At 65.4% G+C, this 112,106-nt stretch carries 109 protein-coding genes, 3 rRNA genes, 2 pseudogenes, 1 riboswitch and 1 other annotated feature (1 of these 116 cut by a window edge); of the genes and pseudogenes, 56 read left to right on the top strand and 58 right to left on the bottom strand.

Annotation, left to right across the window (positions count from 1 at the left end):
- Positions 1 to 211: the 5' portion of a recombinase family protein gene (locus tag ACP159_RS15290; protein ID WP_425100710.1), read on the bottom strand. It extends 53 nt beyond the left edge of the window; only the first 211 of its 264 coding nucleotides appear in the window; it begins with the start codon at positions 209 to 211; its stop codon lies off the left edge, out of view.
- Between the two features lie 54 nt (positions 212 to 265).
- Between ACP159_RS15290 and ACP159_RS15285 the strand changes: the two are divergent.
- A pseudogene (locus ACP159_RS15285) lies at positions 266 to 1,080 on the top strand (IS256 family transposase); the annotation flags it as partial.
- Between the two features lie 406 nt (positions 1,081 to 1,486).
- Positions 1,487 to 1,582: pseudogene (locus tag ACP159_RS15280) on the top strand (transposase); the annotation flags it as partial.
- Positions 1,583 to 1,743: 161 nt separating this feature from the next.
- Here ACP159_RS15280 and ACP159_RS15275 read toward each other — a convergent pair.
- The 4 genes from ACP159_RS15275 to ACP159_RS15260 form a co-directional block, all read right to left on the bottom strand.
- Complete coding sequence (locus ACP159_RS15275) at positions 1,744 to 2,622, bottom strand: SDR family oxidoreductase (RefSeq protein ID WP_425100577.1); 879 nt, start codon at positions 2,620 to 2,622, stop codon at positions 1,744 to 1,746.
- Between the two features lie 11 nt (positions 2,623 to 2,633).
- Positions 2,634 to 3,008: a hypothetical protein gene (locus tag ACP159_RS15270; RefSeq protein ID WP_425100576.1), complete on the bottom strand. Its 375-nt coding sequence runs from the start codon at positions 3,006 to 3,008 to the stop codon at positions 2,634 to 2,636.
- 261 nt (positions 3,009 to 3,269) lie between these two features.
- The gene (locus ACP159_RS15265; protein WP_425100575.1) at positions 3,270 to 3,632 is read right to left on the bottom strand and encodes a glycine zipper family protein; all 363 of its coding nucleotides are present in this window, start codon (positions 3,630 to 3,632) and stop codon (positions 3,270 to 3,272) included.
- Positions 3,633 to 3,725: 93 nt separating this feature from the next.
- The gene (locus ACP159_RS15260; protein WP_425100574.1) at positions 3,726 to 4,769 is read right to left on the bottom strand and encodes a GlxA family transcriptional regulator; all 1,044 of its coding nucleotides are present in this window, start codon (positions 4,767 to 4,769) and stop codon (positions 3,726 to 3,728) included.
- Positions 4,770 to 4,982: 213 nt separating this feature from the next.
- On the opposite strand from ACP159_RS15260, the gene ACP159_RS15255 reads away from it, so the two are divergent.
- The 5 genes from ACP159_RS15255 (at position 4,983) to ACP159_RS15235 (ending at position 8,513) form a co-directional block, all read left to right on the top strand.
- Positions 4,983 to 5,987 (top strand): AraC family transcriptional regulator, encoded by a 1,005-nt coding sequence (locus ACP159_RS15255; RefSeq protein ID WP_425100573.1) that lies wholly within the window; start codon positions 4,983 to 4,985, stop codon positions 5,985 to 5,987.
- Between the two features lie 172 nt (positions 5,988 to 6,159).
- Positions 6,160 to 6,987, top strand: coding sequence for an NAD(P)H-binding protein (locus ACP159_RS15250; protein WP_425100572.1), 828 nt, complete (start codon positions 6,160 to 6,162; stop codon positions 6,985 to 6,987).
- A 34-nt stretch (positions 6,988 to 7,021) separates the two neighbouring features.
- Entirely contained in the window at positions 7,022 to 7,432 is a 411-nt protein-coding gene (locus ACP159_RS15245; RefSeq protein ID WP_425100571.1) for a DUF4345 domain-containing protein, read from the top strand.
- 67 nt (positions 7,433 to 7,499) lie between these two features.
- On the top strand, positions 7,500 to 8,009 hold the full coding sequence (locus ACP159_RS15240) for a DUF1772 domain-containing protein (protein ID WP_425100570.1): 510 nt from the start codon (positions 7,500 to 7,502) through the stop codon (positions 8,007 to 8,009).
- Between the two features lie 99 nt (positions 8,010 to 8,108).
- A complete protein-coding gene (locus ACP159_RS15235) occupies positions 8,109 to 8,513 on the top strand; it encodes a hypothetical protein (protein WP_425100569.1) in 405 nt (134 codons plus the stop codon).
- Positions 8,514 to 8,625: 112 nt separating this feature from the next.
- On the opposite strand, the gene ACP159_RS15230 is transcribed toward ACP159_RS15235, so the two are convergent.
- Both ACP159_RS15230 and ACP159_RS15225 read right to left on the bottom strand, forming a co-directional pair.
- Positions 8,626 to 10,185, bottom strand: coding sequence for an alanine/glycine:cation symporter family protein (locus tag ACP159_RS15230; RefSeq protein ID WP_425100568.1), 1,560 nt, complete (start codon positions 10,183 to 10,185; stop codon positions 8,626 to 8,628).
- A 30-nt stretch (positions 10,186 to 10,215) separates the two neighbouring features.
- Positions 10,216 to 10,650 carry a universal stress protein gene (locus ACP159_RS15225; RefSeq protein ID WP_425100567.1) on the bottom strand — a complete coding sequence of 145 codons (435 nt, stop codon included), beginning with the start codon at positions 10,648 to 10,650 and terminating at the stop codon, positions 10,216 to 10,218.
- Between the two features lie 307 nt (positions 10,651 to 10,957).
- Between ACP159_RS15225 and ACP159_RS15220 the strand changes: the two genes are divergently transcribed.
- A complete protein-coding gene (locus ACP159_RS15220) occupies positions 10,958 to 12,631 on the top strand; it encodes a TIGR01244 family sulfur transferase (RefSeq protein WP_425100566.1) in 1,674 nt (557 codons plus the stop codon).
- A gap of 215 nt (positions 12,632 to 12,846) precedes the next feature.
- Positions 12,847 to 14,601: a SulP family inorganic anion transporter gene (locus ACP159_RS15215; protein WP_425100565.1), complete on the top strand. Its 1,755-nt coding sequence runs from the start codon at positions 12,847 to 12,849 to the stop codon at positions 14,599 to 14,601.
- Between the two features lie 162 nt (positions 14,602 to 14,763).
- Here ACP159_RS15215 and ACP159_RS15210 read toward each other — a convergent pair whose 3' ends face one another.
- The 4 genes from ACP159_RS15210 to ACP159_RS15195 form a co-directional block, all read right to left on the bottom strand.
- Positions 14,764 to 15,393 (bottom strand): VPLPA-CTERM sorting domain-containing protein, encoded by a 630-nt coding sequence (locus tag ACP159_RS15210; RefSeq protein WP_425100564.1) that lies wholly within the window; start codon positions 15,391 to 15,393, stop codon positions 14,764 to 14,766.
- A 189-nt stretch (positions 15,394 to 15,582) separates the two neighbouring features.
- On the bottom strand, positions 15,583 to 17,937 hold the full coding sequence (locus tag ACP159_RS15205; RefSeq protein ID WP_425100563.1) for a TRAP transporter large permease: 2,355 nt from the start codon (positions 17,935 to 17,937) through the stop codon (positions 15,583 to 15,585).
- Positions 17,938 to 17,953: 16 nt separating this feature from the next.
- Entirely contained in the window at positions 17,954 to 18,883 is a 930-nt protein-coding gene (locus tag ACP159_RS15200) for a TRAP transporter small permease subunit (protein WP_425100562.1), read from the bottom strand.
- Positions 18,884 to 19,011: 128 nt separating this feature from the next.
- Positions 19,012 to 20,100, bottom strand: a complete 1,089-nt coding sequence (locus ACP159_RS15195; protein WP_425100561.1) for a TRAP transporter substrate-binding protein — start codon at positions 20,098 to 20,100, stop codon at positions 19,012 to 19,014.
- A gap of 324 nt (positions 20,101 to 20,424) precedes the next feature.
- Between ACP159_RS15195 and ACP159_RS15190 the strand changes: the two genes are divergently transcribed.
- Positions 20,425 to 21,846: a cache domain-containing protein gene (locus ACP159_RS15190; RefSeq protein WP_425100560.1), complete on the top strand. Its 1,422-nt coding sequence runs from the start codon at positions 20,425 to 20,427 to the stop codon at positions 21,844 to 21,846.
- Positions 21,843 to 22,496: a response regulator transcription factor gene (locus ACP159_RS15185; RefSeq protein WP_425100559.1), complete on the top strand. Its 654-nt coding sequence runs from the start codon at positions 21,843 to 21,845 to the stop codon at positions 22,494 to 22,496. The genes ACP159_RS15190 and ACP159_RS15185 overlap by 4 nt, the downstream gene beginning before the upstream one ends.
- A gap of 3 nt (positions 22,497 to 22,499) precedes the next feature.
- On the opposite strand, the gene ACP159_RS15180 is transcribed toward ACP159_RS15185, so the two are convergent.
- Positions 22,500 to 22,709: a hypothetical protein gene (locus ACP159_RS15180; RefSeq protein WP_425100558.1), complete on the bottom strand. Its 210-nt coding sequence runs from the start codon at positions 22,707 to 22,709 to the stop codon at positions 22,500 to 22,502.
- A 110-nt stretch (positions 22,710 to 22,819) separates the two neighbouring features.
- Positions 22,820 to 24,226 carry an AmmeMemoRadiSam system protein A gene (amrA, locus tag ACP159_RS15175; RefSeq protein ID WP_425100557.1) on the bottom strand — a complete coding sequence of 469 codons (1,407 nt, stop codon included), beginning with the start codon at positions 24,224 to 24,226 and terminating at the stop codon, positions 22,820 to 22,822.
- A gap of 389 nt (positions 24,227 to 24,615) precedes the next feature.
- Between amrA and ACP159_RS15170 the strand changes: the two genes are divergently transcribed.
- The 3 genes from ACP159_RS15170 (at position 24,616) to ilvN (ending at position 28,834) form a co-directional block, all read left to right on the top strand.
- Complete coding sequence (locus tag ACP159_RS15170; protein ID WP_425100556.1) at positions 24,616 to 26,370, top strand: acetolactate synthase 3 large subunit; 1,755 nt, start codon at positions 24,616 to 24,618, stop codon at positions 26,368 to 26,370.
- A 72-nt stretch (positions 26,371 to 26,442) separates the two neighbouring features.
- Positions 26,443 to 28,224, top strand: a complete 1,782-nt coding sequence (locus ACP159_RS15165; protein WP_425100555.1) for a sulfotransferase — start codon at positions 26,443 to 26,445, stop codon at positions 28,222 to 28,224.
- Between the two features lie 49 nt (positions 28,225 to 28,273).
- Entirely contained in the window at positions 28,274 to 28,834 is a 561-nt protein-coding gene (ilvN, locus tag ACP159_RS15160; protein WP_425100554.1) for an acetolactate synthase small subunit, read from the top strand.
- Positions 28,835 to 28,925: 91 nt separating this feature from the next.
- Here the strand turns inward: ilvN and ACP159_RS15155 are convergent, their stop codons facing one another.
- Positions 28,926 to 29,729 (bottom strand): DUF2189 domain-containing protein, encoded by an 804-nt coding sequence (locus ACP159_RS15155; RefSeq protein ID WP_425100553.1) that lies wholly within the window; start codon positions 29,727 to 29,729, stop codon positions 28,926 to 28,928.
- A 212-nt stretch (positions 29,730 to 29,941) separates the two neighbouring features.
- On the opposite strand from ACP159_RS15155, the gene ACP159_RS15150 reads away from it, so the two are divergent.
- The 11 genes from ACP159_RS15150 (at position 29,942) to ACP159_RS15100 (ending at position 41,001) form a co-directional block, all read left to right on the top strand.
- Entirely contained in the window at positions 29,942 to 31,798 is a 1,857-nt protein-coding gene (locus ACP159_RS15150; RefSeq protein WP_425100709.1) for a phosphatidylglycerol lysyltransferase domain-containing protein, read from the top strand.
- Positions 31,799 to 31,895: 97 nt separating this feature from the next.
- Complete coding sequence (locus ACP159_RS15145) at positions 31,896 to 32,771, top strand: DMT family transporter (protein WP_425100552.1); 876 nt, start codon at positions 31,896 to 31,898, stop codon at positions 32,769 to 32,771.
- Between the two features lie 140 nt (positions 32,772 to 32,911).
- A complete protein-coding gene (locus ACP159_RS15140) occupies positions 32,912 to 34,168 on the top strand; it encodes a hypothetical protein (RefSeq protein WP_425100551.1) in 1,257 nt (418 codons plus the stop codon).
- Between the two features lie 109 nt (positions 34,169 to 34,277).
- Positions 34,278 to 35,192, top strand: coding sequence for a DMT family transporter (locus tag ACP159_RS15135; RefSeq protein ID WP_425100550.1), 915 nt, complete (start codon positions 34,278 to 34,280; stop codon positions 35,190 to 35,192).
- Positions 35,193 to 35,244: 52 nt separating this feature from the next.
- Complete coding sequence (locus ACP159_RS15130; RefSeq protein ID WP_425100549.1) at positions 35,245 to 36,105, top strand: ATPase; 861 nt, start codon at positions 35,245 to 35,247, stop codon at positions 36,103 to 36,105.
- Positions 36,106 to 36,247: 142 nt separating this feature from the next.
- Complete coding sequence (locus ACP159_RS15125) at positions 36,248 to 36,676, top strand: peptide deformylase (RefSeq protein WP_425100548.1); 429 nt, start codon at positions 36,248 to 36,250, stop codon at positions 36,674 to 36,676.
- Positions 36,677 to 36,749: 73 nt separating this feature from the next.
- Positions 36,750 to 37,673, top strand: a complete 924-nt coding sequence (gene metA / locus ACP159_RS15120; protein WP_425100547.1) for a homoserine O-acetyltransferase MetA — start codon at positions 36,750 to 36,752, stop codon at positions 37,671 to 37,673.
- Between the two features lie 3 nt (positions 37,674 to 37,676).
- Positions 37,677 to 38,621, top strand: coding sequence for an alpha/beta fold hydrolase (locus tag ACP159_RS15115; RefSeq protein WP_425100546.1), 945 nt, complete (start codon positions 37,677 to 37,679; stop codon positions 38,619 to 38,621).
- Between the two features lie 45 nt (positions 38,622 to 38,666).
- Entirely contained in the window at positions 38,667 to 39,539 is an 873-nt protein-coding gene (gene ppk2 / locus ACP159_RS15110; RefSeq protein ID WP_425100545.1) for a polyphosphate kinase 2, read from the top strand.
- Positions 39,539 to 40,159, top strand: coding sequence for a TetR/AcrR family transcriptional regulator (locus ACP159_RS15105; protein WP_425100544.1), 621 nt, complete (start codon positions 39,539 to 39,541; stop codon positions 40,157 to 40,159). The genes ppk2 and ACP159_RS15105 overlap by 1 nt, the downstream gene beginning before the upstream one ends.
- A 2-nt stretch (positions 40,160 to 40,161) precedes the next feature.
- On the top strand, positions 40,162 to 41,001 hold the full coding sequence (locus ACP159_RS15100; protein WP_425100543.1) for a sulfotransferase family protein: 840 nt from the start codon (positions 40,162 to 40,164) through the stop codon (positions 40,999 to 41,001).
- On the opposite strand, the gene ACP159_RS15095 is transcribed toward ACP159_RS15100, so the two are convergent.
- The 5 genes from ACP159_RS15095 to ACP159_RS15075 all read right to left on the bottom strand — a co-directional run bounded on the left by ACP159_RS15095 (position 40,988) and on the right by ACP159_RS15075 (position 45,807).
- Positions 40,988 to 42,028: a glycosyltransferase family 2 protein gene (locus tag ACP159_RS15095; protein ID WP_425100542.1), complete on the bottom strand. Its 1,041-nt coding sequence runs from the start codon at positions 42,026 to 42,028 to the stop codon at positions 40,988 to 40,990. The genes ACP159_RS15100 and ACP159_RS15095 overlap by 14 nt on opposite strands.
- 117 nt (positions 42,029 to 42,145) lie before the next feature.
- On the bottom strand, positions 42,146 to 42,631 hold the full coding sequence (gene rpsI / locus ACP159_RS15090) for a 30S ribosomal protein S9 (RefSeq protein WP_425100541.1): 486 nt from the start codon (positions 42,629 to 42,631) through the stop codon (positions 42,146 to 42,148).
- A 2-nt stretch (positions 42,632 to 42,633) separates the two neighbouring features.
- Positions 42,634 to 43,092 carry a 50S ribosomal protein L13 gene (rplM, locus tag ACP159_RS15085; RefSeq protein ID WP_425100540.1) on the bottom strand — a complete coding sequence of 153 codons (459 nt, stop codon included), beginning with the start codon at positions 43,090 to 43,092 and terminating at the stop codon, positions 42,634 to 42,636.
- 242 nt (positions 43,093 to 43,334) lie between these two features.
- Positions 43,335 to 44,225 (bottom strand): collagen-binding domain-containing protein, encoded by an 891-nt coding sequence (locus ACP159_RS15080; RefSeq protein ID WP_425100539.1) that lies wholly within the window; start codon positions 44,223 to 44,225, stop codon positions 43,335 to 43,337.
- Between the two features lie 187 nt (positions 44,226 to 44,412).
- Positions 44,413 to 45,807, bottom strand: coding sequence for a PLP-dependent aminotransferase family protein (locus tag ACP159_RS15075; RefSeq protein ID WP_425100538.1), 1,395 nt, complete (start codon positions 45,805 to 45,807; stop codon positions 44,413 to 44,415).
- Between the two features lie 95 nt (positions 45,808 to 45,902).
- Here ACP159_RS15075 and ACP159_RS15070 point away from each other — a divergent pair, with 95 nt between their 5' ends.
- The 4 genes from ACP159_RS15070 (at position 45,903) to ACP159_RS15055 (ending at position 50,535) form a co-directional block, all read left to right on the top strand.
- The gene (locus ACP159_RS15070) at positions 45,903 to 46,130 is read left to right on the top strand and encodes a DUF1127 domain-containing protein (RefSeq protein WP_425100537.1); all 228 of its coding nucleotides are present in this window, start codon (positions 45,903 to 45,905) and stop codon (positions 46,128 to 46,130) included.
- A 106-nt stretch (positions 46,131 to 46,236) separates the two neighbouring features.
- A complete protein-coding gene (speD, locus tag ACP159_RS15065; protein WP_425100536.1) occupies positions 46,237 to 46,647 on the top strand; it encodes an adenosylmethionine decarboxylase in 411 nt (136 codons plus the stop codon).
- A gap of 172 nt (positions 46,648 to 46,819) precedes the next feature.
- On the top strand, positions 46,820 to 47,953 hold the full coding sequence (locus tag ACP159_RS15060; RefSeq protein WP_425100535.1) for a metallophosphoesterase family protein: 1,134 nt from the start codon (positions 46,820 to 46,822) through the stop codon (positions 47,951 to 47,953).
- Entirely contained in the window at positions 47,950 to 50,535 is a 2,586-nt protein-coding gene (locus ACP159_RS15055) for an AAA family ATPase (protein ID WP_425100534.1), read from the top strand. Before ACP159_RS15060 ends, ACP159_RS15055 begins: the two co-directional genes overlap by 4 nt.
- A gap of 16 nt (positions 50,536 to 50,551) precedes the next feature.
- Here the strand turns inward: ACP159_RS15055 and ACP159_RS15050 are convergent, their stop codons facing one another.
- The 6 genes from ACP159_RS15050 to ACP159_RS15025 all read right to left on the bottom strand — a co-directional run bounded on the left by ACP159_RS15050 (position 50,552) and on the right by ACP159_RS15025 (position 55,782).
- Positions 50,552 to 51,013, bottom strand: a complete 462-nt coding sequence (locus ACP159_RS15050; RefSeq protein ID WP_425100533.1) for a hypothetical protein — start codon at positions 51,011 to 51,013, stop codon at positions 50,552 to 50,554.
- A gap of 3 nt (positions 51,014 to 51,016) precedes the next feature.
- Entirely contained in the window at positions 51,017 to 52,291 is a 1,275-nt protein-coding gene (locus ACP159_RS15045) for an agmatinase family protein (RefSeq protein WP_425100532.1), read from the bottom strand.
- Between the two features lie 94 nt (positions 52,292 to 52,385).
- Complete coding sequence (locus tag ACP159_RS15040) at positions 52,386 to 53,174, bottom strand: ATP-binding cassette domain-containing protein (RefSeq protein ID WP_425100531.1); 789 nt, start codon at positions 53,172 to 53,174, stop codon at positions 52,386 to 52,388.
- Entirely contained in the window at positions 53,171 to 53,983 is an 813-nt protein-coding gene (locus ACP159_RS15035; RefSeq protein WP_425100530.1) for an ABC transporter permease, read from the bottom strand. Before ACP159_RS15035 ends, ACP159_RS15040 begins: the two co-directional genes overlap by 4 nt.
- Positions 53,984 to 54,037: 54 nt before the next feature.
- Entirely contained in the window at positions 54,038 to 55,105 is a 1,068-nt protein-coding gene (locus tag ACP159_RS15030) for a putative urea ABC transporter substrate-binding protein (protein WP_425100529.1), read from the bottom strand.
- A gap of 96 nt (positions 55,106 to 55,201) precedes the next feature.
- Positions 55,202 to 55,310: riboswitch (guanidine-I (ykkC/yxkD leader) on the bottom strand.
- Positions 55,311 to 55,587: 277 nt separating this feature from the next.
- Complete coding sequence (locus ACP159_RS15025) at positions 55,588 to 55,782, bottom strand: hypothetical protein (RefSeq protein WP_425100528.1); 195 nt, start codon at positions 55,780 to 55,782, stop codon at positions 55,588 to 55,590.
- A 191-nt stretch (positions 55,783 to 55,973) separates the two neighbouring features.
- On the opposite strand from ACP159_RS15025, the gene aroQ reads away from it, so the two are divergent.
- Positions 55,974 to 56,408, top strand: a complete 435-nt coding sequence (gene aroQ / locus ACP159_RS15020; protein WP_425100527.1) for a type II 3-dehydroquinate dehydratase — start codon at positions 55,974 to 55,976, stop codon at positions 56,406 to 56,408.
- A 306-nt stretch (positions 56,409 to 56,714) separates the two neighbouring features.
- Here aroQ and phoB read toward each other — a convergent pair whose 3' ends face one another.
- The 10 genes from phoB to ACP159_RS14970 all read right to left on the bottom strand — a co-directional run bounded on the left by phoB (position 56,715) and on the right by ACP159_RS14970 (position 66,552).
- The gene (phoB, locus tag ACP159_RS15015; RefSeq protein ID WP_425100526.1) at positions 56,715 to 57,401 is read right to left on the bottom strand and encodes a phosphate regulon transcriptional regulator PhoB; all 687 of its coding nucleotides are present in this window, start codon (positions 57,399 to 57,401) and stop codon (positions 56,715 to 56,717) included.
- 16 nt (positions 57,402 to 57,417) lie between these two features.
- Positions 57,418 to 58,149, bottom strand: a complete 732-nt coding sequence (gene phoU / locus ACP159_RS15010; RefSeq protein ID WP_425100525.1) for a phosphate signaling complex protein PhoU — start codon at positions 58,147 to 58,149, stop codon at positions 57,418 to 57,420.
- Positions 58,150 to 58,152: 3 nt separating this feature from the next.
- A complete protein-coding gene (gene pstB, locus ACP159_RS15005) occupies positions 58,153 to 58,953 on the bottom strand; it encodes a phosphate ABC transporter ATP-binding protein PstB (RefSeq protein ID WP_425100708.1) in 801 nt (266 codons plus the stop codon).
- Between the two features lie 58 nt (positions 58,954 to 59,011).
- A complete protein-coding gene (gene pstA / locus ACP159_RS15000; RefSeq protein ID WP_425100523.1) occupies positions 59,012 to 60,361 on the bottom strand; it encodes a phosphate ABC transporter permease PstA in 1,350 nt (449 codons plus the stop codon).
- Positions 60,361 to 61,827, bottom strand: coding sequence for a phosphate ABC transporter permease subunit PstC (gene pstC / locus ACP159_RS14995; RefSeq protein WP_425100521.1), 1,467 nt, complete (start codon positions 61,825 to 61,827; stop codon positions 60,361 to 60,363). The genes pstA and pstC overlap by 1 nt, the downstream gene beginning before the upstream one ends.
- Positions 61,828 to 61,938: 111 nt before the next feature.
- Complete coding sequence (locus ACP159_RS14990; RefSeq protein ID WP_425100520.1) at positions 61,939 to 62,973, bottom strand: substrate-binding domain-containing protein; 1,035 nt, start codon at positions 62,971 to 62,973, stop codon at positions 61,939 to 61,941.
- A 286-nt stretch (positions 62,974 to 63,259) separates the two neighbouring features.
- Entirely contained in the window at positions 63,260 to 64,294 is a 1,035-nt protein-coding gene (locus ACP159_RS14985) for an ATP-binding protein (RefSeq protein ID WP_425100519.1), read from the bottom strand.
- 188 nt (positions 64,295 to 64,482) lie between these two features.
- Complete coding sequence (locus tag ACP159_RS14980) at positions 64,483 to 65,004, bottom strand: gamma carbonic anhydrase family protein (protein WP_425100518.1); 522 nt, start codon at positions 65,002 to 65,004, stop codon at positions 64,483 to 64,485.
- The gene (gene gmk / locus ACP159_RS14975; RefSeq protein WP_425100517.1) at positions 65,001 to 65,642 is read right to left on the bottom strand and encodes a guanylate kinase; all 642 of its coding nucleotides are present in this window, start codon (positions 65,640 to 65,642) and stop codon (positions 65,001 to 65,003) included. Before gmk ends, ACP159_RS14980 begins: the two co-directional genes overlap by 4 nt.
- 19 nt (positions 65,643 to 65,661) lie before the next feature.
- Positions 65,662 to 66,552: a YicC/YloC family endoribonuclease gene (locus tag ACP159_RS14970; protein WP_425100516.1), complete on the bottom strand. Its 891-nt coding sequence runs from the start codon at positions 66,550 to 66,552 to the stop codon at positions 65,662 to 65,664.
- Between the two features lie 277 nt (positions 66,553 to 66,829).
- On the opposite strand from ACP159_RS14970, the gene ACP159_RS14965 reads away from it, so the two are divergent.
- Positions 66,830 to 67,579 (top strand): PAS domain-containing protein, encoded by a 750-nt coding sequence (locus tag ACP159_RS14965; protein WP_425100515.1) that lies wholly within the window; start codon positions 66,830 to 66,832, stop codon positions 67,577 to 67,579.
- 112 nt (positions 67,580 to 67,691) lie between these two features.
- On the opposite strand, the gene ACP159_RS14960 is transcribed toward ACP159_RS14965, so the two are convergent.
- The gene (locus tag ACP159_RS14960) at positions 67,692 to 68,282 is read right to left on the bottom strand and encodes a lysozyme inhibitor LprI family protein (RefSeq protein ID WP_425100514.1); all 591 of its coding nucleotides are present in this window, start codon (positions 68,280 to 68,282) and stop codon (positions 67,692 to 67,694) included.
- 117 nt (positions 68,283 to 68,399) lie between these two features.
- Positions 68,400 to 69,770: a class II 3-deoxy-7-phosphoheptulonate synthase gene (locus tag ACP159_RS14955; RefSeq protein ID WP_425100513.1), complete on the bottom strand. Its 1,371-nt coding sequence runs from the start codon at positions 69,768 to 69,770 to the stop codon at positions 68,400 to 68,402.
- Between the two features lie 200 nt (positions 69,771 to 69,970).
- On the opposite strand from ACP159_RS14955, the gene ACP159_RS14950 reads away from it, so the two are divergent.
- A complete protein-coding gene (locus ACP159_RS14950; protein WP_425100512.1) occupies positions 69,971 to 70,981 on the top strand; it encodes a GlxA family transcriptional regulator in 1,011 nt (336 codons plus the stop codon).
- A gap of 24 nt (positions 70,982 to 71,005) precedes the next feature.
- Positions 71,006 to 71,506, top strand: a complete 501-nt coding sequence (locus ACP159_RS14945; RefSeq protein ID WP_425100511.1) for a GNAT family N-acetyltransferase — start codon at positions 71,006 to 71,008, stop codon at positions 71,504 to 71,506.
- Positions 71,507 to 71,659: 153 nt separating this feature from the next.
- Here the strand turns inward: ACP159_RS14945 and ACP159_RS14940 are convergent, their stop codons facing one another.
- Positions 71,660 to 72,079, bottom strand: a complete 420-nt coding sequence (locus ACP159_RS14940) for a hypothetical protein (RefSeq protein ID WP_425100510.1) — start codon at positions 72,077 to 72,079, stop codon at positions 71,660 to 71,662.
- An 88-nt stretch (positions 72,080 to 72,167) separates the two neighbouring features.
- On the bottom strand, positions 72,168 to 73,250 hold the full coding sequence (locus ACP159_RS14935) for a PQQ-dependent sugar dehydrogenase (protein ID WP_425100509.1): 1,083 nt from the start codon (positions 73,248 to 73,250) through the stop codon (positions 72,168 to 72,170).
- Positions 73,251 to 73,412: 162 nt separating this feature from the next.
- Between ACP159_RS14935 and ACP159_RS14930 the strand changes: the two genes are divergently transcribed.
- The 9 genes from ACP159_RS14930 to ACP159_RS14890 all read left to right on the top strand — a co-directional run bounded on the left by ACP159_RS14930 (position 73,413) and on the right by ACP159_RS14890 (position 80,947).
- Complete coding sequence (locus tag ACP159_RS14930) at positions 73,413 to 74,609, top strand: ABC transporter substrate-binding protein (protein ID WP_425100508.1); 1,197 nt, start codon at positions 73,413 to 73,415, stop codon at positions 74,607 to 74,609.
- Positions 74,610 to 74,830: 221 nt separating this feature from the next.
- Positions 74,831 to 75,610 carry an ABC transporter ATP-binding protein gene (locus ACP159_RS14925; RefSeq protein ID WP_425100507.1) on the top strand — a complete coding sequence of 260 codons (780 nt, stop codon included), beginning with the start codon at positions 74,831 to 74,833 and terminating at the stop codon, positions 75,608 to 75,610.
- Between the two features lie 281 nt (positions 75,611 to 75,891).
- Positions 75,892 to 76,491, top strand: a complete 600-nt coding sequence (locus ACP159_RS14920) for a hypothetical protein (RefSeq protein ID WP_425100506.1) — start codon at positions 75,892 to 75,894, stop codon at positions 76,489 to 76,491.
- 37 nt (positions 76,492 to 76,528) lie between these two features.
- A complete protein-coding gene (locus tag ACP159_RS14915) occupies positions 76,529 to 77,356 on the top strand; it encodes an ABC transporter ATP-binding protein (protein ID WP_425100505.1) in 828 nt (275 codons plus the stop codon).
- Between the two features lie 20 nt (positions 77,357 to 77,376).
- Entirely contained in the window at positions 77,377 to 77,913 is a 537-nt protein-coding gene (locus tag ACP159_RS14910; RefSeq protein ID WP_425100504.1) for a hypothetical protein, read from the top strand.
- Positions 77,910 to 78,296, top strand: a complete 387-nt coding sequence (locus ACP159_RS14905; protein WP_425100503.1) for a hypothetical protein — start codon at positions 77,910 to 77,912, stop codon at positions 78,294 to 78,296. Before ACP159_RS14910 ends, ACP159_RS14905 begins: the two co-directional genes overlap by 4 nt.
- Before the next feature lie 14 nt (positions 78,297 to 78,310).
- On the top strand, positions 78,311 to 79,321 hold the full coding sequence (locus ACP159_RS14900; protein ID WP_425100501.1) for a branched-chain amino acid ABC transporter permease: 1,011 nt from the start codon (positions 78,311 to 78,313) through the stop codon (positions 79,319 to 79,321).
- Positions 79,322 to 79,324: 3 nt separating this feature from the next.
- Complete coding sequence (locus ACP159_RS14895) at positions 79,325 to 80,605, top strand: branched-chain amino acid ABC transporter permease (RefSeq protein ID WP_425100500.1); 1,281 nt, start codon at positions 79,325 to 79,327, stop codon at positions 80,603 to 80,605.
- 108 nt (positions 80,606 to 80,713) lie between these two features.
- Positions 80,714 to 80,947 (top strand): hypothetical protein, encoded by a 234-nt coding sequence (locus ACP159_RS14890; protein ID WP_425100499.1) that lies wholly within the window; start codon positions 80,714 to 80,716, stop codon positions 80,945 to 80,947.
- A gap of 10 nt (positions 80,948 to 80,957) precedes the next feature.
- Here ACP159_RS14890 and ACP159_RS14885 read toward each other — a convergent pair whose 3' ends face one another.
- Positions 80,958 to 81,578 carry a helix-turn-helix domain-containing protein gene (locus ACP159_RS14885; protein WP_425100498.1) on the bottom strand — a complete coding sequence of 207 codons (621 nt, stop codon included), beginning with the start codon at positions 81,576 to 81,578 and terminating at the stop codon, positions 80,958 to 80,960.
- A gap of 68 nt (positions 81,579 to 81,646) precedes the next feature.
- Between ACP159_RS14885 and ACP159_RS14880 the strand changes: the two genes are divergently transcribed.
- The 4 genes from ACP159_RS14880 (at position 81,647) to ACP159_RS14865 (ending at position 85,561) form a co-directional block, all read left to right on the top strand.
- Positions 81,647 to 83,152: a class I adenylate-forming enzyme family protein gene (locus ACP159_RS14880; RefSeq protein ID WP_425100497.1), complete on the top strand. Its 1,506-nt coding sequence runs from the start codon at positions 81,647 to 81,649 to the stop codon at positions 83,150 to 83,152.
- Between the two features lie 64 nt (positions 83,153 to 83,216).
- Entirely contained in the window at positions 83,217 to 83,858 is a 642-nt protein-coding gene (locus tag ACP159_RS14875; protein WP_425100496.1) for a DsbA family oxidoreductase, read from the top strand.
- A gap of 2 nt (positions 83,859 to 83,860) precedes the next feature.
- A complete protein-coding gene (locus ACP159_RS14870; RefSeq protein WP_425100707.1) occupies positions 83,861 to 84,208 on the top strand; it encodes a potassium channel family protein in 348 nt (115 codons plus the stop codon).
- A gap of 141 nt (positions 84,209 to 84,349) precedes the next feature.
- Entirely contained in the window at positions 84,350 to 85,561 is a 1,212-nt protein-coding gene (locus ACP159_RS14865) for a multidrug effflux MFS transporter (RefSeq protein WP_425100495.1), read from the top strand.
- A 14-nt stretch (positions 85,562 to 85,575) separates the two neighbouring features.
- On the opposite strand, the gene ACP159_RS14860 is transcribed toward ACP159_RS14865, so the two are convergent.
- Entirely contained in the window at positions 85,576 to 87,120 is a 1,545-nt protein-coding gene (locus ACP159_RS14860; RefSeq protein WP_425100494.1) for a methyl-accepting chemotaxis protein, read from the bottom strand.
- Complete coding sequence (locus tag ACP159_RS14855) at positions 87,117 to 87,446, bottom strand: hypothetical protein (RefSeq protein ID WP_425100493.1); 330 nt, start codon at positions 87,444 to 87,446, stop codon at positions 87,117 to 87,119. Before ACP159_RS14855 ends, ACP159_RS14860 begins: the two co-directional genes overlap by 4 nt.
- Positions 87,447 to 87,614: 168 nt before the next feature.
- Between ACP159_RS14855 and ACP159_RS14850 the strand changes: the two genes are divergently transcribed.
- Positions 87,615 to 88,829 (top strand): NADP-dependent isocitrate dehydrogenase, encoded by a 1,215-nt coding sequence (locus tag ACP159_RS14850; protein ID WP_425100492.1) that lies wholly within the window; start codon positions 87,615 to 87,617, stop codon positions 88,827 to 88,829.
- Between the two features lie 73 nt (positions 88,830 to 88,902).
- Here ACP159_RS14850 and ACP159_RS14845 read toward each other — a convergent pair whose 3' ends face one another.
- The 6 genes from ACP159_RS14845 to rrf (ACP159_RS14820) form a co-directional block, all read right to left on the bottom strand.
- Entirely contained in the window at positions 88,903 to 89,832 is a 930-nt protein-coding gene (locus tag ACP159_RS14845) for an AEC family transporter (RefSeq protein WP_425100491.1), read from the bottom strand.
- Between the two features lie 15 nt (positions 89,833 to 89,847).
- Positions 89,848 to 90,717, bottom strand: a complete 870-nt coding sequence (locus ACP159_RS14840; RefSeq protein WP_425100490.1) for a glycosyltransferase family 2 protein — start codon at positions 90,715 to 90,717, stop codon at positions 89,848 to 89,850.
- A gap of 50 nt (positions 90,718 to 90,767) precedes the next feature.
- Complete coding sequence (locus ACP159_RS14835; protein WP_425100489.1) at positions 90,768 to 91,289, bottom strand: hypothetical protein; 522 nt, start codon at positions 91,287 to 91,289, stop codon at positions 90,768 to 90,770.
- 17 nt (positions 91,290 to 91,306) lie between these two features.
- Positions 91,307 to 92,263 carry a hypothetical protein gene (locus tag ACP159_RS14830; protein WP_425100488.1) on the bottom strand — a complete coding sequence of 319 codons (957 nt, stop codon included), beginning with the start codon at positions 92,261 to 92,263 and terminating at the stop codon, positions 91,307 to 91,309.
- Between the two features lie 197 nt (positions 92,264 to 92,460).
- Positions 92,461 to 92,982, bottom strand: a complete 522-nt coding sequence (locus ACP159_RS14825) for an acyloxyacyl hydrolase (protein ID WP_425100487.1) — start codon at positions 92,980 to 92,982, stop codon at positions 92,461 to 92,463.
- Positions 92,983 to 93,195: 213 nt separating this feature from the next.
- Positions 93,196 to 93,310: ribosomal RNA gene (gene rrf / locus ACP159_RS14820) — 5S ribosomal RNA — on the bottom strand.
- A 253-nt stretch (positions 93,311 to 93,563) separates the two neighbouring features.
- Positions 93,564 to 93,647 (bottom strand) — a sequence feature (23S ribosomal RNA rRNA prediction is too short).
- 81 nt (positions 93,648 to 93,728) lie between these two features.
- On the opposite strand from rrf (ACP159_RS14820), the gene ACP159_RS14815 reads away from it, so the two are divergent.
- From ACP159_RS14815 to ACP159_RS14800, 4 genes are all read left to right on the top strand, one after another.
- Entirely contained in the window at positions 93,729 to 93,890 is a 162-nt protein-coding gene (locus tag ACP159_RS14815) for a hypothetical protein (RefSeq protein WP_425100502.1), read from the top strand.
- A 14-nt stretch (positions 93,891 to 93,904) separates the two neighbouring features.
- A complete protein-coding gene (locus ACP159_RS14810) occupies positions 93,905 to 94,915 on the top strand; it encodes a branched-chain amino acid ABC transporter permease (RefSeq protein ID WP_425100501.1) in 1,011 nt (336 codons plus the stop codon).
- Between the two features lie 3 nt (positions 94,916 to 94,918).
- On the top strand, positions 94,919 to 96,199 hold the full coding sequence (locus ACP159_RS14805) for a branched-chain amino acid ABC transporter permease (protein ID WP_425100500.1): 1,281 nt from the start codon (positions 94,919 to 94,921) through the stop codon (positions 96,197 to 96,199).
- 108 nt (positions 96,200 to 96,307) lie between these two features.
- On the top strand, positions 96,308 to 96,541 hold the full coding sequence (locus tag ACP159_RS14800; RefSeq protein WP_425100499.1) for a hypothetical protein: 234 nt from the start codon (positions 96,308 to 96,310) through the stop codon (positions 96,539 to 96,541).
- A gap of 10 nt (positions 96,542 to 96,551) precedes the next feature.
- On the opposite strand, the gene ACP159_RS14795 is transcribed toward ACP159_RS14800, so the two are convergent.
- Positions 96,552 to 97,172: a helix-turn-helix domain-containing protein gene (locus ACP159_RS14795; protein WP_425100498.1), complete on the bottom strand. Its 621-nt coding sequence runs from the start codon at positions 97,170 to 97,172 to the stop codon at positions 96,552 to 96,554.
- 68 nt (positions 97,173 to 97,240) lie between these two features.
- On the opposite strand from ACP159_RS14795, the gene ACP159_RS14790 reads away from it, so the two are divergent.
- The 4 genes from ACP159_RS14790 (at position 97,241) to ACP159_RS14775 (ending at position 101,155) form a co-directional block, all read left to right on the top strand.
- Positions 97,241 to 98,746: a class I adenylate-forming enzyme family protein gene (locus tag ACP159_RS14790; RefSeq protein ID WP_425100497.1), complete on the top strand. Its 1,506-nt coding sequence runs from the start codon at positions 97,241 to 97,243 to the stop codon at positions 98,744 to 98,746.
- A 64-nt stretch (positions 98,747 to 98,810) separates the two neighbouring features.
- Complete coding sequence (locus ACP159_RS14785; RefSeq protein WP_425100496.1) at positions 98,811 to 99,452, top strand: DsbA family oxidoreductase; 642 nt, start codon at positions 98,811 to 98,813, stop codon at positions 99,450 to 99,452.
- A gap of 2 nt (positions 99,453 to 99,454) precedes the next feature.
- On the top strand, positions 99,455 to 99,802 hold the full coding sequence (locus ACP159_RS14780; protein WP_425100707.1) for a potassium channel family protein: 348 nt from the start codon (positions 99,455 to 99,457) through the stop codon (positions 99,800 to 99,802).
- A gap of 141 nt (positions 99,803 to 99,943) precedes the next feature.
- On the top strand, positions 99,944 to 101,155 hold the full coding sequence (locus tag ACP159_RS14775) for a multidrug effflux MFS transporter (RefSeq protein WP_425100495.1): 1,212 nt from the start codon (positions 99,944 to 99,946) through the stop codon (positions 101,153 to 101,155).
- Positions 101,156 to 101,169: 14 nt separating this feature from the next.
- Here ACP159_RS14775 and ACP159_RS14770 read toward each other — a convergent pair whose 3' ends face one another.
- Together ACP159_RS14770 and ACP159_RS14765 are read right to left on the bottom strand one after the other, a co-directional pair.
- Positions 101,170 to 102,714: a methyl-accepting chemotaxis protein gene (locus ACP159_RS14770; protein ID WP_425100494.1), complete on the bottom strand. Its 1,545-nt coding sequence runs from the start codon at positions 102,712 to 102,714 to the stop codon at positions 101,170 to 101,172.
- Entirely contained in the window at positions 102,711 to 103,040 is a 330-nt protein-coding gene (locus tag ACP159_RS14765) for a hypothetical protein (protein ID WP_425100493.1), read from the bottom strand. Before ACP159_RS14765 ends, ACP159_RS14770 begins: the two co-directional genes overlap by 4 nt.
- A 168-nt stretch (positions 103,041 to 103,208) precedes the next feature.
- Here ACP159_RS14765 and ACP159_RS14760 point away from each other — a divergent pair, with 168 nt between their 5' ends.
- A complete protein-coding gene (locus ACP159_RS14760) occupies positions 103,209 to 104,423 on the top strand; it encodes an NADP-dependent isocitrate dehydrogenase (RefSeq protein ID WP_425100492.1) in 1,215 nt (404 codons plus the stop codon).
- A 73-nt stretch (positions 104,424 to 104,496) separates the two neighbouring features.
- On the opposite strand, the gene ACP159_RS14755 is transcribed toward ACP159_RS14760, so the two are convergent.
- The 7 genes from ACP159_RS14755 to ACP159_RS14725 all read right to left on the bottom strand — a co-directional run bounded on the left by ACP159_RS14755 (position 104,497) and on the right by ACP159_RS14725 (position 112,013).
- Positions 104,497 to 105,426, bottom strand: a complete 930-nt coding sequence (locus ACP159_RS14755; protein ID WP_425100491.1) for an AEC family transporter — start codon at positions 105,424 to 105,426, stop codon at positions 104,497 to 104,499.
- A 15-nt stretch (positions 105,427 to 105,441) separates the two neighbouring features.
- Positions 105,442 to 106,311 (bottom strand): glycosyltransferase family 2 protein, encoded by an 870-nt coding sequence (locus tag ACP159_RS14750; protein ID WP_425100490.1) that lies wholly within the window; start codon positions 106,309 to 106,311, stop codon positions 105,442 to 105,444.
- A gap of 50 nt (positions 106,312 to 106,361) precedes the next feature.
- The gene (locus ACP159_RS14745) at positions 106,362 to 106,883 is read right to left on the bottom strand and encodes a hypothetical protein (protein WP_425100489.1); all 522 of its coding nucleotides are present in this window, start codon (positions 106,881 to 106,883) and stop codon (positions 106,362 to 106,364) included.
- 17 nt (positions 106,884 to 106,900) lie between these two features.
- Positions 106,901 to 107,857, bottom strand: a complete 957-nt coding sequence (locus ACP159_RS14740; protein ID WP_425100488.1) for a hypothetical protein — start codon at positions 107,855 to 107,857, stop codon at positions 106,901 to 106,903.
- Positions 107,858 to 108,054: 197 nt separating this feature from the next.
- Complete coding sequence (locus tag ACP159_RS14735; RefSeq protein WP_425100487.1) at positions 108,055 to 108,576, bottom strand: acyloxyacyl hydrolase; 522 nt, start codon at positions 108,574 to 108,576, stop codon at positions 108,055 to 108,057.
- 213 nt (positions 108,577 to 108,789) lie between these two features.
- Positions 108,790 to 108,904 (bottom strand): 5S ribosomal RNA (rrf, locus tag ACP159_RS14730).
- A 240-nt stretch (positions 108,905 to 109,144) separates the two neighbouring features.
- Positions 109,145 to 112,013: ribosomal RNA gene (locus ACP159_RS14725) — 23S ribosomal RNA — on the bottom strand.
- Between the last annotated feature and the right edge of the window lie 93 nt (positions 112,014 to 112,106).

The raw sequence follows: 112,106 nt of genomic DNA, 5'->3' as shown, positions 1-112,106 counted from the left end.
TCCTCTTGCTCATCCCCTGTTCCAGAAGCTCCTGAGCCTCGGTCTTCAGGCGCTGGGCAGTCGGAGCCCGTCCCTTGTACTTGCCATCAGCTTTCGCCTTGGCAATGCCCTCTTTCTGACGCTCAAGCATCATCTCCCGTTCGAACTGGGCCACAGAGCCCAGCACGTTGAGCATGAGCTTGCCTGTCGCCGTTGTGGTGTCCAATCTCAAGCTCAGGATGCGAAGACCCACACCCTTGGCCTCAAGCGCCTCTATGAGTTCCCCAGCCGGCTCTGCGCCGAGCTCGATGAGCGCGTGAACGCGTTCCTGTCCCGGCCGCTGGAAGGCGCATGGCCCTGTCTCTGGCTCGATGCGACCTACCTCAAGGTCCGCGAAGGGGGGCGGATCGTCAGCCGTGCGGGGATAATCGCGGTGGCGGTCGACGACGACGGCAAGCGCGAGGTTCCGGGCGTCGCCACCGGCCCTTCGGAGGCGTGCGCGGGGAAAAAAGTCCCCCGTACTGTTTTCCGATCCCGCTTACCGTTCTGGACCGCGGTCTGCGCGGCGTGAAACGGGTGATCGCCGACGACCACAAGGGGCTGCGCGCAGCGGCACGTCGGGTCTTCGACGCGACCCACCAGAGGTGCCTCATTCAATGGATGAGGAACGCGCTGGCCCACGACCCGGCAAAGCAGCGCACCGCCGTGGCGGCAATGCTGAAGACGATCTTCGCGCAGGAGACCAAGACAGAAGCCGAAGCCCAATGGGAGATCGTGACCGATGCCCTGCGCGAGAAGCGGCCCAAGCTCGGCTCCCTGATGGACGCCTCGCGGGAGGACATCCTCGCCTACATGTCCTTTCCGCGCGAATACGCGACCCGGATCGCCTCGACCAACCCGTTGGAGCGGGTGATCCGCGAGGGGAAGCGGCGGTCGGACGTCAACGGCATCTTCCCCAACGACGAGGCCATCATCCGCCTCGCCGGTGCGCTGATACTCGAGACCAATGATGAATGGGCGGTCGCGCGGCGATACATGTCGCTTGAAACACTCGCCCGCGCCGCCGACAATCCTTCCATCCGGCTGCCCGCCGTGGCCTCCCGATCAAGCCCTGATCTCTCCGAGGCTCGGCGCTCCCAAACAACGCCGGGCGACACAATCTTTCATCAGCTCCGCCGGTTCCGCAATCGTCGGCAGCGGGTAATCCTCGTCGAACACCCGGGCACAACCCGCGGCGCAGGAGCCTGCGGTGTAGAGCTGGCCCTTCAGCGTCAGATCGCCCAGGAGGTCAATGCCAGTTCCGGTCAGCCTCCTGCTCCGTCGGTATGACTGATCATGAAACGGCCCTGGACGTTGTTTTCATGGCTGAAATACCATTCCTTGCCGGTGACGGCATTGGCAAGAGTGAATTGGGGCCCGCCGTTGTTCACGATCCGCAGCATCTCGCGCGGGGCGGTGGGGGTGTCGCCCGAGTTCTCCACCCAGATCGCCGCACCGCCGAAGGGGCGCCAGTCTGCTGCGGCGCGCGGGGCTGGACTGGCCCGTTCCGGACTGCTCGACCCTGTGCCGCAGGCTGAAGATCGTGACGGTACAGATCCCCTACCCGCCGCTGCCACGGCACCATCATCGCACGCGGCGGCAGTCACGGGGTCGATGTTGGCGGTGCCATGGTTCAGCGGAATCGGCACCGTCACCCGCAGAGCGAAACCGGCAAGACAGGTTGCGGCGCACGTCAAGGGGACGATGCCACCGCCAAGACAAGCGTCATGTCCGGCGCCCCTGTTCAGTTCGCACCTGTTCGACCGCCGCGAGTCCGCTGAAATGGTCGGCGAGCGAACGGTTGCCATGCGTCTCGCCCACCATGTCGAGCGCCATCGCGGTCAGGAAGAACTGAGCGGGACCATGCACCCTGCGCGGAGTCACCCATGGCAATACGGTCAGCGCAGCCTTGCGAAGTGCATCCGGCAGACAAGTGATACGCGGCTCGCGGCCGAGCGCCGAGAAGGCCAGCCGGGCGATCCCGCTCTGCGTCAGCACATCCGGACCGCCGATGTCGAGCCATCCGCGACCGCCCTCCGTCGCCTCGGCGATCGCGAAAGCGAGGTCCGCGCCGTGGATCGGGTTGATCCGGGGCGCACCGGATCCGAACAGCCAGACCCGCCCCGACCGCGCCATCGCGAGAAACGCCTCCATATCAGAGAAGTACCCGGACGGCGCGATCACCGTGGAGGGCAAGGACGAGGCCAGCAGCACATCGACGAAATCGGCCTTCGCCGCGACCAGTGGCACATGCCGCATCGCCTTCGCGTTCAGGACATGCACATAGGCGAAACGCTGCACGCCGGCGCGCTCCGCCTCGCGCAGGAGGATGAGGTTTGCGCCGTAGTCCACATCGCGATAGCCGAGCCCGTCGGCCTGACGCGTGATGCCGAGCGCCGAGACGACCAGTTCGCCGCCCTCCATGACACCGGCGATCTCGTCGGGGCGCGTGGCTTCGGCCTCCACAAGCGTATCCGCCGCCAGGTCTCCCGCACGCGCGCGGTTCCGGACAAGGGCCGTCACGTGCCAGCCGCGACGCCTGTATTCCGCGCAGAGGTAACGCCCGAGATACCCGGTCGCCCCGGCGATGAAGACCTTTTGCAAGACGTTTCCTTTCACGGCATCGCAACGCCGATCGCGGCGGCGCTCATGGCAAGCAGGACCGGGGTCCAGAGCAGACGCTCGGGGCGGGACGGACTGGCTCCGCTGGCGAACGTTGATAGCAAAGTCAGCGCGAGCGCCAGCCAGAAGGCCGGTCCGGGCAGGTCGAAGTCCAGCACGGCGCCCCGGCCCGAAATGGCCAGGGCCATGCCGACGAGCAGCGCTGCCTGCACCAGCGCCAGCAGGCGCCACAGGGGCGGCAAGCGCCAGGGAAAACGCCCGCCCGCGGTGAAGCGGCCCAGAGGTGCCCCGGCCGCGAGCCCGAGATGCATTGCGACCGGCAGCATGGCGAGGGCGGCATAGACTGCGGCGACGGTTTGCGTGGTCATGGCTGTGCTCCAGGACACGGGTCGGGCGGCGGTCAGATCCGCGTGCCGAACGGGCTGCGGATAACCGGAAGGTGCTCCAGCGGGGGAAGGCCGATATCGCGCCGGAGAGGGTCCGAGGTCGGGATCTGTTTAGACAAGGAATGTGGCGATTGCCGCCGCAAGATGACTCTGAAGAAAGGTATCGCCCCGCTCAGACGGAGGGGACGGCGGATAACCAGTGACGACATGGGTCAAGACTCCTGAGATGGAAGGAAATGGTTTTCAGCCGACAATGCGATGTCCGCGACCGCGCAGGCACTGGGCAACGATGGCTTCGCGCCGGTCGTTTGCATGCACCGCGCCAGCGATGCCCCCTGCCAGGGCGCCGGCGATGGCCCCGCCGGCTGCGTCCGCCTCGTCGTCGGCCGCGCCCAGCAGAGCGCCCGCACCGGCACCGAGAACGGTTGCGCCAGCGGTTTCCTGGTCGAATTGCCGTTGATCCCGGGCCAGCATCTGGCAGGCGGCAAGATCGCCCTGGAAGGCCGGTGCCGGTGGTCCGTCGAGGATTGGCGTGTAATTGGCGCCGCTGTCGGCACAGGCGGCAAGACAGCCAGCGGTCAGGAGAAGGAAAACGAAGGGCTTCATGGGGCAGTATCCTTGGGGTCGGGAAAAGGGGATCCCGCGCCCGGAGACGGTCCGGGCGGGATGCGGGTTTGGTGAAGAGGACTTGAGCGAGGCTTAGCCGGGACCGTCGCGGATCTGACCTGCGCCGGCCTCGACACCGCGGAAGCGGTCCCGATACTCGGACGCGGACACGCCCAGATGGCGCTGGAAGGCGCGGCGCATGCGCTCGGCATTCTGGAAACCGACCTCACCGGCGATTTGCTCGATGCCCTGAGGTCTCGTTTCCAGCGCGACCCGCGCGGCCTGCACCCGTGCCGTTTCGACATAGGCCGCAGGCGTCAGGCCGGTTTCGTCCTTGAACCTCCGGGCAAATGTACGCTCGGACAGGCCCGCGCGCGCGGCCAGCGCGGTCACCGTCAGCGCTTCGCCGGGATGGGCGAGGATATGCGCCAGCGTGGCGTTGATCGCCGGGTCCTCGGCGGCCTGCGCCACCAGATGCGCACTGAACTGCGACTGCCCGCCGGGGCGCATCATGTACATCACGTTGTAGCGCGCCACCTGCAACGCCACGTCATGGCCCCAGTCCATCTCGACCAGCGCAAGCGCGAGATCCATGCCGGCGGTCACGCCCGCCGAGGTCCAGATGTTTCCGTCCCGCACGAAGATCGCGTCGCGCTCGACCCGGATCTTCGGGTAGCGGCTTTCGAGGATCGGGCACCACCACCAGTGGGTGGTGGCGCGGCGCCCGTCCAGCAGGCCAAGCTCGGCCAGGATGATCGCGCCGGTGCAGATCGAGACCACCCGGCGCGCCCGCTGCGCCGCCTGCCGCACGAACTCCAAAAGGGCCTTGTCCTCCAGCGCCGCCACCGTACCGTGGCCGCCGCTGACGATCAGCGTGTCGATAAGGGCGGTGTCGTCCATCGCCTGTGAAAAGCCGAGATCGGCCGTGAGACTCAGGCCCGACGTGGTCGGGACCGGCCCGGCCTGCGCGGCGACGAGTTCGACGTCGTAGGGTGCGGGTCCTTCCGGCAGGAAGTACTTTGCGCCGGTCAACACCTCCAGCGGTCCCACCACGTCGAGGATATGGGCGTCCGGGTAGGTCACCATGACCACGCTGCGTCCGCGTTCCTCTGTCCGATATGTCGTCTTGTGTTCCATGGTCGGACACTACGCCGAACCGACCCCTGACCGTTAGGACAAAGACCCCTCTGTTTCTGCCAATCGGAATTGCGGTCAAACGAGGCGCGCGGCTCCGGATCATCGCCATGACGCACCCGTCCGGGGACGGTGGCTCTGCCGACCCCACCGCCGCATCAGGCAGGCGCGACCAACCGTCTTTGCGTCTGCCCGTTCTCCGAATAGGCTTGTCAAATGGGTTATGTCACTTCGCTCTTCGCGCGCAAGATGGTCACCGCCGCTGGCGATACCATTGACGGCGCGGCGCACCTTCGGGACGCGGGTATAGATCCCGATGCGCCCTGGGATCCGAAGGCGATGATTCCGGCCGTCACCTACTATGACATGCTCGAACGGATCGCGGCCGAGGTGGATGTCACCGATCTACCGGTGCGCACCGGGGCCTCGATGCGGCTGGACGAATACGGCGCACTGGGTCTCGCCTTCAAGGCGGCGACGACGCTGGGCGCGTCCTATGCGCGGGTGGAACGCTATGCCCGGCTCTGGACCGGCGTGGTGGAATACGAACTGCGCCCCGAAGCGCGCGGCACCCTGTTCATCCTGCACCGTCCAGGCGAGCGGCGCCTTGGCCTGCGGTTGTCCAATGAGGCGACGCTGGCCAGTGCCGTCTCGATCGCCCGGCAGGTCAGCCCGGTGCCCGTTGTTCCCCTCGAAGTCCTGATCAGGCATCCCGCCCCGAAATCGGTCACCGCACACGAAAACTGGTTCGGTTGTGCCGTCCGGTTCGGGACGGAACTCGACGGCATCCTGTTCTCGCAGGACACACTTGCGCAGCCGAACATACTCGGGGACGTGGGCATCTCGCGCTACCTCGTCTCGCACCTTGAAAGGGAGCTGTCGGAGATCGCCGACGAGTCTCCGTTGGTTGCAAGGACAAGGGATGCCATCGCGCAGGCGCTCAGCGAGGGCACGCCGAAGATGGCCGACATCGCGCGGGGGCTCGGGCTCAGCGCACGATCGTTCCACCGCAGGCTCTCCGAACACGGGATGAGCTTCCAGACCCTCACCGAGGAAACCAGGCGCGACCTGGCGAAGGGGCTCCTGCGCGACGATGGCCACTCCCTCGCCGAGATCGCTTTTCTGACCGGATTTGCCGAGCAGAGCTCTTTCACCCGCGCATTCAAGCGATGGGTCGGCGTGACACCGGCCAGCTATCGCAAGGAGCGCACCGGGTCGTGACGCACCACGGCAGGCGCCCGTTCCCCGAAAGTTGGGCCGGCTGGCGCGACACACGCGCGGGCGCCTGACGGCGACTGGCAGCGTCGGTCAAAACGCTGGCGATCCCGGTCAATACCACGCCTGCGGCGGTCGCCTATCCCTTGGACGTCAACGCGAACCAAGGGAGAGACCCATGCAAGACCGACCCATTCTCGTCATCGGCGCCACCGGAAAGACCGGCGCGCGCGTCGCCGCCAGGCTGGAGGCCAAGGACCTTCCCGTCCGCCGGGGATCGCGCACCTCGGCCACGCCCTTCGATTGGGAAGCGCCCGACACCTGGGCCCCTGCCCTGACCGGCGCCCGCGCGGCCTATGTCACCTATTTTCCCGATCTCGCCTTCCCCGGCGCGGTCGAGAAACTCGAGTCGCTCGTCGAGACGGCGAAGGATGTCGGCGTCGAACACCTCGTCCTTCTCTCCGGACGCGGCGAGCACCATGCCCGGTTGGGCGAAGCGGTCGTGCGCAACTCGGGCGTCGATTTCACCATCGTCCGCGCCGCGTGGTTCGCTCAGAACTTCTCCGAGGGCTACTTGCGCGATCCGGTTCTGGCCGGCGTCCTGCCGATGCCGGGTGGCGCTGTCGCGGAGCCGATCATCGACATCGACGACATCGCCGATGTCGCGGTCGCGGCGCTGACCGAGGACGGCCACAGGGGCATGCTCTACGAGGTGACCGGGCCGCGCCTGATGACCTTCGCGGAAATGGCCGGGGTGTTGAGCCAGGCCACCGGCCGCCAAATCCGGCACATTCCGATCAGCTTCGAGGACTTCCACGCGAATGTCGCGGCAGCAGGCGGCGATTTCGTGGCCGATGTCTTCACCGCCATTGCCCGCGAGACGCTGGACGGCCGCAACGCCCATACGACCGATGGCGTCATGCAGGCCCTCGGGCGCCCGCCGCGCGACTTCGCCGACTTCGCCCGCGCCGCCGCCAGGGCGCAGGCATGGCCGTCCGCGGCCTGATCGACGATCCACCGTCACCCGGAAAGGACATTCCATGACAACCATCCAGAAACTTGCGCTCGGCGTGGCCGGCATCACCGCGCTCGGTATCGGCGGCTTCATCCTCGCCGCTCCGCGCGCCTTCTACGCAAGCTACGGGATCGCGCTGGGGCCCGATCCCAGCCTGCTGAGCGAGTTGCGCGCTCCGGGTGCCGGGCTCGCGGCCTTCGGAGCCGTGATGCTGGCCGGGATCGTCAACACAGCCTTGCGGCAGGCCGCGATGATGGCCGCGCTGACCGTCTTCCTCGCCTTCCCGGCCGGGCGCGCTATCGGCCTTGCCATCGACGGCATGCCATCGGGCGGCATCCTCGGCGCGCTGGCCCTGGAACTCGCCATCGCCGCGTTTTGTCTCTTCGCCTTCCGGCGAGGCACCGGGTCCGCCACCACGGCACGCGTGGCGCACTGACCACCCTGTGATGCGGCGGAGCGGACAAGGCTCCCGCCGCATCCTTCCCAATCGAAGGAGCCAACCGATGTCCCCTGTCATCATCGTCCTGATGCAATTCGTCATCCTCGCCTATGCGCTGGTCGCGGGCGTCTTCCTCGCCTTCTCGGACTTCATCATGCGTTCCCTCGCGCTCACCGGCGGCGTGGCTGGCATCGAGGCCATGCAGGTCATCAACCGCGAGGTCTTTCGCTGGGTCTTCATGGCCCTGTTCCTCGGCATGGCCGCCGTGTCGGTCCTGATCGCAGGTTATGCCTGGGCGGCGCTATCCGGCCCGCCGGGCACGCTGATCGGTCTCGCGGCGCTGGTTTATCTCATCGGCTGCTTTGGCGTCACGGTTGCCTTCAACGTGCCGATGAACGAGGCGCTGGCCGGGATGGAACCGAGCACAGAGGCAACGCGCGACTACTGGCTGCAGACCTACGTGCCGCGCTGGACCTTCTGGAACTCGGTCCGCACGGCCGCAGCCGCGCTTTCGGCGGCGCTCCTGATGTTCGGGCTGCTGTGGATGACCCTGTTCCCGTCACAGCCTGCCTGACGAGCCTGCGGCGGGGCGGCCCCCACGCTGCGTCCCGCCCCCGCCTTCAAGGATCCCCATGTTCCCGACACGTCCGCCGCGCGAGGCGGAGAAGCCCAAGTGGCTACGGCCGTCCCAGATCGTGACGGCGACATTCAGACAACCGACCGGGTGGCCGATGGCCGCCCCGAAGGCGCTGGACATGGCACGTTCGGCGCGGCGTGCGAGCGCCTGACCGATCCGGGCCATGAACCCCTGCCGCCGAAACCGGGACGGAATATTCCGGATGGTTCGCGCTGGTCCGGTGCCCTCATGACCCTGTCAACAATCGACGGTTGGCGCCGGACATTCGCTCGGCGCAGTGTCGGCTTGAGGACAGGGCGCCTCCCCATCCGCTGGATGGGCAAGCTGGGTTTCTCCGCCTCCCAAATTGCGAAGCTCATCGACATGCGTCTTTCGCAAGGAAGGCTGCCTCTTCGCAGGATATCGTTCATACAGATTGGCGAAATCTTAACAACTGACTGATTTTAAAAGATAACCTTACCCACGGGTAAGATCGCTGGTCCTGACGCGCCTTCTCCGTCACGAAAAAGGGCCACCAGATGGCGGCCCTTTCCCTGTCCGTGTCGTCCCGGGATCAGTGCGTGAACTTCTTGATCTCGCCCGATTTCAACCGCGACCAGTAGCTGTCCAGCTCCGCCTTGACGATCGGCATCAGGAAGTAGAGCCCGATGATGTTGACCACCGCCATGGCAAAGATCGCCGCATCGGAGAAGTCGATGACCGGCCCGAGGTTGGCCGCCGCGCCGATGATGACGAAGATGCAGAAGATCACCTTGAAAACCAGTTCCGTGGTCTTGCCCTCGCCAAAGAGGTAGGTCCAGGCCTTCAGCCCGTAGTAGCTCCAGGAGATCATGGTCGAGAAAGCGAACAGGATCACCGCCAGCGCCAGCACGTAGGGGAACCACGAGAAGGCAGAGGCGAAGGCGGCGGAGGTCAGACCCACGCCGGACGCGCCTGAGACGGTCTTGATCGCACCATCCTCGACGATGTAGAGGCCCGTCGCCGGGTCCACGGCGAGTTGCCCGGTGATGATGATGACAAGCGCCGTCATGGTGCAGATCACCACCGTGTCGATGAACGGCTCCAGCAGGGAGACGAAGCCTTCGGTGATCGGCTCCTTGGTCTTCACCGCCGAGTGCGCAATCGCCGCCGAGCCGACGCCGGCTTCGTTCGAGAACGCCGCCCGCTTGAAGCCCTGGATCAGCGCGCCGACCATCCCGCCCGCGACGCCGAGCCCGGTGAAGGCGCCGGCGAAGATCTGACCGATGGCCCAGCCGATCATGTCGGCGTTCATCACGATGATGACCAGAGCCGACAGCACGTAGAGCACGCCCATGAACGGCACGACCTTTTCGGTCACGGAAGCGATGGACTTCAGACCGCCGATGATGACGGCGAAGACGATGGCCGCGAAGATCACGCCGGTGATCCAGCCCGGGTACTCGCCGACGATCCCCGCCAGCTGCTGGTGCGCCTGGTTCGACTGGAACATGTTGCCGCCGCCAAGCGAGCCGAGGATGCAGAAGATCGCGAAGAGCACGGCGAGGAAACGCCCGCCGGGAAGGCCGCGCTCGGCGAAACCCTTGGTCAGGTAGTACATCGGGCCACCGGACACGTGGCCATCGGCGAACTCGTTGCGGTACTTCACGCCGAGCGTACACTCGGTGAACTTCGACGCCATGCCCATGAGACCCGCGAGGATCATCCAGAAGGTCGCCCCCGGCCCGCCGATGCCAACGGCCACCGCGACCCCCGCGATATTGCCGAGACCGACGGTGCCGGACAGCGCGGTTGCCAGCGCCTGGAAGTGGCTGACCTCACCGGCGTCGTCCGGATCGGAGTAGTCGCCCTTGACCAGCGCGATGGAATGCGCCGCGGCGCGGAACTGGATGAAACCGAAGTAGAAGGTGAACACCGTGGCCGCGACCACGAGCCACGCCACGATCCACGGAAAGGAGGTGCCGGGGAACGGCATGAAGATCAGGTTGACGAACCAGCCGGTGGCGCTGGCAAAACCCGCGTTGATCTTCTCGTCCAGACCTTGCGCCTCCTCCTGTGCCATCAGCAGCGACGGTGTGGCCAGGGAAATCAGGCCGGTGAGGGCGAAGGCCGCCCGTTGTGTGAGTGTGTGCATGTAAACTGTCCTGTTCTGTGAGAGCGCGTATCAGGGAACGATGGTGCAAGGCACCGGAGCGATCTGCACGAGACTGCCCACCACGGAGCCGAACACCCGCGCACCGAACGAGGATTGCCCGTCGCGGCCGATGACCATCTGCGTGGCCTCCTCGGCGAGGGCGATCTTGCTCAGGGTCTCGGCGATGTGACCGTACTTGATGACCGTCTCGACCTGCACGCCGGTCTTTTCCGCCTCGGCCCTGGCCGGAGCGACAATCGCGGTTTCCGCACGCGCCATCTCTTCCTTGCGGCGGGCGTGGCGTTCCTCGATCTCGGTCGGGGTCAGAAAGGAATAGGGCGACCATTCCAGCACATGCGCAATCAGCACGCTGCCCCCCTGTTTCTGCGCAAGGCCGGTGGCAAAGGCCAGAGCCCGGGTTGCAGCCGCGCTGCCGTCGTAGGCGACGACAATCTTGTTGGTCATGTGGTGTACTCCCTGTCCATGGTTCGTGCGTCCGTTGCGCACAACCATAAGTTAACAGAATGTTCACGGGAGATTGACCCGGAATACCCCGAAAAGCCGGGCGATACGACCTATTATCCCGAATTTCGCCAGAAAATTAGGAAGTTCGGAGCAGGAATCGGCATAGATGGGCAGATCGGCCGTTCGGCCGCATAGGGGCTCTCACGGAATACCTTTGCATGCGACGCGATTACCCATATCGCATTCGCATGTGTGAATGTTAAGACTGCCAGATCAACCCTGAGTCCCGGATCCGAGGAGACGTGCCGTGGAATTCAAGACGATCAACGAAGACATCACCGTATCGCCACAGATCGCGCCGTCCGATCTGCCGGAGATTGCCGCGGCAGGCTATCGCTCGGTGATCTGCAACCGCCCCGACGGCGAAGGCGCGGACCAGCCCAGTTTCGACGAAATCGCCGCCGCGGCGGCGAATGCGGGCCTGCAGGTGCGCTATCTTCCGATCGTCAGCGGGACGGTGACGGACCAGGACGCGGAAGACTTCGGCAAGGCACTGCGCGAGCTGCCCGGCCCGGTCTTCGCCTATTGCCGCACCGGCACCCGCTCCGCCACGCTCTGGTCGCTGTCACAGGCGAAGCGCATGGCCCCGGCGGACATCCTGCAGGCGGCGAAGGCGGCGGGCTATGACATGGCGGGTGTCGTGCGCCGCATCGTCAACGGCGGCAAGACGCCCACGGACGAGGGCGATGCGAAATTCGACCTCGTGGTGGTCGGCGGCGGCGCGGCGGGCATCGCGGTCTCGTCGAGCCTCAAGGCGCGCAAGCCGAACCTGACAATCGCGGTGATCGACCCGGCGGATGTGCATTACTACCAGCCGGGCTGGACCATGGTCGGCGGCGGCATCTTCGAGGCCGAAAGCACGGCCCGCACCATGGGCAGCCTGATCCCGAAGGGCGTGCACTGGATCAAATCCGCCGTCGCCGCCTTCGAGCCGCAGAACAACGCGGTGATCCTCGACGGCTGCCGCGTGGTGAAATACGACCGGCTGATCGTCTGTCCGGGGCTGAAGCTGAACTGGGGGGCGGTCGACGGCCTGGTGGAAACGTTGGGCAAGAACGGCGTGACGTCGAATTATCGTTACGATCTGGCCCCTTACACCTGGGAGCTCGTGAAGGGGATGAAGACGGGTCGCGCCCTCTTCACCCAACCGCCGATGCCGATCAAATGCGCCGGCGCACCGCAGAAGGCGCTGTACCTGTCCGGCGACCATTGGGTCCGCAGCGGTGTCCTGAAGAACATCGACATCCAGTTCATGAACGCCGGTGGCGTACTCTTCGGCGTGAAGGATTATGTCCCGGCGCTGGAAGAATACGTGAAGAAATACGACGCGACGCTGAACTTTTTCCACAACCTGATCCGCGTGGATGGCAAGGCGAAGACGGCGACCTTCAAGGTGTCGAAACCCGAAACCGAGGCCAGCGAAGTCACGGTGGACTTCGACATGATGCACGTCTGCCCGCCGCAATGCGCGCCGGACTTCATCCGTGTCTCGCCGCTGGCCGATGCCGCCGGGTGGGTCGACGTCGACCAGAGCACCTTGCGCCACAAGACCTATGACAACGTCTGGAGCCTTGGCGACGTGATGAACGCGCCCAACGCCAAGACCGCGGCGGCAGCCCGGATTCAGGCGCCGGTCGTGGCGAACAACGTCGCGGCGGACATCGACGGCAAGTCGCCGGTGTCGGTCTATAACGGGTATGGCTCCTGCCCGCTGACGGTGGAGCGGGGCAAGATCGTGCTGGCGGAGTTCGGCTATGGCGGCACGCTGCTGCCGAGTTTCCCGAAGTGGCTGATCGACGGCACGAAGCCGACCCGCGCCGCCTGGCTGCTCAAGGAGCAGATCCTGCCGCCGGTCTACTGGAAGGCGATGCTGCGCGGCAAGGAATGGATGGCGAAGCCGGAGACGGTGTCGGCGAAGTGAACGCAACGCAGCCCCGGCCCCCGCGCCGGGGCCTCATGGTTGCAGATGAGGTCCCGGGTCAGGCCTGGGACTGCGGTGCGCGGGTCCGCCGCGCGCGGCCAAAAAGAGGAAGACACGCGTGTTTGGTCTTTTCAAATTCATATTTCGGAATATATAAGACCGACCACGCGTAACCCCCGAGTCGTCCTTCGGCTCGGCGAGACAGGACAAAGCCTATGGCACGCACCCCCGCGACCCGCTTGACCCGCTACCTGCCGATCCTCGGCTGGGCGAAGACCTATGACAAGGACACCCTGACCTCCGACCTCGTCGCGGCGGTGATCGTGACCATCATGCTCATCCCGCAGTCGCTGGCCTACGCGCTGCTGGCCGGTCTGCCCGCGGAGATGGGGCTTTACGCCTCGATCCTGCCGCTGGTCGCCTATGCGGTGTTCGGCACCTCGCGGGCGCTGGCGGTCGGCCCGGTGGCCGTGGTCTCGCTGATGACCGCCGCCGCCATCGGCAACCTCGGCCTGACGGACCCGGTGCAGATCGCCCTCGCGGCGGGCACGCTCGCTTTCATTTCCGGCGTGATCCTGACGGTGATGGGCGTGTTGCGGCTCGGGTTTCTCGCCAATTTCCTAAGCCACCCGGTGATCGCAGGCTTCATCACCGCCTCCGGCATCCTGATCGCGGCGAGCCAGCTCAAGCACATCCTCGGCATCAAGGTAGAGGGGCACACCCTGCCCGGCGTGCTCGGCTCGATCTGGGAGAACCTCGGCCAGACCAACGGGGTGACGGTGATCATCGGCGTCTCCGCCACGGCCTTCCTGTTCTGGGTGCGCAAGGGATTGAAGCCGCTCTTGCTGAAGAAAGGCTTCAAGCCGCGCATGGCCGACATCCTGGCCAAGGCAGGCCCGGTGGGTGCGGTGGCGGTGACCACGCTGGTCACCTTCGTCTTCGGCCTGTCGAACTGGGCGGGGGTGAAGATCGTCGGCGAGGTGCCCATGGGCCTGCCGCCGCTCACCCTGCCCTCGCTGTCACCGGAGCTGTGGAGCAGCCTGTTCATGTCGGCGCTGCTGATCTCGATCATCGGATTCGTCGAATCCGTCTCGGTGGCGCAAACCCTCGCCGCGAAGCGACGCCAGCGCATCATCCCCGATCAGGAACTGATCGGCCTCGGCACCTCCAACATCGCGGCGGCGGTGTCGGGCGGCTACCCGGTGACCGGCGGCTTCGCGCGCTCCGTGGTGAACTTCGACGCGGGCGCGGAGACCCCGGCGGCGGGCGGCTTCACCGCCATCGGCATCGCGCTGGCCGCGCTGCTGCTCACCCCCCTGCTCTACTTCCTGCCGAATGCCACGCTGGCCGCGACGATCATCGTCGCCGTCCTCAGCCTCGTCGATTTCTCGATCCTCAAGAAGACCTGGGGCTACTCACGGGTGGATTTCACCGCAGTCGCGGCCACCATCGTCCTGACGCTGGGCTTCGGGGTCGAGACCGGCGTCTCGGCGGGGGTCCTGCTGTCCATCGGCCTGCACCTCTACAAGACGTCGCGCCCGCATGTGGCGGAGGTCGGCCTCGTTCCCGGCACCCATCATTTCCGCAACATCAAGCGGCACAAGGTGGAAACCGACGAGAGCATCGTGACCCTGCGGGTGGACGAGAGCCTTTACTTTGCCAACGCGCGGTTCCTGGAGGATTACATCTTGAACCGGGTCGCCTGCGAGCAGCCGCTCAAGCATGTCATCCTGATGTTCCCGGCGGTCAACGAGGTGGACATGAGTGCGCTGGAGACTCTGGAGGAATTGAACCGGCGGCTTGGCGAGGGCGGCGTGACCCTGCACCTGTCGGAGGTCAAGGGTCCGGTGATGGACCGGCTGCAACGCTCGCATTTCCTCGACGACCTGACCGGCAAGGTTTTCCTGTCGCAGTACGACGCCTGGACGGAACTGACCGGCAAGATGGCAGACGCGCGGGCGGCGGAATAGACGCGCCAAACCGCATCGGCACCGCATACGCCCCGGGCTCGTTCCCGGGGCGTGTTCGTTTGGGCGAGCGCCGCGCGGGTCGGTGCGATCACGCGGATGCGAGGCGCCGGGGCTCCCTCCCCCTTGGGGAGGGCCGGGGTGGGGGCATCCCTGCCCGGTTCGTCAGCCCGTCCGTCTGCGCCGACGCAGGACGCCGAAGCTCGCGAGGCCTGCCATCAGAAGCGGCAGCGCCGCTGGCAGGGGCACCGGGGCGTTTATGCTTGACGGGGTCCAGGTCACATAGGTTTCCTGGCCGAGGATCGAGAAATCCGAAGTCTGCGACGTGCCTCGGAAGAACCGTTCCGCCGGGGCGCTGCTCGTGTTCTGAACGCCGATCAGGTTCACGTTGGCGCCGGAAATCGCGCTGTTGTAAAAATAGGGAAACAGCGCGTTGCACACCGCGGTGCTGGTACAGCCGCGAATGAGGCGCGGATTGGCCTCGACGCCCGAAATCAAGGGAAACACCTGCGTCAACAGCGCATTGACGGCGTCGTTTGCCAGGCTGGTCAGCACCGCGGATCCGGGCACGGACGGAAACGGGAAATCCGTCTGTTCATCGCACCCGGAAAACAGCCCGGCGCAGCTCCCGTCCTGGAAGGTGACGGTATAGGTGTTGCCGCCGACGATCACGCCGGTCGCGCCGTGGACACTGCCAATGCCCGTTGTGCCATCGGTGACCAGCGTCGCCGCATCTGCGGCCGGGGCGGAAAACGCGGCTGCCCACATGACACCCGCAAGTAGAACTGCCTTCATGATATATCCCCCATAAATTGAATAAAGTCCGTAAATTCCGGAGGATGGTATCACAATTCGTCGTTTGCTCCAAACGTCGGGCCTATGCGGCACCTGAGGTTGGCGCCATGGCCCCTGTGCCGCGGCGTTGGTGCCAGAAAAAAGGGCCGCCCCGGCGGGACGGCCCTTTCGTTTGCCCTGTTCCAGGGATCAGTTCGGCATCAGGTCCGGCACGATGGTGACGATCCCCGGGAACCACCACAGGATGGCCAGCCCCAGCACCTGGATCAGCACGAAGGGCACCACGCCGCGATAGATATGGCCGGTGGTGACTTCCTTCGGGGCCACGCCGCGCAGGTAGAACAGCGCGAAGCCGAAGGGCGGCGTCAGGAAGGAGGTCTGCAGGTTCACCGCAATCATGATCGTCACCCATTTCGGGTCGAACGAGCCGCCGTAGATCACTGGCCCGACGATCGGCACCACGATGTAGATGATCTCCAGGAAGTCGAGCACGAAGCCGAGCACGAAGAGCACCAGCATCACGATCAGGAAGACCTTCACCTCGTTGTCGAAGCTCTTGAGGAAGTCCTGGATGTAATGCTCGCCGCCGAAGGAGATCACCACGAGGTTCAGCAGCTGCGAGGCGATCAGGATGGTGAACACCATCGAGGTCACCTTGGCTGTCTCCCGCACCGCCGGTGTCAGCACCCCGGCAGTGAACAGCACCCAGCAGCTGAACAGCAGGCCGAACAGCGCGTAGAGCCAGAGCGCATAGGTGAAGAAGAAGGCGATCCAGCTTTCGACGGAAACGTCGGCGGTGTTGATCCTGAGGTCGAAGTTGACCCCCATCAGGATCATTACCACCACCGCCAGGGTCGACCAGATGATGATCTTCGGGCTGCGGTCCTGATCCTTCAGCTTGCGATAGGCCGCGAGCATGATGGCACCGGCCGCGCCGAGCGCCGCGGCGGGCGTCGGGTTGGTGATGCCGCCGAGGATGGAGCCGAGCACCGCGACGATCAGCACCAGCGGCGGGAAGACCACCCGCAGCAGGTCATGCTGCGCCAGGCGCTGGAAGGCGTGGTAACAACCGTAGACGCTGAGCGCCCAGGGCAGCGCCATCAGCAGCACCGTCGTGCCCGCGGAGGTCGTCGGCCCTAGGGCGACGACATCGACCAGCAGTCCGAGCACGATGCCCGCGGCCCCGATCAGCAGCGGCAGCGGCTCGGACGAGGGCGACACGCCTCGCGCCACGGAGAGGATCAGGCCGAAGACCACGGCGAGGATCGCGATGCCGGTGCCGATGGGCGCGGCGGCAGCGATCTTCTCGGCGCGCAGCGTCTCGATTTCCTCCGGCGTGCGGCGGTGGCTCTCGGTGCTGGCGCCGGCGTCGTCGATGGCCTTCTGTTCCGCCACGGCGGTGTCCCAGGCCTCCTGACCGTGCAGGTCGATCATCGCCGCCTTGCAGCGCTCATCGACATTGGTGCGCAGCGACGCGGCTTCGCCGAGGTCGGAGAAGCTGGAGATCGTGGTGTCCTGTCCGCCGACGACATTGACCTGCGCCAGGATCATGAAGCCCGCGATCAGCGCCACCGGCACCCCGAGATACCAGGTGAAGGCCTCGCCACGGGTCACCGGCTCGTTGGTGCTGGCACCCAGTTCCACGGCGGGCGCCTTGGACGGGTTGAGCATGGCAAAGCCGAAGGCATAGAGACCGTAGAGCACCGCCAGCAGAATGCCCGGCAGCAGCGCCGCCTGGAACAGCGTACCGACAGAAACCACCGCGGGCTCGCCCAGGTAGGTCAGCGCGTCGGAGCATCCGGCCTCCACCGCGCGGGCTTCCTGCGCCGCCGAGTAGAGGTCCCCGGCGAGCGTGCCGAGCAGGACGATGACGATGGACGGCGGGATGATCTGCCCCAGCGTGCCGGAGGCGGCGATGACACCCGTCGCCAGTTCCGGCGAGTAATTGTTGCGCAGCATGGTCGGCAGGGCCAGCAGGCCCATGGTCACCACCGTCGCGCCGACGATGCCGGTGGAGGCGGCGAGGAAGGCGCCGACGACCACGATGGACACGGCAAGGCCGCCCGGCAGCGGGCCGAAGACCCGCGCCATGGTGGTCAGGAGGTCGTTGGCGATCTTCGAGCGTTCCAGCACGATGCCCATGAGCACGAACATCAGCACGGCAAGCAGCGTCTCGATGGACTGGCCCGCGATGACGCGCTCGTTGATGCGGTTCACGATGAACGACACGTTTCGGTCGAGCGCGTATTCCCAGCCGCGCTCGAACACCGAGATGCCGATGCGGGGCAGGTCCGGGTTTCGGAAGATCGAGATGGTCTCTTCCGGCACCCCCGAGGCGACCAAAGCGTTATAGGCGTCCGACGAGGTGTCGATGGCCTGGTGGATCAGCAGCCCCGCGCTGTCGAGCGCGGCGATGATGCCGAAGGAAATGACCCCCGCGCCGCCGATGGCAAAGGCCACCGGAAAGCCCGACAGGATCGCTGCAAAGAGCGTGAGAAAGACGATGATCAGGCCGATCTCGACGCCATCTAGTCCGAATAGCATGTGTCTCTACTCCGCCTCAGAATTCTGCGTGGTCGTAGGGCTCTTCGCCCGTTTCCAGGATGTCCCGGTCGAGGTACTTGCCCTCGCTTTCCTCGCCTTCCTTCCACTCGAGGAAGGAGCGGTAGAAGAAGGCCCAGGCCTGGATGAAGATCATGCCGACCAGCGCCACCATGAGGATCTTGAAGAGGAAGTAGGCGTTGAAGCCGTTGGGGGAGAAGCCGATGGTCTCGACGTTCCATTTCAGCGCGCGGGCCTTCATGACGAGGCGGTCGAGCTGGTCCGAGGCAGAGGGCTTCGGCACGATGAGCGAGCGCCACAGGAAGTACCAGGAATACATCCAGATCAGCACGGCCATCGGGATCATGAAGAACAGCGAGCCGAACATGTCGATGACGCGTTTCGTGCGGAAACTGACGGCGGAATAGATCAGGTCGACGCGCACATGCCCGCCCTGCACGAAGGTGTAGGTCAGGCAGAGCGCCACCACCATGGCATTGTAGAGCTTGAGCTCCTCGGCGTACCAGGAGATGTCGAACTGCATCGGGATGCCGAGGCCGATCACGATGTCGGGCCGGGTGAAGATGCGCTGCATCAGCACGATGATGACCTGCTGGAGCACCATCAGAAGCCCCGCCCAGGCAAAGAAACGGCCGGTCCAGTTGGCGAAGAACTCCAGGCCGACGACCACGTTCCACAGGAACCGGTTGTTCCACAGGCCGACGAGGAAGATCACGAGGAAGGTCGTGAAGGCGACGAAGAACAGCTCCGTCGAGCCCCCGTAATAGACGAAGCGCATGATCGCTTCCTTGTCGCTCCAGTCGAGCCAGAGCGCGGGATGCGTGAGCGCGTATCCCAGATTGTAGAATGCCATCAGGATGGACTGGATGATCCAGACCACCAGATCGGCCATGGCAGGCAGAAAGCCGGTTGCGCCCTCTTCTTCCATGATTTCCCCCGTGACAGCCGGTTATCCGGCGTTTTCTTGAAGTTCTTTGGATCGGCGCAGGCCCTGCGCCCATGTGTGAAAAGGCCCCTGCGTGGCAGGGGCCTTTCCTTATGTCCCGCGAAGGAGGCTCAGCCGCCCAGCACGCGCACGCGCTGCTCGACGTAGTAGCCGTCCGACTTCTGGATCCAGGCCGCGGAGCTGGCGAGGCTTTCGTCGAAGGACTTGCGGGTCTTGGCGAAGAGCTCGTCGCCCATGTTCTCGTCCATGATTTCCTTGGAGGCCGCGCCAAAGGCATCCCAGACGTCATCCGGGAACTGCAGCGTCTTGACGCCCTGCGCCTGCAGACGGGCCAGGGCGGCACCGTTGTTGGCGAGGGTTTCGGCCAGCTGGTAGTGGGTGACGGCCATGGAGGCGTAGTTCAGGATCGCCTGGTTGACGGCCCCGAGATCGTTCCAGACGTCGAGGTTGACGTTGGCGGAGAGCGCCGAGCCCGGCTCGTGGAAACCGGCGGTGTAGTAGACCTTCGCCACTTCCTGGAAGCCTGCGCGCTCGTCGGCGAGCGGGCCGACCCACTCGAGACCGTCGAGGGCACCGGAGGACAGCGCCTGGTAGAGTTCGCCGCCCGGGATGTTCTGCACCGAGGCGCCGAGCTTGCCGAGCACCTGGCCGCCGAGGCCGGGCATGCGGAACTTGAGGCCGTTGAAGTCGTCCTTGGAGGTGATTTCCTTGCGGAACCAGCCACCGGACTGGGAGCCGGAGTTGCCGGCCTGCAGGCCCTTCAGGTTGAAGATCATGCCGAGCTCGTCATGGAGCTCCTGGCCGCCGCCATGGTAGTACCAGTTGATCATTTCCTGCGCGGTGCCGCCGAAGGGCACGGCGGTGTAGAACGCGAAGGCCGGGTGCTGGCCGACGAAGTAGTAGTCGGCGGAGTGGTACATGTCGGCCTGGCCCGAGGACACGGCGTCGAACACTTCCAGCGCGCCAACGAGTTCGCCCGGAGCCTTGAGGTCGATGGTCAGGTTGCCGTCGGACAGCTCGTTGGTGAACTTGACGAGGTACTGTGCCGCGTCATCGAGAACGGCAAAGCCGCGCGGCCACGAGGTGACCATGGTCAGGGTGCGCTTGCCCTGGGCATAAGCCGGAGCGGCAAGGGTCGAGGCTGCAGCGGCAGCCCCCGCGCCCACGGTCGAGGCGCGAAGGAAAGAACGGCGATCCATTATGAAATCCTCCCAGATTTTTCGAGTGCGCGAGGCTCCCCCATCGCGCGGATCGTTGAAAGTGTGGGCACGTTAGGCAGACCCGCCCGCAATGGAAATACCCACTGCTACGGAGTTGGGCAGGTTTTTTGGCCGTTCGCTCCCGCTTTGCGCGCTTTTGAAACGGCGAAACCCCGCCTTGCCACGCCTTTGCGGTGTGTTTCCAGGATTGGCACAACCCTGCAGCGCGGCGGCGTTTGCCCGCTCCAGGGTGCTGGCTCGCAGGGTCCGCTCCGACGCCGCGCCCCCTTCCCCAGTGCCAAGCCATCGGATACCGTGCCGGCCATGCCCGGCCTCTTGTCCCGCCTACGCCCCTCCTACGGTCAGAAGGTATTCCTGCTGGCCTCCGTGCCGATGATCCTCGCGGTCTCGGCCATCGCGCTGCTTGTGGCGGAGCAGTCGCGCGCGTTGGCGGAGCGGGAGATCCGCAGTCTCGAAACCCAGCTGATCGAGGCCAAGAAACGCGAGTTGCAGAACTATGTCACGCAGGCGCGTAACGGCTTCTATTTCGTCTATGGCTCCGCCTCGCCCACCGACGAGGATGCCAAGCGGCAGGTCATGCAGATCCTCGCGGCGATGATCTATGGCGAGGAAGGCTTCTTCTTCGTCTACGATTACGACGGCACCAACCTCGTCTCGCCGCGACAGACCGATCTCATCAACGGCAACTGGCTGGACCTCACCGACAGCGAGGGCACGCCGGTGGTCAAGGCGTTCATCGACGTGGCGCGGCAGGGCGCGGGCTACGTCGAACACCTCTGGCCCAAGCCCTCCACCGGCGAGGAGGCGCGGATGATCACCTATGTCACCTCCTTCCCGTCCTGGCGGTGGGCGGTGGGCACCGGCGTGTTCATCGACGACATCCTTGCCAGCGTCGCCGCCTCCCGCGCGGAGGTGGAGGCGCGGGTTCAGCGCACGTTCCTGTATATCGGGGCGATCACGCTGGGGGCGCTGCTGCTGGTGTTCTCCTCCGGGGTCTTCATGAACATTCGCGAGCGGCGGCTGGCGGATGCCAAGCTCAAGGAACTGACACAGCGGGTATTCGACACGCAGGAAGAGGAGCGCGGCCGCGTGGCGCGGGAGCTGCACGACGGCATCAGCCAGATCCTCGTCGGCGTGAAATACGCGCTCGACATCACCCGCCGCCGCATCGCGTCCGGGGACGACCGGGCGGCGGAGACGCTGAACAAGGGAATCGACAACCTGCAGGAAGCAATCCACGAGGTCCGTCGGATCAGCCGCGACCTGCGGCCCGGGGTGCTGGACGATCTCGGACTCGGCCCGGCGCTGAAGAGCCTGACCGACGATTTCCGCACCCGGACGGGCATCGAAACCCGGTTCGACACGGTGGTCTTCCGCAACCGGCTCGACCAGGACAGCAAGATCGCGCTCTACCGCATCGGGCAGGAGGCCCTGACCAATGTCGAGCGGCATTCCGGCGCGACCCGCGTGGTGATCGACCTGCGCGGCCACCGCGACGGCGCGACACTGCGGGTCTCGGACAATGGCAAGGGGCTCGGCGATGCGCCGCGCGGGCCGCACAAGGGCATCGGACTGCGCAACATGCAGGAGCGGATGGACCAGCTGGGCGGGACGCTGCGCATCTTGTCCTCGAAGACCGGCACGGTTATCGAGGCCCAGGTTCCGCTGAGCCACCTCCTGCCGCCCGAGGAAGGCCAGCCCGTCAGGACGAAGGTACAGGCATGACAGACGATCCCGACCAAGTGACCCGCGTCGTCGTGGTGGACGACCACCCGATGGTGGCGGAGGGGATCGAGGCGATCCTCGAAAGCTATGACGACATCACCGTTCTGGCGACGTTGTCGGACGGGCAGCAGATGATCGACCGTCTGGATGCGCTCGATCCGGACGTGATCCTGATGGACCTGAACATGCCGGGGCTGAACGGGCTGTCGGCGACGGAAATGATCCTGGAGCGGCGGCCGGACATGCGCATCCTCGTGCTGTCGATGCACGACACGCCGGAGTATGTCTCGACGGCGCTGAGCCACGGTGCGCGGGGCTACGTGCTCAAGGATGTGCCGACGGAGGAGATCAAGCGGGCGATCGACGTGATCATGACCGGCGAGCGCTACCTGTGCACCGGCGCCGAGGGCGCGCTGACGCCGCAGGACGGCGCACGCGAGCCGCTGACCAACCGCGAGCAGTCTGTGCTGCTGCAACTGGCACAGGGCAAGTCCAACAAGGAAGTGGCGCTGGTGCTCGATATTTCCGTGCGGACGGTGGAGACGCACCGAAAGAACATCAAGCGCAAGCTTGGCATTTCGAGCACGGCGGGCCTGACCCGCTACGCGTTGGAACACGGGGTGTTGCAGGGTACCGGGGTGACGGTCTGAAACTCAGACGCTGACGCCCTTCGACGCCGGATCGCAGCCCGGCCCGAAGCCGAAGAGTGCCGGCACCACGCGCTCGGTCACCGGATTATCCATGCGGGCCTCGCCGCTCACCGGGTGTGGCACGCCGCCCATCAGCAGCGATGCGGCCATCAACGCCACCAGGGCGACGGCCTTGGGGAGGGTAAAGCTGCGGTGCCGGACGAAACGGGCCATGGTGGGGAGCCTTCCAGAGTGAACCGATGGGTTCAGCATGCCCCGGAGAGGCCCACACGGACAAATCACGCTTTCGCGCCTGATTGTTGCAATCCGCGGGATCGTGCCGGTCAGGCCACCTCGGACACGGCGGCGGCCTCCGAAAACGCCTCGGCCCGGAACACCTGCACCTGCATCGTCTCGTCCCAGGGGCGTCCCGCGAGGCCGGCCTTGCGCTCGAGCCCCGCGACGAAATCGGCGGGATCGGGCAGCGAGGACCAGACCGACGGCAGGAACAGCCCCCGCTGCGATCCGTTCATCAGGATCGCGCCGGACTTGCCGGGAACCAGCGCGGCGGCCAGGGCATCCTCGTCCGCCACGTCGAGCGCCACCGGCTGCGTCAGCACCGAGACCGAGATCGACAGCGCGCGCAGGTCGGTCACCGAGATCGGCGGAAAGCGCGGATCGTCGAATCCGGCCCGCACGGCGTTCTTCGCCACGTCCTCGACCATCGACAGGTGCGGCACCATGGAGCCGACGCAGCCGCGCAGGACGCCGGCCTGCTCCAGCGTCACGAAAGTCGCGGCATAGGTGCGCAGCGGCACCGCAAAGGTCGCCGCGTCCACCACCGGCGCAAGCCCCTTGTTCAACCGGGAGACCAGCGCCTGCCGGGCCACGGTCAGCAGCGTCTGGCGCGAAGCGGCATCGAGGATGTCAGTCTCCGGAGCGAACAGCGCCCAGGCGCCGTATCCGACGACCCGCGCCGCGTCGTTCGTCGTGTTATACGACGTGTGCATCCCGAGCCGCAGCGCCCGCGCCGCGCGTCCGGCGCGGGATTGCAGCCAACCGGAGAGCGCCTGTGCGCCGCACGCGTGGATCGGCGTGATCAGCGAAGGCTGCGTGGTTTCGAGGAACCGCGCGGCCTGCCCGTCGACGCTGGTGGCCTTCGACTGTGCATAGAAATGGCTGAGATCGCTCGACAGGACAAACAGCGTTTGCCCGTCCATGCGATCGAGCCGGTCGATCAGCCGCGCCACCTGCGCGGTCGGCCCGCGCCCGGTGACGATCGGAACCACCGGGACCCTGGGGTGAAAGTGACGGGCGAACGGCAGCTGTGTGTCGATGCCGTGCTCGCTCTCGAATGCAAGGTCATGACCGTAAGCAAGGCCGGAGCGGATCAGCGCCTGAACCGCGCGGGTGTCGATGCGGTGGCGGCGGTCCAGCAGGCGGATGGCATCATGGCCGGTCGGCACGGCGATGCCGTCGAAGAACGCGTGATGCGCGGGTGACAGGATGGCGATGCGTTGCGGCGACAGACGCGCGGTCGTGCTCCAGGCCGCGGCGGCCAGCTTGCCGCTATAGGCATAGCCCGCATGGGGCGAAACCACCGCCACGGGATCGCCGGGCAGCGCGTCCCGCAGCGCCGCGACGCTGCCGCACAGCTCCGACATCAGGGCGTCGAGCGCCGCCTGGCTGCCCGGCACGAATGTCCCGGCGATTCGACTGTCCCGTTCGGCCATGGTCCCTCGTTCACTCACGGGTTACGCGCTTCGCGGCCAGTGTAACGGCACGAACCGCGCGGTTGAAGCCTTTGCATCGCATGCATCTGGGGCGGTGTGCAGGCTCGCACCGCAGGCCGGATTTCGAAAAGACCGGCGAAACGGAGCACAGCGCAACTTTCGAAAAGATTTTCGCACCCAAGCGTAACTTTTTTCACCCATTTGCGGTTGACGCCCCGAAAGATGGCTCATATGGTCCACCGCGCACGCAAACGGAGCCCCGGAAGATGTCCATTCTAGTGGTAGTCGTAGGATCAAGGCGCATGGCCGAGTAAATCGGAACCATCTGGTTACCCCATGCGCCCCCGAGATGAAAATCGGGGGCTTTTTTGTGCGCACACGATGAGTGTCAAAATTGGAGAAGCACGATGACACGTCAGATGACCGGAGCGAAAATGGTGGTTCAGGCCCTCAAGGACCAGGGCGTGGACACGGTATTCGGATACCCCGGTGGCGCCGTGCTACCGATTTATGACGAGGTCTTTCAGCAGAACGACATCAAACATGTGCTTGTCCGCCACGAACAGGGCGCGGTGCATGCCGCCGAAGGCTATGCCCGCTCCACCGGCAAGCCCGGCGTCGTGCTCGTGACCTCCGGCCCCGGTGCCACGAACGCGGTGACCGGCCTCACCGACGCCCTGCTCGACTCGATCCCGATCGTCGTTCTGACCGGCCAGGTGCCGACTTTCATGATCGGCTCGGACGCCTTCCAGGAGGCCGATACCGTCGGCATCACCCGTCCTTGCACCAAGCACAACTGGCTGGTGAAGGAGACGGAGCGGCTGTCCGCGACCATCCATGAAGCCTTCCACGTCGCCACCTCGGGTCGTCCCGGCCCGGTGCTCGTCGACATTCCGAAGGATGTGCAGTTCGCCTCCGGCACCTATCAGCCGAAGCCCGCCGCCTCGACCCGGCATTACCAGCCGCAGGTCAAGGGCGACATGGCGATGATCACCGAGCTGGTGGAGGCCATCGAGAAAGCGGAGAAGCCGGTGTTCTATACCGGTGGCGGCGTCATCAACTCCGGCCCGGCGGCAAGCCAGCTGCTGCGCGAACTGGTGGAGGCCACGGGCTTTCCGATCACCTCGACCCTGATGGGTCTCGGCGCCTATCCGGCGTCGGGCAAGTCTTGGCTGGGGATGCTCGGGATGCATGGTCTCTACGAGGCCAACCTCGCCATGCACGGCTGTGATTTGATGATCAACATCGGCGCCCGCTTCGACGACCGCATCACCGGCCGCATCGACGCCTTCAGCCCGAACAGCCGCAAGGCGCATATCGACATCGACCCGTCCTCGATCAACAAGGTCATCAAGACCGACATCCCGATCGTCGGCGACGTCGGCCACGTGCTGGAGGACGTGCTGAACCTGTGGAAATCGCGCGGCCGCAAGATCAACCGCGAGGGTCTCGCCAAGTGGTGGGCAAAGATCGAGACCTGGAAGGCGGTGGACTGCCTCAAGTTCAAGCCCTCCGAAGGCACGATCAAGCCGCAACACGCCCTGCAGCGCCTCGAAGCGCTGACCAAGGGCATGGACCGTTACGTCTGCACCGAGGTCGGCCAGCACCAGATGTGGGCAGCGCAGTACCTCGGCTTTGAGGACCCGAACCGCTGGATGACCTCCGGTGGCCTCGGCACCATGGGCTACGGCTTCCCCGCCTCCATCGGCGTGCAGATGGCCCACCCCGAGGCGCTGGTGATCAACGTGGCGGGTGAGGCCTCGTGGCTGATGAACATGCAGGAGATGGGCACCGCGATCCAGTACCGCCTGCCGGTCAAGCAGTTCATCCTGAACAACGAACGCCTCGGCATGGTGCGCCAGTGGCAGCAGCTGCTGCACGGCGAGCGTTATTCGCACTCGTGGTCGGAAGCGCTGCCGGATTTCGTCAAGCTCGCGGAGGCTTTCGGGGCGAAAGGCATCCTGTGCAAGGACCCGGCGGATCTCGACGACGCGATCATGGAAATGATCAACTACGACGGTCCGGTGATCTTCGACTGCCTCGTCGAGAAGCACGAGAACTGCTTCCCGATGATCCCGTCGGGCGAGCCGCACAACAAGATGCTGCTCGGCGATGCCAAGGCCACCAACGCCATTGCCGGCAAGGGCGCGGTGCTGGTCTGACCCCTGCCCGTCCGACACAGAAGGCGCGCGGTGCCGCGCGCCTTCCCTCTCCCTCCTGACGAAAGCCCTCCCATGTCCCGCACCCCCATGCCAACCTCGCTCGACCCCGTGGTTCAGGCCGCAGAGCTTGCCCGGGACGGCCGTTCCGCCGAAGCCGCCGCGCTGCTGCGCAAGGTTCTGGCCAAGGACAGCCGCAACCGCGACGCGCGGCGCGCGCTGGCGGGCCTTGGCGCCGCAGCCCGCCCGCTGGTGCGGCTGACCGGCGAAGATCAGCGCATCGCCGAAACCATCCGCCGCGCCATGGCGGCGAACGACTGGAAGCGCATCATCGCAGAGGCCCCGGGCCTGCTGGAACGCCAGCCGCTGGCCTCCGACGTTGCCAACGCACTCGGCACGGCGCTGCGCATGACCGGAAAGAACAACCAGGCGCTGCGGACCTACGATCACGCCATCCGCACCGATCCGGCGCTACCGGACAGCTACATCAATCTCTCGACCATGCTGCAGCGGGCCGGCCAGACGCAGGCGGCGGTGGAGGCCGCACAGGGCGCGCTCGACGTGGCGCCGGAGATGGCGGAGAGCCACCTGGCCATGGGCCAGGCGCTCTATGACCTCGACGACGTGACCGGGGCGGAGACGCACCTGCGCCGCGCCAGCAGCCTCGGCCCGCGCCAGCCGCTGACCTGGGATGCGCTCTGCCGCACGCTGGAGCGTCTGAACCGGCTGGACGACCTGGAGAAGACGCTGCAGACCGCGCTGCGCAATTGTCCGGGGCACCCCCTGCTGCTGATGCAACAGGCCGCGCTGCTGAGCCGCCGCGGGCAGAACGAAGAAGCACTCGCGGTGCTGGACGGCATCGAGCCGCTCGCCCTGCCCCCGCACAGCCGCTCGGTGCATGCCGAGCTGCGCGGACGGGCCCTCGACGGGCTGGACCGGGCGGACGAGGCTTTCGAAGCCTTCACCGAAATGAATTCGCTCCAGAACCGGATGCATGTTCCCCGCGGACACAGCAACGTCTTCACCCGCATGATCACCGGGCGCCTGCAGGGCGCGGAGCAGATCGGCACCGGCTGGAGCGCGGAGCCTGCGGAGGGCGTGCAGCCCGTTTTCCTCGTCGGCTTTCCGCGCTCCGGCACGACGCTGCTGGACACCATCCTGCGCGGGCACCCGTCGCTCGCGGTGGTCGAGGAAAAGCCGATGGTCGGCACGCTGAACCAGGGCATTCCCGAAATGGCGGAAAACGCCGCCCTCGGCGCGCTGTCGTCCGACGAGATCGCCACCCGCCGCGCCGAGTATCTCCGGGTCTTCGAACGCCACCTTGGCGCGCCGCTGAACGGCCGCCTGCCGGTGGACAAGTTCCCGCTGAACCTCGCCGAAGCCGCCTCCATCGCGCGGCACTTCCCGGCGGCCAAGTTCGTGCTGTCCCTGCGCCACCCGGCGGATTCGGTGCTGAGCTGCTTCATGCAGAATTTCAAGCCGAACGAGGCGATGAACACCTTCCACCATCTCGAGGAGGCCGCGCGGACCTACGACCGGGTGTTCACGCTGTGGCAAACCTACCGCGACCGGCTCGACCTCGACGTCGTGGACATCCGCTACGAGCACCTGATCACCGACCTCAAGGGCGCGGTTGAACCCGTTCTGCAGCACATCGGGCTCGCGTGGCAGGACGCGATGGCCGATTACCGCAAGTCCGCCGCCGCCCGCCCGGTGATCCGCACGCCCAGCTACAGCCAGGTGACGCAGGACCTCTATTCCAGCGCCGATGGCCGCTGGCGCCGCTACGAGACCGCCCTTGCCCCGGTGATGCCGATCCTCCAGCCCTGGATCGAGCGCCACGGCTACGCAGACTGAACGAAAAAGACCCGCCAAACCCTTGGCACCGCACGCGAAAGGAAGACCGATGTCGGCGCTCAACATCAAAAAAGGCTCCACCAAGCACTCCGCCTACAACCTGCGCCCGAGTTTCTCGGACGTCCAGGAAACGCATACCATCGCGGTGCTTGTGGAGAACGAGCCGGGCGTGCTGGCCCGGGTCATCGGCCTGTTCTCGGGCCGGGGCTACAACATCGACAGCCTGACCGTGGCGGAGGTCGACCACCAGGGCCACCTGAGCCGCATCACCATCGTCACCACCGGCACGCCGCAGGTGATCGAGCAGATCAAGGCGCAGCTGGGCCGCATCGTGCCGGTGCACGACGTGCACGACCTGACCGTCGAGGGCCCGAGCGTCGAGCGCGAACTGGCGCTGATCAAGGTCGCAGGCCAGGGCGAGAAGCGTGTCGAGGCGCTGCGGCTGGCGGACATCTTCCGCGCGCAGGTGGTGGATTCGACGCTGGAAAGCTTCGTCTTCCAGCTGACCGGCCCCTCCGACAAGATCGACGCCTTCGCGGACCTGATGCGCCCTCTCGGCCTGATCGAGATCGCCCGGACCGGGGTTGCCGCGCTGGCCCGCGGCGCCTGACGTAGGAAAAATTTCTCGGGAGAACTTTTTTGCCCGGGGCGCTGTCCCCGGGCAAAATTTTGCCCCGCAAATCTTCAGCCGCCGAAAGGGGTCAGGCCGGCAAGGCCTCCGGCGTGTCCGGTTCCGGACCCTGCGCCAGCATGTCGTAGAGGTGCCAGGTCGCGTGGCCGAGCAGCGGCAGCGACAGGAACAGCCCGAGGAACAGTGGCAGCATGGAGACCAGCGCGAAGACCGCGATGAACGCGGCCCAGGCCAGCATCGGGACGGGGTGCGCCGCGACATACTGGAAAGACGTGATCATCGCCGTGACGAAGTCGATCTCCCGGTCCAGAAGCATCGGCAGCGACAATACCGTGATCATGTAGAGCAACGTCGAGAACCCTGCCCCGACCACGGTCCCCACCGCGAGCATCGTCAGGCCGTTCGCACTGAGGAAGACCTCGTAGGAACTCGACACGTTGGTCATGGTCGAGAGCCCGAGGAACAGCGCGAAGATCATGTGCGCGAGGAAGAACCAGAACAGGAAGACCACGATGATGATGGCGCTGATCGACGGCAGTTGCCGTTTCGACTGGCGCAGGACAACGCTGAAGATCTGCATCCAGTCCAGCGGTCTGCCCTGTTCGATGCGCCGCGAGATGTCGTAGAAGCCCACCGCCGCAAAGGGGCCGATCATCGGGAAACCCACCGCGGCGAAGACCAGCCAGTAGCTTTGCCCGGTCACCTGCGTGATCCAGGCCATCAGCCAGCCGCCGAGCACGTAGACGCCCGCGAAGACGAGCGCAAAGCCCTTTGCCTGCCGCAGATCGCGCGCACCGCGCCGCAGCGCCTCGCCCAGCAGGGCAAAATCCACAGGCCGCAGCGCTGGCACGCCGGGTTTCGGTGTGTCTGGCATCGCCGTCTCCCGCTCTCCTCCGGCATTCAGTAAACGGCATGTGACGGACCTTGGCAACATGCCTCTCGCCCACATCTTTTGCCGAAATCGGGCCTGCGGCGCGTTAACCAAGGTTGAGAGAACCTGCGGGGGAAATGCCGACGTTAACCTGCGGTCAGTACTCCTGCCGTACGGTCACGAAACTCTTTCGGTGGGAGAAAGCGGTGTTGAACGTGTTGTCCGCCCATCGGGCCGCGCTGCTCAAGCGCAGCCTGCCTTTGACGCTTGGCCTGTTGTGCCTGTGGTTCCTCTTGCACAAGGGAGGGGCACTGGACTGGCACGCGGTGCGGCAGGCGTTTCAGGAGATCCCGCCGGTACGCTGGCTGGCCGCCGTGGTCTTTTCCGCCGGCAGCTTCTGGTGCCTTGCGCAATACGACCTGATCGCCCACCGGCATTTCAACACCGGCACCCGGGGCATGATCGCGCGCCGCGCGGGGGCGTCGGCGATCGCGCTCGGGCAGGTGATCGGCTTTGGTCCGGCGGTCGGCGCCGCTGTGCGCTGGCGGCTGATGCCTGCGCTTGGGCACGCCCGCATCCTCCAACTGACCGCCTTCGTCACCCTGACCTTCCTGGCGGCCTGGGCGCTGCTCGCCGTCAGTTTCGCGGTGCCGCAGGTCACCGGCCACGGCGCGCTCAGCCTCGTCGCGGTCCCGGCGATGCTGGTGGCGGGCTGTGCCCTGTTGCTGCGCTTTCCCGTGTTCCCGGTCCTCGGGCGCAGCCTGCGCCTGCCGAGCCTGACCGCGGCGGCACAGCTGCTGGCGCTGAGTTTCTGCGACATGGTGTTCGCCGCGCTGGCGCTCTACGTGCTGTTGCCACCGGACCTGGGCTTGCCGCTGCTGCCGATGGTCGGCGCCTACATGCTGGCGTTGGGTGCGGGCCTGGTCGGGGGCACGCCGGGCGGCGCGGGGCCGTTCGAGCTGGCGCTCGTCAGCCTCATCCCCCACGTCGATGTCGAGGTGCTCGCCGCCGCGCTGCTGGCCTATCGCCTGTGTTACTACGCGCTGCCATGCCTGGTCGCCGCGGCCTATGCGCTGGTCGCGCAACCGGACCGGCGGCGGAGTGCCCACGACATTCCGGCACCGACGCGCGGCGCGCGGGCGGAACATGCCATCGCCGCCCAGGCCGACAGCCTCGGGCTGCACCTGCCCGGCCATGCCGCCTGCCTGCTGCGCAGCCCGCATACGCTGACGCTGTTCCTCGGGCCGACGCATGGCGACCTGCGGCCGCTGCTGCATCCGTTCCGCGATCTCGCCCGCGTTCAGAACCGCTTTGCCTGCCTGTACAAGATCACCCGCCGCGACGCGGTGCTGCTGCGCCGCGAGGGATGGTCCGTCGCGCCGATTGCCTATGAGGCCGTGGTGGACCCGCGCGGTCTTGCGCTGGAGGGATCGGAGTACCGCCAGCTGCGCCGCGCCATCCGCAAGGCACAGAAGGCCGGTGTCGAGATTCGCCGCCTGACCAAACCGGACTGGGACGCCATGGCCCGGGTCAACGACGCCTGGGCAACCGCGCACGGCGGGGAGCGCGGTCTCACCATGGGGCGTTTCTGCCGCGAATTCCTGCGCGACAAGCCGATCTTCGCCGCCTTCGCCAAAGACCATTTGCTCGCCTTCATCACCGCCGTCGAGACGCCCGAAGTGATCAGCCTCGACCTGATGCGCCAGATCCCGGACGCCCCCGCCGGTACCATGCATGCCCTTGTCGCGGCAATGATCGAGCACGCGCGGCTGACCGGCCGCGGCGAGGTCAACCTCGCCGCCATTCCCCACCCCCGCATCGCGCCCTACGCGGCGGGCTCGGAGGGGCTTGCCCGGTTCAAGACCAGCTTCGCGCCGCGCTGGCGACCGCTCTATATCGCGGCCCCGAACCGGGTCGCGCTGGTCCTCGCCGGGCTTGACCTCTGGCGCTCGATCCGCTTTCCGGCACCGCTGGCCGCCCCCCTCGCCGTCGCCACGCACAGCGCATGGGAGGAGGAAACCATCGCAGACGAAGATGCCCTCTTCGAAGAGCCGGTGCGCAAGGCGGGCTGACGCCGCCCTGCCCCTTGCCAATCCTGTCCGGCTCTGCCACTTCAAGAGCGTCACGAGATGCCGCGAACGGCACCCCCCGGAGGAGAGGACAGGACCCATGCACCAGACGCTTCGCGCCTGTCTGTGGATGATCGGCACGATCTTTTCCTTCACCGGAATGGCCATCGCCGGTCGGGCTGTCAGCCTCGACCTCGATACCTTCGAGATCATGCTTTACCGTTCCCTGATCGGCATCGTCATCGTGCTCGTGGTCTCCAGCGTCGCCGGAACCCGGCACCAGATCGGCGTGCGCAAGATGGGCTGGCACGGCCTGCGCAACATCTCGCATTTCGCCGGGCAGAACCTGTGGTTCTACTCGATCACGGTGATCCCGCTGGCGCAGGTCTTTGCGCTGGAGTTCACCTCGCCGCTCTGGGTGATGCTGCTCAGCCCGCTGTTCCTGGGCGAACGGCTGACCCTGGGACGTATCCTTGCCGCGTCCGGAGGATTCCTCGGCATCCTGATCGTGGCGCGGCCTGACCCGGACACCTTCCACATCGGGCTTGTCACCGCGGCGCTCGCGGCCATAGGTTTTGCCGGATCGGCGGTTTTCACCCGCCGGCTGACGCGAACCGAGCCGATCACGCAGATCCTCTTCTGGTTGACGGCCATGCAGGCCTGTTTCGGGCTGGTCTGTGCCGGGTTCGACGGCGACATCGCCCTGCCCGCCGCGGCCAGCCTGCCCTGGATCGTGCTGATCGCCTGTGCCGGGCTTGTGGCGCATTTCTGCCTGACCACCGCGCTCTCGCTGGCCCCGGCCACCGTAGTCATGCCGATCGATTTCGCCCGGCTGCCGGTGATCGCCTTCGTCGGGATGCTGCTGTACGGCGAGCTTCTGGATCCTTGGGTTTTCCTCGGTGCAGCGGTGATTTTCGGCGCGAATTACCTCAATATCCTGCATGAGACGCGTCCACGCGCTGTTACAAAAACGTGACGCAGCGTCCCGGCACGTCAGGCTGACGTTCCGTCAAAGATTGACCTGACAATATGGTGACCTCTAGCTTGTCCGAAGGAGGCGGCCTTCGCTCACAGGGCCGATCACATGAGACTCCCGACTTGGGAAGAGGGACACCAATGTATAAAACGACTCTCGGGGCCGCCGCGCTCGCCCTGACCGCTACCGCTGCAACCGCAGGGGGAATCGAACGGGCCAGTAACGATTACGGTTTCCTGTTCACCCCCGGCAACGCGTTCAGCATCGGCCATTCCATCGTGACTCCGTCGGTCTCGGGCAAATATACCGCCGCGCTCGGCGGTGGCAGCACCGGGAACATGGCGCGCAGCTTCGGCACCTTCAGCCTGTCGGCCAAGACGGATTTCACCGACCAGCTGACCCTGGGCCTCTATCACAACCAGGCCTATGGCGCGAACGCGCTCTACACCCAGGGCTTCTACACCGGGCTGACCGCCGACTGGCAGTCCAAGCAGACCTCGGTGATCCTGAAATACAAGCTGTCCGACCGCTTCTCCGTCTTCGGCGGCGCACGCTATGTGCTGAGCAAGGCCAACATCATCATTCCGGACCAGATGATCCGCGGCGCGACCGGGCAGAGCGTCGTTGCCGGCATCTCCCAGATCCAGGCCGGTCTGGCACAGTTGGCTGCGGCGGGCGCTCCGGCGACCGATCCGCGCGTGCTCGGCCTGCAGGCCCAGCTGGCCCAGGCCGTGGCCTACGGAACTGCCGTGGCGACCGCACCGGCGGGAGCGTTCCAGTACAACGCAACCGGCGCTCAGACCGGCGATTTCGGCTACACGTTGGGGGCCGCCTACGAGATCCCGGACATCGCGCTGCGCGTGGCGCTGACCTACGAAAGCGCCGTCACGCACAAGTTCGCGACCTCGGAATCCCTGCCCTTCTTCGCCATCCCCGGCAGTTCCGAGACGAAGATCACCATGCCGCAGTCCGTCGCGCTGGACTTCCAGACCGGCGTCGCGCCGGGCACGCTGGTCTTCGGCCAGGTGAAATGGACCGAGTGGTCCGCATGGCACGTCGAAACGCCGGGATACAAGTCCGTTACCGGCAATGAGGTCACCGGCTTTGAATCCGACGTGGTCACCTGGAAACTCGGCGTAGGCAAGCAGTTCAACGAGAACTACTCCGCCTTTGCCCAGATCACCTATGAGGCGGGCGACGGCAAGGTTGCCTCGCGCCTGTCCCCGACGGACGGCCGCACGTCGCTCGGGCTCGGCGCGCAGTTCACCGAAGGCCCGCACAAGCTGCGCGTCGGCGTCGAATACGTCGACCTCGGCGATGCGACGGACGCCTCCGGCACCAAGTTCAAGAACAACTCGGCCTGGGGTGTCGGCGTTTCCTACACCGCCAACTTCTGAGCCAAGGCCGGGCCGAACACAGCAACGCGCGGGGGCCCGTCTCCCGCGCGTTTCGCGTTTGCGCAAGGATCGGATTGGTCCGGACCCGGGCACGCGGCATAGCGGTACCATGACACAGACGTCCCTCTCGCCCCGCGCCTGGGCCGAACTTCTGCTCCTGGGCCTGCTCTGGGGCGGATCGTTCCTCGCGATCCGCACCGCACTCGATGAAATCGGCCCGCTGACCGCGGTGCTTGCCCGCACCGGGATTGCGGCGCTGATCCTGCTCGGCGTTTTGCTCTGGCAGCGCGGTCCGCTGCCGCGCGGGTGGTCGCTGTGGTTGCGCCTGCTCGGCATGGGGCTTTTGAACAATGTCATCCCCTTCACGTTGATGGCCTGGGGGCAATTGCACATCCCGTCCGGCCTGACCGCCATTCTCAACGCGACCACGGCCATCTTCGGCGTGATCCTCGCCGCGCTGGTCTTCGCCGACGAGCGGCTGACCCGGCGCAAGGGCCTCGGTGTGACCCTCGGTTTTTTCGGCGTGACGTTGGCCATCGGCCCCGGGGCGCTGCGGTCCTTCGATCTCACGTCACTGGCTCAACTGGCAGTGCTGGCCGGGACGGTCTCCTATGCCTGCGCCGGGGCCTGGGGCCGGGCGATGCTGACGGGGCTGCCGCCGGTGAGTGCCGCCTTCGGCATGCTGGCGGCCGCGACGGCGGTCATGCTGCCGCTCACCCTGCTAAGCGAGGGGCTGCCGTCCTTGCCAGCCCAGCCCGCCACATGGGCTGCCATCCTCTATTACGCCGGGTTTGCCACCGCGCTGGCCTACCTGCTCTATTATCGTGTGCTCGCCATGGCGGGGAGCGGCAACCTGCTCCTGGTGACGCTCATCATCCCGCCCATCGCCATCGCGCTCGGCAGCCTCGTGCGGGAGGAAACCCTGCCGCCGCAGGCCTACGCCGGCTTTGCGCTTCTGGTGCTCGGCCTCGTGATCCTCGATGGCCGCCTGCTGCGCCGCAGAGGCACACTCAACAGGGTTTGACGCCGCCTTCGGCCCCGCGTAATCCGGTGCGGATGAACCATGGGGAGCAGGCATGATCTACGCAACCGCCGATGACTGGCGCCGCGCCACGCACAAGCGCGCCGTGCTCTTTGCCATGTCCGGGCTGGGCAAGACCCATGTCTCCACCATGCTCCGCGACAGCGGATCGTGGTTCCACTACTCCATCGACTACCGCATCGGCACCCGCTACATGGGCGAATACATCGCCGACAACGCCAAGCGCGAGGCGATGAAGGTGCCGTTCCTGCGCGACCTGCTGATGTCCGATTCGATCTACATCGGCTCCAACATCACCTTCAACAACCTCACCCCGGTCTCCACCTACCTCGGCAAGCCCGGCGATCCCGCCAAGGGCGGCGTGCCGATCGACGAATATCGCCGCAGGCAGTCGCAATTCGAGCGGGCGGAGGAGCGGGCCCTGCTCGACACCGCCTATTTCATCGACCGCGCACAGGACCTCTACGGCTATCCGCATTTCATCTGCGATACCGGCGGCAGTATCTGCGAGTGGGTCGACCCGGAGAGTCCGGCGGACCCGATCCTCAAGGCGCTCTCGGACGTGGCGCTGATGGTCTGGATCAAGGGCAGCGAGGCGCATACGGAGGAACTCATCCGCCGGTTCGACAAGGCGCCCAAGCCGATGGCCTACCAACCGGCGTTCCTCGACCGCGCATGGCACGGCTATCTCGAAGAGAAGGGCTGCGCCGAGAGCGAGGTCGACCCGGACGCCTTCATCCGCTGGACCTATGCCAAGGCGCTGGCACATCGCCAGCCGCTCTACGAGGCCATGGCGGCGAACTGGGGCGTGGCGGTCGAGGCTTCGGACATCGCCGCCGTGCGCGATGAAAAGGACTTCACCGAGGTCATCGCTGCGGCGCTGCCGCAGGGCTGAGACGCGCCGCGCGCTGCGAAACATACCGAAACCATCCACAGGATATGCGCCGGATTCGCCCACAGGAATCTGTGAAGGACGCCTCCGAATCAATTGAGATTGCACGAGAATCCCCCTACGCCCTTAGGCCCGGAGGATCTCGATGACGACATTTTATCCCGTGCCTTCCCCAACGTCTCCCGGCGAGGTGACGGAGTTCGACGGCCAGATCGCCGAGCTGGCCGAAACCCTGTTCGAGATCATGCAAAGCGCGGGCGGCGTGGCGCTCGCCGCCTCTGCCATCGGGCGCCCGGAACGGCTGGTCGTCGTGGACCTGCCCGACGCCGCCGGGATGGGTTGCGCCATGGCGCTGGTCAATCCGCGCCTCACCGCGGTCCATGACGGGCTGGTCGATCAGGCGGCGGTCTTCCCGGGCAGCGCCCCCGCGTTGCGCTTTGCCCGGATCGACGTGACTTTCGAGACGCTGGAGGGCGATACGGTCACCCTCGCCGCCGACGGCCCGCTCGCCATCGGGCTTCAGGCACAGATCGACCTGCTGACCAACACCGCGCCTGCCCGCCACCTGCACTGATCGCCACCCGCCCCCCGCTTGCCGTGCTGCTCAGGATCGCCTACATCCCTCGCAGCCAAACCGGGAGAGCCCCATGCCGATCAAACTGCCATCCGACCTGCCCGCCTACGCCGTGCTTTCGCGCGAGGGCGTCATGGTCATGGCCGAGGAGACCGCAGCCCGGCAGGACATCCGGCCGCTGCACATCGGGCTCCTCAACCTGATGCCGAAGAAGATCCAGACGGAAAACCAGTTCGCCCGGCTCATCGGCGCGACGCCGTTGCAGATCGAGCTGTCGCTCATCCGCATGAGCGAGCACCAGACGAAGAACACCGCCGCCGAGCACATGGAGACCTTCTATCGTCCCTTCTCCGAAGTGGCGGAGAGCGGCGACAAGTTCGACGGGCTGATCATCACCGGCGCCCCGATCGAACACCTGCCGTTCGAGGAGGTGACCTATTGGGACGAGCTGACCCGCGTGTTCGACTGGACGCAGACCCATGTGCATTCCACCTTCGGCGTGTGCTGGGGCGGTATGGCGATGATCAACCACTTCCACGGCGTGCCGAAACACATCCTGCCGCACAAGGCCTTCGGCTGCATCCGGCATCAGAACCACGCCCCCGCCTCGCCCTACCTGCGCGGGTTCTCGGACGACATGGTGATCCCGGTCTCGCGCTGGACCGAGCTCAAGCGCGACGAGATCGCCGCGGCTGGCCTGCCGATCCTAATCGACAGTCACGAGACCGGGCCCTGCCTTGTGGAGGACCCGGATCACCGGGCGCTCTATATCTTCAACCATCTGGAGTATGACAGCGATACGCTGAAGCAGGAGTATGACCGCGACGTTGCCGAAGGCACGCCGATCAACGTGCCCGCGAACTACTATCCGGACAATGACCCGTCTAAGCCGCCGCAGAACCGCTGGCGCAGCCACGCGCACCTGCTTTATGGTAACTGGATCAACGAGATATATCAGTCGACCCCCTTCGATCTGGCGCAGATCGGGCAAGGCTGAGCGGTGCTCAAGGCCGCCCTTGTCCTCGCCATCCTGCTGGCGGTACTCGCGGCAGTGACGCTCTGGCGGGCCGCCCGGCACGAGGCCGCCGCGGTGCGTGACTACCCGCCCCTCGGCGATTTCGTCGATGTGGACGGCACGCGGGTGCATTATGTCATGCGGGGCACCGGGCCGGATCTGGTGCTGATCCACGGCTCCTCCGGCAACCTGCGCGACATGACGTTCCGGCTGGTGGACAGGCTGGCGCAGGACTACCGCGTCATCGCCTTCGACCGCCCGGGGCTTGGCTACACCGATCCAATCGACACCCCCACGATCACGCGGCAGGCGGAGCTTCTGGCGCAGGCCGCCGATGTCCTCGGCGCGACGAGGCCCATTGTCCTGGGCCATTCCTACGGCGGCGCGGTGGCCTTGGCCTGGGGCGTGGCACGGCCCGAAAAGACAGCGGCGCTGGTGCTTCTGGCCTCCCCGGTCTACCCGTGGAACACGCCGCTCAGCACCTATTACAAGGTCCTGTCCAATCCTGTCCTCGGCCCCCTCGCCATACCCTTGCTCACCGCCTACGTGCCGGACAGCGTGGTGGAGAGGAATGTCGCGGAGGTCTTCGAGCCGCAGGACGAGCCGGACGGCTATGCGCAACACTTCGGCCCGGCACTGACCCTGCGCCGCGTCTCGCTTCACGAGAACGCCATCATGCGTGCCCGGCTCCTGCGGGAGATCACCGCCCTGTCAGAGCAATACGACCGGCTGACCATGCCAATCGAACTGGCGCACGGCACCGCGGACACCACCGTCCTTGCCTCGATCCACGCGATCCCCTTCGCGGCAAACCACCCGACGGCGGCGCTGACCCTTCTGGACGGCATCGGCCACATGCCGAACCAGGTCCGCCCCGGTGCCGTGATCGAAGCCATCCACCGCGCCGCCCGCCGCGCCGGATTGCGTTAATCGGCTTAACATCTCATATAGAGTAAAAACAAAAGGATGACCGGCATGTCCGACCTGCCTTTCGACGGTGCCATCAGCACCTTCTTCAAGGAAAGCGCCCCGCAGGAGGTGCGCGACGCGATCCTGCGCGCCGACAAGGATGACATCCTGTCCCATACCTATCCCTATTCGGAGGCGCTGAAGTCCAAGGCCTACCAGAAGGACATGGACAAACTGCAGATCGAACTGGTCAAGATGCAGGCCTGGGCGCGGGAGAGCGGTGCGCGCATCGCGATTGTCTTCGAAGGCCGGGACGCGGCGGGAAAAGGCGGTACGATCAAGCGCTTCCGCGAGAACCTCAACCCGCGCGGGGCGCGGGTCGTGGCGCTGTCGAAACCCTCCGACACCGAAGCCACGCAATGGTATTTCCAGCGCTACGTCGACCACCTGCCCGCCGGCGGCGAGATCGTGTTCTTCGATCGGTCGTGGTACAACCGGGGCGTGGTGGAAAAGGTCTTCGGCTTCTGCACGGACGCGCAGCGCGAGCATTTCTTCGCCCAGACCCCGGAGTTCGAGAAGATGCTGGTGGACGAGGGCATTCACCTGTTCAAGTTCTGGCTCAACGTCGGGCGGGCGGAGCAGCTGCGGCGGTTCCTCAAGCGCGAGGAAGACCTGCTCAAGCAGTGGAAACTCAGCTGGATCGACGTCGAGGGCCTGGCGAAGTGGGACGCCTATTCGGCGGCGATCAAGGAGACGCTGGCGCGGACCCACACGACGACCGCGCCCTGGACGATCATCCGTTCAGATGACAAGAAACGTGCCCGGCTGGAGGCGATCCGGCACGTGCTGACCGCACTGGACTACGACCGGAAGAACGCCAAGGCCATCGGCACGCCCGATCAGAAGCTGGTCGGCGGGCCGGATATCTGGGACGCCTGATGATCAAGAAGCGCGGCTATCATCACGGCAATCTTGCGCAGGCGCTTGTCGACGCCGCCCTGCAGCTGATCGAGGAGAAGGGGCCGACCGGCTTCACCCTCTCCGAGGCGGCAAAGCAGGCGGGCGTGACTCCGGCGGCGGTCTACCGGCATTTCAACGGCCGCGAGGACCTGATCGCCGAGGCCGCCCGACAGGGCTACGAGATCTTCGCCGACGTGATGCAATACGCCTATGACAGCGGTTTGCCCTCCGACCTCGCGGCGTTCGAAGCGACGGGCCGCGCCTATCTCGCCTTCGCCCGCCGCTATCCTGGGCATTACATCGCCATGTTCGAGAGCGGCATTTCGGTGAACCATTCGCCGGAGCTTGCGGCGATCTCCGCCAAGGCACGGGGCGTTCTGGAGAAGGCCGCGACGCGGCTGTCGGAGCATATCCCGCCCGAGAAACGCCCGCCGCCCGCGATGTTCTCGGCGCATATCTGGGCGCTGTCACACGGGGTTGTGGAGCTCTTCGCGCGCAACTCCCCGGGCACCCAATCCCCCTTCCCGCCCGAGGACCTGCTGGAGACCGGCATCGGCGTCTACCTGCGTGGTCTCGGCCTTTTGCCGGAGGACAAGTGAGCATGTCCGGCACGTTCTTCCTTGGCCTTGGCGGGCAGAAATGCGGCTCTTCGTGGATACAAGGCTACCTGAACGGTCAATCCGGGTCGGATTTCGGGCGTTTGGGGGAGTATCAGGTCTGGGAGCACGCTCTGGGCGGCGTCTTTGCCCGGTATCGCGTGGCTGAGCCGTCCGGCTTCGACAAGCTGCGGGCGCGGGCCAAGATGGCCTTGGGGGCACCCGAACCCGCGGCGCATCTGCGCTGGCGGTTGCAGGCCGATCCGGAGGCCTATTTCGACTATTTCGCCGCACTGCTGGACAAGCCCGGCATCGTCAGGACCGGCGATATCACGCCCTCCTATGCCGCCCTTCCGGCCGAGACGCTCAGACGCATCCGGGATGGATTTGCGAGACGCGGGATCGCGGTCAAGGTGATCTTTTCCATGCGCGACCCGGTGGCGCGGCTGCGCTCGCATCTGAACATGGACCGGGCGAAGGGGTATACGGGTCTGGAATTGAAGGATTTCTACCAGTCCCATGAGGCCGAGGCGCGCAGCCGCTATGACCTGACACTGTCGGCCATGGATTCGGTTCTCGACCGGGCGGAGCAGCATGTCTGCCTGTTTGAAGAACTCTTCACCCCGGCGGGCATCGCGGCCCTGTCCGACTTTGCAGACGTCCCGACCGACCCGCAAGCCGGGGGAAGGCAGGTCAACGCCCGCGCCGGGGCCAGCGCCATCGACGAGGGCCTCGCGCAGGCCATCGCCCGCCACTATGCCCCCGCCTACCGCGCCGCGGCAGAACGCTGCCCCAAGGTTGCGAGCCTTTGGCAACACGCGGACATCGCGCTTACCAGCGTATGAGTCCCGCGTCCATGAACTGCTCCGGCCCCTCGTAGCGGATCGACTGCGGTCCAAGGAAGGCGTCCGGCTTCACCGCCATCTTCTTCAGCAGCGCAGCATAGAAGCGGTACTTCGACGCCCCATGCGCATGGCTGCCCCAGTCCAGCGCCCGCTGCACCTTCTGCCCGAACTGCGGAGTGAAGACGAAATGCGCCAGCGCCGGCATGACCGTCTGCGAGGCGACACGGTTGGTGTCATGAGTGCCGACCATGAAGGTCTGCTCCGAATGGCAGACGATCGGGGTCTTGTGCCGCGCGGACTGGAAAAAGCTCTCCGATTTCTTCGGCTTGCGGCCCAGGATGCGGTCCACCAGCGACCGCGCGGGCGGCGCGGGCAGAACGTCGAACGCCTCCATCAACGCGACCGACTTGCTCTGGTTCAGGAAAGTCGGCTTGCCGACGCCCGGGTTCGGCATGATCAGCGGCGCGGCCTCGAAGAAGGGCGAGCGCGCCAGCAGGTCCGTGAAGGTCGTCGGCGCATCCATGACCCCGAAGCCCGCCACATCCGCCGGGAAGAACTCCACCATCGGCGCGAGAGCCGCCACATCGCCGTCCGCCCGCAGCCGAGCCTCGACCTCGCCCAGGGTCGACACCCCCGGTGGCAGGATCAGGAACTCGTCCGCGTCGACGTAGGTGGTGAACCGCCCGGGCATCAACGCCTGCGGAATCGCGCCCTTGAAATACACCCCGGCCCGCTGCATCCGCTTGCGGCCCGATGGCTCCAGCACCTCGATTTCGCTGCCATACCGCAACGCCGAGTGCACCCGGATGCAATCGTCCTGCGCATCGAGATAGGCGGTCGTGCCATCTTCGGAGTGATCGTCGACGATGACGAACTGCTCCACCCCGAGGCCGCGATAGTGGTCGAAGAAGGCGGGCAGGAAATACATCTCGTCCCGGAAGATCGAGAACACCGTGACCTTGCCGGGATCGAGCGCCGGGCCGATCAGCGCGATCTGGTCTCTCACATCGGAAAAGCGCAGGGCCATGGCCGTCTCCCTCTGGGTCTCCTCCGCAGTAACACCGCTCCGGAAAAGAGAAAAGCCGCCCCGGACGGGACGGCTCCATGCTTGGGTAGGGTGGGTCTGTGACCCACCGTCCGCGGCTTAGCGCTTGGAGAACTGGAAGCTCCGGCGTGCCTTGCGCTTGCCGAACTTCTTGCGTTCCACCACGCGGCTGTCACGGGTCAGGAAGCCTGCGGCCTTCAGGGCTGCGCGCAGCGACGGATCGTACAGCTGCAGAGCCTTGGAGACACCGTGCTTGACCGCGCCGGCCTGGCCGGAGAGGCCACCGCCCTTGACGGTTGCGTAGACGTCGAACTGGTCCTCGACACCGGCCACCGAGAACGGCTGGCGCAGGATCATCTGCAGCACCGGGCGGGCGAAGTACTTGTTCATTTCCTTGCCGTTGACGGTGACCTTGCCGGAACCCGGCTTGATCCACACACGGGCAACGGCGTCCTTGCGCTTGCCGGTGGCATAAGACCGGCCAAGCTCGTCACGAACCGGCTCACGCGGGGCTGCGATGACGGCGGCGGTTTCGACGCCTGCGGCTGCGCCCAGCTCTTCGAGGGAATTGATCTGGTCAGCCATCATTACACCCGCGTATTCTTCTTGTTCATCGACTTGACGTCGAGCACTTCCGGGGACTGGGCCTCGTGCGGGTGCTCGCCCCCTGCGTAGACACGCAGGTTCGTCATGATCTGGCGCGACAGGCGGTTGCCCGGCAGCATGCGCTTGACCGCTTGCGTCACGACGCGCTCGGGGTAGGCCCCCTCGAGGATCTGCGCCTTGGTGCGGGACTTGATGCCGCCCGGGTGGCCGGTGTGCCAGTAGAAGTTCTCTTCACGCTTTTTGCCGGTCATCTGCACCTTGTCGGCGTTGATGACGATGACATTGTCGCCGCAGTCCATATGCGGGGTGAAGGAGGGCTTGTGCTTGCCGCGCAGGCGCATGGCAACGATCGAGGCGAGACGGCCGAGAACGACGCCCTCGGCGTCGATCACGATCCATTTCTTCTCGATGTCTGCCGGAGTAGCAGAGAAGGTTTTCATGGGTCTTGTCCATCTTGGATTGAGAAGGGCCGCACGATCCGTACGGCCCTGAATTCCGATGGGCGGGTTATACTCGGGATATTGCGCCAGTCAAGCGCGACTTTCCGAAATAAAATATGCAATATCAAAGTCTTGCAATAACGGTATCAGGATACCCCAAGTTTTCGCCGCGATTCCCGGCGCCGAACGGCCAAAGCGCGGGCAAGTCCCGTCCCGGGCAGACCCGGCCGCGCCGCGTCCCGTCACGCACGCCGTCGGCGCCGCAGGGCGAGCACGCCCAACGCCCCGGCCAACAGCAGGCCCGGAACCGGGACCGGCACAGGGGCGTAGTTCTCGATCATCGGCAGCGTTCCGGCCCAGGCGGTCTGGTGCAATTCGCCGTTGGTGAGGTTGACGGCGGACGCGATCACCGTGCCCTCGGTCGAGCCGTTGAAGCCGGACATCGTGGCCAGCGGCGCGAGCACGTGCCCGGCGATCACCGCGTTCACGCTCACGTTCTGCGCTTCGTAGAAGTTCCACAGCACATGGCTGGCCTGGCTCTTCGTTACCCCGAGCGGGTTCATGCCAAAGCTGCCGGTCGTGCCGGAGACGTTGACGATCACGGTCGATCCGTGGCTGAGATCGAACGAATAGCCGCCGGTGGCGAGATCCGCCAACGCCACGTTGACCACCGTGGCTCCGCCGAACGTCTTGTTGTTCTGGTCCGACAGATTGGTGCCGGTGGTTGTGTCGTAAGCGGCCAGTGCCAACGATTCCGCATGGAAGGCAGCGAAATCGAAGGCCGGAAGGCCGGAGGCACCGGTCACGGCGGTGCCATTGTTCACGTTCGAATTGACCAGCGTTCCGGCAATCTGCGCGGTGTCGCCGGGCTGCAGGTTGAGTGTGCTGTTCACCACCGATCCATTCACCGACAGTTCGGCATAGCCCGCGCCATCGGTCGGAGTCGCAAAGCCGAATTGCCCGGTCACGCCGGTCAGCGTGCCGCCGATATATGTCCGGCCTTCCACCTCCTGCGTGCCTGTGTACCCCTGCGTCACCAGGTTGAAGGTCCCGAGCGTGTCCGCCACGCCCAGCACCGATGCATCGGCGGTTGCCGCGCTCATCGACACGGCGACACAGGCAGACAACAGCATTCGGCTCACGGTCAACATCGCACATCCTCAGACAGGCAGATCATCACCCGGGTCTCTATACTGTCTGCGACAGCCAAGACAGGGGAATGGCAGCGCATTTCTCACCCCCTGACGTCACGTTCCCTACACAAGGCATTTTATCGGCAGACTGTGCAGAATTCGCCCGTTTTCGTGCGCAAAACGCCCGTCACACCGCGATCCGTTCCGGCGGATTGTCGAGCAGCTTGCGCAGGCGCGCCATGGCCGCTTCGAAACTCGGAAGCGAGACATGCGCATTGATGGCGAGTCGCACCGCATGCGGCGCACTGCCATTGCGCAGGGCAAACTCGTCGGCGTTGCGCAGTTGCACGCCCTGCGCCTCGGCCGCCTGCACGAAGGTGCTCGCCCGCCACCCGTCCGGAAGCATCAGCCAAAGGTAGGGCACATCCTCGCGCCAGCGCAGATCGTAGCCGCCAAGGGCATTGACCGCCGCCCGGACATACAAGCCGAAAGCCGCCCGCACCGCATCCATCATGCTGTAGGTTTCATCCCGCGTCAGGATGTCCTCCGTGACATGTGCCAGCGGACAGGCGAGTCCGAAGAACCCGTGTTCCGCCGTCCGGCGCAGCGTGGCCCGGTGGATTTCCGGCGCAACGGCGAAGCCGACCCGGAGCGACGGCGTCAGGCTCTTGGAGAAGGAGGACACGTGCCAGCCCTGCTCCGGCAGGTAGGCGCGATAGGACGGGGCCCGTGCGCGGCCAAGACGGTAACAATCATCCTCAAGGACATGAAACCCGCAACGCCGCGCCACCGCGGCGATCTCCTCGCGACGTTCCGCCAATGTGCACAGTCCCGTCGGATTGTGCACTTCCGGACTGGTACAAAGCAGCTGCGCATCGTGCTTGCGGGCAATTTCTTCAAGCGCCTCTGGTACAATGCCGCGGTCGTCCATCGGTACCGACACAACCTCCGCACGAAGGAGCTCCGCCGCCCGGCGGAACCCCGGATAGCTCAGCGCCTCGACCATCACCACGGGGCGCGAGCCTTTGAGCGTCGCCTGCATCACCAGGGAAATCGCCGACTGGCCGCCGTGGCTCAGCACGATGTCCTGTTCGTCTACCGGCCCCAGCACCGTCCCTTCGAGCCAGCGCAGCACGGCCTGCCGCGCCGGGGCAAAGGCTGCCGTCGTGGGATAATTCAGCAGGTCCTGGGCCGGCCGCTCCGCGAGGCGAGCAAAGGCGGATTTGATCAGTGCAACCTGCCCGACATCAGGCAATTTCGGCGAAAACAGGCTGACCTGGTCGGTGTCTTCCGCCGCATAGGCGCTGTTCCACCGGATACTGGCCACCGGCGCGATGGGTCCGGCAACAAAGGTGCCGCGCCCGACCTCTGCGGTCAGCACGCCCTCGTCGGTCAGGATCGAATAGGCCCGCGCCACGGTCCCGGGCGTGATCCCCAGTTTCCATGCGAGGTCCCGGACCGGCGGCAGGCGATCGCCCTGCCCCAGATCCTCGGCCGCGATCGCGTCGCGGATCGCCAGGGTCACGGCCCGATACTTCGGCCCGCCACCATTCAGATCGCAGCGATTCAAAATTGTATCCATGACAATGTTTCCCTCGACCTGGTACATTTCGCCGTGTACCAATATCTGTACCGAATGACGGTGATTTGTGTCAATACAATTGAAGGAGTTTTCCCATGACACAGACTGCAGCCCGCGATGCCCTCCTGTTCCTCGACGCGAGCCACCCGCTCCCGCCGGTGTCCACCTTTGCCCTTCGCCTTGCAGTCGTCACCGCGAAATGGGCGCAGCGCAGCCGAACCCGAAAGGCCCTTGCCCAGCTCGACCCGCACCTGTTGCACGATATTGGCCTCGACCGGCACACCGCCGCGCGCGAAGCCGCAAGGATGTTCTGGCAGGGCTGACCCTGTGCCCGGCCGAACTAACTGGAGGCGCGGATGTCCCGCGCCTTTTTTTCGGCTTCATGTCTGATATGGTGCACGAAACGCCCGAAATCGGACATCGAACGCCGTGAGAGACCTGAACCCGCCGCCCCACCCTGCGCATTTCGCCAGCGAAGACGGCGTGACCTATGCGGGCAGACACCTGATCGTGGACGTGGTGGGCGGTATCGGCCTCGACGACGAACGCCGGGTGCGACGGGCCCTCACCGAGGCGGCAGAGGCCTGTGGCGCGACGATCCTGCATCTGCACACCCATCGCTTCAGCCCGCAGGGTATCACAGGCGTTGCGGTGCTGGCCGAAAGCCACATCACCGTGCACACCTGGCCCGAGATCGGTTACGGTGCGTTCGACATCTTCATGTGCGGCGATGCAACGCCCGAGAACGCCCTGCCGGTGCTGGCGGCGGTTTTTGAAACCCGGCAGATCCGCGTGCGCACGCTGCGGCGAGGCGAGGCGGTGATCGGAGCGGCGCCCTGACCCTGCCGGGCAATCCGGACATGTCCGGCATCGGCGCGCCGCGCCGGAACCGGCCCTTGCACTCCACCCGGATTCCCGCTTGGCTGCGCCCCATGCATCCTGCCGGACATACAGCGCTGCCAGAGGAGACCCCCGGCCTTCGACGCGGCGCCCCTTCCACCATGGCCCTGACATGACCCTGCGATTCCTGCACACCTCGGACCTGCACATCGGGCGCAAGTTCGCCAATATTCCGCAGCCCCCGGACGGCAACATCCGCGGACGGCTGATGGAGGCGCGCCATGCAAGCCTCGCCCGCCTCGCCGGGATCGCGGCGGCGCGGGGCGCGGAGCATGTGCTTCTGGCCGGTGACACCTTCGACACCGCGACCCCCTCGCCCGCCATCCTGCGGCAGGCGCTGACCGCCATGGGCGAGGCGTCCGGCCTGACGTGGTGGCTGCTGCCGGGCAACCATGACAACCTGCGCGACGCGGAACCGCTGTGGGAGGTCATCACCCGGGACGCGCCGCCGAATGTCCGCGCCCTCGTCCGGCCCGACCCGGTGGCGCTGGGACCAACCGCGACGCTTCTGCCCTGTCCGGTGGCCTTCCGGTCCGGGGCGGACGATCCGACAGGGCATCTGCCCGGCCTTTCCTGTCCCGAGGGGCGTCTGCGCATCGGTCTCGCCCACGGCGGCATCACCGATTTCACCGACACCGGCGGCGCGATTGCGCCGGATCGGGACCGCACGGCGCGGCTCGATTACCTCGCGCTCGGAGATTGGCACGGGCGCATGGCGGTCTCGCCCCGGGTGCACTACCCGGGCAGCCCGGAGCAGGACCGGTTCAAACATGGCCAACGCGGCGCCTGCCTGTGCGTAGCGCTTGACGGCCCAGGTGCGGTGCCGGACGTCGAGACGGTGGAAACCGGACAATTCCTCTGGCAGGAGGTGCCGCTGTCCCTGCACCCCGAGCAGGACGCGGCAGCGGCCCTGGACGCGGTTCTGCCCACCGCCGGAAGACGTGACGTGCTGCTGCGGCTCGTCGTCTCCGGCTGGGCCGGACTGGCGGAGCGCACGGCGCTCGAGGCCGCCTGCAACAGCGCCGCGCCGGACTTCGCGCATTTCGAATGGCGCCTGGACGCGCTCGGAACGCAGGTCGAGGCGACGGACCTCGACAGGATCGACAGCACCGGCGGCGCATTGCGCCTTGCCGCCGAAGCGCTGGCAGCGGAGGCCGGGGATGCGGCCCTGGCCGATACGGAGCGGCGGGCGGCGAAGGATGCACTCGCCCGGCTCTATGCCTATGTCCGGGAGGGCGCGGAATGAAGCTGCGCGCCCTGTCGCTGAACCAGGTCCGAAGGTTCACGTCCGCAATTGAAATCAAGGACATCGGAGACGGTCTCAGCGTTCTGAGCGAACCCAATGAATATGGCAAGTCGACGATCTTCGACGCCCTGCATGCGGTCTTCTTCAAGGCGCATGGCAGCAAGGACAAGGACATGCAGGCGCTGCGCCCCCATGCCGGCGGCGCCCCCGAGATTGCCGTGGAGGTCGAGACCGACGCGGGCCGCTTCACCATCGCCAAGCGCTGGTTCCAGAAGCCGCAGGCCACCGTGCATCAGGACGGGCGGTTGATCGCCCAGTCGGACGCCGCCGAAGACTGGATCGCGCGGCTGCTCGGGCAGGGCGGCGGCGGTCCGGCGGGGTTGATCTGGGTGCGGCAGGGCATGACGGCGCTGACGGATGGATCGAAGAACGAGAAGGCAGCGGCGCTGGAGGCCCGGCGCGACCTGATGTCCTCGGTCAGCGACGAGGTTGAGGCCATGACCGGCGGACGGCGCATGGACGCGGCATTGCGGCGCTGCGAGGCGGAACTTGCGACCTACGCGACAGGGACCGGCAAACCTTTGAAGAACGGCCCGTGGAAGGCGGCGCAGGAGCGGGTGGCGGCGCTGACCGAACGGCGCGCGGCCCTGGAGCAGGTGACGCAAGAGTTGCACGCGGCGCTGAAGGACCGCAACGGCAAGCGCCGGAGCCTCGCGGAGCTGACCGACCCGGACGCGGTGGAGGCGCGGCGGACCCGTCTGGCACAGGCGCAGACAGCGCTGGCCGAGGCGCGGCGCCACGCGGAGGAGGTGGACACGCTGGCGCAGAAGGCGGACATGGCACGGCTGACCGCCAGCACCGCCCTGTCCCGGCTCGAGGATATGCGCAAGGCGCTTACCGAGCATGAGGCCAGCACGGCGCAGCGGGCCGCGGCGGCGAATGCGGCAAGCGCGGCGCGGGACGCGTTCGAGGCCGCGACAACGGCGGAGGCCACGGCGCGTGCCGCGCTGGATGCCGCTGCCCGGAGGCTTGAGACCGCCGAGGTGGAGCGCCGCCTTGCGGAGCGGGCGCAGACGGCCCGGGACAGTGCCGAGCGTCGCCGGGACCTGGAGACCCGCATCGCGGAGGCAGATGCGGCGCGGCAGGCCATGGAAACCGCCAAGGCGCAGGTGCAGGGGCTGTCGGACGCCGATCTGGCGAGCCTCGAGGCGCTGGCCGCCGACCTGGCCGCCGCGCGGATCGCCCGCGACGCCGGCGCGACAAGGATCAGCGTGGCCTATACCGGCGCCGGGCGGGTCCGGTTGGACGGGGCGGAGCTCGCGGAGGCAACAGCCCTGCCCCTGACCCGCGCGGTGACGCTGGACCTGGACGGCATCGGGCGGCTGACCGTCGCTCCGCCGGAAGCCGCGGGCGGCGATCCGGTGGAGCCGGCGCAGCGGGCCTTGCAGGCGCGGCTGGAGTCGCTGGGCCTCGCGTCGATTGCCGAGGCGCGGCAGGCCGTCGCCACGCGCAAGGCAGCCGAACAGACCTTCGGCGAGAAACGCGCGGTGTTCCGGAGCCTTGCGCCGCAGGGGCTTGACCCTTTGCGGGCGCAGCTGGCGCGCTTGCCAAAGCCCGAGGACTCCCCGGAGGCTCCCGATCTGGCGGAAGCGACGCAGGCGCATGACGCGGCGCGGGAGGCGGAGAAGGCGGCGCGCCTGGCGCATGGCACGGCGCAGGAGCGGCTTTCGACGGCCCGGGCGGAGCGAACCGGGGCCGAGACGCTGCTGACCCAGATGCAGGACCGCCTGACCCGGGCCACCGAGGCGCTGGCGCGGTTCGACCGGGATGAGGCGGCTCTGGCGCAGGAGGCGGAGACCGCGCGGCAGTCCTTCCAGCTGGCGGAGGCCGCGCTGAAGGCCAAACGCGAGAGCGCCCCGGACCTTGCCGCCGCAGAGGCCGCCTTCCGCCGCGCGACATCCGTGGAAGAGGCGGCTTCGGCGGAGATCGACTTGTTGCGGCCCGCGCTTGCCCGTCTGGAGGAGCGCATCAGCCGCGCGGCGGGAGACGCGGTGGAGGAGCGGCTGGCGGAGACGGTGGAGGCGCTGACCGTGGCGGAGGCCGACCTCGCCCGGATCGAGCACGAAGTCGCCGTCCTCACCCGTCTGCAAGTTGCCCTCACCAGCGCCCGCAGCGAGGCGCGGGAGCGCTATTTCGAGCCCGTCGCGCGGGAGTTGCGCCCTTTGCTGGGCCTCCTCTGGCCGGAGGCGGAGCTGACCTGGGGCGAGGCGGAGCTGCTGCCGCAAGGACTGGTCCGGAATGGCATCGAGGAGCCGCTCGACATCCTCTCCGGCGGCACGCAGGAGCAGATCGCACTGCTGGTGCGGCTGGCCTTTGCCCGGATGCTGGCCGACGCCGGGCGCAGCGCGCCGGTGATCCTCGACGACGCGCTGGTCTTTACCGACGACGACCGCATCGAGCGCATGTTCGACGCGCTGCACCGGCAGGCGGGCGATTTGCAGATCATCGTCCTGACCTGCCGCCAGAGGGCCTTCAGGAACCTCGGCGGGCAGGTGTTGCGGTTGACGGAAGGCGCGGAGTGACCCCTGCGCCCTGCCCTCAGGTCTCGATGTCGCGCTTCCGTGCCGCCAGGAAGTCGCGCAGGTCCAGCACGGATTTCTCGTCCATGGAGACATAGACCAGACCCATGTTCGTCCGCTCCCGCACCATCTCACCGGGGAACGGCAGGTAGCTGAGTTCGCGGGAGCCGAAGGAGGGTGAGGCGGTGCCGACCTGCCAATCGGTGGTCAGTTCCACGTCCACCAGCTTCAGCGCTTTCGCCCCGCCCTTGCCCGGCCGCTCGAAGGGGACGCCCGCGAGTTTGAGGTAACTCGTCTTGTCCTTCGCCGTGACAAACCCGTCGATGAACTGCGCCGCCAGAACCTGCAGGTCCGCCGCCTCGTCCACGTCGTGCATATGGCTGTGCAGATGCTCGGCGTCATGACTGTGGTTGTGGTTATGCGGGTGGTGGTGGTCGTAGTGATGATGATGACCGTGGTGGTGATGGTGATCGTGCGGCATGGCTCAGCCCACCTTGTGCGGCGACGGGTTGGACCAGCGCTTGCCCTCGAACGCGCCGTGCGGGATCGAGACCGGCTTGTCGATATGGACCTTGTGCTTGCCCAGCGTCCCGTTCGAGACCATCGCCCCCAGCACATCCACGATCACCCGCGTTCCCATCAGCGCGGTGATATCGGAGGTGTCATAGGGCGGCGAGACCTCCACCAGTTCCATGCCGCAGATGCCCTCCGCCGCCACGCCAGAGGCCAGCGCCAGCGCCTCGCGCGGCAGGAAACCACCCGGTTCCGGCCAGCCGGTGCCGGGCACGAAGCCGCAGTCGATGCTGTCGATGTCGAAGGACATGTAGACCATGTCCACCCCGTCCCAGGCCAGGTCCAGCGCCATCTCGATGGTCTTGTCGATGCCCATCTTCTCCATGTCGCCCATGGTGATGATGTTGGTCTCGCGCTCGCGAGCGACCTTCACCGCCTCTCGCGGCACCTGCCAGCCGCCGATGCCGATCTGCACGAGGTTCTTCGCCGGCACGTTCGGCAGGTTGGTGGAGTGGAACCACGGCGTCGTATGCATGCGCTCGTCGAGGTCCTTTTCCTGAATGTCGGCGTGGCGGTCGAAGTGGACGATGCCGATCTTCTTGGAGGTGCATTCGGCGATGCCCCGCACGCAGGGAAAGCCGATGGAATGGTCGCCGCCGATCATGATCGGCAGCGAGCCGCTTGAAAACACATGGGATACGGCGCGGCTGATCTGGTCGAAGCTCTTCTCGATATTGGCGGGAATGGTGAACACATCGCCCGCATCGCAAAGCGTCATCTGCTCGCGCAGATCGACGCCGATCTCGTAGTTGTAGGGCGTATAGAGCGCGCTGATCTTGCGCACGCCTTGCGGGCCGAAGCGGGTGCCGGGGCGGTAGGTGGTGCCGCCGTCGAAGGGAATGCCAAGGACCGTGGCATCGTAATGCGCGACCTCCAGAACGTCCTCCGTATAGGGCGCCTTGAGGAAGGTGTTGATCCCGGCGTAATGCGGCAGCTCCCCCCGGGCAAAGGTCGGGATCGACTTGTCGTCGATGCTGTCGGCCCCGGTCAGGCCCATGCGCAGCGCCCAGGCCCGCTCCTCGGCCCAGCGGCCTTCGGGCAGTTCGGCTTCCTTGCGCATCGCCTTCCAGCCCGCCAGCTTGGTCAGGTCCGGGTGATGGTGACGCTGGTCGCGGCCTAAATGGCGCAGCGCCAGGGCGCGGGGATCGCGGGCGCGGGCCTCCGCGCGGTGAATCTCAGAAAACATCTCTGTCTCCCAATCGGTTGCCCCCTCGGGGGCCATAAGGTCCGGGCCTTGGCTGTCCCCTGCGCGGGGCCCGGCGGCGCGCAGGGGTGTTCAGTCAGACCGGCTCCGGAACCGGCTCGGCCTTTCGCAAGGATGGGTATTTGTCGAGGATGTGCTGAAACGGCATCCCGCCATCCCGCGCATCGAAATCATAGGTCACGGTGGCACCATAGAGCCCCGGGTCCTGCGGGTCCCAACGCGGTTTGTCGAAAACCAGCACCCGATCGCCCAGTTTGAACGCCTCTTCGAGATCGTGGCTTACCATGAAGACGGTCATGGTGGTCTCCGCCCGCAGTTCCTGCAGGAAGGCGTGCATCTGGAGGCGGGTGCCGGGATCGAGCGCCCCGAATGGCTCGTCGAGCAGCAGCACACGCGGTTTGGCGGTCAGCGCCTGCCCGATGGCGAGGCGTTGCTGCATCCCGCCCGACAGGCTCACCGGGTATTGCGCCGCCACATGGTTGAGTCCGATGCGGGTCAGCATGGCGTCGGCGCGGGCTTCGGCATCCTTGCGCGCCCTGCCCCGGAGCCAGCCGAGGCCGGTGGCAAAGCCCTCGCCGGCGATCAGGTTTTCACGGATCGTCAGGTGTGGGAAGACGCTGTAGCGCTGGAACACCACGCCGCGCTCCCGCCCCGGCTCCACCGCCACGGTGCCGCCGTCCACGGTGATCGACCCGCGCACCGGGCGCTCATCGGCCAGCAGGAGCCGCAGGAAGGTGGACTTGCCACAGCCGGACGCGCCGACGATGGAGACGAACTCCCCCTCCGCCACGTCGAGATTGACCCGCTCGATGATCGAGCGCCCGCCGTAGGCCTGCCAGACGTCCCGGACTTCGACAAAGCTCATAGCCCCGCCTCCATCCACGGAAACGCCTTGCGCGAGAGCTGTTTGAGCAGCCAGTCTAGGACAAAGGCGAGCAGCGTGATCCAGATGACATAGGTCAGGATCACGTCCATCGCGAGGTAGCGGCGCACGAGGAAGATGCGGTAGCCGAGGCCGACCTCCGCCGCCACCGCCTCCGCAGCGATCAGGAACAGCCAGGCGGAACCGAGCGACAGGCGGACATTCGCGATCAGCCGTGGCAGCACCTGCGGCAACGCCACGCGCAGGACGATGACAAGCGAGGACGCGCCGAGAGTCTGCGCCTTGACGATCTGTTCATGCGGGATGTCGAGCACCCGCTGCGCGAGATCGCGGGTCATGAAGGGCGTGATGCCGATGACGATCAGCACCACCTTGGAGGTCTCGCCAAGGCCGAAGACGATGAAGAGGATCGGCAGGAGCGCCAGGGGCGGCACCATGGAGAGCACCGCGACAAAGCCGGAGAGCGTCGCCCGGAACAGCGGCAGCAGGCCGACCACCATGCCGATGAGCAGCGACAGCGTGGCGGCAATGGCGACACCGCCGAGCAGCCGGGCGAGCGAGGCCCAGGTGTCCTTCCACAGCAGGATATCGCCGGACCGCTTGTCGCCTTCGGTGAACAGCCGCTGCGCCGTCTCGCCGATGGTCGAGAGCGCCGGCAGCAGCTTGTCCGCCGGGTTCGCCGTCAGCCGGATGTCCGAGCCGATGGCATAGGCGATCAGCACCAGCACGAAGGGCAGCGCGGCGAGGACGACGGCAAGCGGCGGGGAGGGTCTGCGGTTGATCAGGCGCATGGGCGATCCATCCGGGAGAAACGCAGTCCCGGCCCTGAGCCGGGACCTGCTGGCTCAAAGTGCGCCGTCGGCGGCCATCTGCATGTAGCTGGCGTCGAATCGGAACATCACGTTCGCCTCCGAGCCGCTGACGGTGCCGTCCGGATAGGCGATGCCGACGAAATCCGCGGAGGGCGCGCCCTCGCCGAGGATGCCCTTGTCGAACAGGAATTCCGCGATCTCCGTCATCGTGCCCGGCAGGTCGGGCGAGGAGGCCTGCGCCACCGCCGCCGCCGGATCATAGAACATCTCCGTCGCGGCCAGCTGCGCCTTGTAGCCCGCGAGGTCCGTGCCCGAGGCCTCCGCCATCGCGCTGAGCGCCGCCTCGTCGCCCGAAGCCATCAGCCCCATGACCTCGTACCACGCCCCCACCAGCGCCTTGCCGAAGGCCGGGTTGTCGGCCAGCGTCTGCGTGTTGACAACCATCAGGTCGAGGATCTCGCCCGGGATCTGGCTGCTGTCGAACAGCACCTTGGCGTCCGGGTTGGAGGAGGTGATCTCCGAGACCAGCGGGTTCCAAGTCACCACCGTTTTCACATCCGCCGTCGAATAGGCCGCGATCATGTCGGCGTCGGAGGTGTTCACCACGCCGTCCAGATCCTTCTCCGCCAGCCCGGCCGAGTCGAGCGCCCGCGCCAGCAGGTAATGCGAGACCGAGAGCTCCACGAGGTTCACCTTGGTCCCGGCCAGGTCCGCCAGCGTCGCGTCGCCCTTGGTGATCACCGCGTCATTGCCGTTGGAATAGTCGCCGATGATCAGCGCCGTGGTATCCACGCCGCTGCCCGAAGGGATGGAGAGCGTGTCCATGTTGGTCGCCGAGACCCCGTCGAAGGCGCCCGCCGTATATTGGTTGATCGACTCGACGTAATCGTTGATCTGCACGATCTCCACGTCGATGCCGTATTTCTCGGCCCATTTGTCCATGATGCCGGAGGTTTCGAGATACCCCCAAGGCATCCAGCCCACGTAGATCGACCACGCGACCTTGAAATCTGTCTTTTCCTGCGCGGCGGCAGGATGGAGCGTCGCGCCCAGCAGCCCCATGGCAAGGGCGGTGACGGACAGGAACCTGGCTCTGGTCATGTGATTTCCCCGTTCTGCGTCCCGCCCGGGTTTTGAGGAAAGGTCCGGGCCCGCTGGCGGAACGGAAAGGGGACGCGGGGTGAACCTGCGCAGTGATCCTCCCGGGATTTTGCCCCGCCGTGTGCCCGCCGGGATTTGGCCCGCCGGGTGGCATTTCTCGGACCAAGCCTGCCGGTGCGGCAGCGGAACCCTAAACGCCCTGCACGGCAAGTGGAGCGCGGGCCGGTCGCCGCGATCAATCATCTCCCGCCTGCGCAGCCGGACTTGCCGGAGTTTGCCCGTTTTGGCGGCGAACCCGGGACGGTTTGCCGCTTTTATACGCGGATTAAACCGATTCACGCTCGAAAATGTGATGTCAATAGCCCGGCATGGCGGGGCCGATGCTGCACGATAACGGGCAGTTCATGCATGAAACACACGCCGAACGGGCGCCGCACCCGGGGATTCGGGCATGATCCGACTGGCGGATATGAACGCCCGGCTCAGCCCCGCGCGGTCTTGTCGAACACGCCGGCGCGGCGGGTGGTGTCCACCAGCCAGCCTTCCGGTCCGCAGAGGTCGTCTGGCAGCCAACCCGCGGCCCGCCGAAACAGCACACCGAGCGCCTGTTCGAGCACCAGCAAGCCGCCGAGCGCGGAGCCGACCCAGACTCCGAAGTAGAAAAGCACCGTGATCATCGTGTCCCCCAAGACAGCCCGAGTCATCCGACCGGATGGTTTTGGTGCTGTTTGAGCAGACCCGTGAAACACCCGTATGACACCGGTGCAGGACACCATGCCGCAGCGCGGAAATCACGGGCCAAATGGCGGTTTTTGTTTTCAAACTCAGACGCTTGGGATAGAGCGTAAAGCAAATGCGGGAGCGAGAAATGACCAAGACGATTTATGTGCTGAACGGACCGAACCTCAATCTGCTGGGCAAGCGCCAGCCGGAACTCTATGGTCGCGAGACTCTGGACGACGTGACGGCCCTGTGCCAGCGCGCCGCGAGCGAGGGCTTCGCGATCCATCAGGCACAGACCAATTACGAGGGCGGACTGGTTGAGTTGATCCACGAGGCGCGGGAAAAGGCCTGCGGAATCGTAATCAACGCAGGGGCTTACACACATACATCGGTTGCCGTGCTGGACGCGCTGAACACCTTCGAGGGGCCGGTGATGGAGGTCCACATCAGCCAGGTGCACAAGCGCGAGAGCTTCCGGCACCACTCGTTTATCTCGATGCGGGCCGACGGTGTGATCGCCGGTCTCGGCACCGAAGGCTACGCGGCGGCGGTGCGGCGGATCTGCCAGCTGGCGGGTTAATCTCTGCGCGAGAACCGACCGGATCAACGGAGCGCGCGGTGGGGTAACGCACTGCGCGTTGCCCTGCAACGGCCAGTTCTTGTGGCTTCCGGTGCCGCAGGACCAAGAGGTTAACGCACCCGTCACACGCGACGCCCGGAGTTTGGTACGATTCTCTGCGAGTTTCGTACAGATTTGGGTCCGGGCATCATTCATGGTACCGATACCATGGGCGATGAGGCCCTGACGTTGCGTCACAATTTGTTAATGGTGCCGAATTCTTCGCAAGAATTCGGTCCGGATCCTTTGAAAGGATCCGGTTCCGCCCTACCCGAGCGCGTAGCCTGCCCCGCGCACCGTACGGAGCGGGTCTTCGCCGCCGTGTTTGCACAGCGCCTTGCGCAGACGGCCCACGTGCACGTCGACGGTCCTTGTGTCGACATAGATGTCGCGGCCCCAGACCCGGTCGAGTAGTTGCTCGCGGGTGAAGACGCGGCCCGGCTTTTCCATGAAGGTCGACAGCAGGCGGAACTCCGTGGGGCCGAGTTTCAGCGCGTCCTCGCCCCGGGTCACGCGGTGCGATCCGGAATCGAGGCGGATGTCCTCGTATTCCAGCACCAGTCCGGAGGCTGCGGGCCTCGCCCGGCGCAGCTGCGCCCGGACGCGGGCCATGAGTTCGATCACCGAGTAGGGCTTGACCACGTAGTCATCCGCCCCTGTCTCCAGCCCACGCACCTTGTCCACCTCCTCGGACCGCGCCGAGAGCATGATGATCGGCACGCCCCGGGTTTCGGGACGGGTCTTGAGCTGGCGGCAGACCTCGATCCCGGAAACCTTGGGCAGCATCCAGTCCAGCACGATCACGTCGGGGTTTTCCTCGTCCATCAGGACAAGCCCCTCCTCGCCGTTCTCCGCCGGCACGACCCGGAAGCCCTCGGCCTCCAGATTGTAGCGCAGCACCTCGCGCTGTGCGGGTTCGTCTTCGACCAGAAGCACGGTGGGTTGATCGGACATGGATGCGGCTCCCCTGTCAGTCCTTCAGCGGCGTGCTGAGCGTGGCGTTCGTCGAGGTGGTGTCCAGCTTGTCGCGCGGGTCCTCGGGCTTGCGCCCGGTGGTGAGGAAGACGACCTGCTCGGCGATGGAGGTGACGTGGTCGCCCATGCGCTCGACGTTCTTGGCGATGAAGTGCAGATGCATGCAGGCGGTGATGTTGCGCGGGTCCTCCAGCATGAAGGTCAGGAACTCGCGGAACAGCGTGTTGTACATCTGGTCGATCTCGGTGTCGCGGCTGATGACATCGAGCGCCAGCGCCTCGTCGCGCTGGATATAGCTGTCGAGCGCGTCCTTGAGCATCAGCTCGACCTCGCGCGCCATGCGGCGCAGCGACTGGGTGGCACCGTCGATTTTCGGCATCTCCGCGAGTACGGAGGTGCGCTTGGCCATGTTCTTGGCCAGATCGCCGATGCGTTCGAGGTTGGCGGACATGCGCATGACCGAGAGGATCACCCGCAGGTCGATGGCGGTGGGGGCGCGGAGCGCGATGACGCGGGCGGCCTCCTCGTTGAGGGCCTCCTCCATGGCGTCGATCGCCTTGTCGCCCTTGCGGGTCTTGTCCGCCAGGTCGAGATCGCCGGTGTCGAGGCTGATGGCGCCGTCGCGGATGGCGACCTCCACCAGACCGCCCATCTTGAGGATCTTGGCCTGGATGCCTTCGAGATCGCGGTCGAAGGCGGAGGAGATGTGCTGGGTCTTGTCCTGCATGGCTTATCCGATCCGTCCGGTGATGTAGCTTTCGGTACGCGGGTCCGAGGGGTTGGTGAAGATGGTCGCGGTCTCGCCGTATTCGACAAGGTTGCCGAGGTGGAAGAAGGCGGTCTTCTGGCTGACGCGGGCGGCCTGCTGCATGGAGTGGGTCACGATGACCACGGAATACTGCTGGCGCAACTCGTCGATCAGCTCCTCGACCTGCGCGGTGGCGATGGGGTCGAGCGCGGAGCACGGCTCGTCCATCAGCAGCACTTCCGGCTCGGTGGCAACGGCGCGGGCGATGCACAGCCGCTGCTGCTGGCCGCCGGAGAGGCCGGTGCCCGGGGCGTGCAGACGGTCCTTGACCTCGTTCCAGATGGCACCGCGGCGCAGGGCCTTCTCGACGATGTCGTCAAGCTCGGCCTTGTTCTTGGCCAGACCGTGGATGCGCGGGCCGTAGGCGACGTTGTCGTAGATCGACTTCGGGAAGGGGTTCGGCTTCTGGAAGACCATGCCGACCTTTGCCCGCAGCTGCACCGGGTCGACGCGCTTGTCATAGATGTCCTCGCCGTCGAGCTCGATCTTTCCTTCGACTCGGCAGATGTCGATGGTGTCGTTCATCCGGTTCAGCGTGCGCAGGAAGGTCGACTTGCCACAGCCCGAGGGGCCGATGAAGGCGGTGACGGTCTTGTCCTCGATGTCGACATCCACGTCCCTGATGGCGTGGGTGTCGCCGTACCAGACCTGGACGCCGCGCGCGCCGATCTTGATGTCTTTTGCGGTCACGTCTTTCTCCGTAAATAGCGGTGCGTCGTACATCATGGTAACTCCTTTGCCGGCGGTGCTCAAAGTCGTCGCGCCCGCGGCGTGCATTCTCTTACCAGCGGCGCTCGAAACGGCGGCGCAGGATGATGGCGATGAGGTTCATGGTCAGCAGGAAGACCAGAAGGATGATGATCCCGCCCCAGGCGCGTTCGTAATAGGCCGGGTCGGCCCGTTTGGCCCATTCGTAGATCTGCGCCGGCATGGCGGAGTTCGGCGCTAGGAATCCGGCGGCGATGCCGTCCGGCACGTTGGTGGCGATATAGCCGACCATGCCGATCAGCAGCAGCGGCGCGGTTTCACCCAGCGCCTGCGCAAGGCCGATGATGGTGCCGGTCAGGATGCCCGGCATGGCCAGCGGCAGCACATGGTGGAAGGTCGCCTGCATCTTCGACGCGCCGATGCCGAGGGCCGCGTCGCGGATCGACGGCGGCACCGCCTTGAGCGAGGCGCGGGTCGAGATGATGATGGTGGGCAGGGTCATCAGCGTCAGCACGAGACCGCCGACCAGCGGCGCGGATTGCGGCAGGTGGGCGAACTGGATGAAGACGGCAAGGCCGAGGATGCCGAAAACGATGGAGGGCACGGCGGCGAGGTTGGAGATGTTGACCTCGATCAGATCGGTCCAGCGGTTCTGCGGCGCGAATTCTTCGAGATAGATGGACGCGGCGACGCCGATGGGCAGCGACAGCACCAGCACGACGATCATCATGAAGAAGCTGCCCAGCATCGACACGCCGATGCCGGCCTGTTCCGGGCGCGACTCGGACGCGTCGGCCCCGAAGATGAAGTCGAGGTTGAAGGATTTCTTCACCAGCCCGGCCTCGCGCATGGCGTCGGTCAGGTCGAGGTGTTCGGCGTCGATGTTCTTGTCGCGGGCGACGTCCTCGCGCTGCACCCGGCCCTTGAGGTAGCCGTCGACGCGGGAGGCGGCGAGGATGCGGAATTCCACGGTCTGGCCGATCAGCTCCGGGTTCGCCAGCACCACGTCGCGCACCTGCGCGGCGGCGGATGCGGAAAGCAGCGCCTTCATGTCCTTGGACTTCTGCAGCGGTGTCTCGATGCCCGCGTCCTGCACCGCGGCGAGGATGGCCTGCTCGATCAGCGGGCCATAGCCGAAGGTCGAGACCTTGGCGAGGTCCGCCGGATCGCGGTTGCCCTTTTTGTCGAGCTTGGCTTCGTCGAGGTGGACCGGGACGGTGATGAAGGTCTGCTGGAAGGCGCCGACACCGGAGCCGAGGATGGAGACCAGCAGCACCACGAGGAAGAACAGACCGGCGCCGATGGCGGCAAGGCCGTACATCTGGAAGCGCTTCTCGGCGGCGTTGCGTTTCGCAGTGCGTGCGTCGGCGGCGGTCAGCGCACCATGGCGCTTCGGCGCGGGATTGATGGTTGCGTCGGTCATCAGTCGTACTGCTCCCGGTATTTGCGCACGATGGCGAGCGCGATGACATTGAGGCCGAGGGTGATGACGAAGAGCGACATGCCGAGCGCGAAGGCAACGAGCGCCTCGGGCGAGGCAAAGTCGCTGTCGCCGGTCAGCTGGCTGACGATCTTGGCGGTCACGGTGGTCATGGCCTCGAAGGGATTGAGCGAGAGCCGGGCCGCGGCCCCTGCCCCGAGCACGACGATCATGGTCTCGCCGATGGCGCGGGAGGCGGCCAGCAGGATCGCGCCGACGATGCCCGGCAGGGCGGCGGGCAGGATCACCTGCTTGATGGTCTCGGATTTGGTCGCGCCAAGCCCGTAGGAGCCGTCGCGCAGCGACTGCGGTACAGCGTTGATGATGTCATCCGAGAGCGACGAGACGAAGGGGATCAGCATGATGCCCATGGCAATGCCCGCGGTCATTACAGCCCGCTGCCCCTGCATCCAGCCGAGGCCGTCGTCGCCAAAGACCGCGAGCAGGATCGGCCCGATGGTCAGCAGGGCGAAGAGGCCGTAGACGATGGTCGGGATGCCGGCCAGAACTTCCAGCAGCGGCTTGGCAATCGCGCGCATCTTCGGCCCGGCGTATTCGCTGAGGTAGACGGCGGCGAACAGGCCGATGGGCACCGAGACGACCAGTGCCACGAACGAGATGTAGAGCGTGCCCCAGAGCAGCGGCAGGATGCCCAGGGCGGAGGAGCCGCCACGACCGGAGAAACTCGGAGCCCACTCCAGCAGGGTGAAGAAATCCGCAGCCGGGTAAAGGCGGAAGAATTCAATGGTGTTGAAGATCAGAGACAGCACGATGCCGATGGTGGTCAGGATCGCGATGGAGGCGGCGGCGATGAGCAGCGTCTTGATGCCCTTCTCGACGGTGTTGCGGGCGCGGAAGTCGAAATGCGCCTCCTTCATGCCCCACAGGAACCCGAGCCCCGCGACGGCGAGCACCGCAATGACCATGACCAGATGGGCAAAGGCCTGCTCGGCACGGTACGCTTGCGCGGCGCTCAGGACGGCGGGCGTCAGGTCGGAGGTGACGATCTGCCCGGCGTCTTTCAGCCCTTCGGTCACGGCCACGGGATCGCTGCCGTTCGCCACGGTCTGCGTCATCAGCCCGGCGGCGGTGGCCGCGTCGAGGCCATCGGCTGTGCGGCGCACCTCGGCCATCACCAGCCCGAGATTGGAGCCCTCGGCGATTTCGCCCTCGGGGATCATGCCGGAGACCGACATGTTGATCCAGACCGGCTGGACCACGAGCCAGATCAGCAGCAGCAGAAGCGAGGGCGCCAGAACCTTCATCGCGACGTTGGAGCCGTAGTAGCTCGGGAGCGAATGCATCTGGCGGATCTCTCCACCGGCGGAGCCGAGCGCACGAGCGCGGCCCAGGATGTATCCTGCGGCCGCGATCCCGAACACGATGACGATGAGCCAGAGTAAAGGCATATGCCCCCCGTTTGCTTGCGGTCTGGTTGATCTTGAGAAGGGTCGGAAAAAGAAAGGGGGCGGCGGGATGTGCCGCCCCCGAATTGTTCGGGCCGGAGGGCCCGGGAAGGCTTACATGCCTTCGTTCATCGTCACTTCGTCAGCCACCTTGGCCTGGGTCGCGGCCAGTTCCGGGTCGGAGACGAGGCCATACTCGGCGAGCGGGCCGTCCGGGCCGGCGATCTCGTCGGAGACGAAGAACTCGGCGTACTCTTTCAGGCCGGGGATCACGCCGATGTGGGCCTTCTTGATGTAGAAGTACAGCGGGCGGGAGACCGGGTAGTCACCGGCGGCGATGGTCTCGGTGGTCGGCTCGACGCCGGACATCGTGGCCACTTTCAGCTTGTCGGTGTTGTTCTCGTAGAACGCGAGGCCGAAGACGCCGATGGCGTTGGCGTTGGCGTCGATGGAGGCGAGGGTCTCGGTGTAGTCGCCGTCGATGTCCACGGAGCGGCCATCGGTGCGGACGGCGAGGCAGGCATCTTCCGCGTCGTCTTCGGACATGCCGGAAGCGATCATGGCTTCCAGGGCGCCGGTGGCTTCGCAGCCCGCCGCGATCACCTTCTCTTCGAAGACTTCACGGGTGCCGTGCTTGGTGCCCGGGATGAAGGCGAGGATCTCTTCGCTCGGCAGGTCGGCGTTGAAGTCGGACCACTTGGTGTAGGGGTTGTCGACCAGCGCGCCGTCCTTCACGACCTTCGGCGCGAGGGCGTTGAACAGGTCGGACGGGGTGAAGGCGGTGTAGGCCGGGCCGTTCAGCTGGGAAGCGAAGACGATGCCGTCATAGCCGATGCGCACTTCGATGATGTCGGTCACGCCGTTCTCGGCACAGGCGGCGATTTCCTTCTCGCGGATGGCGCGGGAGGCGTTCGCGATGTCGGTGTGCTCTTCACCGACGCCCTGGCAGAAGCGCTTGAGGCCAGCCGAGGAGCCGCCGGATTCCACGACCGGGGTCGGGAAGTCGAAGTTCTCGCCGAAGGCTTCGGCCACGATGGAGGCATAGGGCAGCACGGTGGAGGACCCGGCAACCTGCACGTTGTCACGGGCTGCGGCGGAGGTGGCTGCGGCCGCGATGGCCAGCACGGAAGCGGTGAGCTTGATGTTCATGTCGAACTCCTGAAGTCTCGTGACGGCCATCCCCTTGATGCCGCCTTGAGGGGCGTCCTAAGGACCGCGCGCAATGCTTTTGTGACAGTCATGTAACAGTTTCATGACAAGGCGCGATTTTCGGGCGGTTCTTCGGCTGACGTAGCGGGAGCCATGGTCCGGCCGCGCACGGGCTGCCGCTGCGGTTGACAGGGATGGCCGGACGCGCAGCCCACCGTTGCGAAATGGCGGATATGGCCCCGCCCTGCCCCGACCGGCCGCAGCCCAGGCCGGGCAAACCTTCCTGTCACCCGACCGGCAGAATCACCGAGAAGCTCGTCCCCTTGCCAAGGGTGCTTTCCACCGTCATGCGGCCACGGTGGCGGGAGACGATGTGTTTGACGATGGCGAGGCCAAGCCCGGTGCCGCCCTTCTCGCGCGAGCGGTGGCTGTCGACGCGGTAGAATCGCTCGGTCAGGCGCGGCAGGTGCAGCGGGTCGATGCCCGGGCCGGTGTCCGCCACCTCGATCCGCACCCCTTCGCAGCGCAGACGCGGGCGGAACTCCGGCGCGGTCAGGCGGACGGTGACGAAACTGCCCTGCCCGGAGTACTTGATCGCGTTCTCGATCAGGTTGGTCAGTACCTGCCGCAGCTGGTCGCTGTCCCCGGCGATCTCGAAGGCCCGTTCCGGCAGTTCCGAGGCCAGCGTCACCCCCGCCTCCTCCGCCAGCGGCGCCAGCCCGTGCAGCGTGCCGCGGATCAGATCGGCGGGATCGACCCGGGTCGTGGGCCGGACGCGCTCCTCCTGCTCCACCCGGCTGAGCGAGAGCAGGTCGCCGACCAGCCGGTTCATCCGCGCCGCCTCGCGATCCATGATGTCGAGAAAGCGCATCCGCGCCGGGGCGTCATTGGCCGCCGGGCCTTTCAGCGTTTCGATGAACCCCATGATGGCCGTCAGGGGCGTGCGCAACTCGTGGCTGACGTTGGCGACGAAATCACGGCGGATGCGGTCGGACTGTTCCAGATGCGTGACGTCCTGGAAACAGCACAGAGCGCCGAATCCCCCCTCGTCGAGCGGCACCGGGCGCACGGAGACCCGGTAGGTCGTGTCCTGATCGCCATCCTTCGTCAGATATTCCGCCTCCCGCCGCTCCCGCCGCAAGAGGCAGGCCTCGATGGCATCGAGCAGTGCGGGCTGGCGCAGGGCGGTGATGAAATGCCGTCCGATCAGACCTTCGCCCAGCAGCCGGGTCGCCTCGTCATTGACCCCCGCCACCCGCTCGGTGGCACGGATCAGCAGCGCGGGCAGCGGCAGGGCGGCAAGATAGTCTTGTGTCGGCATGGCTCAGATCACCCGTTCAATCCCGAAACCGCCAGGGAAAACCGGGCGCTGCGCCGGTCTTCTTTGGTCCGGAAATACCACGGGGTGAAACCCGGCCCGCGCAGCGGCAAACAGTCCAGTGGACTGTTTGAGGGTTGAACGGGCGGAGCCCCGAAGAAAATTTTTGCCCCGAAAAATTTTCGCCCCTCTCAAAGCGCGCGCAGGCCCTTGGCGAAGCGCTGCGCGTTGCGCTGGTAGCCTTGTGCCGACCTGCGCAGCCCCTCGATGGCCGCCTCGTCCAGTTGCCGCACCACCTTGCCCGGCATGCCCATCACCAGCGAGCCGTCCGGGATCTCCTTGCCCTCGGTCACCAGCGCCCCGGCGCCGATCAGACAGTTCTTGCCGATCTTCGCGCCGTTCAGGATCGTCGCCCCCATGCCCACAAGCGTGTTCTCTCCGATCGTGCAGCCATGCAGCATGACCTTGTGGCCGATCGTGCAGCCCGGCCCGATGACCAGCGGATAGCCCATGTCCGTGTGACACACCACGTTCTCCTGCACGTTCGAGCCCGCGCCGACCCGAATCTCCTCGTTGTCGCCGCGCAAGGTACAGCCGAACCAGACGCTCGCGCCCGCCTCCAGCACCACCTTGCCGATCACCTTGGCATCCGGCGCGACCCAGGCGTCTTCGGCGATGTCAGGCGCAATGCCATCCAGAGAATACAATGTCATGACAACTCCTCGAATTCGGTCTGCAACTTGCGCACGTGGTTCACCAGCATCGGCTGTTGCAGGCGGCGCAGGCGGGTGGCGCTGACGATGGTTTTCAGGTCTTCGAAGGTGCGGTCAAGGTCGTCGTTGACCAGAACGTAATCGTAGCTGCCCCAGTGGCTGATCTCGTCCCAGCTTTTCTGCATCCGCTTCGAGATGGTCTCGATGCTGTCCTGCCCGCGGCTGACCAGGCGGCGGTGCAGTTCCGGGATCGAGGGCGGCAGGATGAAGATCGACAGGGTGTGCTGGCCAAGGGCGGAGTTGCGGATCTGCTGCGCGCCCTGCCAGTCGATGTCGAAGAGCACGTCGCGCCCGGCGTCGATGGCCTCCTGCACCGGCTGGCGCGGCGAGCCGTAGAAGTGGCCGAAGACGTGGGCATGTTCGAGCATGCCGTCCTCGGCCACCGCCCGCTTGAAGGCGTTTGGCGTCATGAAGTGGTAATCCTGCCCGTCGATCTCGCCCGGGCGCGGGGCGCGGGTGGTGGCGGAGACCGAGAAGGTCAGGCTGTCGTCCCAGGCAAGCAGCCGCTTCGAGAGCGTCGACTTGCCAGCGCCGGAGGGCGAGGACAGGATGATGAGAAGGCCGCGCCGCTTGATCATTGTCTGTTCCTTCTCTGTCTCATTCCACGTTCTGCACCTGCTCGCGCAACTGTTCGATCACCGTCTTGAGTGCAAGCCCGGTGGTGGTCAACGCCGCGTCGCCGGATTTGGAACAGAGCGTATTGGCCTCCCGGTTGAACTCTTGCATGAGGAAGTCGAGCTTTCGCCCGACCGCGCCGTCGGCGGCGAGCAGATCGCGGGCGGCGGCGACATGGGCGCGCAGGCGGTCGATCTCCTCGGTCACGTCCGCCTTCACCGCCAGCAGCGCCAGTTCCTGGGCGATGCGGCTCTCGTCCAGCCCGTCGGTATTCTCCAGGACGCGGGCAAGCTGGGCGCGGAGCCGCTCCGCCTGCGCCGGGGCGCGTTCGGCGGCGCGGGCTTCGGCCTCCTCCACCAGCGCGGCGATCTCGTCCGTCTGGCGCGTCAGCACTTCGGCGAGTTTGCCGCCCTCCGCCTGGCGCATCCGCAGGAAATCCGTCAGAGCGGTGTCGAAGTCCTGCAGCAGCCAGGCCAGAAGCGCTTCCTGCTCGGTGTCCGCCGCCTCGGCGGTCAGCACCCCGCGCAGCGCGACGATGTCGGCGGCGGTGGAAGGGGCGAGCGAGAGGCCGAGCGACATGGCCGCCTGTTCGATGGTCATCATGGCGTCGAGCACCGTCGCCAACTGCGGCTCGTCGAGCCGCAGCGCGCCCTCCTCATGGGCGGAGGTCAGGCGCAGGTTCACCTGCACGTTGCCCCGTTGCAGCGATGCCCCGAGTCGCGCCCGCACGCCGGCTTCCAGCCCGTCGACCCAATCCGGCAGGCGCAACCGCAGATCGAGCCCCTTGGCGTTGACCCCGCGCAGCTCCCAGGTCCAGGTGAGTCCCAGCCCCTCCCCCTGCACCGAGGCAAATCCCGTCATCGACTGCCGCATTCCGGCCTCCTTCCCATGGTTGCAACGGCGTACCCCCCGTACAGGCCCGTGACAAGCCTCGCCGTTGTTAAGAAAGGTTAACGCATTGGAATCCGGCACTATTATGAAACCATGCACAAGTCACTGAAAACCTTTCCGTTTAGCGCGGCGTTAACCTCTTGGTCACAAATGGGGCGAAATTGAGACCGCGTCATGCTAGTAATGTTTCAGCAAGAATGATTACATGATCCAGGCGGAAGGGGGCTCCTGCCGGACAAGACAGACCAGGAGCGAAGACATGTTTGGCAATGGCGGCGAGGATCGGGACGTGGTTTCGATGACGGATCGTGAAAAGGCGCGGCGGATGGCCCCCATTCGGGCGGTCGAGAGCTACTGGCTCGGCCTGTGCGGCGAGGATCAGATCCCGCTGCGCAGCCAGGTCGATCCGCGCGGCATGGAGAGTGCTCTGGAGAACGCCTTCCTGATGGAGCGCATCGCGCCGACCATGGGCAAGGTCCGCGTGGCGGGCACGCACCTGAGCGACCTGATGGGGATGCAGATTTCCGGAATGCCGCTGTCGACGCTGATCGCGCCGCGCGACCGGGAGCAGTTCGGCACCGCCATCGAGGCGCTGTTCACCGATCAGGCCATCGTGCACATCGAGCTGAAGGCCGAGGGTGGCTTCGGCAAGCCCGACATGGAGGCGCATATGGTGATCCTGCCGCTGCGCTCGGATTTCGGCGATGTCAGCCGCGCGCTCGGGGCGCTGATCAGCCAGGGCCGCATCGGCCGCACTCCGCGCCGGTTCACCATCGTCAGCATGGACGTGAAGCCGGCGCTGAAGATGGCGAACCCGGGCAAGCCCCGGAGCCTGTCCCCGGCCGAGCAGGGCGAGCGTGCGCCGTTGCCGCGCCTGTCCGCGCCGAAGCCGGTGGAGGCGAATCCGGGTCTTGCCGAGCGCCCTGCCCGCTTCGACACCCTAAAGCCCGCACGCAAGCCGCTCGCGCAGCGCGGCCACCTGCGGCTGGTGGTCTCGAACGACGATTGATGTGACGACCGAACGGCCCACGGGCGTCAGGTGTGGGCTGTCCTTGCTGCGGGTCCGGAAGAAATCCGGGCCCGTTTTTTCGTGATTTCACAGGGTCATGGCACGGTGCGGGTCAGCCGTTTGCCACGCAGCTCAGTTGCGTGCCATCCGGCTCCGTATACAGGGCCTCGTCGCCCTTGATCCAGATTTCCCGGCCGAAACTGCCCTCGTAGCGGGCGCCCGATCCGGAGATCGCCACATGCCCCGCGTCCACGCTGTCGCCGCGCTCGAAGCGGACGCTCGGGAGGGTGGTTTCGAAGAACCACGTCACGACCTCGTTCGCCAGATTGCCGTCACAGGTCCAGGTGACCACCGCGCTCGCCTCGTCCAGCAGGTAGAGCGCCACAAGCTCGCCCTCCCGCATCAGGTAGCTCTGCTCGACGCAGGCGCGCAGGTCCGCCGCCTTCCAGCAATCGTCGCGGCCCTTGATCCAGCCGCGCTGCACCGCACGCAGCGTATCGAGGCCCGCGGGGTCGGACGCCACGGCGTCTTGCGCCGCCGCATACTGCGCCGCCACCGCCCGGTCGAGCGCGGCCAGCGCGGGATCGGCGCAGATCAGCGTCTCGACCGTGCTGCCTGCTCTGGAGCAGTCGAAGGACGGGCCATCCTGCGCGGCAACGGGACAGGCGAGGAACAGCGGGACAAGCAGGAACAGTCTGGACATGATCGGCCTCCGGAAACACGACACCCGCCGACAGGATAGCACCCGAAACGCCTTGCCCAACAAAAAACCCCGCCGCGACCGGCGCGGCGGGGCTGTTCTTCTCGCAGAGGGCCAGCGTCAGCCGTTGGCCGCCTCTTGCGCCACCTTGCGGCGGTTGGTCAGTTCCTCGGCCACGAGGAAGGCCAGTTCCAGCGACTGCGACGCGTTGAGGCGCGGATCGCAGGCGGTGTGGTAGCGGTCGGAGAGATCCTCCTCCGTCACATCCCGCACGCCGCCGGTGCATTCGGTCACGTCCTGGCCGGTCATCTCGAAATGCACGCCGCCCGGGATGGTGCCCTCCGCCGCATGAACGGCAAAGAAGTCGCGCACTTCCTTGAGGACCGCGTCGAACGGCCGGGTCTTGTACCCGGTGGCCGACTTGATGGTGTTGCCGTGCATCGGGTCGCAGACCCAGGTGACATTCGCGCCGGTCTCCTGCACCGCCTTGATCAGGCGCGGCAGGTGCTCGGCCACCTTGCCCGCGCCGAACCGGGCGATCAGCGTCAGCTTGCCCGCCTCGTTGGCCGGGTTGAGCTTCTGCATCAGCACCTTGAGGTCCTCGGCGGTGGTAGTCGGGCCGCACTTGAGCCCGATCGGGTTCAGCACGCCGCGGGCGAATTCCACATGCGCCCCGTCCGGCTGCCGCGTGCGGTCGCCGATCCAGATCATGTGGCCGGAGCCCGCCAGCCACTTGCCGGAGGTCGAGTCGTTGCGGCACAGCGCCTCCTCGTACTCCAGCAGCAGCGATTCATGGCTGGTGTAGAAGTCCACCACCTGCAGCGTATGCGCCTGCTCGCCGGAGACCCCCGCCGCCTTGATGAAGTCGAGCGTGTCGGTGATCCGGCCCGCCATCTCTCGGTATTTCTCGGCGCCCTCGCGGTCGGTGAAGCCCAGCGTCCACTGGTGCACCTGGTGCACGTCGGCGTAACCGCCGTGCGAGAAGGCCCGCAGCAGGTTCAGCGTCGCGGCGGCCTGGGTGTAGGCCTGCAGCATCTTCTGCGGGTTCGGGATGCGGGCCTCGGGGGTGAAGGCCAGCTCGTTGATGATGTCGCCCCGGTAGCTCGGCAGCTCGACGCCGTCGATCACCTCCGTCGGTGCGGAGCGCGGCTTGGCGAACTGCCCCGCCATGCGGCCCACCTTCACCACCGGCACCTTGGCGCCGTAGGTCAGCACCATCGCCATCTGCAGCATCACCTTGAAGGTGTCGCGGATCGCGTTCGCGCTGAACTGGTCGAAGGCCTCGGCGCAATCGCCACCCTGCAACAGGAAAGCCTCCCCGCGCCCGGCCGCCGCCAGATGCCCCTTGAGCGAGCGCGCCTCACCCGCAAAGACCAGCGGCGGATACTTGGAGAGCTGTGCCTCGACGGCATTCAGCGCGGCCTCGTCCGTATAGTCGGGCATCTGTACCCGCGGCTTGCTGCGCCAGGTCGATTTGTGCCACTCGGTCATTGGTCTTCTCCGGGTTCTTTGCGATATTATGTGTCGTGAGCGATAACGTGACCGCTCTATACAGAAAGGAATCGGCAGGCCCAACACCGAAATTGCGCTGTCTGCGCGCACTCCCTTGACGCCGGGAGCGGGTTTGTGCCCTTGTCTTCGGCGCAAGATGCGACACTGGCTGTCGCAAACCCCTGAAAGGATGCCGTACGTTGCTGCCATCGCCCAAGCGCCAGATCGTCGAACTGGACGACGTCCCGGACAAGCCGCGCCGCTTCGTCTTCGTTCTGCTCGAGAACTTCACGCTGCTGAGTTTCGCGGCGGCGATCGACTGCCTGCGCCTGGCGAACCGCATGTCGGGCAAACGCCTGTACGAATGGGTGCTTCTGGGCGAGAGCGCCGACACGGTCAAATGCTCCACCGGCACCGAGTTCAAGCTGGAAGGCGGCTTCGAAGAGCTGAGCCGCGGGGACACCGTGGTGGTCTGCGGCGGCGCGGACGTCCAGGATGCCACGACGAAGAAGCTGCTGAACTGGCTGCGGCGCGAGGCCCGCAAGGGTGTCAGCGTGGCCGGGCTATGTACCGCGGCCTACTCGCTGGCCAAGGCCGGGCTTCTGGATGGCAAGCGGGCGACGATCCACTGGGAGAATCAGGACAGTTTTTCCGAGGAGTTCGAGGAGGTCATCCTCACCAAGTCGGTCTTCACCATCGACGGCAACCGGCTGACCACCGCCGGGGGCACCTCCTCCATCGACCTGTTCCTGCAGGTGATCGCCAACGATCATGGCGAGGAACTGGCCAATGCGGTGGCGGACCAGCAGATCTACAGCTCCATCCGCACGGATCAGGACACCCAGCGGCTCTCCGTGCCGACCCGCATCGGCGTGCGCCACCCGAAGTTGAGCCAGGTGATCCAGCAGATGGAAGCGCATATCGAGGAGACGATCTCGCCGTCGATCCTGGCGCAGGACGTCGGCATGTCGACCCGGCAGCTGGAACGGCTGTTCCGCCGCTACCTAAACCGCTCGCCGAAGCGCTATTACATGGAACTGCGGCTGCAGAAGGCCCGCAACCTGCTGATGCAGACCGACATGAGCGTGATCAACGTGGCGCTGGCCTGCGGCTTCGCCTCACCCTCGCATTTCTCGAAATGCTACCGGGCGCATTACAACACGACCCCGTATCGCGAGCGCGGGGCGCACGCCACGCGCCTGTCGGTGTGAGGCGCGGCAAGGCGGGGGGCGGCGATGATCCGGACCGCCCGCCTGCTGCTCCGCGACGCCCGCGAGAGCGATCTTGCGGACCTGCACGCGATCTTCGGCGACCCCCGGGCGATGCGCTATTGGGACCGCCCGGCCCATGGCGACATCGCTGAAACCCGCGCCGTGCTGGACGAGCTTATGGCTCCGAACCGGACGCAGCGCGAAGACTACGTGCTGGAGTTCGAGGGGCGCTGCATCGGCAAGGCCGGGCTGTGGCGTGCGCCGCAGCTGGGCTACATCCTGCACCCGGACGCCTGGGGACAGGGCCTGATGACCGAGGCGCTGGCGGCAATCCTCCCGCGCTGCTGGTCCCGCTTCCCGCAGATGCCCGCGATCCTCGCCGAACTGGATCCGCGCAATGCCGCGTCGATCCGCCTGCTGGACCGCTTCGGCTTCACCCGCACGGCCCTGCGGCAACAGGATTTCCTCTACGGTGGAACCACCTGGTGCGACACGGCCGTCTACACCCTGCCACGGCCCGCCTGAACCAGCCGCGCCCTGCCCTTCTTTGGTCCGCAAATACCGCGGGGGGAGAGGCCGCAGGCCACGACGGGGGCAGAGCCCCCGCCTGTCCCCAGGACAGGCCCCCGGTCGCCGCGCGCCCGCGCGGCGAAACCTCTCTCCTCGGGAGCCGGGGCTTCAGAACAACTCGTTCAGCTTGATGAAATCGCTGTTGAACCGGAAGTTGATCGAGATCACCTCGCTGCCGGTGTCGTGGTAGAACACATAGGCATAGAGGTAGTTCGTGCCGGTCCAGTAGGCGATCAACTCCTGCGCAAAGCCGTTCTCATGCTGCGCCCGGCGCAGGACGGCGACATTGGCGAAGTCCTGCGGGTAGAGCCGCTCCACCGTCGCGTCGAGGTCGTCGAGCTGCGCCACCGTCATCTCGTCCGCCCCGCCGAAACGGATCATCAGCTCCTGCATCTGGCGGGTGACGAGCAGGTCGTCCATGGTTCCCCGCATCTCGTCATAGCTGCCGAAAATCGGCTCTCGCTCCTGCGCGGCGAGTGGTGTGGCACAGGTCAGAGCGGCAAGGCAAAGGGCAGACAGAATGCGCATGGGGGCAACTCCATTGGATTGAATCTGCCGCCATGCTGCCACGAAGCCTCTTGCCGGAAAAGAGAAATCCGGCGGGTTGGCGTGCCGGTCACTCCAACCGGTAGAGTGCGCCGTCCTGCACCGACAGGAACCACAGCCGACCGTCCGGCCCCTGCGCCACGTCGCGCACGCGGCCCGTCTCGGGGCTGCTGATCTGTTCCACTTCGCGCAGCGGGTCTCCGGCCAGCCGCGCGATGTAGTCGAACTTCAGCGAGCCGATGAAGGCATTGCCATCCCACGGCCCGCCTTCGAAGAAGGTCATGCCCGAGGGGGCCATGGAGGGGTCCCAGAAATGCACCGGCTGTTTCATGCCCTCCTTTTCGGTGCCCTCGCCGATCGGGGAGCCATTGTAGTTGACGCCATAGGAGATCACCGGCCAGCCGTAGTTCGCGCCCTTCTCGATGCGGTTGACCTCGTCGCCCCCGCGTGCGCCGTGTTCCACGGTCCAGAGCTGGCCGGACGCGTCCAGCGCCGCGCCCTGCGGGTTGCGGTGGCCGTAGCTCCAGATTTCAGGCTGTGCCCCGTCCGTACCGGCAAAGGGATTGCCCGGCACCGGAGCGCCCTCCTTCGTGATGTGCAGCACCGAGCCGTTGTGCATGGACAGGTCTTGCGCCTGATCGCCGTTGCCCCGGTCGCCAATGGTGACGAAGAGCGTGCCGTCGCGGGATTCCACCAGGCGGGCGCCGAAGTGCACGCCGCCCCGGGTGCCCCGCGCAATCTCGAAGATGGTCTCGCCCTGCGTCAGGCTGCGCCCGTCCTCCGAGAGCGTCGCGCGGTACACGGCGGTTCCCGCCCCCCGGATGCCCTGCCGCTTCGAATAAGTGAAGAACAGCTGCCGCGTCTGCGCGAAATCGGCGGGCACGAGGATGTCCAGCAGACCGCCCTGCCCGTCCGCGGCGACCTTCGGCGGATTCGCCACCTGCCAGCGCGCGCCGTCCTTCTGGGCAAGCAGCGCGCCGTCCCGCAGCGTCACCAGCACGGTTTCGTCCGGCAGCACGTCGAAGGCCCAGGGGGTATCGAGCCCGTCCATCACGGGCACCGCCTGCAAGGGTCCGCTCTGCGTTTCCACCGGGCCAGCCGTCGCGGCCCCGGCCATCAGCGGCAATCCTAGAAACATCATCGGTCTGATCATCACTCACCTCCTCGTGAGGAGATGGGCGCAGGGCCCGCCCGGACAAGGCCGCGCTGACGCGTTTGTGACCAAGCGGCAGCCATCACGCGCCCTCTTTTCTTTTGCAAACCTGACGCATAGGCTCGGGTTCAGAACGTGCTGTTCCAATAAGGGAGACCAACAATGAAAAAACTGCTGATGGCCACGGCGGCCACTGCCCTGCTCGCCGGCGCGGCCCATGCCGAAAGCCACGGGAACGCGATCAAGCTTGGCGTGATCCTCGGCTTCACCGGCCCGATCGAAAGCCTGACCCCCGCCATGGCGGCGGGCGCGGAAATCGCGATGAAGGAAGTCAGCGACAGCGGCAAGCTGCTGGGCGGTGCGATGATCGAGCCGGTCCGCGCCGACAGCACCTGTGTCGACAGCGCCGCCGCCACCGCCGCCGCTGAGCGCCTGATCACCGCTGACGGGATCAAGGGCATCATGGGTGCGGATTGCTCCGGCGTGACCGGCGCGGTTCTGGCCAACGCCGCCGTGCCGAACGGCATGGTGATGATCTCGCCGTCCGCCACCTCCCCGGCGCTGTCCGAGGCCGAGGACAACGGCCTGTTCTTCCGCACCGCGCCCTCCGATGCACGTCAGGGTGCCGTGCTGGCGCAGATCCTGCTCGACAAGGGGATCAACACGGTTGCGGTGACCTACACCAACAACGACTACGGCAAGGGCTTCGCCGATGCCTTCGACCAGAATTACACCGCGGGCGGCGGCACGGTGACGATCACCGCCGCGCATGAGGACGGCAAGGCCGATTATTCCGCCGAGGTTGGTGCGCTGGCCTCCGCGGGCGGCGACGCACTGGTCGTGCTGGGCTATGTCGACCAGGGCGGCGCGGGCATCATCCAGGGCGCACTGGACACCGGCGCCTTCGACACCTTCGCGCTGGGTGACGGCATGATCGGCGACAGCCTGACCGACCGCTTCGGCGACGCCATCGACGGCGCCATCGGCACCATCGCGGGCTCCGAGAACGAAGGCGCGCCGAAGTTCGCCGAGATGGCGACGGCGGCGGGCATCGACGGCACCGCCGTCTACGCGGGCGAAAGCTATGACGCCGCGGCGCTGATCCTGCTCGCCATGGCGGCGGCGGGCTCCGCCGAGCCGGGCGACTACGCGGGCAAGATCATGGACGTGGCCAACGCGCCGGGCGAGGTGATCCTGCCGGGTGAACTGGCCAAGGGTCTGGAAATCCTCGCGAATGGCGGCGACATCGACTATGCGGGCGCAACCGGAGTCGAGCTGGTCGGCCCGGGCGAGGCCGCCGGGTCCTACGCGGAATACACCGTCGAGGGCGGCAAGCTGAAGGTCGTGGGCTACCACTGACCGCAGCGGTCCGGCCCGGAAACGAGCTTGCACAATCCGGCGGCGCGGGGCATTCCCGCGCCGCCGTCATAAGCAAAGAGGGTCCAAAGAGCGTTTCGGGAAAAACCGGTATCGCAAGAGCGCTGTCACGCTGACGCTTTCTCGCGACTTTTGCGATACGGATTGAATGCGGTATTCCGCGAAACGCTGTAAGGGCTCCGTGCACAGGGGATAATGCCACAGTGATCCGGGTCGAGAACCTTCACCGCCATTTCGGTGGCTTCCGTGCCGTCGATGGCGCGTCTCTGGAGATTGCCAAGGGCTCGATCACCGGCCTGGTCGGGCCGAACGGCGCGGGCAAGACCACGCTGTTCAACGTGATTGCCGGTGCCTTGCCGCCAACTTCTGGCCGGGTGTTCATGGATGGCGAGGAGATCACCGGCCTGCCGCCGCATGAACTCTTTCACAAGGGACTGCTCAGGACCTTCCAGATCGCGCATGAGTTCTCGAGCATGTCCTGCCGCGAGAACCTGATGATGGTGCCGGGCGGGCAATCGGGCGAAGTCCTCTGGAACACCTGGTTCGGCCGCAAGCGGATCGCGGAGGAAGAGCGGGCGCTGCGGGCGAAGGCCGACGAGGTGCTGGACTTCCTGACCATCTCGCATCTGGCGGACCACCCGGCGGGGGCAATCTCCGGCGGGCAGAAGAAGCTGCTGGAGCTCGGGCGGACAATGATGGTCGACGCCAAGATCGTCTTCCTCGACGAGGTTGGCGCGGGCGTGAACCGCACGCTGCTGATGACCATCGCCGATACGATCCTGCGGCTCAACAAGGAACGCGGCTACACCTTCTGCGTGATCGAGCACGACATGGATTTCATCGGCAAGATCTGCGATCCGGTGATCGTCATGGCCGAGGGCAAGAAGCTGGCCGAGGGCACGCTGGCCGAGATCAAGGCCAACGAGGCGGTGATCGAGGCCTATCTCGGGACCGGGCTGAAGAACAAGGAGCAGGTGGGATGAGGGGTTGCGCCACGCCCTGCGTGTCGCCGGGGAGTCGCGCGCCTGCGGCGCGCGCTGGAGCTCCGCTCGGTCCGGGGCTTCGCCCGTCCGTCCCTCAAACGCTCCCCCGGAGCGTTTGCCGCTTCGCGGACCGGGTCGAACCCACGCGGTATTTCAGGACCAAAGAAGCACTGCAGCGTTTCTGGTTTAACCAGAACCATCGAGCGGCACGCCTGTCCCGAAAATACAAAGTATGGCAGGGCATGCGTGCCTCAGGTTTAACCAGAAACGCTTTGGGCGCTTTGTTTGCCCTTGGTCTGGCTCTATGTCCCGGGTTGGCTTTGGCGCAGGCGCATGTGGGCGCGGCGATTGTCGATGGCAAGCCGGTGGCGCTTTACGACGATGGGACCTGGGAGTTCGTGTTCAAGCCGAAGCCGGGCTGTCAGACGCTGACGAAGCGGATCAGCCTGTGCGGCGAGAAGGGGCAGTGGAAGCGGATGCGGTCGGACGACCCGGAGACGCTCGCCAGCTTCCTGTCGCGGGGCGACTTCTATGTGAACATGTACCTCGACGAGAGCGGGCTGCGCGACGATGTCACCATGGCGTTCCTGCGCGAGGCGGTTCTGGAGAATGCCGCCGCCGGGACCGGGGCGATGATCGAGGACATCCCGGTTCTGGGCATCGAGGAAACCGAAGTCGACGGTCGGCCCGGGGAGACCCTCGTCTACGGCGTCGAGTTCAACGGCACGCCTTTCGTGATGGCGAACACCATCGTGCTGACGGCGGACATCTCCTTGCAGGCCGTCGTGTTCAACATCGGCCGGGAGTATACGGACATGCATCGGGCGGAAGTCGCGGCGGTTCTGGCAGGCCTGCGGCTCGGCGAGGATGATGCGGATTGAGCGGGCCTCAGAGACAGGTCCGGGAAGGACGGAAGGCATGACGACAGGCGCATATGACGACCGGGGCAACCGGGACATGAGCCTTGGCAATGCGGCGGGCATGGGTACGGTCGACGGCTATCGCGGGAGCGGCACGGCGCGGCCCGGCGGGCCGGGGCCGTTCCTGATCGGCGAGGCCATGACCGGCGGCTATGGCAAGTCCGGGCCGGACATCCTGCATGACTGCACGATAGCCGTGGAGAAGGGCGAGATCGCCGTCATTGTCGGCCCGAACGGCGCGGGCAAGTCGACGGCGATGAAGGCGGTGTTCGGGATGCTGGACCTGCGCCAGGGCTCGGTGCGGCTCGACGGCGAGGACATCACCGACCTCAGCCCGCAGGCGCGGGTGCGCCACGGCATGGGCTTCGTGCCGCAGACCTCGAACATCTTCACCTCCATGACCGTGGAGGAGAACCTCGAAATGGGTGCCTTCATCCGGGAGGACGATTTCCGGGGCACCATGGCGCAGGTTTACGACCTGTTCCCGATCCTGAAGGAGAAGCGCTTTCAGGCAGCCGGGGAACTCTCCGGCGGGCAACGCCAGCAGGTGGCGGTGGGCCGGGCGCTGATGACCGAGCCGAAGGTGCTGATGCTGGACGAGCCGACAGCGGGGGTCTCCCCGATCGTCATGGACGAGCTCTTCGACCGCATCATCGAGGTGGCGCGGACGGGCATCTCCATCCTGATGGTGGAGCAGAACGCCCGGCAGGCGCTGGAAATCGCCGACAAGGGTTATGTGCTCGTTCAGGGGGCGAACGCGCATACCGGCAGCGGCAAGGATCTGCTGGCCGATGACGAGGTGCGGCGCTCCTTCCTGGGAGGGTGATGCGCGTGGCGGGGGCGGATTTGAGTATCTGGAAAGAGAAGAAACAGGGGGCTGGCGACCGTTCGCTCTGCCGTTGGCTCGGGGTTGGCGTGCTCGCGCTTTGCCTCGGGGCGGGACCCGTTTCGGCGCAGGATGACGCCATCACCGATGACATCATCGAAGACGATCCCGGCGATGTGCACGAGGACGGAGCGCTGCCGCAGATGACCGTCGAGACCGCGCCGGTGCAGGCGGACGTGGCGCTGAACTGTGCCTTCGCGACGGAGTGTTACGAGGACGAGGGCTGTCAGGACAGTGGCTTTGGCTTCCTGCTGGATGGCCACGGCGGCGGTCTCGACGAGGCGACGCTGATGATGGAGGCGATGATCTCCTCGGAGGCCGGTGACGTGTTCCTGATGGGCGCGCGGGATGCCGGAGCCTATGTGCTCTCGGGCGGCGGGTTCGATGCGCGGCACATGCTGACCATCGGCGCGGAGGGCGCGGCACGCTACACGGTGCATTACGCGGAGGGGCCGCAGGTGATTTCCTACCTCGGGCGCTGCGAGGTGGCGGAATGAAAGCGGTCCTTCTGGGTCTCTGCCTGCTTGCCCCCCTGCCCGCGCAGGCGTTGGAGCGCTACGTTTGTCATCTCGAAACGCTGTGCACCTCAAAGGGCTGCAAAACGGTGAAACCTGACTTCGCCAACCCGCATGTCTTCGAATACGACTCCGGTGCGACGACAGGCGTACTCAAGTTCCACGGCCAGGTTTTCGACCTGCAGGTCTTCGAGGAGCCCTTCGTGGTATCCTTCCTCGACCGGATGGAGCAGGGCTTTCGCGGCTTCGCCATCGACCGCACGCAACTGAGCATGGTCGCCACCCGCACCGATCCGAATTTCCCCACCTTCCACCGGGGAACCTGTGAACAGGACCTGGCCCTCGGGCCGGACCTGAGCCGTTAGAAAGGAATACGCCGTTGGACCTGCTCAACGCCTTCGTCGCGCTTGCGAATTTCGTGCTGATCCCGGCCATCGCCTATGGCAGCCAGCTGGCGCTCGGGGCGCTGGGGGTGACGCTGATCTACGGCATCCTGCGCTTCTCCAACTTCGCCCATGGCGACACCATGGCCTTCGGCACCATGGTGGTGATCCTCGTGACCTGGCTGTTCCAGTCCTGGGGGATCTCGCTCGGGCCGTTGCCCACGGCCCTGCTGGCGATCCCCTTCGGCATTGCCGCAACGGCGGCGCTGGTGCTTGGGACGGATCGGGTGGTCTATCGCTTCTACCGAAAACAGAAAGTCAAGCCGGTGATCCTTGTCATGGTCTCGCTTGGCGTGATGTTCATCTACAACGGCATCACGCGGATCATTCTCGGGCCCGACGACCAGCGCTTCGACGATGGCGCGCGGTTCCTGATCAATGCGCGGGATTTCAAGGAATGGTCCGGGCTGGAGGAAGGCCTCGCGCTGCGCTCGACGCAGGCGTTGACGGTCGTGGTGGCGGTGATCGTCGTGGCGCTGCTGTTCTGGTTCCTGAACAAGACCCGCACGGGCAAGTCGATGCGAGCCTATTCCGACAACGAAGACCTTGCGCTCCTGTCCGGCATCAATCCGGAGAAGGTGGAGCGTGTGACCTGGGTGATCGTGGCGGCGCTGGTGACCATCGCGGGCGTGCTCTACGGGCTCGACAAGTCCTACAAACCGTTCACCTATTTCCAGCTTCTCCTGCCGATTTTCGCCGCGGCCATCGTCGGCGGTCTCGGCTCGCCGCTGGGAGCCATTGCCGGCGGTTTCGTCATCGCCTTCAGCGAGGTCGGCATCACCTATGCCTGGAAGAAGGTGCTGACCCATGCCCTGCCCGAGAGCCTCGCCCCCGACGGCCTCGTGCAGCTGATGTCCACCGACTACAAATTCGCGGTCAGCTTCGTGATCCTGGTGATCGTGCTGCTGTTCAGGCCCACCGGGCTGTTCAAGGGAAAGGCGGTGTAAGCCATGCGGACGATTGGACTTTTCGCGGCTGTAGCGCTGCTGATCGTGGGCACCGGGGTGCTGCAGAGCTGGAATGCGGCGCTCTTGATCCTGAACATGGGTCTGGTGAGCGCGGTGATGGCTCTGGGGGTGAACCTGCAATGGGGCATCGCCGGGCTGTTCAACGTCGGGATCATGGGGTTTGTCGCTTTGGGCGGGCTGGCGGTGGTGCTGACCTCCACCGCGCCGGTTGGCGAGGCCTGGGCGGCGGGCGGCCTGCGGGTGATGCTGGGTCTGGTCCTCGGCGCGGCAACGGTCGTGGCGGCGGTGCTGGTCTGGGGCCGGATGCGGAACGGCTGGCTCACCGCGGCGGTGCTCGTCATCGGTTTCTTCGTGTTCCGCTGGGTCTTCGATCCCGGTGTCGAGGCGGTCGAGGCGGTCAATCCAGCGCTGCAGGGCAATCTCGGCGGCCTCAATCTGCCGGTCCTGCTGGCCTGGCCGATGGGCGGGTTGCTGGCGGCGGGGGCGGCCTGGGTGATCGGCAAGACGGCGCTCGGCCTGCGCTCCGACTATCTCGCCATCGCCACGCTCGGCATCGCGGAGATCGTCATCGCCGTTATGAAGAACGAGGACTGGCTGGCGCGTGGGGTCAAGAACGTGATCGGCCTGCCCCGGCCCGTGCCCTACGAGGTGGACCTGCAGAACGATCCCGGGTTCGTGGAGACGGCGGCGGGCTTCGGGCTCGATCCGACGACCGCGTCCACGCTGACGGTGAAACTCGGCTATTCGCTGCTCTTCGCCGCCGTGCTGATCGTCCTGCTGGTTCTGGCGCAACTGGCGCTGAACTCGCCCTGGGGGCGGATGATGCGGGCGATCCGCGACAACGAGGTCTCCGCCCGCGCCATGGGCAAGGACGTGACCTTCCGGCATTTGCAGGTCTTCATCCTCGGCAGCGCGATCTGCGGCATTGCCGGGGCGATGATGACCACCCTCGACGGCCAGCTGACCCCCGGCACCTACCAGCCGCTGCGCTATACCTTCCTGATCTGGGTGATGGTTATCGTCGGCGGCTCCGGCAACAACCTCGGCGCGGTGCTCGGCGGGTTCCTGATCTGGTTCCTCTGGGTGCAGGTGGAGCCCATGGGGCAATGGCTGATGGATGTGATCACCTCCGGCATGGCCGACGGTTCCGCGATCAAGGCGCACCTGCAGGACAGCGCACAGCACTTGCGGCTGCTCACCATGGGGGTGATCCTGCTGCTGGTCCTGCGGTTCAGCCCAAGGGGCCTGCTGCCGGAACGGTAGAGTTTTCTGCCAAATCGGGGCAGGAAGGCCGGGGAACATGCCCCGGCCTTCATCTTTTGTTCAGAATTTGCCCGCAGCATCCGTCTCCAGCGAGAAGGAGACGTGTAGATGGTACTTCCCGAGTCAAACGTGCTGACCCCCGACTTTCTGGCCCGGCTGCAACGCCGGTTTCCGCTTGTGGATGAGAGCAAGCTGGCCCGCCTCGTGGAGGATCACGGCGGGCTGAGTCGCCACCTTGCGGAGCGCCATGACCTGACCGTCCTGGAAGCCCGGGAGGAGTTGCAGGATTTCCTCGGGCTCGAACGTCTGAGTGCGCAGGTTCGGGACGCCTCCTGCGGTTGAGGCCCGGCTGTCAGACCAGCGAGGTGACCCAGAGGATCGTCGCATCCTCCTCGCTGACCGAAATGACGTTGTGGCCCATGGTGCTGTCGTAATAGGCGCTGTCTCCGCGCTTCATCTCCACGGGTTCGTAGAACTCCGTGTATAGCCGGATCACGCCGGTCAGGACGTAGAGGAATTCCTCGCCGTCGTGGCGCACCCAGCCGTCAAACTCGTCCATGGCGCGGGCGCGGACGCGGGCACGGTAGGGCAGCATCTTCTTGCGCGTCAGCGTCTCGGCCAGCAATTCGTGCTCGTAGGTCGCCGTGGCGTGGCTCTGGCCATCGCCGCTCCGGGTCACGGTCATGCGGCCGTTGACCTTCTCCTGCTGCGGCGGGGTGAACAGCTGCGGCACCGAAATCTGCAGGCCCACGGCGAGCTTCTTGAGCGCGTCATAGGTCGGGGACATCTGGCCGTTTTCGATCTTCGAGAGCGTCGACCGGGCGAGCCCTGCCTGCCGCGCCGCCTGTTCCAGCGTCCAGGCCTTTTCCTTGCGCAACTCGCGCACACGCTGGCCGAGGTCCAGCGGCTCCGCGCCGTGCTCGTGGCCGGAACTGCGCGCGATGCGGATCAGGGATTTGGGGTCTTTTGTCATGCACCTAGCCTATAGGGCCCGCCCCGGCCCCTTGCAAGCATGGGGCGGTGGGCCTAAGCCTTGCGGTCATGGTATCTCTCTTTTTCGAGGGGGCCTTTGCCCCCTGCCCCGCGCCCTTCAACCTCGCCGCCCATGTGCTCGCCGCCGGTGCCGCGACACCGGACAAGATTGCCCTCGCAATCCTGAAACCGACCGGCGCGGAACGCTGGTCCTATGCGCGTCTCATCGCAGCGGTGCGCGGCACCGCAACGGGACTACGGCAGGCGGGGCTCAAACCCGGGGACATCGTACTGATGCGGCTTGGCAATACGGTGGATTTCCCGATTGCCTATCTCGGCGCGATTGCGGCCGGAATCGTGCCGGTTCCGACCTCATCACAGCTGACCGTGCCCGAAGTGACCAAAATCGTGCAGCATCTGACCCCGAAAGCGATCCTGCGCGGGGACGGCGTGCCCTGCCCCGAGACTGATGTGCCGACATTCGGACCGCAGGACTACGAAGCCTGGCACGGGTTGCCCCCGGCGGACTACGATCTCGGCGATCCGGAGCGGCTCGCCTATATCGTCTACACCTCCGGCACCTCCGGCACGCCCCGCGCCGTGGGTCATGCCCACCGCGCGATCTGGGCCCGGCAGATGATGATGGAGGGCTGGTACGGGTTGCAGAGCACCGACCGGCTGCTGCACGCGGGTGCGTTCAACTGGACCTTCACTCTCGGCACCGGGCTGATGGACCCCTGGACCATGGGCGCCACGGCGCTGATCCCCGCGGCAGGCACCGACGCCGCGCAACTCGGCCTCCTGCTCAAGCGCAACGACGCCACGATTTTCGCCGCCGCGCCGGGGGTTTACCGGCAGATGCTGAAATTCCCGCTGGCCTCGATGCCGAAGCTGCGGCACGGGCTGGCCGCCGGAGAAAAGCTGCCCGACAGTGTGCGGGAGGCCTGGCGCGACGCCACGGGCGGCGAAATCTACGAGGCCTACGGCATGTCGGAGTGCTCGACCTTCATCTCCTCCGCCCCGGCCCGCCCCAATGCACCCGGCGCCCTCGGCGCGCCGCAGCGGGGCCGCCATGTCGCGCTGGTCGACGAGAGCGGGACGCCGGTTCCGCTCGGCGAGGAAGGCGTCATCGCCGTACACCGGGACGATCCGGGGTTGATGCTCGGCTACATCGGCGCACCGGAGGCCACGGCGGAGAAATTCGCGGGCGACTGGTTTCTGAGCGGCGACAAGGGCGTGATGGACGAGGCCGGACAGATCCGCTACCTCGGTCGCTCCGACGACATGATGAACGCCGGCGGATACCGTGTCTCGCCGCTGGAGGTCGAGGCCGCGCTGGCCGGCCTGCCGGGCATCACGGAAATCGCCGTCACGGACGTGGAGGTCAAACCCGGCGTCCGCGTCATCGCCGCCTTCTACACCGCCGAAACCGCGCTGGAAGAGGAGGCCCTGAAGGCCGCGGCGGAGGCGCGCATCGCCCGCTACAAGCAGCCCCGGGCATGGATCCACGTCGACACCCTGCCGCGCAACCCCAATGGAAAGCTGCAGCGGCAGCGGTTGAAAGAGCAGTTCTGAGACCGGCCAGACCCTCGCAATCCCCCGCAATTCCGACTATAGCCGGGGCAACGAAGGGAAACCCATGATCCAGCTTGATATCTTCTCGGACCCGATCTGCCCGTGGTGCTACATCGGCAAGGCCAACCTCGACCGCGCCCTGGAGGCGCGGCCCGATCATCCGTTCCGGGTGCGCTGGCTGCCGTTCATGCTCAATCCGGACATGCCGAAGGGCGGCATGGACCGGCGCGACTATCTCGAGACGAAATTCGGCGGGCAGGACGGCGCGGTGCGGGCCTATCTGCCGGTGACCGAGCACGCGCAGCAGGCCGGGGTGAAGATCAACCTCGATGCGATCCGGACGACACCGTCCACGGTCGATGCGCATCGGCTGATCCACTGGGCGGAGATGGAGGGCGTGCAGACGCCGGTGGTCTCGGCCCTGTTCCGCGCCTATTTCGTCGACGGCCGCGACATCGGCGACCCGGAGGTCCTGGCCGACATCGCCGACGGCAACGGCATGGACGCGGCGCTGGTGCTGCGCCTGCTGGCCACCGAGGAGGACCGGCGCGAGATATTCGAGCGCGACGCGGCGGCCCGCGGCATGGGGATCACCTCGGTGCCGACCTTCATCGTGGCGCAGCAGCACGCGGTGCCCGGCGCACAGCCGCCCGAGCTCTGGGCGCAGGTCATCGACGAGCTCCTGACCGGACCGGCGCAGACTTGACCATGAAACGCGGCGGCAAGGTTCTCACCCTGATCGTCACACTCCTGGCGATCATCCTGGGCGGCACGGTCTTCTTCCGGGTCGTCGAGGGCTGGAGCTGGCTCGACAGCTACTTCTTCACCGTGGTCACCATTTCCACCGTCGGCTATGGCAACCTCGTGCCAGCCACCGCACTCGGCAAGATCGGCACGACAGTGTTCATCCTGCTGGGGCTGGGCATCTTCGCGGCGGCGATCCAGCAGTTCGGCCTGTTCGCCATGCGCAAGCGGGAGGAGCACACGGAGTGGCTGATCGCGCAGCTCGGCAGCGACGAGCCTGCCGCCAACGAGGACGATCCGCCGGCGCGGTGATTTCTGCGCCGAATTCTCGGGTTGGTGCCTATACGGCGCCCTGACTGTGCGCATACGAACTTTTCAACCCGGGACACGGCGTGTAGAGCGGGCGGGTGCGCCGGGCATTGCCGCCCCCGCACCAGAATCCCCGAGGGCACCATGGCCAATTTCCCGAAAAAGGGTGAGTTCATCGCGATCGTCGCGATGACCATCGCCACCATCGCCTTCGCGATCGACGCGATGTTGCCGGCGTTGCCCGAGTTGACGGCGGAATTCTCTCCCGATGCGCCGAACCGGGTGCAGTTGATCGTGACCATGTTCGTGCTCGGCATGGGTATCGGCACCCTGTTCACCGGCCCGCTGTCGGATGCCTTCGGGCGCAAGCCGGTTCTGCTCGGCGGGTCCCTGCTCTACATCCTCTGCGCCACGGCGGCACTCTGGGCGCAGAGCCTCGAAGCGGTCCTGATCGCGCGATTCTTCCAGGGGCTTGGCGCCGCCGCGCCGCGCGTCGTCGCGCTGGCCATCGTGCGCGACCGCTATGCCGGGCGCGGCATGGCGCAGATCATGTCCTTTGTCATGATCGTCTTTACCCTGGTGCCCGCGATCGCGCCGCTGCTGGGATCGCAACTCGTTGCGCTCGGCGGCTGGCACGCGGTGTTCCTCGCCTTCGCGGTCTTCTCTTTCGTGGTGTCGGGCTGGCTCGCCGTCCGCCTGCCGGAAACGCTGGAGCCGGAGAACCGGATGCCCTTCCGGGTGGCACAGCTGCGGGCGGCGCTGACCGAGATGATGGCGCTGCCGATGGTACGCCTGTCAATCGTCGCGCAGGCCTTCTGCTATGGCGTGCTGTTTTCCATGATCTCGACGGTCCAGCCGGTCTATGACGGGTTCTTCGGTCGGGCCGAGACCTTCCCCCTGTGGTTTGGCGCCATCGCCATCGCCGCAAGCTCCGCGAGTTTCCTCAATGCCGCGCTTGTCATGCGCCTCGGGATGCGCCTGCTGGTGACGGCCATGCTCATCGCGCAGGTAGGTCTGACCCTTGCGATCCTTTGCCTGTTTGCCGTCGGCCTGTCCGGCGATGCGCTGTTCTATGCCTTCGTCGTCTGGCAGGTCGGCGTGTTCTTCCAGGCGGGCCTGACGCTTGGCAACCTCAACGCCCTCGCCATGGAGCCCGTCGGCCATATCGCGGGCCTCGCAGCCTCGGTGATCGGCGCATTGTCCACCGTCGGCGCGGTGATCCTCGCGGTGCCGGTCAGCCTGGCGTTCGACGGAACCCCGGTCCCGGTGGCGATCGGCATCCTGCTGCAGGTGATCGGCGCCTTGGTCGCGCTGCACAGGATGCGCCGCCTCGAACGCGCCGTGACCACCCCGTGACAGCAGCGCCGGGGTCAGGCCCTCCGGGCGTGCCGCGCCTCGGCGGGAGCGGACACGGTGAACTCGCCCAGAACCCGCGAAAGTTCGTTCGCGTGGCTCTGTACGCGCTGTCCGGCGGCGGTCATCTCGGCGCTCTGCCCGATGATCTTCTGGGCCTCCGTATCGAGCGTCACCATCTGCGCGGACAGGTCGCTCATCTCGTCGACCCGGCTTCCCGCGTCGACCCGGATGCCTTCGACCAGGGTGCTCACGTCCTGCACATGCGCGACGATCGTCGCCAGACGCCGTCCCGCCTCATGCACAAGACGCACGCCAGAGGCGACCTCCTCCTCGGAGCTTGAAATCAGGTCCTTGACCCCGCGTGCGGCCTCAGCCGTCCGCATGGAGAGCGCCTGGACCTCCCCAGCCACCACCGCGAAGCCGCGTCCGCTTTCCCCGGCGCGAGCCGCCTCGACCCCGGCGTTGAGCGACAACAGGTTGATCTGAAAAGCAATGTCGTCGATCAGATCCATGATATTGCCGACCTCGCCCGAGCTTTTCTCGATGCGCTCCATCGCGGCAATCGCCTGACGGGTGATCTCCCCGCCCTGATCGGCCTCGCTGCGGGTGGTCGCCATGCGCTCGGACGCCCGCTGCGCCTGCGCGGCGGACTCGCCGAGACGGGCCCCCAGTTGCCGGATCTGCTCGGACTGGTCGGCGAGACCCTGCGCCTGACCATGTGTACCGGTTTCCAGATCGGCGAGGAGCGTGCCGAGCAGTCGAGCCTCGCCGTCGAAGCCTTGCGCCATGGATTTTGCCTTGCACAGCGCCGCGTCAAGCTGTTCCACCGCGAGGTTGAAATCGGCCAGCAGGTCCGAGAACGCCTCCGGCACATCCTCGGTGATGTGGCACCCGAGGTCGCGGCCCGCAAGTTGATGCAGCTTGGCACGCAGGATGCCGACCACCTGCTCCGCCTCCGCCATCATCCGATGCGCCCGGGCCTCCGCAATCTCCGCACGATGGGACTGATCGGCCAGGGTTTCCTTCTGTTCGGTGATCTGCCGGACCATGCGCCGGTCGCGCACCATGGACAGCAGCAGCACGCCGGTTTCGAACACGACGAGTCCGCCATGCAGCGCCGTCCGCAGCAGGTCCTCCATGAAATCCGCGGAAGGATAGACCAGCGATGGCATCACGACGGTCAGGCCAAGGTGATGCACCGCCGTGACTGCGGCACCGACCACCAGCGCTCGCATGCTGCCCAGCGTGGAAATCCCCGCAAGCATGACGAAGTAGATCATATGTGTGTCGAGTTGCCAGGGGTGGCCACGGAAGGACGCCGTCATCACGATGGCCTGCCCGATGAGGCAAACGGCGATCACATCCGCGGCAAGCCGCGACCGTCGCCGCACCGCAACCGCCGAAAACAGCGCCAGAAGCACCACTGCCCCGCTGTCGATCCCCAGGCTGCCGCGGATCATCAGGTCCGAAATCGCCTGCAACACGACCATGCCAAACGCCAGCACGAGAATCGCGCGACCCGCCTCTTCCTGGGATTTCCGCTTTTCAAGAGTACTCATGTCTGTCCAACCCCACAAAACGCCGCGAGAAAAGTCCCGTCGCGGACCAGCCAGGCCCCGAGCCCGTGCAACCGCGCGCGGGGGTCCGGATCATCGAATGTCGCAATGGCCCCGAACAGGGCCTGACCCGGCCCGACCAGATGCCCGCCGCCCCGTTCCACCAGCCGCGCCGCACCCGGCCCCCAGGGCGCCGCGACCACGAGCACCGGCGTACCGGCACCGCTGACGAACGGGCCGAAAAGGCTCTGAATTGCCCAGAATCCCGCCACGAGCAGGGCGGCCAGCGCCATGCAAAGATCAGGAAGGTCTTTTGCGATCCGTTTCATGCAACCGTTGTTATCCCGGGCCCTTTTCGAAACCGTTAGTTTCGGATTCACAGTTTCGCGGTATTTGATGAAAAATGACCCAATACTGTATACCAATGCATACAGAAATTGCGGTATCGCGGAAAATGCAGTAGACCGGGCCGTGACAGCCAGCCAGAGGACGAGGCGATGACGAAGATCAAGGTCGACAACCCGATTGTCGAGATGGACGGGGATGAGATGACCCGCATCATGTGGGATTTCATCAAGAAAAAGCTGATCGAGCCCTACCTGGACGTCGATCTGCTCTACTATGACCTCAGCATCCAGGAACGCGACCGGACCGAGGACCAGATCACCATCGACGCCGCCGAAAAGACGAAAGAGGTGGGTGTCGCGGTGAAATGCGCGACGATCACGCCGGACGAGGCCCGGGTCGAGGAATTCGGCCTGAAGAAGATGTGGCGCTCTCCGAACGGGACCATCCGCAACATCCTGGGCGGCGTGGTCTTTCGTCAGCCGATCATCTGCCGCAACGTGCCGCGCCTCGTGCCGGGCTGGACCGATCCGATCGTGGTCGGGCGCCATGCCTTCGGCGATCAGTACAAGGCGACGGATTTCACCTTCCCCGGAAAGGGAAAATTGTCGATGAAATTCGTCGGCGAGGACGGCACGGTGATCGAGCGCGAGGTCTACGACGCGCCGAGCGCCGGGGTCTACATGGGCATGTACAACCTCGACGACTCGATTCGCGATTTCGCCCGCGCCTCGCTGAATTATGGCCTGAACATCGGCTGGCCGGTCTACCTGTCGACGAAGAACACGATTCTCAAGGCCTATGACGGCCGGTTCAAGGACCTGTTCCAGGAGATCTACGAGGCGGAGTTTGCTGATAAGTTCAAGGCGGCGGGCATCTGGTACGAGCACCGCCTGATCGACGACATGGTGGCCTGCGCGTTGAAATGGAACGGAAAATTCGTCTGGGCTTGCAAGAATTACGATGGCGACGTGCAGTCGGACACCGTCGCGCAGGGCTTCGGCTCGCTGGGCATGATGGCGTCGCAGTTGATGACGCCGGACGGCAAGATCGTGGAGGCGGAGGCCGCGCATGGCACGGTGACACGGCACTACCGCCAGCATCAGAAGGGCGAGGCGACCTCGACCAACTCCATCGCCTCGATCTATGCCTGGACAGGGGGCCTGAAGCACCGCGCCAAGCTCGATGGCAACGAGGCCCTGCGCGGCTTCGCCGAAACGCTGGAACGCGTGGTGGTCGAGACGGTGGAATCGGGCCACATGACCAAGGACCTGGCGCTTCTGGTCGGGCCGGACCAGGGGTGGCTGACCACGATGGGCTTCCTTGAGAAGGTCGACGCCAACCTGAACCGGGCCCTCAAGGGGTAGCGCTGCAGGACGAAGGGCGGCGTTGTCCGCCCTTTTCATTTATTTCAGAAACTTGCGCGCCAAACTTCGCGCATCACATGAAGATGGCCAGCGCGCTGACCGTGACCCCGCCCAGCAGGGTCGTAAAGACGAGGGCCGAGGAGGCCAGGTCCGACGCGCCGAACCGCGAGGCGAGGATCGGGAAGATGGCGATCATCGGCATGGCGGCAAAGACCGCCCCGATCGCGACATAGTCGAGCGACACACCCGGCATCGCCGCAAGCACCGCCAGAGCGATGGCCGGATGGATCACCAGCTTGCCGAGCGCGATGACAAGCACAGGCCCGCCGCGCGACCGCATGGAGGTGATCGCAACCGTCCCGCCGATGAAGAACAGCGAGACGAGCGGCGCGGCCGCGGCGATCAAACCCCGTGTCGCCTCGACCGGGCCTGTCACCGGCAGATGCAGCCCGCCGATCAGCAGCCCCGCGACAAGCCCGATCAGCACCGGCGAACGCAGCATCTGGCCGAAAGTCTGCCGCATCGAGAGACCAACACCCCGGCCCTTTTCCCCGGCCAGCGCCTCTGCGACGATGATCGCCACGGGCAGGACGATCAGGTTCTCTGCCACGATGATCCAGGAAAAGACGACATCCACCTGTTCCGGAAACAGAACGCCGCCAATCGGATAGCCGAGAAAGATCGAGTTGGAACTGCAGACCCCCAGGCCCATCATCGCGGCCATGGGACCCGGCATGCCGAAAAGCCGCGCCATGACGACGCTGCCGAGCAGAAACGTCAGAAGCCCCGCCAGCCCGTATCCGAGGATGAACGGCCAGTTGAAATCACTGAGGTCCCCGGCGCGCATCACGGCGGAGGCGACGATCACCGGCATGCAGATCACCAGCACGAAGCGGCTCAGATGCGGCAGGGCGTCCGGCGCGACAAGCCGCGTCCTGATGGCGATGGCCCCGAGCGCGAGCAGCGCATAGATCGGCAGCAGAGAGGTCATTGTATCGAGCATGGACGGGTCCTGATTTCACCCTTGCGCGCCGAAGCGGGCGGGCAATTCGGTCCGCCACGGCAGTTTCAGTGCGCGGGTCTTGACGATATTGCCCTTCTCCAGCCGGGCCGGCTTGACCGAGAGCGTGGCATAAGCCTGTGCCTCGGCCTCGGCCCACGGCAGGACTGGCTTGGCGAGAAAGGTGTCGAAGAACCGCGTGGCGTCGGCGTCGGCGTCCTTCCACCCGGCCCCCGGCACCCCCGGGGCCTCGGCGTTCCCCACCGCCATGCGCACCGCGTTGACCTCGGACAGCACCGCGGCGTTGGCGTACTTCAGATGCGCGAGGTACAACCCCGGCGGCATCAGGAACGGGAACGTCGCCAGCCGACGCGGCGCGACGCGCACCCCGTGCAGGACAAAATCCATCGCCCGTCGCGCCGCCACGGCCTTTGAATAATGCCCCGAAAACGAGAGGTTACGGCGCTCGGCCAGGACCGGGGCGGCGGTCAGGGGCGCCTCGCCGGGTGTCTCGACGAGGTCGAAGCCAAGCGCGGTCAGCACCGGGTTGTCCGCATGGGTGGCGATGGCCTCCGGCAGGCTGGCGTATCGGTCCGGATCGAAACAGATCAGCTCGTCCGCATCGGTCCGGATCACCCAATCGTAGCTTTCGCTCAGGCCCGCGTGGAACCCGTTCAGCATCGCTGCCCGGCTGCGGTCGAAATGTGCGAAGCCGTCGCGGGGGATGGTCAGAACGGACGCCCCGGGGCAGAGCTCGGAGATCTTTGGGTCGGGCCCATGGGCCACGATGAAGAGATTTTCGGCCCCAAGCTGCCCCGCGTGATGCGCATACCACCGGGACAGCGCCCAGTGATCGCGATAAACCATCGTCAATGCACAGATATTCATGGCCGCCCCCTGCCCGGTCAGGTGCCGCAGGCCCGCGGGCCTGTCAAGCGTCAGCCGCGTTGCAATCGCATGACGATGTCGAGTAGGCGCAATTCGCTGCGCCGGAAGGCCTGCAACGGCGCGGCATCGGGGTGCGCCAGGCTGTTCAGGGCGCTGTCGGGTGCCGACAGCGACACCCGGCAGCCCGGCATATCGAGGCTGATGTAGCTCGTCGCGCCGTCAGCGATAAGTCCAGGCAAGGCAACCTGCCCGCCACCCGTGGACTGCGGGGCCAGCGCGTCGGCAATTTGCTCTGTCGTCAGGTCCAGCACGCCATCGGAAACCATCGCATCGAGGAGGTCCTGCACCTCTGTTTCGGGCAACCTGCCCTCTCGGATCTCGCCGCGAAGCGGAACGGCGACATGGCCATCGGCCCGCAGCGTGAGCAGTGGCACATCCCCCATTGCCCCCATATCGGTGACGTCGAAACGCAGGATGACTTGTTGCTGCGCGTCCTGCGGCACCGAACAGGCCGCAACACAGCCCGTCGCCGCGGCGAGCCAAAACACCGACGCGACGACAAACGGTCTCATGTATCGGGGCGGTGCGATCAAACCGCGCCCTTGCGGCGGCGGGTGACGCCGAACAGACCACCCAGTGCCATCAGCCCGAGACCGAGCCCCGCCGGAAGCGGCACCGGCGCAATCGCATGGGTCACGACGGTGGTGTAGCCGATATCGGCGAACGACGCGATGGTCGTGGCGGATAGGGTGACCGCAGCAAACGGCGCGTCCGCCGACCCGTTCGGGCTGCCGATGAAGCCGGTCATTAGATCAAGCGACCCGCCCGCGAAGTTGACTTCGTCCCAATGGCCGTTCGCGGTGCCCGTGCCACCGTCGAGTTCTACCGGGACAAACGCATCGGTATTGCCGAACTCCGCGTTATACGCCGTAACGCCGTAAGCGCCGGTATATTGACCCGTGCCGTTGGTATAGACGCTCTGCGTTCCGGCAAAGACTCCACCAAAGCTGTTGGTATTCCACAGCGTCCCGAAGCCCAAAACATGGCCCATTTCATGGACGATTACATCGAAGAAAGTCCCGCTGGCTTCCATGTCCGGCAGATCGTAGGTATCGAACGTCATGGTCCCTGTCGCGGTATAGGCGAAGGAATTGGTCCCGTCCGACACGACGTAGGCAGTATTCGGACCCGCCTGACCGAGGACGTTCCCATTCGTCCCGCCAGCACCATCAATGGCAGCCCCCTGCGCCGTGATCGTCGGCCCGGTGACAAGCGAACTGCCATCGGTAAAGGCAATCTGGTAGCCGGTGATCATGCTTTCCCAGAAGTATTCCGCAGCGGTGAAGACCGCCTGCTGACTGGATGTCAGACCGCCACCGAAGACGATATTGATGTCGAAAATCGGCGAAGCGATGCTGGACGTCCCAGCGCCGACAGGGGCGATGACCGCCTCCGGAAGAACCGCCGACATGGCGTTCGCCGAGCTCGCGACGGCGACGGCAAAGCCGACTCCGACCAGCGTATACCTAAGCGTGTTTGCGTTCAAATTTCCTGCTCCCTCGCACCGCTTGATCATAGGTCAAGCCGCAAATTCTTGTGTATTTTGCAACCGCAGCAACAACATGCGCCCAGGTTTGCGTGGCGGCACTATTGCGCAAGGCGTTAACAAAATCCAGATCGAATTTGCATCATGCGCGAGCGAGGGCTCGATCCTGCAACCTATAACTGAAACGTATGGCCGACTCAGCGGGTCGGAACACTCACCCGAAACTGCACGGTCTCGATGCCGGGGTTGTTGTCGTAGATGCCCGCGTTGGAACGGTGGTCGTAGCTGAGACCGAACCGCCATCCCTGCCGGTTCTCGTAACCGAGCTCAAGCCCGGATCGGAACTCGATGGGACCACCGAGGTCGAATCCGCCATTGTCGAAATAAAGTCCCGGCATGGAGTGCAACTCGGCGTAAAGCGGGCTGCCCTGCGGCTGGATCTTGTAGGTCTGACCAAAGCCGACCCAGGTCTCCCCATGTTCACCGATCGACAGACCCAGTGCCCGCCCGAAAGGCCCGCGCTTGGTACCGAGGTCATAGCGCACGTAGATCTCTCCGGCCTGCTGCGCCCGGCGTTCGAGCACGGTGCCCGCGGAAATGGCGAAATGCGGCGTGGTTTCGGTCTTGCCGAAACATCCGATCTCGGTTCCGCAGTAGTTCCGGCTCATATCGGTGAGCCCGAGTATGAGCATCAATACCGCGAAAGTTCCATCTGCCATGATATCGGTCCCGTGCTGCATGCCCCGTGGGCAAATCCTGTCTGGTTTCTCAATGGCCCAGAAGAGGAGTCGAGTCCAGAGCGGCGACGGATCGGGGCGCAGGATGTGGTGACAAAACCATCGAGCGCACATGCAAAACCCGCCGCGGCGGTATGCCGGACGGGCTGTGCAGGTCATTCATCGTAACGAGAGATTTTGTTCTGTATCTGCTAGGTTTGGCAGTTACCTACTCTTCCACGTCTTGAGACGCAGTACCATTGGCGTGGACGCACTTAACGGCCAGGTTCGGAATGGAGCTGGGTGTTTTGCAGTCGCTATGACCACCAAACCGAGAAGATACAGAGGATGCCCTTGCAGGGCATCGGGATCAATCACGACGTGCCTTTGGCACGGCGGGTGGGTGGCAGCGGACTTTTGCTAAAAAGTGTCGCGAGAACCCACAGCCCGTCATGCCGGGTGCATCGTCTGTCATCCAAGTCTTGTACACCGTTTGGTGTATGCTCTTGATAACCGTAACATGTAGGGTGGGTTTGCAACCCACCTTGGCTGAGCCTTGCTGTTACTGGATCAAATCAAGCCTATCGGACCATTAGTACCGGTCAACTGAACGCATTGCTGCGCTTACATCTCCGGCCTATCGACGTGGTGGTCTACCACGGTCCTCAGGGATACCTTGCGGTGCGACGACAGGCGTACTCAAGTTCCACGGCCAGGTTTTCGACCTGCAGGTCTTCGAGGAGCCCTTCGTGGTATCCTTCCTCGACCGGATGGAGCAGGGCTTTCGCGGCTTCGCCATCGACCGCACGCAACTGAGCATGGTCGCCACCCGCACCGATCCGAATTTCCCCACCTTCCACCGGGGAACCTGTGAACAGGACCTGGCCCTCGGGCCGGACCTGAGCCGTTAGAAAGGAATACGCCGTTGGACCTGCTCAACGCCTTCGTCGCGCTTGCGAATTTCGTGCTGATCCCGGCCATCGCCTATGGCAGCCAGCTGGCGCTCGGGGCGCTGGGGGTGACGCTGATCTACGGCATCCTGCGCTTCTCCAACTTCGCCCATGGCGACACCATGGCCTTCGGCACCATGGTGGTGATCCTCGTGACCTGGCTGTTCCAGTCCTGGGGGATCTCGCTCGGGCCGTTGCCCACGGCCCTGCTGGCGATCCCCTTCGGCATTGCCGCAACGGCGGCGCTGGTGCTTGGGACGGATCGGGTGGTCTATCGCTTCTACCGAAAACAGAAAGTCAAGCCGGTGATCCTTGTCATGGTCTCGCTTGGCGTGATGTTCATCTACAACGGCATCACGCGGATCATTCTCGGGCCCGACGACCAGCGCTTCGACGATGGCGCGCGGTTCCTGATCAATGCGCGGGATTTCAAGGAATGGTCCGGGCTGGAGGAAGGCCTCGCGCTGCGCTCGACGCAGGCGTTGACGGTCGTGGTGGCGGTGATCGTCGTGGCGCTGCTGTTCTGGTTCCTGAACAAGACCCGCACGGGCAAGTCGATGCGAGCCTATTCCGACAACGAAGACCTTGCGCTCCTGTCCGGCATCAATCCGGAGAAGGTGGAGCGTGTGACCTGGGTGATCGTGGCGGCGCTGGTGACCATCGCGGGCGTGCTCTACGGGCTCGACAAGTCCTACAAACCGTTCACCTATTTCCAGCTTCTCCTGCCGATTTTCGCCGCGGCCATCGTCGGCGGTCTCGGCTCGCCGCTGGGAGCCATTGCCGGCGGTTTCGTCATCGCCTTCAGCGAGGTCGGCATCACCTATGCCTGGAAGAAGGTGCTGACCCATGCCCTGCCCGAGAGCCTCGCCCCCGACGGCCTCGTGCAGCTGATGTCCACCGACTACAAATTCGCGGTCAGCTTCGTGATCCTGGTGATCGTGCTGCTGTTCAGGCCCACCGGGCTGTTCAAGGGAAAGGCGGTGTAAGCCATGCGGACGATTGGACTTTTCGCGGCTGTAGCGCTGCTGATCGTGGGCACCGGGGTGCTGCAGAGCTGGAATGCGGCGCTCTTGATCCTGAACATGGGTCTGGTGAGCGCGGTGATGGCTCTGGGGGTGAACCTGCAATGGGGCATCGCCGGGCTGTTCAACGTCGGGATCATGGGGTTTGTCGCTTTGGGCGGGCTGGCGGTGGTGCTGACCTCCACCGCGCCGGTTGGCGAGGCCTGGGCGGCGGGCGGCCTGCGGGTGATGCTGGGTCTGGTCCTCGGCGCGGCAACGGTCGTGGCGGCGGTGCTGGTCTGGGGCCGGATGCGGAACGGCTGGCTCACCGCGGCGGTGCTCGTCATCGGTTTCTTCGTGTTCCGCTGGGTCTTCGATCCCGGTGTCGAGGCGGTCGAGGCGGTCAATCCAGCGCTGCAGGGCAATCTCGGCGGCCTCAATCTGCCGGTCCTGCTGGCCTGGCCGATGGGCGGGTTGCTGGCGGCGGGGGCGGCCTGGGTGATCGGCAAGACGGCGCTCGGCCTGCGCTCCGACTATCTCGCCATCGCCACGCTCGGCATCGCGGAGATCGTCATCGCCGTTATGAAGAACGAGGACTGGCTGGCGCGTGGGGTCAAGAACGTGATCGGCCTGCCCCGGCCCGTGCCCTACGAGGTGGACCTGCAGAACGATCCCGGGTTCGTGGAGACGGCGGCGGGCTTCGGGCTCGATCCGACGACCGCGTCCACGCTGACGGTGAAACTCGGCTATTCGCTGCTCTTCGCCGCCGTGCTGATCGTCCTGCTGGTTCTGGCGCAACTGGCGCTGAACTCGCCCTGGGGGCGGATGATGCGGGCGATCCGCGACAACGAGGTCTCCGCCCGCGCCATGGGCAAGGACGTGACCTTCCGGCATTTGCAGGTCTTCATCCTCGGCAGCGCGATCTGCGGCATTGCCGGGGCGATGATGACCACCCTCGACGGCCAGCTGACCCCCGGCACCTACCAGCCGCTGCGCTATACCTTCCTGATCTGGGTGATGGTTATCGTCGGCGGCTCCGGCAACAACCTCGGCGCGGTGCTCGGCGGGTTCCTGATCTGGTTCCTCTGGGTGCAGGTGGAGCCCATGGGGCAATGGCTGATGGATGTGATCACCTCCGGCATGGCCGACGGTTCCGCGATCAAGGCGCACCTGCAGGACAGCGCACAGCACTTGCGGCTGCTCACCATGGGGGTGATCCTGCTGCTGGTCCTGCGGTTCAGCCCAAGGGGCCTGCTGCCGGAACGGTAGAGTTTTCTGCCAAATCGGGGCAGGAAGGCCGGGGAACATGCCCCGGCCTTCATCTTTTGTTCAGAATTTGCCCGCAGCATCCGTCTCCAGCGAGAAGGAGACGTGTAGATGGTACTTCCCGAGTCAAACGTGCTGACCCCCGACTTTCTGGCCCGGCTGCAACGCCGGTTTCCGCTTGTGGATGAGAGCAAGCTGGCCCGCCTCGTGGAGGATCACGGCGGGCTGAGTCGCCACCTTGCGGAGCGCCATGACCTGACCGTCCTGGAAGCCCGGGAGGAGTTGCAGGATTTCCTCGGGCTCGAACGTCTGAGTGCGCAGGTTCGGGACGCCTCCTGCGGTTGAGGCCCGGCTGTCAGACCAGCGAGGTGACCCAGAGGATCGTCGCATCCTCCTCGCTGACCGAAATGACGTTGTGGCCCATGGTGCTGTCGTAATAGGCGCTGTCTCCGCGCTTCATCTCCACGGGTTCGTAGAACTCCGTGTATAGCCGGATCACGCCGGTCAGGACGTAGAGGAATTCCTCGCCGTCGTGGCGCACCCAGCCGTCAAACTCGTCCATGGCGCGGGCGCGGACGCGGGCACGGTAGGGCAGCATCTTCTTGCGCGTCAGCGTCTCGGCCAGCAATTCGTGCTCGTAGGTCGCCGTGGCGTGGCTCTGGCCATCGCCGCTCCGGGTCACGGTCATGCGGCCGTTGACCTTCTCCTGCTGCGGCGGGGTGAACAGCTGCGGCACCGAAATCTGCAGGCCCACGGCGAGCTTCTTGAGCGCGTCATAGGTCGGGGACATCTGGCCGTTTTCGATCTTCGAGAGCGTCGACCGGGCGAGCCCTGCCTGCCGCGCCGCCTGTTCCAGCGTCCAGGCCTTTTCCTTGCGCAACTCGCGCACACGCTGGCCGAGGTCCAGCGGCTCCGCGCCGTGCTCGTGGCCGGAACTGCGCGCGATGCGGATCAGGGATTTGGGGTCTTTTGTCATGCACCTAGCCTATAGGGCCCGCCCCGGCCCCTTGCAAGCATGGGGCGGTGGGCCTAAGCCTTGCGGTCATGGTATCTCTCTTTTTCGAGGGGGCCTTTGCCCCCTGCCCCGCGCCCTTCAACCTCGCCGCCCATGTGCTCGCCGCCGGTGCCGCGACACCGGACAAGATTGCCCTCGCAATCCTGAAACCGACCGGCGCGGAACGCTGGTCCTATGCGCGTCTCATCGCAGCGGTGCGCGGCACCGCAACGGGACTACGGCAGGCGGGGCTCAAACCCGGGGACATCGTACTGATGCGGCTTGGCAATACGGTGGATTTCCCGATTGCCTATCTCGGCGCGATTGCGGCCGGAATCGTGCCGGTTCCGACCTCATCACAGCTGACCGTGCCCGAAGTGACCAAAATCGTGCAGCATCTGACCCCGAAAGCGATCCTGCGCGGGGACGGCGTGCCCTGCCCCGAGACTGATGTGCCGACATTCGGACCGCAGGACTACGAAGCCTGGCACGGGTTGCCCCCGGCGGACTACGATCTCGGCGATCCGGAGCGGCTCGCCTATATCGTCTACACCTCCGGCACCTCCGGCACGCCCCGCGCCGTGGGTCATGCCCACCGCGCGATCTGGGCCCGGCAGATGATGATGGAGGGCTGGTACGGGTTGCAGAGCACCGACCGGCTGCTGCACGCGGGTGCGTTCAACTGGACCTTCACTCTCGGCACCGGGCTGATGGACCCCTGGACCATGGGCGCCACGGCGCTGATCCCCGCGGCAGGCACCGACGCCGCGCAACTCGGCCTCCTGCTCAAGCGCAACGACGCCACGATTTTCGCCGCCGCGCCGGGGGTTTACCGGCAGATGCTGAAATTCCCGCTGGCCTCGATGCCGAAGCTGCGGCACGGGCTGGCCGCCGGAGAAAAGCTGCCCGACAGTGTGCGGGAGGCCTGGCGCGACGCCACGGGCGGCGAAATCTACGAGGCCTACGGCATGTCGGAGTGCTCGACCTTCATCTCCTCCGCCCCGGCCCGCCCCAATGCACCCGGCGCCCTCGGCGCGCCGCAGCGGGGCCGCCATGTCGCGCTGGTCGACGAGAGCGGGACGCCGGTTCCGCTCGGCGAGGAAGGCGTCATCGCCGTACACCGGGACGATCCGGGGTTGATGCTCGGCTACATCGGCGCACCGGAGGCCACGGCGGAGAAATTCGCGGGCGACTGGTTTCTGAGCGGCGACAAGGGCGTGATGGACGAGGCCGGACAGATCCGCTACCTCGGTCGCTCCGACGACATGATGAACGCCGGCGGATACCGTGTCTCGCCGCTGGAGGTCGAGGCCGCGCTGGCCGGCCTGCCGGGCATCACGGAAATCGCCGTCACGGACGTGGAGGTCAAACCCGGCGTCCGCGTCATCGCCGCCTTCTACACCGCCGAAACCGCGCTGGAAGAGGAGGCCCTGAAGGCCGCGGCGGAGGCGCGCATCGCCCGCTACAAGCAGCCCCGGGCATGGATCCACGTCGACACCCTGCCGCGCAACCCCAATGGAAAGCTGCAGCGGCAGCGGTTGAAAGAGCAGTTCTGAGACCGGCCAGACCCTCGCAATCCCCCGCAATTCCGACTATAGCCGGGGCAACGAAGGGAAACCCATGATCCAGCTTGATATCTTCTCGGACCCGATCTGCCCGTGGTGCTACATCGGCAAGGCCAACCTCGACCGCGCCCTGGAGGCGCGGCCCGATCATCCGTTCCGGGTGCGCTGGCTGCCGTTCATGCTCAATCCGGACATGCCGAAGGGCGGCATGGACCGGCGCGACTATCTCGAGACGAAATTCGGCGGGCAGGACGGCGCGGTGCGGGCCTATCTGCCGGTGACCGAGCACGCGCAGCAGGCCGGGGTGAAGATCAACCTCGATGCGATCCGGACGACACCGTCCACGGTCGATGCGCATCGGCTGATCCACTGGGCGGAGATGGAGGGCGTGCAGACGCCGGTGGTCTCGGCCCTGTTCCGCGCCTATTTCGTCGACGGCCGCGACATCGGCGACCCGGAGGTCCTGGCCGACATCGCCGACGGCAACGGCATGGACGCGGCGCTGGTGCTGCGCCTGCTGGCCACCGAGGAGGACCGGCGCGAGATATTCGAGCGCGACGCGGCGGCCCGCGGCATGGGGATCACCTCGGTGCCGACCTTCATCGTGGCGCAGCAGCACGCGGTGCCCGGCGCACAGCCGCCCGAGCTCTGGGCGCAGGTCATCGACGAGCTCCTGACCGGACCGGCGCAGACTTGACCATGAAACGCGGCGGCAAGGTTCTCACCCTGATCGTCACACTCCTGGCGATCATCCTGGGCGGCACGGTCTTCTTCCGGGTCGTCGAGGGCTGGAGCTGGCTCGACAGCTACTTCTTCACCGTGGTCACCATTTCCACCGTCGGCTATGGCAACCTCGTGCCAGCCACCGCACTCGGCAAGATCGGCACGACAGTGTTCATCCTGCTGGGGCTGGGCATCTTCGCGGCGGCGATCCAGCAGTTCGGCCTGTTCGCCATGCGCAAGCGGGAGGAGCACACGGAGTGGCTGATCGCGCAGCTCGGCAGCGACGAGCCTGCCGCCAACGAGGACGATCCGCCGGCGCGGTGATTTCTGCGCCGAATTCTCGGGTTGGTGCCTATACGGCGCCCTGACTGTGCGCATACGAACTTTTCAACCCGGGACACGGCGTGTAGAGCGGGCGGGTGCGCCGGGCATTGCCGCCCCCGCACCAGAATCCCCGAGGGCACCATGGCCAATTTCCCGAAAAAGGGTGAGTTCATCGCGATCGTCGCGATGACCATCGCCACCATCGCCTTCGCGATCGACGCGATGTTGCCGGCGTTGCCCGAGTTGACGGCGGAATTCTCTCCCGATGCGCCGAACCGGGTGCAGTTGATCGTGACCATGTTCGTGCTCGGCATGGGTATCGGCACCCTGTTCACCGGCCCGCTGTCGGATGCCTTCGGGCGCAAGCCGGTTCTGCTCGGCGGGTCCCTGCTCTACATCCTCTGCGCCACGGCGGCACTCTGGGCGCAGAGCCTCGAAGCGGTCCTGATCGCGCGATTCTTCCAGGGGCTTGGCGCCGCCGCGCCGCGCGTCGTCGCGCTGGCCATCGTGCGCGACCGCTATGCCGGGCGCGGCATGGCGCAGATCATGTCCTTTGTCATGATCGTCTTTACCCTGGTGCCCGCGATCGCGCCGCTGCTGGGATCGCAACTCGTTGCGCTCGGCGGCTGGCACGCGGTGTTCCTCGCCTTCGCGGTCTTCTCTTTCGTGGTGTCGGGCTGGCTCGCCGTCCGCCTGCCGGAAACGCTGGAGCCGGAGAACCGGATGCCCTTCCGGGTGGCACAGCTGCGGGCGGCGCTGACCGAGATGATGGCGCTGCCGATGGTACGCCTGTCAATCGTCGCGCAGGCCTTCTGCTATGGCGTGCTGTTTTCCATGATCTCGACGGTCCAGCCGGTCTATGACGGGTTCTTCGGTCGGGCCGAGACCTTCCCCCTGTGGTTTGGCGCCATCGCCATCGCCGCAAGCTCCGCGAGTTTCCTCAATGCCGCGCTTGTCATGCGCCTCGGGATGCGCCTGCTGGTGACGGCCATGCTCATCGCGCAGGTAGGTCTGACCCTTGCGATCCTTTGCCTGTTTGCCGTCGGCCTGTCCGGCGATGCGCTGTTCTATGCCTTCGTCGTCTGGCAGGTCGGCGTGTTCTTCCAGGCGGGCCTGACGCTTGGCAACCTCAACGCCCTCGCCATGGAGCCCGTCGGCCATATCGCGGGCCTCGCAGCCTCGGTGATCGGCGCATTGTCCACCGTCGGCGCGGTGATCCTCGCGGTGCCGGTCAGCCTGGCGTTCGACGGAACCCCGGTCCCGGTGGCGATCGGCATCCTGCTGCAGGTGATCGGCGCCTTGGTCGCGCTGCACAGGATGCGCCGCCTCGAACGCGCCGTGACCACCCCGTGACAGCAGCGCCGGGGTCAGGCCCTCCGGGCGTGCCGCGCCTCGGCGGGAGCGGACACGGTGAACTCGCCCAGAACCCGCGAAAGTTCGTTCGCGTGGCTCTGTACGCGCTGTCCGGCGGCGGTCATCTCGGCGCTCTGCCCGATGATCTTCTGGGCCTCCGTATCGAGCGTCACCATCTGCGCGGACAGGTCGCTCATCTCGTCGACCCGGCTTCCCGCGTCGACCCGGATGCCTTCGACCAGGGTGCTCACGTCCTGCACATGCGCGACGATCGTCGCCAGACGCCGTCCCGCCTCATGCACAAGACGCACGCCAGAGGCGACCTCCTCCTCGGAGCTTGAAATCAGGTCCTTGACCCCGCGTGCGGCCTCAGCCGTCCGCATGGAGAGCGCCTGGACCTCCCCAGCCACCACCGCGAAGCCGCGTCCGCTTTCCCCGGCGCGAGCCGCCTCGACCCCGGCGTTGAGCGACAACAGGTTGATCTGAAAAGCAATGTCGTCGATCAGATCCATGATATTGCCGACCTCGCCCGAGCTTTTCTCGATGCGCTCCATCGCGGCAATCGCCTGACGGGTGATCTCCCCGCCCTGATCGGCCTCGCTGCGGGTGGTCGCCATGCGCTCGGACGCCCGCTGCGCCTGCGCGGCGGACTCGCCGAGACGGGCCCCCAGTTGCCGGATCTGCTCGGACTGGTCGGCGAGACCCTGCGCCTGACCATGTGTACCGGTTTCCAGATCGGCGAGGAGCGTGCCGAGCAGTCGAGCCTCGCCGTCGAAGCCTTGCGCCATGGATTTTGCCTTGCACAGCGCCGCGTCAAGCTGTTCCACCGCGAGGTTGAAATCGGCCAGCAGGTCCGAGAACGCCTCCGGCACATCCTCGGTGATGTGGCACCCGAGGTCGCGGCCCGCAAGTTGATGCAGCTTGGCACGCAGGATGCCGACCACCTGCTCCGCCTCCGCCATCATCCGATGCGCCCGGGCCTCCGCAATCTCCGCACGATGGGACTGATCGGCCAGGGTTTCCTTCTGTTCGGTGATCTGCCGGACCATGCGCCGGTCGCGCACCATGGACAGCAGCAGCACGCCGGTTTCGAACACGACGAGTCCGCCATGCAGCGCCGTCCGCAGCAGGTCCTCCATGAAATCCGCGGAAGGATAGACCAGCGATGGCATCACGACGGTCAGGCCAAGGTGATGCACCGCCGTGACTGCGGCACCGACCACCAGCGCTCGCATGCTGCCCAGCGTGGAAATCCCCGCAAGCATGACGAAGTAGATCATATGTGTGTCGAGTTGCCAGGGGTGGCCACGGAAGGACGCCGTCATCACGATGGCCTGCCCGATGAGGCAAACGGCGATCACATCCGCGGCAAGCCGCGACCGTCGCCGCACCGCAACCGCCGAAAACAGCGCCAGAAGCACCACTGCCCCGCTGTCGATCCCCAGGCTGCCGCGGATCATCAGGTCCGAAATCGCCTGCAACACGACCATGCCAAACGCCAGCACGAGAATCGCGCGACCCGCCTCTTCCTGGGATTTCCGCTTTTCAAGAGTACTCATGTCTGTCCAACCCCACAAAACGCCGCGAGAAAAGTCCCGTCGCGGACCAGCCAGGCCCCGAGCCCGTGCAACCGCGCGCGGGGGTCCGGATCATCGAATGTCGCAATGGCCCCGAACAGGGCCTGACCCGGCCCGACCAGATGCCCGCCGCCCCGTTCCACCAGCCGCGCCGCACCCGGCCCCCAGGGCGCCGCGACCACGAGCACCGGCGTACCGGCACCGCTGACGAACGGGCCGAAAAGGCTCTGAATTGCCCAGAATCCCGCCACGAGCAGGGCGGCCAGCGCCATGCAAAGATCAGGAAGGTCTTTTGCGATCCGTTTCATGCAACCGTTGTTATCCCGGGCCCTTTTCGAAACCGTTAGTTTCGGATTCACAGTTTCGCGGTATTTGATGAAAAATGACCCAATACTGTATACCAATGCATACAGAAATTGCGGTATCGCGGAAAATGCAGTAGACCGGGCCGTGACAGCCAGCCAGAGGACGAGGCGATGACGAAGATCAAGGTCGACAACCCGATTGTCGAGATGGACGGGGATGAGATGACCCGCATCATGTGGGATTTCATCAAGAAAAAGCTGATCGAGCCCTACCTGGACGTCGATCTGCTCTACTATGACCTCAGCATCCAGGAACGCGACCGGACCGAGGACCAGATCACCATCGACGCCGCCGAAAAGACGAAAGAGGTGGGTGTCGCGGTGAAATGCGCGACGATCACGCCGGACGAGGCCCGGGTCGAGGAATTCGGCCTGAAGAAGATGTGGCGCTCTCCGAACGGGACCATCCGCAACATCCTGGGCGGCGTGGTCTTTCGTCAGCCGATCATCTGCCGCAACGTGCCGCGCCTCGTGCCGGGCTGGACCGATCCGATCGTGGTCGGGCGCCATGCCTTCGGCGATCAGTACAAGGCGACGGATTTCACCTTCCCCGGAAAGGGAAAATTGTCGATGAAATTCGTCGGCGAGGACGGCACGGTGATCGAGCGCGAGGTCTACGACGCGCCGAGCGCCGGGGTCTACATGGGCATGTACAACCTCGACGACTCGATTCGCGATTTCGCCCGCGCCTCGCTGAATTATGGCCTGAACATCGGCTGGCCGGTCTACCTGTCGACGAAGAACACGATTCTCAAGGCCTATGACGGCCGGTTCAAGGACCTGTTCCAGGAGATCTACGAGGCGGAGTTTGCTGATAAGTTCAAGGCGGCGGGCATCTGGTACGAGCACCGCCTGATCGACGACATGGTGGCCTGCGCGTTGAAATGGAACGGAAAATTCGTCTGGGCTTGCAAGAATTACGATGGCGACGTGCAGTCGGACACCGTCGCGCAGGGCTTCGGCTCGCTGGGCATGATGGCGTCGCAGTTGATGACGCCGGACGGCAAGATCGTGGAGGCGGAGGCCGCGCATGGCACGGTGACACGGCACTACCGCCAGCATCAGAAGGGCGAGGCGACCTCGACCAACTCCATCGCCTCGATCTATGCCTGGACAGGGGGCCTGAAGCACCGCGCCAAGCTCGATGGCAACGAGGCCCTGCGCGGCTTCGCCGAAACGCTGGAACGCGTGGTGGTCGAGACGGTGGAATCGGGCCACATGACCAAGGACCTGGCGCTTCTGGTCGGGCCGGACCAGGGGTGGCTGACCACGATGGGCTTCCTTGAGAAGGTCGACGCCAACCTGAACCGGGCCCTCAAGGGGTAGCGCTGCAGGACGAAGGGCGGCGTTGTCCGCCCTTTTCATTTATTTCAGAAACTTGCGCGCCAAACTTCGCGCATCACATGAAGATGGCCAGCGCGCTGACCGTGACCCCGCCCAGCAGGGTCGTAAAGACGAGGGCCGAGGAGGCCAGGTCCGACGCGCCGAACCGCGAGGCGAGGATCGGGAAGATGGCGATCATCGGCATGGCGGCAAAGACCGCCCCGATCGCGACATAGTCGAGCGACACACCCGGCATCGCCGCAAGCACCGCCAGAGCGATGGCCGGATGGATCACCAGCTTGCCGAGCGCGATGACAAGCACAGGCCCGCCGCGCGACCGCATGGAGGTGATCGCAACCGTCCCGCCGATGAAGAACAGCGAGACGAGCGGCGCGGCCGCGGCGATCAAACCCCGTGTCGCCTCGACCGGGCCTGTCACCGGCAGATGCAGCCCGCCGATCAGCAGCCCCGCGACAAGCCCGATCAGCACCGGCGAACGCAGCATCTGGCCGAAAGTCTGCCGCATCGAGAGACCAACACCCCGGCCCTTTTCCCCGGCCAGCGCCTCTGCGACGATGATCGCCACGGGCAGGACGATCAGGTTCTCTGCCACGATGATCCAGGAAAAGACGACATCCACCTGTTCCGGAAACAGAACGCCGCCAATCGGATAGCCGAGAAAGATCGAGTTGGAACTGCAGACCCCCAGGCCCATCATCGCGGCCATGGGACCCGGCATGCCGAAAAGCCGCGCCATGACGACGCTGCCGAGCAGAAACGTCAGAAGCCCCGCCAGCCCGTATCCGAGGATGAACGGCCAGTTGAAATCACTGAGGTCCCCGGCGCGCATCACGGCGGAGGCGACGATCACCGGCATGCAGATCACCAGCACGAAGCGGCTCAGATGCGGCAGGGCGTCCGGCGCGACAAGCCGCGTCCTGATGGCGATGGCCCCGAGCGCGAGCAGCGCATAGATCGGCAGCAGAGAGGTCATTGTATCGAGCATGGACGGGTCCTGATTTCACCCTTGCGCGCCGAAGCGGGCGGGCAATTCGGTCCGCCACGGCAGTTTCAGTGCGCGGGTCTTGACGATATTGCCCTTCTCCAGCCGGGCCGGCTTGACCGAGAGCGTGGCATAAGCCTGTGCCTCGGCCTCGGCCCACGGCAGGACTGGCTTGGCGAGAAAGGTGTCGAAGAACCGCGTGGCGTCGGCGTCGGCGTCCTTCCACCCGGCCCCCGGCACCCCCGGGGCCTCGGCGTTCCCCACCGCCATGCGCACCGCGTTGACCTCGGACAGCACCGCGGCGTTGGCGTACTTCAGATGCGCGAGGTACAACCCCGGCGGCATCAGGAACGGGAACGTCGCCAGCCGACGCGGCGCGACGCGCACCCCGTGCAGGACAAAATCCATCGCCCGTCGCGCCGCCACGGCCTTTGAATAATGCCCCGAAAACGAGAGGTTACGGCGCTCGGCCAGGACCGGGGCGGCGGTCAGGGGCGCCTCGCCGGGTGTCTCGACGAGGTCGAAGCCAAGCGCGGTCAGCACCGGGTTGTCCGCATGGGTGGCGATGGCCTCCGGCAGGCTGGCGTATCGGTCCGGATCGAAACAGATCAGCTCGTCCGCATCGGTCCGGATCACCCAATCGTAGCTTTCGCTCAGGCCCGCGTGGAACCCGTTCAGCATCGCTGCCCGGCTGCGGTCGAAATGTGCGAAGCCGTCGCGGGGGATGGTCAGAACGGACGCCCCGGGGCAGAGCTCGGAGATCTTTGGGTCGGGCCCATGGGCCACGATGAAGAGATTTTCGGCCCCAAGCTGCCCCGCGTGATGCGCATACCACCGGGACAGCGCCCAGTGATCGCGATAAACCATCGTCAATGCACAGATATTCATGGCCGCCCCCTGCCCGGTCAGGTGCCGCAGGCCCGCGGGCCTGTCAAGCGTCAGCCGCGTTGCAATCGCATGACGATGTCGAGTAGGCGCAATTCGCTGCGCCGGAAGGCCTGCAACGGCGCGGCATCGGGGTGCGCCAGGCTGTTCAGGGCGCTGTCGGGTGCCGACAGCGACACCCGGCAGCCCGGCATATCGAGGCTGATGTAGCTCGTCGCGCCGTCAGCGATAAGTCCAGGCAAGGCAACCTGCCCGCCACCCGTGGACTGCGGGGCCAGCGCGTCGGCAATTTGCTCTGTCGTCAGGTCCAGCACGCCATCGGAAACCATCGCATCGAGGAGGTCCTGCACCTCTGTTTCGGGCAACCTGCCCTCTCGGATCTCGCCGCGAAGCGGAACGGCGACATGGCCATCGGCCCGCAGCGTGAGCAGTGGCACATCCCCCATTGCCCCCATATCGGTGACGTCGAAACGCAGGATGACTTGTTGCTGCGCGTCCTGCGGCACCGAACAGGCCGCAACACAGCCCGTCGCCGCGGCGAGCCAAAACACCGACGCGACGACAAACGGTCTCATGTATCGGGGCGGTGCGATCAAACCGCGCCCTTGCGGCGGCGGGTGACGCCGAACAGACCACCCAGTGCCATCAGCCCGAGACCGAGCCCCGCCGGAAGCGGCACCGGCGCAATCGCATGGGTCACGACGGTGGTGTAGCCGATATCGGCGAACGACGCGATGGTCGTGGCGGATAGGGTGACCGCAGCAAACGGCGCGTCCGCCGACCCGTTCGGGCTGCCGATGAAGCCGGTCATTAGATCAAGCGACCCGCCCGCGAAGTTGACTTCGTCCCAATGGCCGTTCGCGGTGCCCGTGCCACCGTCGAGTTCTACCGGGACAAACGCATCGGTATTGCCGAACTCCGCGTTATACGCCGTAACGCCGTAAGCGCCGGTATATTGACCCGTGCCGTTGGTATAGACGCTCTGCGTTCCGGCAAAGACTCCACCAAAGCTGTTGGTATTCCACAGCGTCCCGAAGCCCAAAACATGGCCCATTTCATGGACGATTACATCGAAGAAAGTCCCGCTGGCTTCCATGTCCGGCAGATCGTAGGTATCGAACGTCATGGTCCCTGTCGCGGTATAGGCGAAGGAATTGGTCCCGTCCGACACGACGTAGGCAGTATTCGGACCCGCCTGACCGAGGACGTTCCCATTCGTCCCGCCAGCACCATCAATGGCAGCCCCCTGCGCCGTGATCGTCGGCCCGGTGACAAGCGAACTGCCATCGGTAAAGGCAATCTGGTAGCCGGTGATCATGCTTTCCCAGAAGTATTCCGCAGCGGTGAAGACCGCCTGCTGACTGGATGTCAGACCGCCACCGAAGACGATATTGATGTCGAAAATCGGCGAAGCGATGCTGGACGTCCCAGCGCCGACAGGGGCGATGACCGCCTCCGGAAGAACCGCCGACATGGCGTTCGCCGAGCTCGCGACGGCGACGGCAAAGCCGACTCCGACCAGCGTATACCTAAGCGTGTTTGCGTTCAAATTTCCTGCTCCCTCGCACCGCTTGATCATAGGTCAAGCCGCAAATTCTTGTGTATTTTGCAACCGCAGCAACAACATGCGCCCAGGTTTGCGTGGCGGCACTATTGCGCAAGGCGTTAACAAAATCCAGATCGAATTTGCATCATGCGCGAGCGAGGGCTCGATCCTGCAACCTATAACTGAAACGTATGGCCGACTCAGCGGGTCGGAACACTCACCCGAAACTGCACGGTCTCGATGCCGGGGTTGTTGTCGTAGATGCCCGCGTTGGAACGGTGGTCGTAGCTGAGACCGAACCGCCATCCCTGCCGGTTCTCGTAACCGAGCTCAAGCCCGGATCGGAACTCGATGGGACCACCGAGGTCGAATCCGCCATTGTCGAAATAAAGTCCCGGCATGGAGTGCAACTCGGCGTAAAGCGGGCTGCCCTGCGGCTGGATCTTGTAGGTCTGACCAAAGCCGACCCAGGTCTCCCCATGTTCACCGATCGACAGACCCAGTGCCCGCCCGAAAGGCCCGCGCTTGGTACCGAGGTCATAGCGCACGTAGATCTCTCCGGCCTGCTGCGCCCGGCGTTCGAGCACGGTGCCCGCGGAAATGGCGAAATGCGGCGTGGTTTCGGTCTTGCCGAAACATCCGATCTCGGTTCCGCAGTAGTTCCGGCTCATATCGGTGAGCCCGAGTATGAGCATCAATACCGCGAAAGTTCCATCTGCCATGATATCGGTCCCGTGCTGCATGCCCCGTGGGCAAATCCTGTCTGGTTTCTCAATGGCCCAGAAGAGGAGTCGAGTCCAGAGCGGCGACGGATCGGGGCGCAGGATGTGGTGACAAAACCATCGAGCGCACATGCAAAACCCGCCGCGGCGGTATGCCGGACGGGCTGTGCAGGTCATTCATCGTAACGAGAGATTTTGTTCTGTATCTGCTAGGTTTGGCAGTTACCTACTCTTCCACGTCTTGAGACGCAGTACCATTGGCGTGGACGCACTTAACGGCCAGGTTCGGAATGGAGCTGGGTGTTTTGCAGTCGCTATGACCACCAAACCGAGAAGATACAGAGGATGCCCTTGCAGGGCATCGGGATCAATCACGACGTGCCTTTGGCACGGCGGGTGGGTGGCAGCGGACTTTTGCTAAAAAGTGTCGCGAGAACCCACAGCCCGTCATGCCGGGTGCATCGTCTGTCATCCAAGTCTTGTACACCGTTTGGTGTATGCTCTTGATAACCGTAACATGTAGGGTGGGTTTGCAACCCACCTTGGCTGAGCCTTGCTGTTACTGGATCAAATCAAGCCTATCGGACCATTAGTACCGGTCAACTGAACGCATTGCTGCGCTTACATCTCCGGCCTATCGACGTGGTGGTCTACCACGGTCCTCAGGGATACCTTGTTTTGAGGGGGGCTTCCCGCTTAGATGCCTTCAGCGGTTATCCTGTCCGTTCATAGCTACCCTGCACTGCTGCTGGCGCAACAACAGGTCCACCAGTGGAACGTTCACCCCGGTCCTCTCGTACTAGGGGCAACTCCTCTCAAGTATCCTACACCCACGGCAGATAGGGACCGAACTGTCTCACGACGTTCTAAACCCAGCTCACGTACCTCTTTAAATGGCGAACAGCCATACCCTTGGGACCTGCTCCAGCCCCAGGATGAGATGAGCCGACATCGAGGTGCCAAACACTGCCGTCGATATGGACTCTTGGGCAGTATCAGCCTGTTATCCCCAGCGTACCTTTTATCCGTTGAGCGATGGCCCTCCCACTTGGGACCACCGGATCACTATGGCCGACTTTCGTCTCTGCTCGACTTGTCAGTCTCGCAGTCAGGCTGGCTTTTGCCATTGCACTCAACGAGCGATTTCCGACCGCTCTGAGCCAACCTTCGCGCGCCTCCGTTACGCTTTAGGAGGCGACCGCCCCAGTCAAACTACCCGCCACGCAGGGTCCCGGATCCGGATAACGGACCGCGGTTAGACATCAAGCAGAACAAGGGTGGTATCTCAAGGATGGCTCCACCGGGACTGGCGTCCCGGTTTCAAAGCCTACCACCTATCCTGCACATGTTGTGCCTGATGCCAGTGCGAAGCTGTAGTGAAGGTGCATGGGGTCTTTCCGTCTAACCGCGGGTAGCCGGCATCTTGACCGGCAATTCAATTTCGCTGAGTCGATGTTGGAGACAGCGGGGAAGTCGTTACGCCATTCGTGCAGGTCGGAACTTACCCGACAAGGAATTTCGCTACCTTAGGACCGTTATAGTTACGGCCGCCGTTTACCTGGGCTTCAATTCAGAGCTTGCACCCCTCCTTTTAACCTTCAGGCACCGGGCAGGCGTCAGACCCTATACGTCGTCTTGCGACTTCGCAGAGCCCTGTGTTTTTAGTAAACAGTCGCCACCCCCTGGTTTGTGCCCCCAGCCCCTAGTTGCCTAGGAACCGGGCCTCCTTCTCGCGAACTTACGGAGGTATTTTGCCGAGTTCCTTCAACATCGTTCTCTCAAGCGCCTTGGTATTCTCTACCAGTCCACCTGTGTCGGTTTAGGGTACGATCTCATGATGGAGCTATTTCCAGGAACCGCTCAGCAGCCCACCCAATCCGATAAGGGCAAACTACAGTCGCAATCCGTCACTTCCATCTGGCCCAGGAATATTAACCTGGTTCCCATCGACTACGCCTTTCGGCCTCGCCTTAGGGGTCGGCTTACCCTGCTCAGATTAGCTTTAAGCAGGAACCCTTGGACTTTCGGCGAGAGTGTCTCTCACACTCTTTGTCGCTACTCATGTCATCATTCTCGCTAGTGATCTCTCCACCGGATCGCTCACGCGCCGGCTTCACAGAAAGCACTTTGTCTTGTGCTACCGCCTATCGGCTACTTGAGCACGTTAATGCTCCAGCTTCCTAAGTGCGGCAATAAAGACAAGTGCTATGTCACACTACGCTCTGCTACCATGCCTTGCGGCATCCTAAGCTTCGGCTCATGGCTTGAGCCCCGTTACATCTTCGCCGCAGGACAACTTGTTTAGACCAGTGAGCTGTTACGCTATCTTTAAAGGATGGCTGCTTCTAAGCCAACCTCCTGGTTGTTTTGGTCGTCCCACCTGCTTTCCCACTTAGCCATGAATTGGGGGCCTTAGCTGTAGGTCAGGGTTGTTTCCCTCTTCACGACGGACGTTAGCATCCGCCGTGTGTCTGCCATCTAGTACTCCCGGGTATTCGGAGTTTGGTTAGGATCAGTAAGCCTGTGGGGCCCCATTACCCATCCAGTGCTCTACCCCCCGGGGTATTCGGATGACGCTCTACCTAAATAGATTTCGCAGAGAACCAGCTATCTCCGAGTTTGATTGGCCTTTCACCCCTAGGCACAACTCATCCCGACCTTTTTCAACAGGTGTGGGTTCGGACCTCCAACAAGTGTTACCTTGTCTTCATCCTGGTCATGCCTAGATCACTCGGTTTCGGGTCTGATCCATCTAACTCATGCGCCCTATTAAGACTCGCTTTCGCTGCGCCTACACCTAACGGCTTAAGCTTGCTAGATAGACCAAGTCGATGACCCATTATACAAAAGGTACGCCGTCAGGGCGCAAGGCCCCTCCGACTGCTTGTAGGCGTCCGGTTTCAGGTACTGTTTCACTCCCCTCGTCGGGGTGCTTTTCACCTTTCCCTCACGGTACTGGTTCGCTATCGGTCAGTAAGGAGTACTTAGCCTTCGGGGGTGGTCCCCCGATCTTCAGACAGGATTTCACGTGTCCCGCCCTACTTGATACGTCCCATCGAGCTTCCCATACGGGGCTGTCACCCACTATGGCTGATCTTTCCAGATCATTCTGGTCACTCTCAAGGCTCGGCTGGTCCCCGTTCGCTCGCCGCTACTAGGGGAGTCTCTATTGATGTCCTTTCCTCCGGGTACTTAGATGTTTCAGTTCCCCGGGTTTGCTCTTAAAACCCTATGTATTCAGGTAATAAGTACCTGTTTTACCCAATTATCAATAACCACGAGGGCTAATAATAACTGAGTATCAGGTGGGTTGCCCCATTCGGAGATTCATGGATCAAAGCCTATTCTCGGCTAACCATGACTTATCGCAGAGTATCACGTCCTTCATCGCCTCTTACTGCCAAGGCATCCACCAAACGCCCTTCTCGCGCTTGATTTGATCCAGAAAGAGCAAGGCATGATTGATGCGCTACCGCTTCGCTACTTGAGCGCCGGGGCGTTACACCAATGGCCGAGCATGGCACCTGGCT

The organism is Tropicibacter sp. S64 (assembly GCF_049803835.1).
In the GTDB taxonomy this organism is placed as follows: domain Bacteria; phylum Pseudomonadota; class Alphaproteobacteria; order Rhodobacterales; family Rhodobacteraceae; genus Pacificoceanicola.
This window is presented reverse-complemented; position numbering and strand designations above follow the sequence as displayed.

Bases quoted from the DNA above. Each gene is read 5' to 3' on its own strand.
- ACP159_RS15270 (WP_425100576.1), bottom strand. From the start codon at position 3,008: ATGACCACGCAAACCGTCGCCGCAGTCTATGCCGCCCTCGCCATGCTG.
- ACP159_RS15265 (WP_425100575.1), bottom strand. From the start codon at position 3,632: ATGAAGCCCTTCGTTTTCCTTCTCCTGACCGCTGGCTGTCTTGCCGCC.
- ACP159_RS15260 (WP_425100574.1), bottom strand. From the start codon at position 4,769: ATGGAACACAAGACGACATATCGGACAGAGGAACGCGGACGCAGCGTG.
- ACP159_RS15255 (WP_425100573.1), top strand. From the start codon at position 4,983: ATGGGTTATGTCACTTCGCTCTTCGCGCGCAAGATGGTCACCGCCGCT.
- ACP159_RS15250 (WP_425100572.1), top strand. From the start codon at position 6,160: ATGCAAGACCGACCCATTCTCGTCATCGGCGCCACCGGAAAGACCGGC.
- ACP159_RS15245 (WP_425100571.1), top strand. From the start codon at position 7,022: ATGACAACCATCCAGAAACTTGCGCTCGGCGTGGCCGGCATCACCGCG.
- ACP159_RS15240 (WP_425100570.1), top strand. From the start codon at position 7,500: ATGTCCCCTGTCATCATCGTCCTGATGCAATTCGTCATCCTCGCCTAT.
- ACP159_RS15230 (WP_425100568.1), bottom strand. From the start codon at position 10,185: ATGCACACACTCACACAACGGGCGGCCTTCGCCCTCACCGGCCTGATT.
- ACP159_RS15225 (WP_425100567.1), bottom strand. From the start codon at position 10,650: ATGACCAACAAGATTGTCGTCGCCTACGACGGCAGCGCGGCTGCAACC.
- ACP159_RS15215 (WP_425100565.1), top strand. From the start codon at position 12,847: ATGGCACGCACCCCCGCGACCCGCTTGACCCGCTACCTGCCGATCCTC.
- ACP159_RS15210 (WP_425100564.1), bottom strand. From the start codon at position 15,393: ATGAAGGCAGTTCTACTTGCGGGTGTCATGTGGGCAGCCGCGTTTTCC.
- ACP159_RS15205 (WP_425100563.1), bottom strand. From the start codon at position 17,937: ATGCTATTCGGACTAGATGGCGTCGAGATCGGCCTGATCATCGTCTTT.
- ACP159_RS15200 (WP_425100562.1), bottom strand. From the start codon at position 18,883: ATGGAAGAAGAGGGCGCAACCGGCTTTCTGCCTGCCATGGCCGATCTG.
- ACP159_RS15195 (WP_425100561.1), bottom strand. From the start codon at position 20,100: ATGGATCGCCGTTCTTTCCTTCGCGCCTCGACCGTGGGCGCGGGGGCT.
- ACP159_RS15190 (WP_425100560.1), top strand. From the start codon at position 20,425: ATGCCCGGCCTCTTGTCCCGCCTACGCCCCTCCTACGGTCAGAAGGTA.
- ACP159_RS15185 (WP_425100559.1), top strand. From the start codon at position 21,843: ATGACAGACGATCCCGACCAAGTGACCCGCGTCGTCGTGGTGGACGAC.
- ACP159_RS15180 (WP_425100558.1), bottom strand. From the start codon at position 22,709: ATGGCCCGTTTCGTCCGGCACCGCAGCTTTACCCTCCCCAAGGCCGTC.
- ACP159_RS15170 (WP_425100556.1), top strand. From the start codon at position 24,616: ATGACACGTCAGATGACCGGAGCGAAAATGGTGGTTCAGGCCCTCAAG.
- ACP159_RS15165 (WP_425100555.1), top strand. From the start codon at position 26,443: ATGTCCCGCACCCCCATGCCAACCTCGCTCGACCCCGTGGTTCAGGCC.
- ilvN (WP_425100554.1), top strand. From the start codon at position 28,274: ATGTCGGCGCTCAACATCAAAAAAGGCTCCACCAAGCACTCCGCCTAC.
- ACP159_RS15155 (WP_425100553.1), bottom strand. From the start codon at position 29,729: ATGCCAGACACACCGAAACCCGGCGTGCCAGCGCTGCGGCCTGTGGAT.
- ACP159_RS15145 (WP_425100552.1), top strand. From the start codon at position 31,896: ATGCACCAGACGCTTCGCGCCTGTCTGTGGATGATCGGCACGATCTTT.
- ACP159_RS15140 (WP_425100551.1), top strand. From the start codon at position 32,912: ATGTATAAAACGACTCTCGGGGCCGCCGCGCTCGCCCTGACCGCTACC.
- ACP159_RS15135 (WP_425100550.1), top strand. From the start codon at position 34,278: ATGACACAGACGTCCCTCTCGCCCCGCGCCTGGGCCGAACTTCTGCTC.
- ACP159_RS15130 (WP_425100549.1), top strand. From the start codon at position 35,245: ATGATCTACGCAACCGCCGATGACTGGCGCCGCGCCACGCACAAGCGC.
- ACP159_RS15125 (WP_425100548.1), top strand. From the start codon at position 36,248: ATGACGACATTTTATCCCGTGCCTTCCCCAACGTCTCCCGGCGAGGTG.
- metA (WP_425100547.1), top strand. From the start codon at position 36,750: ATGCCGATCAAACTGCCATCCGACCTGCCCGCCTACGCCGTGCTTTCG.
- ppk2 (WP_425100545.1), top strand. From the start codon at position 38,667: ATGTCCGACCTGCCTTTCGACGGTGCCATCAGCACCTTCTTCAAGGAA.
- ACP159_RS15105 (WP_425100544.1), top strand. From the start codon at position 39,539: ATGATCAAGAAGCGCGGCTATCATCACGGCAATCTTGCGCAGGCGCTT.
- ACP159_RS15100 (WP_425100543.1), top strand. From the start codon at position 40,162: ATGTCCGGCACGTTCTTCCTTGGCCTTGGCGGGCAGAAATGCGGCTCT.
- ACP159_RS15095 (WP_425100542.1), bottom strand. From the start codon at position 42,028: ATGGCCCTGCGCTTTTCCGATGTGAGAGACCAGATCGCGCTGATCGGC.
- rpsI (WP_425100541.1), bottom strand. From the start codon at position 42,631: ATGGCTGACCAGATCAATTCCCTCGAAGAGCTGGGCGCAGCCGCAGGC.
- rplM (WP_425100540.1), bottom strand. From the start codon at position 43,092: ATGAAAACCTTCTCTGCTACTCCGGCAGACATCGAGAAGAAATGGATC.
- ACP159_RS15080 (WP_425100539.1), bottom strand. From the start codon at position 44,225: ATGCTGTTGTCTGCCTGTGTCGCCGTGTCGATGAGCGCGGCAACCGCC.
- ACP159_RS15075 (WP_425100538.1), bottom strand. From the start codon at position 45,807: ATGGATACAATTTTGAATCGCTGCGATCTGAATGGTGGCGGGCCGAAG.
- ACP159_RS15070 (WP_425100537.1), top strand. From the start codon at position 45,903: ATGACACAGACTGCAGCCCGCGATGCCCTCCTGTTCCTCGACGCGAGC.
- ACP159_RS15060 (WP_425100535.1), top strand. From the start codon at position 46,820: ATGACCCTGCGATTCCTGCACACCTCGGACCTGCACATCGGGCGCAAG.
- ACP159_RS15055 (WP_425100534.1), top strand. From the start codon at position 47,950: ATGAAGCTGCGCGCCCTGTCGCTGAACCAGGTCCGAAGGTTCACGTCC.
- ACP159_RS15050 (WP_425100533.1), bottom strand. From the start codon at position 51,013: ATGCCGCACGATCACCATCACCACCACGGTCATCATCATCACTACGAC.
- ACP159_RS15045 (WP_425100532.1), bottom strand. From the start codon at position 52,291: ATGTTTTCTGAGATTCACCGCGCGGAGGCCCGCGCCCGCGATCCCCGC.
- ACP159_RS15040 (WP_425100531.1), bottom strand. From the start codon at position 53,174: ATGAGCTTTGTCGAAGTCCGGGACGTCTGGCAGGCCTACGGCGGGCGC.
- ACP159_RS15035 (WP_425100530.1), bottom strand. From the start codon at position 53,983: ATGCGCCTGATCAACCGCAGACCCTCCCCGCCGCTTGCCGTCGTCCTC.
- ACP159_RS15030 (WP_425100529.1), bottom strand. From the start codon at position 55,105: ATGACCAGAGCCAGGTTCCTGTCCGTCACCGCCCTTGCCATGGGGCTG.
- ACP159_RS15025 (WP_425100528.1), bottom strand. From the start codon at position 55,782: ATGATCACGGTGCTTTTCTACTTCGGAGTCTGGGTCGGCTCCGCGCTC.
- aroQ (WP_425100527.1), top strand. From the start codon at position 55,974: ATGACCAAGACGATTTATGTGCTGAACGGACCGAACCTCAATCTGCTG.
- phoB (WP_425100526.1), bottom strand. From the start codon at position 57,401: ATGTCCGATCAACCCACCGTGCTTCTGGTCGAAGACGAACCCGCACAG.
- phoU (WP_425100525.1), bottom strand. From the start codon at position 58,149: ATGCAGGACAAGACCCAGCACATCTCCTCCGCCTTCGACCGCGATCTC.
- pstB (WP_425100708.1), bottom strand. From the start codon at position 58,953: ATGTACGACGCACCGCTATTTACGGAGAAAGACGTGACCGCAAAAGAC.
- pstA (WP_425100523.1), bottom strand. From the start codon at position 60,361: ATGACCGACGCAACCATCAATCCCGCGCCGAAGCGCCATGGTGCGCTG.
- pstC (WP_425100521.1), bottom strand. From the start codon at position 61,827: ATGCCTTTACTCTGGCTCATCGTCATCGTGTTCGGGATCGCGGCCGCA.
- ACP159_RS14990 (WP_425100520.1), bottom strand. From the start codon at position 62,973: ATGAACATCAAGCTCACCGCTTCCGTGCTGGCCATCGCGGCCGCAGCC.
- ACP159_RS14985 (WP_425100519.1), bottom strand. From the start codon at position 64,294: ATGCCGACACAAGACTATCTTGCCGCCCTGCCGCTGCCCGCGCTGCTG.
- ACP159_RS14980 (WP_425100518.1), bottom strand. From the start codon at position 65,004: ATGACATTGTATTCTCTGGATGGCATTGCGCCTGACATCGCCGAAGAC.
- gmk (WP_425100517.1), bottom strand. From the start codon at position 65,642: ATGATCAAGCGGCGCGGCCTTCTCATCATCCTGTCCTCGCCCTCCGGC.
- ACP159_RS14970 (WP_425100516.1), bottom strand. From the start codon at position 66,552: ATGCGGCAGTCGATGACGGGATTTGCCTCGGTGCAGGGGGAGGGGCTG.
- ACP159_RS14965 (WP_425100515.1), top strand. From the start codon at position 66,830: ATGTTTGGCAATGGCGGCGAGGATCGGGACGTGGTTTCGATGACGGAT.
- ACP159_RS14960 (WP_425100514.1), bottom strand. From the start codon at position 68,282: ATGTCCAGACTGTTCCTGCTTGTCCCGCTGTTCCTCGCCTGTCCCGTT.
- ACP159_RS14955 (WP_425100513.1), bottom strand. From the start codon at position 69,770: ATGACCGAGTGGCACAAATCGACCTGGCGCAGCAAGCCGCGGGTACAG.
- ACP159_RS14945 (WP_425100511.1), top strand. From the start codon at position 71,006: ATGATCCGGACCGCCCGCCTGCTGCTCCGCGACGCCCGCGAGAGCGAT.
- ACP159_RS14940 (WP_425100510.1), bottom strand. From the start codon at position 72,079: ATGCGCATTCTGTCTGCCCTTTGCCTTGCCGCTCTGACCTGTGCCACA.
- ACP159_RS14935 (WP_425100509.1), bottom strand. From the start codon at position 73,250: ATGATCAGACCGATGATGTTTCTAGGATTGCCGCTGATGGCCGGGGCC.
- ACP159_RS14930 (WP_425100508.1), top strand. From the start codon at position 73,413: ATGAAAAAACTGCTGATGGCCACGGCGGCCACTGCCCTGCTCGCCGGC.
- ACP159_RS14915 (WP_425100505.1), top strand. From the start codon at position 76,529: ATGACGACAGGCGCATATGACGACCGGGGCAACCGGGACATGAGCCTT.
- ACP159_RS14905 (WP_425100503.1), top strand. From the start codon at position 77,910: ATGAAAGCGGTCCTTCTGGGTCTCTGCCTGCTTGCCCCCCTGCCCGCG.
- ACP159_RS14895 (WP_425100500.1), top strand. From the start codon at position 79,325: ATGCGGACGATTGGACTTTTCGCGGCTGTAGCGCTGCTGATCGTGGGC.
- ACP159_RS14890 (WP_425100499.1), top strand. From the start codon at position 80,714: ATGGTACTTCCCGAGTCAAACGTGCTGACCCCCGACTTTCTGGCCCGG.
- ACP159_RS14885 (WP_425100498.1), bottom strand. From the start codon at position 81,578: ATGACAAAAGACCCCAAATCCCTGATCCGCATCGCGCGCAGTTCCGGC.
- ACP159_RS14880 (WP_425100497.1), top strand. From the start codon at position 81,647: ATGGTATCTCTCTTTTTCGAGGGGGCCTTTGCCCCCTGCCCCGCGCCC.
- ACP159_RS14875 (WP_425100496.1), top strand. From the start codon at position 83,217: ATGATCCAGCTTGATATCTTCTCGGACCCGATCTGCCCGTGGTGCTAC.
- ACP159_RS14870 (WP_425100707.1), top strand. From the start codon at position 83,861: ATGAAACGCGGCGGCAAGGTTCTCACCCTGATCGTCACACTCCTGGCG.
- ACP159_RS14865 (WP_425100495.1), top strand. From the start codon at position 84,350: ATGGCCAATTTCCCGAAAAAGGGTGAGTTCATCGCGATCGTCGCGATG.
- ACP159_RS14860 (WP_425100494.1), bottom strand. From the start codon at position 87,120: ATGAGTACTCTTGAAAAGCGGAAATCCCAGGAAGAGGCGGGTCGCGCG.
- ACP159_RS14855 (WP_425100493.1), bottom strand. From the start codon at position 87,446: ATGAAACGGATCGCAAAAGACCTTCCTGATCTTTGCATGGCGCTGGCC.
- ACP159_RS14850 (WP_425100492.1), top strand. From the start codon at position 87,615: ATGACGAAGATCAAGGTCGACAACCCGATTGTCGAGATGGACGGGGAT.
- ACP159_RS14845 (WP_425100491.1), bottom strand. From the start codon at position 89,832: ATGCTCGATACAATGACCTCTCTGCTGCCGATCTATGCGCTGCTCGCG.
- ACP159_RS14840 (WP_425100490.1), bottom strand. From the start codon at position 90,717: ATGAATATCTGTGCATTGACGATGGTTTATCGCGATCACTGGGCGCTG.
- ACP159_RS14835 (WP_425100489.1), bottom strand. From the start codon at position 91,289: ATGAGACCGTTTGTCGTCGCGTCGGTGTTTTGGCTCGCCGCGGCGACG.
- ACP159_RS14825 (WP_425100487.1), bottom strand. From the start codon at position 92,982: ATGGCAGATGGAACTTTCGCGGTATTGATGCTCATACTCGGGCTCACC.
- ACP159_RS14805 (WP_425100500.1), top strand. From the start codon at position 94,919: ATGCGGACGATTGGACTTTTCGCGGCTGTAGCGCTGCTGATCGTGGGC.
- ACP159_RS14800 (WP_425100499.1), top strand. From the start codon at position 96,308: ATGGTACTTCCCGAGTCAAACGTGCTGACCCCCGACTTTCTGGCCCGG.
- ACP159_RS14795 (WP_425100498.1), bottom strand. From the start codon at position 97,172: ATGACAAAAGACCCCAAATCCCTGATCCGCATCGCGCGCAGTTCCGGC.
- ACP159_RS14790 (WP_425100497.1), top strand. From the start codon at position 97,241: ATGGTATCTCTCTTTTTCGAGGGGGCCTTTGCCCCCTGCCCCGCGCCC.
- ACP159_RS14785 (WP_425100496.1), top strand. From the start codon at position 98,811: ATGATCCAGCTTGATATCTTCTCGGACCCGATCTGCCCGTGGTGCTAC.
- ACP159_RS14780 (WP_425100707.1), top strand. From the start codon at position 99,455: ATGAAACGCGGCGGCAAGGTTCTCACCCTGATCGTCACACTCCTGGCG.
- ACP159_RS14775 (WP_425100495.1), top strand. From the start codon at position 99,944: ATGGCCAATTTCCCGAAAAAGGGTGAGTTCATCGCGATCGTCGCGATG.
- ACP159_RS14770 (WP_425100494.1), bottom strand. From the start codon at position 102,714: ATGAGTACTCTTGAAAAGCGGAAATCCCAGGAAGAGGCGGGTCGCGCG.
- ACP159_RS14765 (WP_425100493.1), bottom strand. From the start codon at position 103,040: ATGAAACGGATCGCAAAAGACCTTCCTGATCTTTGCATGGCGCTGGCC.
- ACP159_RS14760 (WP_425100492.1), top strand. From the start codon at position 103,209: ATGACGAAGATCAAGGTCGACAACCCGATTGTCGAGATGGACGGGGAT.
- ACP159_RS14755 (WP_425100491.1), bottom strand. From the start codon at position 105,426: ATGCTCGATACAATGACCTCTCTGCTGCCGATCTATGCGCTGCTCGCG.
- ACP159_RS14750 (WP_425100490.1), bottom strand. From the start codon at position 106,311: ATGAATATCTGTGCATTGACGATGGTTTATCGCGATCACTGGGCGCTG.
- ACP159_RS14745 (WP_425100489.1), bottom strand. From the start codon at position 106,883: ATGAGACCGTTTGTCGTCGCGTCGGTGTTTTGGCTCGCCGCGGCGACG.
- ACP159_RS14735 (WP_425100487.1), bottom strand. From the start codon at position 108,576: ATGGCAGATGGAACTTTCGCGGTATTGATGCTCATACTCGGGCTCACC.